Origin of the sequence: Peptoniphilus sp. BV3C26 (assembly GCF_000478985.1) — a bacterium.
Classification (GTDB): domain Bacteria; phylum Bacillota; class Clostridia; order Tissierellales; family Peptoniphilaceae; genus Peptoniphilus_B; species Peptoniphilus_B koenoeneniae.
This window is the reverse complement of the sequence record NZ_AWXB01000069.1, coordinates 1-109,574: the sequence shown is the minus strand read 5'-3', so window position 1 is coordinate 109,574 and position 109,574 is coordinate 1. Positions and strand designations below refer to the sequence as shown.

Genomic DNA, 109,574 nt, shown 5'->3' with positions numbered 1-109,574 from the left:
TTATTTTATTTTTTATTATCTTTTTTTAATTGATCCTAAAATTCCCCTTGCAATTTCACGACCTATGCTTCTTGTTACAGTTCCTAAAATGGAATCAATACCCTTATCTAAATATGATTTTTTAGGTCTTGAAGAACTTCTATTTTGAGAATTATATTTCCTATCAAGTTCTTTTTCTTTTCTTTCAAATTCTTCTCTTTTCTTTTGAAATTCTTCTTCTCTTTGTTTTTCCAATTCATCCCTTTTAAATTTTTCATTTAAAATTTCATAAGCACTTTCTCTGTCAAAAGAATCCTTATATTTATTATATAAAGGTGAATTTTTAATTAAATCTTCATATTCAGAATCACTTAAAGTTTCAAAAGAAGAATGAGGAGGCAAAATAATTGCCTTATCTGCAAAGGTTGGGGCTCCGTTTTCATCAGCAAAAGAAACAATAGCTTGGCCTGTTTTTAAAGAGATAAGCTCTTCTTTAATATCTATTGAGCCATCTTGTCTAAAAGTATCTGCAACAGCATTTATAGCCTTTAATTCCTTAGGAGAGTAGGCTCTTAATTGATGTACAATCCTATTTGCCAGTTGAGAAGAAATCTCTTCAGGTATATCCAAAGGATTTTGGCTTATAAAAAATATTCCCACACCCTTACTTCTTACAAGTCTTACAATTTGGATTATTTTATTTTTTAAAATATCGGGAATATTATTAAATAATAAGTGAGCTTCATCAAAGAAAAATACAAGTTTTGGTTTATCTAAATCACCAACTTCTGGGAAATTTTCATAAATTTCAGAAAGAAGGTATAGAAGGAGCATGGAATATAAAATAGGATTTGAAATTAATTTGTCTGCTTGAAGAATATTTACAAAACCTCTACCTTGACTGTCAGTTTTTAAAAAATCATTTATATCTATGGCAGGTTCAGCAAAAAATAAATCTCCGCCGGAATCTTCTATATATAAAAGTTTTCTTTGAATTGCACCAAGGCTTTGACTTGTAACATTTCCAAACTCTTTTGTGATTTCAATTTTATTTTCGTCAACATAATTTATAACTTGTTTTAAATCTTTTAAGTCAATAAGTAAAAGTCCGTTTTTATCAGCAACTTTAAAAACAATATTTAAAACACCCATTTGAGTATCATTAAGACCAAGTATATTTGAAAGCATAAGAGGGCCCATTTCAGAAACGGTAATTCTTAAAGGAATCCCCTTTTTCATATAAATATCCCAAATATTTAAAGGATAATTTTTAAATTCAAAATTTTCAATTTTTAAAGTATTTAATCTTTCTATAATTTTTTCATTATTTTTACCTGCTTTTGCAATATTTGCAAGATCTCCTTTAACATCAGCAAGAATACATGGCACTCCATTATCCGAAAGTCCTTCTGCAAGAACTTTAAGACTTACTGTTTTTCCAGTTCCAGTTGCACCGCTAATAAGCCCATGCCTATTAATTTTATTTAGAAGAATATAGTTTTCTTTCTGACCTTTTCCAATTAAAATTTTATCCATATAAACCCCCTGACCATAATATATCAATATAAGGAGAAGGGAGCAAGTTTTTTTTCCTTGGGATTTCTGTTATAATATTAGAAAATAGAATTAAATTAGGAGGTGAGCTAAATGCCGGCTGTTATAAATAGAGAAATGGGTAGTATAATAATTGAAAATAACGTACTTGCATCAATTGCGGGCATGTCTGCAATGGAAAGTTACGGTATAGTCGGTATGGCATCAAAAAATGCCACGGACGGTTTACTTGAACTTTTAAGATTTGAAAATATTTCCAAAGGTATAAAAGTTATTACTGATGACGATAAATTAGTTATAGAACTTCACGTAGTTTTAGAATACGGAGTAAGAATCTCAACAGTAGGTCAAAATATTATTGATAATGTTAAATTCCGTATAAAAGAACTCACTAATTTAGAACCTGACCAAGTGTCAGTAATTGTTGAAGGGATTAGAATAAAGTAAGAGAGGAAAAATGGATATAGAAAAAATTGACGGTAATTTATTGAAATCAGCTTTTGTAGGAGCAGTAAATTATCTTTTATTAAATAAAGACCATGTCAATGCTCTTAATGTATTCCCTGTGCCCGATGGAGATACAGGTACAAATATGAGTTTGACTTCAAAGTCTGCTATTAAGATGGTTGAAAAGACAGAATCAAAGGATGTTCACGAAATTGCCATGGCGGCTGCAAGGGGTTCACTTATGGGAGCAAGGGGTAACTCAGGAGTTATTCTTTCCCAATTTTTAAGAGGATTTGCAGAAGGACTTACAGATGTAAAAGAAATAGGTATAAGAGAACTTGCCTACGCCCTAAAAAAAGCATCGGATACAACTTATAAGGCTGTTATGAAACCCACTGAAGGAACTATTCTTACAGTAGGTCGTGAAACAAGTGATTTTGCAATTAAAAATTATAAAAAATATAGGGACCTTAAAAGTTTCGGAAGGGACTTAGTAAAAGAAGCTTACATTTCTCTTGAAAAGACTCCTGAAAAACTTAGCGTTTTAAAGGAAGCGGGAGTAGTGGATTCAGGGGGAGCAGGTCTTGTATATTTACTGGAAGGAGCTTATAAAACTCTTTGCGGTGAAAAGATTCAGTCTGTTGAAGAAGATGAACAATTAAAAAATAAAAAGCAAAAAGAAATTCACTTAAATGAAGAATTTAACGAAGAATTAGAATTCGGATATTGCACAGAATTTGTAATTTCTACAAATTATGAAGATATAGATTCTTTTAAAGAAAAACTTTCACCTCTTGGAGACTGCCTTTTAGTAGTAGGAGGCAGCGGAACAGGAGTTATAAAAGTTCACGTTCACACAAATAACCCAGGAAAAGCTCTTGAATATGCAGTGGAACTTGGTCAATTGCAAGATATTAAAATTGACAACATGAGATATCAACATAGGGAAACTTTATTTGATGAAGCTCAAGTTCAAGCAGCAAAAAAAGAAAATAAAGAAGTAAAAATAGATAAAGATTACTCTTTCATTGCAGTTTCCATGGGAGAAAAAATGAATGAAGTTTTCAAAAGCTTAAATGTAGATTATATAGTTGAAGGTGGACAAACAATGAATCCTTCAACGGAAGATTTCATGAAAGCAATTGATAAATGTAGTGGAAAAACTATTTTTATAATTCCAAATAATTCAAATATAATTCTTGCTGCAGAACAAGCACAAAAATTATCTGAAAGAAATGTAATAGTTATTCCATCAAAATCAATTCCTGAAGGAATATCTGCAATAGTTGAATTTAATCCGAATTTAAGTCCTGAAGAAAATGAAAAGAACATGAAAGATTATATGGCTACAGTAAAATCAGCTCAAGTAACTTATGCAGTTCGTGATACTGTTTCTGAAGGAAGACAAATAAAGAAAGATGAAATAATAGGGCTTACGGGAAAGAGGATAGTATCTTTCGGTAAAGATATAAATGAAGTTGCCTTTAAATTAATTGAAGAAATGGTTGATGAAGATTCATCAGTTATAACTATATATTATGGCAATGGTTTAAAAGAAGAGGATACAAAAGAACTTTTAGAAAGACTTGAAGAAAGTTTTGACGAACAAGACATAGAGTTAGTAGAAGGTTCACAGCCTCTATACTATTATATAATTGCAGTAGAATAAGCGGGTTTTTGCCTGCTTATTTTTTTAGGTGATAATATGAAATTAGAAGATTCCATAGAAAAAATAAAAGGTGTTGGGCCAAAAAAAGCCCAGGTTTTAAAAAAATTAAAAATAGAAAAAGTAGAAGACCTGGCAAATTATTTTCCCAGATCCTATGAAGATATGAGTCAAATAAAAAACCTTAATCAAGTTTTTGATGGAGAAAAAGCTGCCTTAAAATTAAAAGTCTATGAAGAGCCAAGATTTCTTTATAAAAACAGACTTAAAATGATGACTGTTCCTATGACTGATGGAAAAGATAGGGCAGATGTAACATTTTTTTAACTCAAATTTTTTTAAAACCTCAATTTCAAATAAATAGGGAATTTTATTTATATGGGAAAATAAAAAAATTCAGAGGAAGCTATCAAATTTCCATGCCAATCTATGAACCCTTAAATAAAAAAAATAAAATAGGAAAAATAGTTCCCTATTACCCGCTGACTAAAGAAATAAGCAACAACGAATTAATAAAACTCACAGACTTAGTCTTAAAAGAATTGAATTTTGAAAATATAATTCCTGAAAATTTAATAGAAAAATATAAGCTTTTAGAAAGAGATAAAGTTATAAGACAGTTGCACAGACCCTCTGATGAAAATCTTTTTGATCTTGCAAGAAAGACCTATGCCTTTGAAGAATTTTTAGTTTATTTAACGGGTCTTATGAGCCTAAAAAAAGAAAAAGAAGAAATAACTAGAGAGGCCTTTAAAAACTTTGGCTTGGAAGAACTTTATAAAAAAATTCCCTTTGAACTTACAAATTCACAAAAAAAAGTAGTGGAAGAATCTATAGAAGACCTTTCACAAAAAAGACCTATGTCCAGACTTATACAAGGAGATGTAGGAAGCGGAAAAACTATAGTTGCCATGATTTTAATGTATCTTGCCTTTATTAACGGATGTCAATCAGCTCTAATGGCTCCAACTGAAATACTTGCAAAGCAGCACTATGAAAACTTTAAAAATATTTTAGTGGACTTGGGAGTAAATATAAGCCTTTTAACAGGAAGTGATACTGCAAAAAAAAGACAGGAAAGTCTTCAAGGCTTAAAAGGAGGCACAATAAACATGGTTGTGGGAACTCACGCACTTTTTTATGAAAATGTTGAATTTAAAAACCTAGGGCTCACAGTAATAGATGAGCAACACAGATTTGGAGTTGAACAGAGAAAAAAACTTGCAGAGAAGGGAATAAACACTCTTATTATGACTGCAACGCCTATACCAAGGACTCTTGCTTTAACAATTTACAATGATCTTGATATTTCAACCATAGATACCATGCCTGAAGGAAGACAGAAGATAGAAACTTTCACCATAGGGCCTCAAGGACTTATAAAAAGTTTGGAATTTATAAAAACTGAGCTATTAAAAAATCACCAAGCCTATGTAGTTTGTCCCATGATAGATGAAAATGAAAACCTTGATCTTTCCAGTGTAAATAAAGTTTATAGGGAAATTGTAAAATACTATAAAGATTATAAGGTTGGACTTTTGCATGGCCAGATGAAGGCAGAAGAAAAAGAAAAAGTTATGGAAGACTTTGCAAAAAATAAAATAAATATTTTAGTTTCTACAACTGTTGTTGAAGTGGGCGTTAATGTAAAAAATGCAACAGTAATTTTAATAGTTAATGCTGAAAGGTTTGGCCTATCCCAGCTTCACCAACTAAGAGGAAGAGTTGGCAGAGGAAAGGATAAGGGATATTGTATTTTATACAATAAAAGCTCTTCAGATATAGCTCTTGAAAGAATGAAAGTATTAAATTCATCAACAGACGGATTTTATATAGCCAAACAGGATTTGCTTTTAAGGGGAACAGGAGATATATTCGGCCTAAGACAATCGGGAATACCGGAATTTAAATTTGCAGATCCTCTTAATGATAAAGTCATACTGGAAAAAGTCTTAGATGAAAGTTCAAAGATACTAAGGGAAGATCCACAACTAAAATCTGAAAAAAATAAAAATTTAAAAAGAGCAATAGATAAACTTTTGTCTGCAAAAGCTAATTAAATTGTTACTTTTCAACATTTATGTTAAAATGTAAATTATTGGAGGAATATGAGAGTAATTGCCGGAACAGCTAAGGGTTTTAAACTTTTTTCACCTAAAGATGAAAGTATAAGACCTACAGTTGATAGAGTTAAAGAATCAGTTTACAATATATTAGGTCAATATTTTGAAGGTTTGGACGTCCTTGATTTATTTGCAGGCTCAGGTGCCAATGGAATAGAATTTCTATCAAGGGGAGCAAATCTTGCAATCTTTATAGATGCATCTGAAGAAGCTATAAAAATAATAAACAAAAATCTTGAACATACAAAACTTAAAGAAAAAGCTCAAGTTTTTAAGATGGACTACAAAAGATTTTTAAAGACCACAAATGATAAATTCAACTTTATATATTTGGATCCACCCTTTGAAGATTTGCATAAATATAAAACAGCTTTGAGGATAATAAGAGAGCGTTCTCTTTTAAAAGAAAAGGGTCTTGTCATAGCAGAAGTCGAAAAGACAAAAAAAATAGATTCTGAAGGCTATGAGATGGTTCAGAAAAGAGATTACGGTAACACTTCCATATTATTTTTTGAAATTTTATGAAAGCAATATATGCAGGAAGCTTTGACCCTATAACTTACGGTCATTTAGATATAATAAAAAGAGCAAAAAACATATTCGGAGAGGTAATTGTCGCAGTACTTAACAATGTAAACAAAAAGGGACTTTTTACCGTTGAAGAAAGAATGGACCTTATAAGAAAAGTCTTAGGCGACGATCCAGATATAGAAATTGACTCTTTTACAGGTCTTTTAGTAGACTATGCAAAGAAAAAAAACTGTAAAGTAGTAGTAAGAGGTTTAAGAACGGCATCGGATTATGAAAATGAGTATGCCGTAGCTACGGCAAACATGCACTACAAGGGAGGAGTTGAGACCATATTTTTACTTTCATCAAGTAAAAATGTATTTGTAAGCTCAACTTTGGCAAAAGAAGTTGCAATGTTTGACGGTGATTTAAGTTTATTTGTACCTGATATAATAGGTGAAGAAATGAAGAAAAAATTAAGTAGGAGGGTTTAGTATGACACTTATGGAATTAGTTGATGAGTTGGAAGAACTTGTAGAAAAATCAGGAAGTATTCCTTTAACAGGAAAGGCAATGCTTGATAAAGAAGAAGTTCTTGAAATCATACATGATATAAAAAGTGAAATACCAACAGAGGTAAAAGAAGCAAAACAAATTTCATCAGACAGAGATTCAATAATTAATGAAGCCCACGCAGAAGCTGATAAAATTTTAGCAGCTGCAAGATCTCATGCAGAAGAAATAATAAGAGAAGACGAGCTGGTATTAAAAGCAAATGCAAGAGCAGAAGAAATATTAAAAAGCGCAAACGAAGAGTCACAACAAATAAGAGAAGGCGCAAGAGATTATGCTGACGGATTATTGGAAAACACCCAAACAAATCTTTCAGAAATAATAAAAATGTTAAACGATAACAGACAGGAACTTAGGGGCTAACTCAAGTTCCTTTTTTCGAGGTGAAAAATGGATTTTTCGGAAAGATTAAAAACCATTAGAAAAATAAAGGGACTGACACAAAAAGAACTTGCGGAAAAAGTAGGGGTAGAAAGAGCAACAATAGCAGGATATGAAACAAATAGAAGCAACCCAAACTTTGAAATACTTATAAAAATAAGCAAGGTATTAAATATATCAAGTGACTATTTAATAGGAAAAGACGACCATCAAGGAACAAAATCCTATAGGGTGCCAATAATAAAAAACTCTTCCATAGGTCCCCAACAAACCATGGAATATGTAGTAATAGAAGACTCCATAGACAACAACAAGTATTTTGCCGTAAGAAGTGATTTAAACTTAGACGGCATACATGGTAAAAAAATCATAATATTTAAATCTGATTTAAAACCTAAAAATGGAGACCTTATAATTTTTGATGAAGAAGATTCCGGAAAAATTGCAAGATATTACAGAGAAAAAAATAAAACTGTTTTAGTATTCGAAGATAAGACAATAAAAATATTGGACCTAGTAAAAATAATAGCAGTAGCAGTAGAAGTGAGGACACAATTATGATAAGCACTTTCTTAAAAATATTAATAGGAGCAGTATTAATAGCAATCCCGGCATTTTTAATGGTGGCATTTGATACGGATAAAAATGAAAAAAATTAAAAGATAAAGAAAAAGCTCTGAAGTTTGAAAAATAAAACTTTAGAGCTTTTTAATTTACAATTTATAAAAATCCTAAATCTTAATTTTATTTTCTATAATTGCCTTAATTAAGTCTAGAGAATTTTTATACAGGGTCTTTTTGCCCAGTTTTAAAACAAGTATATTTTCCGGGCTTTCTATTTGACTTTTTAGGAAATTTTCTTTTACGAAAATATAGTTACAGGTGGTATTTTTATTATATAGAGCCTTTTCCGTAAAAATTTTAAGGTAAAAATTATTTTCCAGGGCCTTTATTTCATAGACCTTGTTTGAAAAATATAAATTGTTTGAATTAGTTTTTCCCTCTACATATAAAATATCCTTTTCAAAATTAATTTCTTTTATTAAAAATTTTTTATTTTCATAAAAAAAGCTCATCTTATCTTCAACGTAATCTTTTATCCTATCTAAATAAATAAGACCCTTTACATCAAGGCTATTGTGCTTTCCTATTAAATCCAAATATTTTTCATCTTTTGTCTCCAAATAATTTTTGTAGCAGTCTATTACTTGAGAACCCTTTATATCTTCTTCCCTATAAAGTCCGAAAAATTTTTCCATTGTACTTTGCTTTAAATTTTCACTTTCAAATAAATAAGAATATTTTTTTGCGACTTGATAGTAGTCAAGGCTTTTAAATTCAAAGTTTATATTGTATTTTTCTCCCTTATATTTAAGAAGTTTTAAATCAAACCTGTCTCCGTTGTAGGTAACAATTAATTTATCCCTTGTTTCTTTATAAATTATTTCCATAAGTTCTATTTCTTCTTTTAAATTTGTAAGGACATAGGTTATAATTTGATTTTCTTTAGTAAAACTTGCGCTTATTATGGGAGAATTTTTACTTAAACCCAGGGTTTCTAAGTCAAGATATATGACATTTTCATTTAAAATTTTTTCTGTTTTATTAATATATTTTTTCATTTTTTATCCCTTCTTAATTATATCCTAATCTTAATTATTCCAACAGCTATGGTATAATAAATCCATTGAAAGTTTATATGCTTATATTTTTTATAAAATAAAATTTTTTAATGGGGAATGAAATTTAATGATTTATTTAGATAATTGTGCCACTACAAAACCAAGACAAGAAGTGGTTGAAGAAGTGGTAAAGATGCTTAAAAATGATTTTGCAAATCCATCAAGCCTACATAGTTTTGGTTTGAAGGCTGAAAAGGTAAGAGAAGAAGCAAGAAAAAATCTTGCTCAACTTATAAATGTTTTGCCCTCTGAAATTTATTTTACTTCCGGGGGAACTGAAAGCAACAACATTGCAGTAAATGGCTTTGTAAATAAAAATAAGAGATTTAAAAAAATTATAACCAGTAAAATTGAACACGCTTCCTTATATGACAAGTTTTTATCTTATAGGGATTTTGGTTATGAAGTAGTTTTTTTAAATGTTGATTTTGATGGCAAGGTTGATTTTAATGAACTTAAAAGGGAAGTTGATGGAAATACTGCCCTTGTTGCTCTTGCCCATGTAAATAATGAAATCGGAACGATTCAAGATATTAAAGAACTTGTAAAAATTGTTAAGGAAAAAAATCCTGAAACTTTTGTCCATGTTGATGGAGTTCAGGCTCTTGGAAAAATAAAATTAAATCTTAAAGATTTGGGAGTTGATTCTTATTCTGTCAGCAGTCACAAAATTTATGGGCCTAAGGGAAGTGGAGCCCTTTATTTAAAAAGTGGCATTTCTATACCTTCTCTTGTTATTGGAGGAGGCCAGGAGAAAAATTTAAGAAGTGGAACTGAAAATATGCCTGGTCTTGCAGGTTTTGGCAAGGCTTGTCAAATTGAAACTGAAAAATTCAATGAGGAACAAGACCATGTAAAAAAGATAAAAGCATATTTTTTGGAAAATTTAAAAAATTATATTGATGATTATAAAATTAATTCTCCCTTATGTTCCTCACCTTATATTGTAAGTTTATCCATAAGAGGTACAAGGGGAGAGGTTATTCTTCACAGTCTTGAAGAATATGGTATTTATATTTCTACAGCATCAGCATGTTCAAGTAACGGAGTTCACAGAAGCCATGTTTTAGAAGCAATTAAATTAAATCCTTCTGAAATGGAAGGGACTATAAGAATTTGCTTTTCAAAAGACATAAGCAAAAATGACATAGATGTATTTTTGGAAAAATTAAATCAAGTTGTAAAAGATATAAGAGAAGTGATGAAAAAATGAGTCAAAGAGTTGTAAGCCTTTCCCTGGGCGAAGTTATTTTAAAGGGAAAAAATAGAAAGAGTTTTATTGATACTTTAATGGGTCAGGTAAAAAAATCTCTTCACGATATAAGCCATGGAAAAATTTATCAAGATACGGGAAAAATTTATATTGACTGCAACAAAGAGGATCAGGAAAAAATTATTAAAAGGGCACAACATATTTTCGGAATAGTTTATTTAAGTCCCTGTATTAAAATTGAAAAAAACATCCCTTCCATAGAAGAGGGCATAAGGGAAATTACAAGGGAAACTTTAGAAGAAAATCCTGAATTTAAAACATTTAAGGGAGATACAAAAAGAGCTGATAAAAACTTTGAGCTTAATAGTATGGAACTTAATAATATAATTGGCGGACAGGTCCTTAAAAATTTTCCAATAAAAGTTGATGTTCATAATCCAGACTTTTATATTTATATGGATATAAGAAGAGAGGTCTACCTATATACTAAGCGTTTTAAGGGCCATGGAGGCCTTCCACTGGGCACAAATGGAAAAGGTCTACTCCTACTATCAGGTGGAATAGATTCTCCTGTAGCGGGCTATATGATGGCTAAAAGAGGGGTTAAAATTGATGGACTTCATTTTCATTCTTTCCCCTTTACTTCACAAAGGGCAGAAGAAAAAGTTGTAAAACTTGGAGAAATAATTTCAACCTATGGGGGACCCATGAAAATTTACTCCATAAATTTACTTCCAATTCAAAAGGAAATAAATAAAAATTGTAGAGAAGATGAAATGACTTTGCTATCCAGGAGATTTATGATGAGAATAGCTGAGAGGATTTCAGAAAAAAATGGGTATAATTCAATTATAACAGGAGAAAACTTAGGGCAAGTTGCAAGTCAAACCATAGATGGTTTAACTGTTACAAATGATATAACAAGAAGACTTATATTTAGACCCTTAATAGGGATGGATAAAGTTGACATTATTGATATTTCCAAAAAAATCGGGACTTATGAAACTTCAATTTTACCCTTTGAAGATTGCTGTACGGTATTTTTACCTAAGCACCCAAAATTAAGGCCGACAATTAAGGAAATGGAAATAAGCGAAGAAAAATTGGACATAGAAAGTTTAGTTGAAGCTGCCCTAAACAATGCAAAAATTATAGAAATTTCATAGGAGGAAATATGAAAAAGAGAAGAGGCGCCTTAGGCGGAGCATTAATTATAGTAATTGCAGTTATAGTATTAGTGGGTTTTGTTTTGATTAAAAATTACAATTCACTTGTAGGAGAAGCACAAGAAGTAGACGGAAAATGGGCTCAAGTACAAAATGTAGTAAAAAGACGTGCAGACCTTATACCCAACTTGGTAAACACAGTTAAGGGATATGCAAGTCATGAAGAAGATGTTTTAACAAAAATAACAGAAGCAAGAAGCAAGGTTGAAAAAGCTAAAACTCCCCAAGAACTTGGAAAAGCAGACGCTGAACTTTCAAGGGCAATAGGAGATATTAACGTAGTTGTTGAAGCATATCCGGAACTTAAAGCCAATGAAGGATTTTTAAATCTTCAATCTCAACTTGAAGGAACTGAAAACAGAATTGCAACGGAAAGAGAAAGATATAACGAAGCCGTTACAGGATTTAATAAAAAAATTAAAAGATTTCCAACTAATTTAATCGGAGGTATTTTAGGATTTAGTCCAAAGGAATATTTCCAAGTTTCTGAAGAAGATCAAAATGCACCAACAGTGGATTTTGGTAAGTAGGTGGTAAAATGAAAAAATTACTATCCCTTTTAATAGTAATAATTTCATTATTCACCGCAGTTTTTGCAGAAGAAGTTTTTGTTCCGGATCCCAAAGATGCTAATGGTTATGTGTATGATGAATTAAATATTTTATCTGAAGAGAGCCTTAAGTATATAAACGGAACAAATAAAGATCTGGAAAATAAAACAAAGGGTCAAGTTGCAATTGCACTTGTAAAGTCTTTGCAAGGTTATGACGATCAAAGCTACGCTGTAAAAATTTTTGACAAATGGAAAATCGGTGGAGAAAATGACAACGGAACATTGATACTGCTTTGTATTCCTGAAGGTAGATTTTTTATAATGACAGGCTATGAAACGGAAGGATTTATTCCAGATTCAATAACTGCTCAAATAAGAAGAAATGCCGCAAAATATTTTCCTGCAGGGGACAGAAGTGGGAAAAATAAAAGAGACTATGAACTTGGAATTCTTGAAGCATACAATGAAATTTTAGACTTATACAAAAAAGAATATAACTTGGAAATAATAAACAGCGTTGAACCTGATTATAGTGTCAATAGTGATGCCTCAGATTTTGGAACAATAGCTATTCTTGTTCAAATAATTCTTCTACTATTATTTATAAATATTATGGCAAAAATAAGTAGATCAAGAGGTTACAGGGGAAGGAGAAGAAGGCATTTTTACGATGACGACGATGACGATTCCTTTGGACCTTTTGGAGGATTTTTCGGTGGCGGAAGCTTTGGCGGCGGCTCTGGTGGAGGATTCGGAGGATTTTCCGGAGGCGGCGGCTCAACAGGCGGCGGCGGATCAGGAGGATCTTGGTAAAATAAAAACTCTGATTCTTATTATATTAAAACTATAATAAGAATCAGAGTTTTTTTATTAATTAAATTAAAAAAGCCTTCAAAAATTGTGAAGGCTTAAATTATTTTATTGGTTTTTTCCACAGCAGTTTTTATATTTTTTACCGCTGCCACATGGACAGGGATCATTTCTGCCTACTTTTTTAGATTTTCTTACAAAAGGTGCTTGTTTTCCAGTATCTGGATTTACAGTTTCAACTTCTTTTGCAACTCTTACACGTTTAACTTTTTCAGGATTATAAATATGGAAGAGCATTTTTGTTGTATCTTCTTTAATGGATTCATTCATTTCTTCAAACATGTCAAAACCCTCTTGAGCATAAGCACGAACCGGGTCAACTTGACCGACAGCTCTTAAGCCTATACCTTGACGAAGTTGGTCCATAGCATCAATATGATCCATCCACTTTTGGTCTACAACTTGAAGAAGAACAACTCTTTCAATTTCTCTGAATTTTTCTTCTCCAAATTCATTTTCTTTTTCCTTATATTTTTCCCTTGCCAATTCTTTCATTCTTGAAATGACATTTTCAACATTTGCATTTTCAATATCATCTAAGAAATTTTTAGGGAAGTCGAATTGGTCAACTCCGAATTTTACAATATTTTCAAAATCAAGATGTAAAACATTGTTGTGATCCATCTTATTATTAAAGTTGACATTTTTTTCAATAATATCATCAATCATTGAAATCATATCATCATGAAGATTTTCACCTTCAAGAACTTTTCTTCTTTCTGAATATATTACCTCTCTTTGTTTATTCATAACATTGTCATAGTTTAGGACATTTTTACGAATTGAGAAGTTGTTTCCTTCAACTTTTCTTTGAGCTGATTCTATTAATTTAGTTAAAATTTTTGATTCAATGGCTTCATCTTCAGGGCTATTAATTCTTTCCATAGTTTGTTTGAATCTGTCGCCAGCAAAAAGTCTTATTAAATCATCGTCGCCTGAAATATAAAATCTTGTTGAACCTGGATCTCCTTGACGGCCTGAACGACCACGAAGCTGATTGTCAATACGTCTACTTTCGTGACGTTCTGTTCCTATAATATGAAGGCCACCTGCTGCTACAACTTTTTGAGCTTCTTCATCAGTTTCAACTTTAAATTTTTTAACAAGATCTTGATATTCCTTACGAGCATTTAAAATCTCTTCATCACTTGTTTCATTATAAGAATCTACTTGTTCCAGAATTTCTTCTTCAAGACCACGTTTTTTCATTTCTTTTTTTGCCATATATTCAGGATTTCCGCCAAGCATAATATCAGTACCACGACCTGCCATGTTAGTAGCAATGGTAACTGCTCCAAAACGACCTGCTTGGGCTACTATTTCAGATTCCATTTCATGGTTTTTAGCATTTAAAACATTGTGCTTTATTCCCGCACGTTTTAAATACTTTGAAAGTTCTTCTGATTTTTCAATTGAAATTGTACCAACAAGGACAGGTTGTCCACTTTCATGGCATTCAATAATTTCTCTTGTAACTGCACGGAATTTTGCCTCTTCTGATTTGTAAATTGAATCATTGGCATCAGATCTTATAACAGGCTTGTTTGTAGGAATTTCTACAACGTCAATATGATAGATGTCACGGAATTCTGATTCTTCCGTCATAGCAGTACCTGTCATACCTGCAAGTTTTTTATACATTCTGAAATAATTTTGGAAGGTAATAGTTGCAAGAGTTTTACTTTCAGCTTGAACTTCAAGACCTTCTTTAGCTTCTATTGCTTGGTGCAAGCCTTCAGAATAACGTCTTCCGAACATTAGACGACCGGTAAATTCGTCAACTATAATAACTTCTCCATCCTTAACAACATAATCAATATCTTTTTTCATATTTCCCTTAGCTTTTAAAGCTTGGTTAATATGGTGGGAAAGCTCCATGTTGTCAAGATCAGATAAATTGCTAACGCCAAAATATTTTTCAGCCTTGGCAACTCCCTTGTCAGTAAGAGTGGAAGTTTTATCTTTTTCATTTACTACATAATCAACAGTTTCTTCTTCAAATTCTCTGTTAAATCTTTCAAAACTTGTTTCTTCTTCAGTTTTTATTCTATGAGAAAGAGTATTTACAAAATCTCTTGCCCTAACATAAAGTTCAGTAGATTCATCTCCACGACCGGAAATAATAAGAGGAGTCCTTGCTTCATCAATTAAAATTGAGTCAACTTCGTCCACTATACAATAGTTAAGAGGTCTTTGAACCATTTCCTCTTTGTAAATGACCATGTTGTCACGAAGATAATCAAAACCGAATTCATTGTTTGTTCCGTAAGTTATATCACAGTTGTAAGCAACTTGTCTGTCTTTAGGACTCATGTCGTGGATTATGCAACCTACACTTAAGCCTAAAAACTCATAAATTTTACCCATCCAAGTCTTATCACGACTTGCCAAATAATCATTTACAGTTACAACGTGAACACCATCACCTGAAAGAGCATTTAAATAGGCAGGTAAAGTTGCAACAAGGGTTTTACCTTCACCTGTTTTCATTTCGGCAATTCTGCCTTGATGCAAAATAATACCGCCGATAAGTTGAACAGGGAAGTGTTTCATACCAAGAACTCTGTAAGCAGCTTCTCTAATATTAGCAAAAGCTTCAGGTAACAATTGGTCCAAACTTTCTCCGTTTTTATATCTATTTTTAAATTCTAAAGTTTTTTCTTTAAGTTGATTGTCAGTTAAGCCTTGGTACTCTTCATCAAGACTTAAAATTCTATCTACTAAAGGTTGTATTTTTTTTATTTCTTTATCACTATATGATCCGAAAATCACATCAAACAATCCCATGAAATCATCCTTTCTATAAATCGCCATTCTTACTTATTATATACCTAATATGAAAAAAATAAAGTATTTTATATATTTAGTAATTATTTATCTTAAATAAAGATACAAATTCAATAAATATTTTATCAAAAACTTAAATTGAAAACTATAAAAATAAGTAAGTTAAATAAAAAAAGTAAAAATGCTTTACCTAGAGCATAAAAAATAAAAAATAAAATGCTTCACGTATAGCATAAAAATAAAAAGTAAAAGATTGAAAAAATGAGGGCTTTTTACATATAATATAAGAAAGATAAAAAATAAGAGATAAAAATTAAAATAATGGAGGTAAAAATGATATTAGTTATAGACTTCGGCGGCCAATACAACCAACTTATAGCAAGAAGAGTACGTGACATGCATGTGTATTGTGAAGTGGTTTCATACGAAAAAGCCTTGGAAGCAGCAGAAGAAAAAAAACCCGGCGGAATAATTTTTACAGGAGGACCAAACTCCGTATATGAAAAAAATGCACCAAAAATAGATGAAAAGATTTTTGACTTAGGAATTCCAATTTTAGGACTTTGCTATGGAATGCAAATAATGGCCCATGAACTTGGAGGGAAAGTTACAAGTGCAAATTCAAAAGAGTTTGGAAAAACAAAAACTTATGTGGAAAATTCATCAAAGCTATTTGAAGGGCTGAAAAAAGAAGAATTTGTATGGATGAGCCACGTTGATTATGTAGAAGAAATGCCTAAGGGATTTAAAAAAGTTGCATCAACGGACAACACTCCTAATGCAGCAATGGAAAATGTAGAAAGAAATCTTTACGCTATGCAATATCATCCTGAAGTTAATCACACTGAAAACGGATTTAAAATGCTTGAAAATTTTGTTTATGGAATTTGCAAAGAAAAACCCGAATGGACAATGTCAAACTATGCCAAAGAAAAAATCAATGAAATAAAAGAAAAAGTTGGAGACGGAAAAGTTCTTTTGGCTCTTTCAGGAGGAGTGGACTCATCAGTAACCGCAAAACTATTATCAAAAGCTCTAGGAGATAAGCTAACCTGCATATTTGTAGATCACGGTCTAATGAGAAAAAACGAAGGCGACCAAGTAGAAGTGGCCTTTAAAGACAGCGGCATGCATTTTATAAGAGTTAACGCAGAAGAAAGATTTTTAAAAAAGCTTAAAGGAATAACAGATCCCGAAGAAAAACGTAAAACAATTGGAGAAGAATTTATAAGAGTCTTTGAAGAAGAAGGAAGAAAAATAAAAAGTGTTGATTATTTAGCCCAAGGCACTATTTATCCAGACATAATAGAATCGGGAGCAGGGAATGCAGCAGTAATAAAATCACACCATAACGTTGGAGGCCTTCCTGAAGCAGTAGACTTTAAAGAAATAATAGAGCCTCTAAGATTATTGTTTAAAGATGAAGTAAGAGAACTTGGAAGAGAACTTGGACTTGCAGACTATTTAGTAGACAGACAACCATTTCCAGGACCAGGACTTGGAATAAGAGTAATAGGAGAGCTAACAAAAGAAAAATTAGATATCTTAAGAGATGCGGACTTTATATTTAGGCAAGAATTAGAAAAATCAGGCATAGAAAAATTGCCAGACCAATACTTTGCAGTCCTGACAAACAACAGAAGCGTAGGAGTAATGGGAGACTTTAGAACCTATGACTATACACTTGCATTAAGAGCAGTCCAAACAACAGATTTTATGACAGCAGACTGGTATAGAATCCCTTTTGAACTTTTAGACAAAATCTCAAACAGAATAGTAAACGAAGTAGGACATATAAACAGAATCGTTTACGACATAACATCAAAACCACCAGCAACCATTGAATGGGAATAAATAAAAAAAGCTTATAGTTAGCTATATCAAGCCATTTAAAAATCGAAGTGTAACAATATCGTAACAATAATTAAAGGTATGTAAATGATTAATCATTTACATACCTTTAATTAAACTGTGTACTGTTTCTATTAATAAGCTTTTATCTTTATCAATTTTTTTTAATGCTATATTTTCTACTGGAGAATAGATTTTATTTGTAGAACTTGTCCTGGTATTATCTAAATCAAATTTAGGATAATATGATATATAATATTCAGCTTTTAAAGATCTAAATAATTTTGTTTTTTTAATTTTTGTTTCCGCTTTTTTTCTGATTTTTTTTACTTCTGAAATATCCATATTAAGATCTTCAGCTATTTTTTTAAAAGTTTCAGGCTCTTGATCAATACCATAAAAAGATTTTATAACTTTAAGTTCTAAAGGATCAAGGCAATTATTTATATTATAATTAACCTCTTTGTATAACTGACTATTTATAACTTCAGCTTCAATGTTTACATTTTCATCTTTTATAGTATCTTGTAATGTTGTCATACTATCATCATCGTTATATAATTTTTGATCTAATGAAGCTTCTTTATTATACTCTAATCTATTTCTAGTTAGCGATATAATGCAACTAATAGCATAACTTGAGAATGTATAACCTAAAGTATTATCATATGTTTCTACAGCTTTTATTAATGCTATATAACCATCTTGTAACATTTCTTGATAATCATGTATACCCTCAATATAAAGTTTATTTAAATTAATTGTGTAGGGTACTAACTTTAGGTTATTCATTACTATTTCATTTCTTAATTCTATGTTTTTTTTATTTTTTGAATATTCTTTAAATAGTTCTTCATTATTCATAGCTTTGTAAAATATTTTCTATTGAATATTTATGTAATTTTCTAGCTTTTGTTTGTGAGAAGCCTAATTTTTGACCGATCTCTTTAAACGAATACCCGTTCATATATCTATACTCTAGTATTACTCTACTAGAAACATCATCAAGTGATAATAATATTTCTTGAAAGTCATTTACTAATAATAACAATCTATAAAGATCAATATTATATTTTTTTGATAACTTGCTAAATTCATGTAATAGTTCAAAATCGTTATTAGTCATAAGATCACCTTTTAATTAAGATCATCAATAATTAAAACACTATCTTCAGGAATACTGTTGAGCCATTTATTATATTCATTTATATTATACTTTTTATCATTTACATAATAGAATCCATCTTCAACACCAATAATAAATATAGGGGAGAGGTTAGTTTTTAACTCTAACTTTTTTATTCTTGATCTAATACTCATCGTTGAACCTCTTTTCTAAATCCGTAAGCCTTTGTTCAATATCTTCTTTTTCGAAACCTACCAATCTAATATTACATAAATAGCCTAATGCTCTAGCTTTGCTCTCAGTTATATTATCATTAGCTAAATCAATTATTATTCTTTGAAGAAATCTATTAACACCCTTTATTGTGTTTAGTCTGTAATTATATTTTTTTTGCATAAAATCACTCCAAAACATTGAAATTATCAGGATAATAAAAAACATAAGGGTACAAAATTAAAGCTTATATTATGCTTAATTATACAAAATAAGTAGGAGAATTATTCTCCTACTTTACTGTAATATATACCAAAACTCTTATTATCTAGTACAAAACCATCATATGCAATTCTTCCTTCAACTAATTCACCACTAATTCCTGGTGGGTCTTGGTGAACTCTGTATTCTTGTAATTTAATAGGGGCAACGGTAGCAGATGGATGAACTAACAAGAATCCAAATTCCTTTGGAACAATTTTTTTTGATACTTTTATTACAGTTAATCCGTCAACCATTGCTATAACACCTTTAATTTTTAATTCTTGTGCTATATCAGTTGACATCAAGAAGTCTTTATTTTGTTTTAATAACAAATAAACATCAGGGGTAACTAATAAACATCTTCCAATTTCAGGTACAGCCCAATTATCTAGTTCAGTATTTGCTTTTAAAATATTTTCATAAATATTCTCTTTAGTTAATTGAACTGGTTGAGCAGTTGAAATTCCTGCTTTTTCAATCATTTTACCTATTACATACTTATCAATTTCAGGTATAACTACCTCTCTAATCTGTCTAGCCAATGCAGTAGCACCTGATAAAGCTTGAAGTGTTTCGTCTTTGTCTAGCTTGTCAATAGCAAATGTAAAAGATCTATCTTTGGATAATGTAAATTCTTCAGTAGATCCAGTTAAATTTGAAATGTTACCATATCTTGAGTTTTGAAATGATCCTACACCTGATCTATCATAATCATTCATAGGACTTGTATTAACCTTATATATTTTTACAGTTTTAGCACCTGTGAAACCAAAATCTTGGTTAGTTATCAAGGATAATTTACTTTCGTTAGTAAATTGTTCATCGACATAAGGTAAATATTTAGTTGCTAAATCTATGCTCATGTTTTAATCTCCTAGTTATTTATTTAATCCAGGATACTTAAAAGCCTCTTTAATTGGATTAAAATTAGATTCAACACCATTAGGGGGTACATGAGAATTAAATCTACCCTCCATGTTTCTTTTTGATTCTTCACTAAGGCTTTCAGTGATCCCTTTTGCTATATTTATAAAATCTTCTAAATCTTCACTTGAATTACCCTTAAAAAGCTTGATAAATTCAGAATTTAATCCGTTTTCATTTAATGCTTCTCTACAATCAAGAAGTAACTCACGTTTATTTAAATTATTTTCTTTTTCCTCTAGGCTATCAATAGAATCATTAGTGTTTTTATCTTTTTCTCTTTTTAAACGTTCTTGTACTATTCTATTAACATCATCTTGAGTAAATGTTTTTTCCTCATCTTGTGAGTTTGTTTCCATTTTTAGATCTTGTAAATCGTTCATGTTTTAATCTCCTTAAAATAAGTATTTCCATATATAATATGTATAACTACATTATACTATATATTGTGCTAAAATGCTAATAAGAAGATAAAGCCACTATATGCAGTATGTATAAATAAATAAAAATAGAAGTGTAATATATAATTATATAAAATAAAGAAGCTATGTAAAATTAAATAGCATAGCTTCTAAGATTGATAATTATATTATTTTTGATTATAATTAGATTAAGGCATGTATATTTACAAATAAAGAGGTTAACCCCTATATAGGCTTAAATAAGGCTTTATATAAAGTAGTTGACCTCTTTATTTTATATTTATTGAAAATAATAAAGATATTTAGTATAATATACTTAATGAGTAGATACGGTGCCCCCACAAGGCTTTTAGCTGGGTACCGCCGTCTACTCATTTTATAATTATTGTAATTATTTAAAACATTTGGTATAATATATGTAACTTCAGTAATATTAATTGTAAATAAAAGAACGGCAGGTTGACCCCACAAACTTTATAGTTTGGTTGACTGTAGCCGTTCTTTTTATTGCCATAAGCACTAAAAATAATTATATTTAATCATATGATATATTGCATGTATATCAAAAAAATAGACCAACGCACCATCTCCACCTAAACAAGGCTTCACGGACAGTGATTGGTCTATTTTGATAATTATCTAATTGAAGTATACCAAAAATTTAGATTAAAATCAATCAAATTCACATAGCCTATGAACTACTTTACCTAAAATTTTATATTCTTCTTCACTACTTCCAACATTTATAGGTTCATAGATATTTTGTATATCTATTAGTTGTGTAACTTCACCTACTTTTATAACACGTCTTAGAGTAACAATTTGTGAACTTATATTGTTTGTTATAACAGCCACAATATCATTATTTTTTATATCAAGATCTCGTTTAATAAAAATTAATCCGTTGTATAAATTATTTCCAAGATAGCTTAGACAAAAATCAAAATCTTTTAAAAAATCTTTAACTTCAAAGTTATTATTTATTGCAGTTTCTTCAAGCATATTTATTAAATTAGCCATAGTTTACCCCCGTTTTTTAATATCCATAAATAGTCTGTTAAACTCTGCTTGCTTCTTGTCGCCCTCTTTTATTCTTCTAGGTTGACAAGTTAGCTTTATTCTTCTACACATCTCATAAATACGATCATAAGTTCTGGGCACTCCATCACTACTGGTTAACTTCTTTTTTAGAACTGTATCAGGCTCTAGGTTGGTCGTTATAATCAATGGTAGGTTAGACCTATACCTTAAATCTATAACGTCATATAACACTGAATTAATCCATTCTGTGTTATGTTCAGAACCTAAGTCATCAATTATTAGTAGATCCACTTGTTTTAATAATTTATAAAACTGATCTTTTTTATTGCTTCCAAATGTAGAATATTCTCTAACTTTTTCAATAATAGTAGATACTGAACAAGCGATCACAGGAATACTCTTTTCAAGTAAATAATTAGCTATACAAAAAGTTAAATAGCTTTTTCCAGTTCCTGGATCTCCATAAATTAATAATCCATGATTTTTTGCTTTAAATTCATCAAAGTTATAAGCGTAATATCTTCCAAAATCAAAATATTTTTTATTGTCATTGGATATAATGAAGTTTTCAAATTTACACTCTTTGAATCTATTGTCCATCAAGCTATCCATTTTTAACTTTTTTATATAGTCTAATCTTTTTTCTCTTTCTTCGATTAATTTTCTTTGATTTTCTTCATACTGATCTCTTTCACTCATACAAGTAAAATTAAAAGTTTCTCCATTAAACTCAAAGGGTATAACTTTTCTTTCAGTACTCAAGTGCTTTGGTATTTCCATATTTATTCTCTCCTATATCAGTTGAATCAATCTGTTTCTTAAAAGTCCTATATTTTCCACTAATGGCCTTATTAATAAAATCATCATTAAGATTATTGAAGTTAATATTTTCTTTTAAATAGTCGCTTCTTTCTATTTCATTAATCAAAGGACCTAATTTATCAACTCCAAATCGATTTATAAATTTTTCTAAAGATGATGATGATATTTTATTTTTGATTAAACCGTTAATCTTTGTAACATATTCAGCCTTATCATCATCATTGTTATCATTGTTTACATTGTTATCATTATTGTTTATGTTCCTCGGTTGTGCTTTGGTTGTGCTTTGGTTGTTCCTCGGTTGTTCCTCGGTTGTGCTTTCAGTTGTTCCTGTAACTTGATATTTTCCGTAATTTACAATGGTTATAGTTGTATATTTCCCTTGTTCCCTTTTTAGGATTATCATGTCATCTTGTTCTAACGCTTCAAGAAAATTTGTAACTTTCTTTCTTGACCATTTCCACCTCAAAGCTAATTTATTTAAGCTAGTAATTTTTTGACCACGTTTCACAACGATAACACTTCTATCCATAAAGATTTTATTATCCGCATGATTTGCTATCATTAATAAATCAATCCAGGCAGATCGCTTATCAAAAGGGGATTTATCTTTCCATAGCCAATGTTCACATATTTTTCTATGAACACTAACCCACCCTTGATTTTCCATAATGATCAACCTAGTATCTTACAACTTCTGTTTGTTTTAAGAAGTACTCATTTTCAGAAATAACATCAATTAAATCTTTTAATATTAAAATCTCAATTGTTTTTTCTATATCTTCAACTTTCTCATTAATTTTTAAAGATACCTTTTTAATGAAATCTTTTTTTGATCCATTAAATTTCAAATATCCATCAGGACTTAAAAGTAGTAAATCTACATAAATCATTGTATAAAGGATACCGTACTCTTCATCAATGCTTTTAATAACATCATTTTCAAAAAAATCTTCTCTTAGTTCTATATAATCTTTATTATTTGTCATTTTAAAACCTCCTAAAAGTTCCCCTTTAACTTGTAAATATCAATCAATTATGTTAGAATTTATATGAGCAATACCATTTAATTTTGGTGTTACTTGTCATAACCTACCAGGATAGAGTTGGGGAACTTGTTTGAACCTGGTAGGCTTTTTTTATTTCTAACTAAATTATTAATTGACATCTTCATCACATAAATTAAACCTCTCTTTTAAATAGTCTATTGGAACTCTACCTTGAATAGTTATGAACCCTTTTTCTTCAAGTTCCTTGTTTAGCCTCTTCATGATCTGGTATGCTTTACCTTCTTTAACATTTAGAAGCTCTTTAACTTCATCTACTTTTACTAATGTAGCCATTATTTCACCTTCTTTTTAATCTTCTAATAGATCAACTACTGATATACCTAATCCATTAGCTATTTTATTTAACGTTTTTGTGGTTGCTTGCCTTCCATTTAAAACATTTGATAATGTAGATTGAGCAATATTATTTTTATTTGCAAATTCATTTTGTGTTAAATTTAACTCTATTAACTTCTTCTTTATCAAGTGTTTATTTAATTTTAAATTGATATCATTCATAAATTTAACCCCCTTTCACAACAATATGAATAAATTCTTCATTAAGAATATTATTCTTAATACTATTATATTCCTAATATATTCCTTGTCAATAGTTTTTATTGAAAAATAAATAATATTTCTTGATATTACTCATAAGAATATTTATAATTAGTTTAAGGAGGTTGTCATGAATATAGGTGAAAAAATAAAACAGGCTAGATTACAAAAAGGATTAACACTTCAAGAGATTGCTGATGAAATGAATCTTACTCAAGGGACTCTATCAAAATATGAAAATGGAGATATAAAAAATATTCCAAATACAAGATTGAAAAAACTATCTGAAATTTTAGATGTAGACATTTCATATTTTTATGAAGGTTCTAAAAGTAAAAGTGCTATTATTATTGAGAAACTCATAGAATTAACAGAAGATAATAAAGTAAATTGGATATCTCCGAATAATCCAAATGAAAATATAAACTTTGACTTAAACGAATTAGTCCAGGAACTAGCTAAGTATAAGAACGAACAAGAAATATCTTACTATTTTCAAACTGGCGAAAGTTTAGAAACAGATATTATAAACACTATTTTTCTTTTGAAAGTAGGTGAGAATTGGTATGGAATTTATAAAACGGCGATTTCTCATAAGTTATTTGTTTTTAAATTAGGTTATATTACTTTTCCTTTTATTGAAAAAATAGAGTTAATAGCAGATGATTATAAAACTATAAATACTGATCTTTCTTTGTTATATGATTTAGCATCTGGCAATGAAGACTCAAACAAGGGAGCTTTTCTACAAGATTTAATAAATGATTTAGATGAAATTAATTTAAAACATATAAATACAAAATTAGATGATATACCTTTTTAAAGATGATATTTATGGAATTTATTTTTTTAATTAAATCTGAAGTCCTGACAGCCTTTCTAAGCGTCTTTAAATTTAAACTAATGCAATTATACTAAAAAAAAATAAAAGCTTGAAATTGACCCCAAATTTTAAGCCTGGTAACAATTTAATAAAGGAGATATTATGACAAGTAAACGAATGAAGAACGATCCTAACAGGTGGTATTGTTCATTTCGATATGTAAATTTAGATGGTGAAACTAAGCAAAAGAAAAAAGAAGGCTTCAGCACGAAAAAAGAAGCCGATGAGTTCGAAAGAAACTTTTTAAATAATATAAAGTTTAACCCTGAAATGAATTTTAAAAGTCTTTATAAAATGTATCTTGAAGATATGAAACCAAGAATTAAAGAGCATACACTAACAAATAAAGAATATATTACAGAAAATAAAATACTTCCATACTTTAAGGATATGAAAATAAGTGAAATAGGCTCAATAGAAATACAAAGATGGCAAAATTCATTGTTATCAGCTTTAAATCATAGTACAAATAAGCCTTATGCACCTACTTATTTAAAAACAATTAATAATCAACTAACAGCGATCTTTAATTATGCTGTTAAATTTCATAATTTACAAAACAATCCAGTTCATAAAGTGGGAACAATAGGGGAGAAGCACGCACCAGAAAAAGAGATCTGGAGCCTAAAGGAATTTAACACATTTATTAACCTTGTAGAAGATAAAACGCTTCATTTAGGCTTTAATATTTTATATTGGAGCGGTTGCCGTATTGGTGAGTTATTAGCCTTAACCTGGAGCGATATAGACTTTAAAAACAATATGATCAATATTAATAAATCCTATCAACGTATTAATGGTAAAGACGTAATAACTGAACCTAAAACAAAGAAGAGTATTAGGAAGATCACTATAATTAGTAGTGTGATTGAAGAAATAGAAGCTTATAAGAAGTTATTTTATAAACCAGATCCAGATGATAGAATTTTTAATTGTACTAAACACAAATTTGAACATGGTATTACTAATATTTGTAAAAGAAATAATCTTAATAAAATTAGAATCCATGATCTAAGACACTCTCACGCAAGTTTATTGTTAAATGAGGGTATAAACATAGTAGCTTTAAGTAAGAGGTTAGGACATGAAAAAGTATCAACTACATTAAATATTTATTCTCACATGATCCCTAATGATGATAAGATACTTAATGTAATGGAAAATTTAAGCGTAACAAAATCGTAACAATAATTTTAAAATAAGGTATATTATGATAAAAAATGTTAGGTAATAAAAAATAAAATAGCTTAAAATACACATTAAGATTATATAAAAAGTATATATTTGTTGAATGGGAATAGAGTAATAAATATGTTTATGCTATAAAACTGTTGAAAATACAGTATTTCAGCGTTTTATAGGAGCAAAAAACTCTTGAGTGATACTATTTTGATACTAAAAGTAAGAAAAAGTAGGTCTGAAAGGGAGTTGTTGAACCTGAGTATGGGATTTCAGAAGATACTAGATGTGAATCATAATGAAATAGATTATTCTCAAAGTCTGCATTTTAATTTAGATTATTGGAAAGGTTAAAAAGGTGAGTATATAATGGAGAATATAAAATTTGAAGCAGTACTTGTAGAGAGTGCAAAGCTTCCAATGGTTAAGATTGACCGCGAATTATTTCTCAGGAAAGAACTACGAGATAGATATAGTCAAGAGACTGTGGAGAAGGCGATTCAATATAATCCGGCATATGCTGGAATATGTGTAGAAGATATTAATAAAATTGCTAAAAGTTGTATAACAGCAGAAACGACAAAGGTAACTGCTCTATCAGCAGCAGCGGGATTGCCGGGTGGATTTATTATGATAGGTACAGTTCCAGCTGACTTATCTCAATATTTTGGACATATTCTCCGTATACTTCAAAAATTGATATACCTTTATGGTTGGCATGATTTAAGTCTTGATTCTAAAGAAATGAACGAGGAAACAAAAAATTTACTTACTTTATTTGTCGGCATAATGTTTGGCGTAAATGGAGCAGTAAATACCGTAAACAAATTAGCAGCTCAAGTGGCAAAACAGGTTGTAAAAAAACTCCCACAGAAAGCACTAACAAAAGGAGTAATATATCCTATAGTAAAAAAGGTGGCTACTATATTAGGTGTTCAAATGACAAAGCAAATCTTTGCAAGAGGAGTTGCAAAAGGTGTTCCTGTTTTAGGTGCTGCCGTATCTGGTGGGTTGACTTTTGTTACTTTTAAGCCCATGTCAGAAAAACTTAGGAAATATTTAGCATCTAGCGAATTAGCAAGTGTTGAATACTATAAAAAGATGGATGATGAAACTGTAATCGATATAGAAGTATTAGATGATATTAAATGTGATAGTGAGTAAAATCCGTATAAAACTTTGATTAAAATGATATCTACGGATTTGAGTATTTCTGAATAATCATATGAAATAAACAAAGCACATAACTTTAAGACCTAAAAATCTTTCAGTTATGTGCTTTTTCTGTGCTTATTTTATATCCGGTGGAATTTTTGCACTGATACCGCTTTTATAGAATTTCACATTGCTTTCTTCAAAGGGAACGTAATCTTTTTTTAAGCTGTCAGGGTAGTTTGCCTTCCAATCCTGCAAGGCTTCTTTCGTAATTTCATTATTCTCATATTTTTCCTTCATTTCCTGCCACTGTTCAAGCATATTACGGATTCTGAGAATAGCTTCGCTGCCGAAATATATGCCTGTGGTAGTATATTCAGGATCTTCATCATTTAGAATAACAGGTCGTATATTCACTTCAATACTGTCATCCAGCTTAAATAAAAACCGCATTAAATCATGTTCTGTATAGGGATAATCAGGTTCTTTCAAATAATCTTTATTTACATGGAGTGCATCAGAAATATTTTCCAAGACATCATCTTTAGGAGTACGAATATCAAGTTCGTACTGTCTGATTCTCACATCATCTAAATGTGTTCTGTCTCCTAACGCCTTTTGAGTAATTCTTCTTAATTCACGGAATTTCTTTATCAATTTACCCAAACTCAATTTAAACACCTCCTTAGGAGCAAATTTGTTTCTCTTTAATAATATAATCTAAAATAGGCAAAATACAATAGAAAAATAAAATTTAGAAAAAAGTATTGACAGAAACAAAAAAGATACTTGTAATCTAAAATAGAAATAGAAACAAATATGTTTCTGAAAAGAAAGGAGGAAAGTCCGATGGAGAAATTATTTCTTACTTCAAATGAAGTTGCCGATTTACTAAATATATCGCAGCAACAAGCTTATAAAATCATCCGAGATATGAATAAGCAGCTTGCTGAACACGGCTTTCTTGTCCTTAGGGGAAGAATCAATAAGAAATATTTTATGGAACAAATCTACAAAGCGAAGGAGGGAAAATAATGCCTGCATATAAGGACGAAAAAAGCGGGAAATGGTTCGCTTCATTCTATTATAAGGATTGGGACGGACAGAGCAGAAAAAAGCTGAAAAGAGGCTTTGAAACGAAGAAAGAGGCAATTACTTACGAGAAAAATTTCACGGTAAAGATGTCCGGTTCACTCAATATGTTCTTTGAAGATTATTTTGAACTCTATAAGGCTGATGTCATAGGCACAATAAGGTTAAATACTTGGATGATAAAAGAACATATGATAAGAACAAAGATTTTATTGTTTTTCAGCGGTATGAAAATGAGTGAAATTAAGCCGGTTGTAGTAAAGAAGTGGCATAATGTACTCTTAAACATTGAAAATGCGGAAGGAGAAGCCTATAAGCCAACCTATCTTAAATCCATTCACGCACAGCTTAGTTGTATGTTCAACCATGCAGTCAAGTATTATGGATTAAGGCAAAATCCGTGCAAAGTAACAGGGCGAATAGGAAAGCAAAGAAGCGATGAGGAAGTGGAATTTTGGACAAAAGAGGAATACCTACAGTTTATAGAAGCTGTTAAGGACAAGGATATTTCATTTTATGCTTTTGAAATTCTATATTGGACAGGTATTCGATTAGGTGAACTTAGAGCATTAACAAAAGCTGATTTTGACTTTGATAAAAAGACAATGAGGATAAGTAAACCAGCACAGAGAATTAACGGAGAAGAAGTTATTACCGATCCGAAAACACCGAAAAGCAAAAGAACAATTATGCTTCCTGATTTTTTAATCAGGGAACTTAAAGACTATTTCCTGAAAATTGAATATTTTTCGGAAGATGAACAAATCTTTCCAAAATGCAAAACATATTTCAATAAGGAAATGGAGCGAGGAATAAAAAAGTCGAAAGTTAAGAAAATCAAGCTTCACGCATTGAGACACAGCCATATATCGCTGCTTATAGAAATGGGTTTTACACCTGTTGACATTGCAGCGAGAACAGGACATGAAAGCATAAAGGTGTTGATGGATTACAGCCATATGTTCCCCAATAAACAGGTGGATATGGCTGATAAATTGGACAAGGAGGGAGAGTATAGTGAAAGCACCGAAATTTCCAAACTATGATGAAGCGGTTAATCGTAAAAAGAAAAAGCCACAAAACTTGCTGAGTAAAGAAGAATGGCAAGCTTTGGAAGAGGAAAGAAAACAAAAGGAACGAGACAAAGGTAAGAGATTTGCTAATCACAGGAAAAAGGATGTAACCATAGCATTCAGAACAAATCGAAAAGATAGGGAGCTTATTTTCAAAAAGATTGCGATGTCCGGACTCAGCAGACAGGATTATATGACCAATGCAATCCTTGATGCTCCGGTAAAGATATTTGCTACAAGAAATGTCATAGACAGTTGTAAAAATGAGTTACAGGAAATTCTATCGGAACTGAAACGAGTGGAGCAATATGGAGAATTGGATGCGAGTTATAGGCATGAATTGAAAATGATTACTGAAATAATAGAGGTGGCAATACAAGAAAAAAGCCTTTAGCCAAATGACTAAAGGCAAGATGAAAGTACAACTTGGTATTTCATCCCTGACAAGATTATTTTATCAGATTGTACTTCCATCAGCAATATAAAGATTGGAGGTTACGATGATTAACAAGGAAAATTACTTGCGAAATATTCCAATGGAATTAAGAGAATACAAACAGTGGTTATGGTTTAAGAAAATCAGAAAACAGGATTTGAAAGGGAAGGAAAAAATACTGAAGCTTCCTGTAAGTCCGATTACCTTAAAATCTGATGACTGGAATAATAAAGAACAATGGGGAGATTTTGAAACAGCAGTTAATAATATAGAAAGTAGTAGTTGTGACGGATTGTCTTTTGTGTTAAGCAGGGATGATCCGTTTGTGTGTATCGACTTGGACAGTGTAGATAATAAAAAGCAGGATATGTTTATAAATGACTTCAATGGTACTTATGTAGAAATTTCACAATCGGGAATGGGAATACACATTTTTGCAAAGGGAGAAATAGAAAAGAACTTTAATAACCAACTTGAAAAAGTGGAGATGTATCAAGAAAACAGATGTATTGCCATGACCAGTAATATCTATAAATTTAATGATTTTATTGCAGAAAAAGTTCTTTTGAAACAAAAGGAGTTGGATAAATACTACAAGCTATTTTCACCCAAAAGAAGTGTTAGAGAAATTATTAGAAAGTATCAGGAAGCAGCTGAATGTGTTCCTGACAGTAATACGGTTATAGAAATGATGTGCAGGTATAACGCAATGGTAAGAGCATTGTTTGAAGGCTCATACACCAGCGGAGATGCCAGTAAAGATGACTTTTCGTTACTTCTTTTTCTAAACAGTTTTACTCATGGAAATGCAGAAATGATGAAAGAATTATTTTTGAAATCTGCACTTAATCGCATTGGCGATCGCAGCAAAAGAAGAACGGAAAAAGGATATCTGAAATACTTGGAAGACAGTATTTCAAAAGTGATACAGGGAGGAAATAAGAGGTATTGGGATTATAACTATCACAGAAGTAAAGGAGGGTATTTGCTTGAATAATTGGCTTAAATTTGATGATGTGGAGCTTAGCGATTATGTAGATCGTGAGCTTGCAATCACAGAAAAAGGACAAGTCAAAAGTACAGCAACCAATCTCATAACTGTGTTAGTGAATCCCTGTTTTTGTAAAGAACAAGATATTTTATCAGGATATATTTTCTTTGACACTTGCAGTCGAACTATTTGTTTTTACGGAAAGTTAAAAGGCGAAAAAAGCACTGATTTAGAAATACGAAAATGGAATGACCATATGACAAATATCATTGGAGTTGAAATCGAAAGAGAATTTGGAATTAAGTACTCTAAAATCGTATGGAAGATGCAGTTCTCTTTGTTGCTCACAAGAGGTCAATCAATTTACCGGCGATGTATATGGAATCGTTACACTACGACGGGCAAGAATATATTTCAAAACTGCTACCGAAATATCTTGGAGCAGAGGATACAAAATTAAATTCCTGGATTATGCAACATATTTTGGTCGGCATGGTAAAAAGAGCGTTTAATCCCGGATGTAAGTTTGATGAACTGATGGTTCTTACGGGGGTGCAGGGTGTTGGAAAAACTTCATTTATTGAAAAACTGGCACTGTTTCCCGAATGGTATTGCTCGCTAAACAATATAAAAGGGAAAGATGCCATCAGTAATTTGGTGGGAAAGATTGTTGTTGAGCTTGAAGAATTTGTCGCTCTTAGAAATGCAAAAAGTGCTGATGAAGCTAAGTTGTTTATATCTGCAAGGACAAGTACAGTAAGACTTCCATATGAACGATTTTCAACAGATGTAAAACGAACCTGCATACTGATTGCGACTACAAATGATGCAACATTTTTAGGAGATTTTTCAGGAGAAAGAAGGTATTTACCCGTAAAGGTTAATGCTGAAAATATACAAATTCCGTTAATGTATGATCCTGAAAAATATCCAGTATTGGAAACTATCACAAGAAAAGAACATGAGGAAATCATAAAACAGGATTTTGAAGGGGCGATTGCAGAAGCTGTCTATCTTTATGAAAATAAACTTCATGATTTCTATTTGCCGAAAGAGTTGCGTTCAGATTTGGATTTTGTTATTCAAACACATAAGAGCGATAACAGGCATGTCCAAAACTTCTTTGACTTCATGGAATGGAAAACTACAAAGTCCGATACACCGAATTTGTTGTGTTCTGCCGAGTTTACGAGCAGGTATCCTGAAACAAATGAAAAAGTGTTTTCAGAACTAATGGCAAACGAGATGATAGATGAATGGAGACTTGAACCATCTGTAAAAAGTAAGAAGGTAAGAATTGACGGAGTGGTTCGGGTTAGCAAGAAGTTTTATAAACGAAATATTAATACAGATTTTGTGGAGGTTAATGCTGAAGATATACCATTCTAAGAGTTTTGAAAAAGTCCGCTACCGCTACTTTGCTACCAGGCATAAAAGGTAGCGGGGTAGTGGTAGCGACAACTTTTAAACTTTTGTAGAAAAGGAAAAAACATGATTTCTTAGATAAATTGATTATAGCGGTTCATATGTCTTTTCTGTGATAGTCATAAGAGCTTATTAGTAAAAGCATTATTTTCAGTGAGATAGCAAGCATATACTTTCTGACCACACCCAAAAAGTAGGCTTGAAATTTGACAACTCAAATTTGAAATATTTAGGGAGAACCCTAAGACTCCGAAGAAGAAAGGAGTGATGAAAAATGTCAAAGAGTGTTAATCGAAAAAATAATTACACTGTTCATTTTATGATAAATGAAGATGATATGAAAGAACTTAACAGAAGATTTGCTTTGACCAATTTTAAGAGCAAAAGAGAGTTTTATAGAGATAGTATTTTCAAGAATAGAATTATCAGCATTGATTTATCCGGTGAGTTTAGAAAAGAACTGAGAGAGCTTTCTTCCCTTGTAAGTCGTAACTCAGCAAACCTAAATCAGATCGCAAAAATGGTAAACAGCACAGGTGTTATTTACAAAGAGGATATTGAAAGTATCAAGAAAGCCTTGCAAGGCGAACTACTTTTTTTGTCAGAATTTAGAGAAAAAGTTTCCGACTATATCATCAATGAGGTGATTGGCTGATGGCGGTTACGAAGATACACCCGATTAAAACAACACTGAAAAAGGCGATAGACTATATCTGTAACGGAGATAAAACCGATGATGAAATCTATGTTACAACGCATCTATGCAGCAGAGAAAACGCTCATAAGGAATTTGAGCTTACTAAAAAGCAGTTTAACTCAAGAACTAAAACTTTAGCTCATCATTTAATTCAATCATTTGTACCGGAAGAAGTGAGTTTTGAAGAAGCTCATTAGGTAGGAATTGAACTTTGTGAAAAGATTTTAGGCGGGAAATATGAGTATGTTTTAGCGACACATATAGACAAAGACCATATACACAATCACATCATTTTTAATTCCATAGATGTGGATGATGGGAAGGTGTACCATTCCTATTACGGCTCCTATATGAACATCAGAAATCAAAGCGACAGACTTTGCAAGGAGCATAATTTATTTGTCATTGACCAAGAAACACAAAGGGAAATCAACGATATCTGGCGAAGAAAATATGTAAATTGGTACGACTGGAATGAAGATAAAAAAGGAAGTAGCTATAAATCAAGGCTTCAGTTTGATATTGATAGAACTATAAAACAGTCCATCAACTGGCAAGACTTTTTATCTAAAATGGAGAGCTATGGCTATGAAATAAAATATGGTAAGCATATAGCTTTTAAAAGTAAAAATCAGCAAAGATTTACCAGAACAAAGACCATTGGAGTGAATTATACCGAAGAAAGAATTAAAGATAGGATCCTGAATAAAGAAAAAGAAATTGGAAATATCATAGACATTAAAAACAATGAAAAGGCAAAGTCAAGCAAAGGCTATGAACACTGGGCAACGAAACACAATCTTAAAACAGCGGCTTCTACGCTTGTTGAAATCAGGAATAAAGGGTTTGACTCAATGGAAGAATTGGAGCGTGGCATCAGCCGAATTTCCATCGAAAAGAATGACTTGAAACGAGAATTTGATAAGCTGTCATTGGAACAAAAAAGGATAAAGGAAGTAGTAAAGCATATTCAAATCTGCATCAGCAAGCGAGAACATTATGAAGGCTACCGAAAAAATCCAAACGATAAGATTTATATGATGATGAACCGAAAAGATGTGGAAGCCTATCAGAAGTCTTATGAAGAAATAGATATTTTTCTTAAGCAATTTCCGCACTTGAGACATGTTGTAGCAGGAGAGTTAAAGACAAAATCAAGTAAAAATTTGTTCAAAAAGCTGAATGAGCATTCTAAGGATTTACAAACTAAACAAGAGGAAATAATCAAGAAGCACAATTCATTAGCAGCACAGTATGAGGAATTGAAGCATCTGAAAAATAATATGGATGATTATCTTGGCAGGGATAAAACGGAGGAGAAAAAGAGATCCATTATTGGAGCAATTAAAAGGCATCAGGCTGAAGATAAGGAAAAGCTAAAAGAAAAGAAAGAAGCAAGCAAAGAAGTTGAGAGATAAGCTTATGGTCGGTGTGGTCTTATGACGACGCCGACTTCTTGTATTTTATGAGTTCGTATATTTATGTTGGAAAAATATAGAAATTTATAAAATCTAAAATTAAAATAGAGAGAACGCTATATTTGAGTGCCTAAATATGGTATAATGTTCTAAATTAGGTTTGGGGGACTCATAGAAAGTGAGGAAATTTAATGAAAGCTAATTATAAAAAGCTATGGCATATTTTATTGGATAGGGATATGAAAAAGAAAGAATTAGCTCACATAGCTGGAGTTAGTACATATACTATCAACAAGCTTAACAAGAATGATAATGTAACGGTCGAAGTTTTAGGGAAGATTTGCAAGGCTTTGAATTGTACATTAGACGATATTATGGAATTTGAAGAGGATGGTGAATAAATAATGGCTGGGAAAAACAATGCAAATATCGGTTTTGAAAAACAAATTTGGGACGCAGCTTGTGTTCTTTGGGGACATATTCCTGCTGCTGAATATAGAAAAGTAATTGTTGGACTTATTTTTCTCCGATATATATCCAGCGCCTTTGAAAAACGCTATGAGGGACTTCTAAAAGAAGGTGATGGTTTTGAAAACGATAGGGATGCATATGCAGAAGAAAATATTTTCTTTGTACCGGAAGAAGCTCGTTGGAGCAAGATTTCTTCTGCTGCACACACACCTGAAATTGGTACAGTAATTGATGAAGCAATGAGGGCAATCGAAAAAGAAAATGCGAGTTTAAAAAATGTTTTGCCTAAGAACTATGCCAGCCCAGATTTAGATAAAAGAGTACTTGGCGAAGTTGTTGATTTATTCACTAATGAAGTAAAAATGGATGGAACTGAAGCAAGTAAAGATTTACTTGGGAGAACTTATGAATATTGCATTGCTCAGTTTGCAGCCTATGAGGGAACTAAAGGTGGCGAGTTTTATACACCATCAAGTATTGTTAAGACTATTGTTGCTATTTTAAAGCCGTTTAATAATTGCCGTGTATATGATCCTTGCTGTGGCAGTGGCGGTATGTTTGTGCAAAGTGAAAAGTTTGTACAGGCTCATAGTGACAATAGAGGTAATATTTCTGTTTATGGACAGGAATCTAATGCAGATACATGGAAGATGGCGAAAATGAATATGGCTATAAGAGGAATTGATGCCAATTTTGGTTCCTATCATGCAGATACATTTTTCAACGATATTCATAAAACATTAAAATCAGATTTTATTATGGCGAATCCGCCATTTAATCTTTCAAATTGGGGAGCGGATAAATTAAAAGATGATGTAAGGTGGAAATATGGAACACCACCATCTGGGAATGCAAACTATGCATGGATACAGCATATGATACATCATTTAGCACCAAATGGAAAAATTGGATTGGTGCTTGCTAATGGAGCCTTATCTTCCCAATCTTCCGGAGAAGGAGAAATAAGGAGAAAGATTATAGAAGATGATCTTGTTGAAGGTATAGTAGCTTTGCCTACACAGTTATTTTATAGTGTAACAATTCCTGTAACCTTGTGGTTCATTACTAAAAATAAAAAGCAAAAGGGAAAGACTCTATTTATTGACGCCAGAAAAATGGGATATATGGTTGATAGAAAACATAGAGATTTTACGGAAGGAATACAAGAAGACGGAAGCCTTGGAGATATTGACTTATTAGCAAAAACCTTTGAGGATTTCCAAAATGGAATACTGGAAGAGAAAAAAGGATTTTCGGCGATTGCCACAATAGAAGATATTGCAAAACAGGATTTTATATTAACCCCAGGGCGATATGTAGGTATTGAGGAACAAGAGGATGACGGAGAACCATTTGAAGAAAAGATGACAAGATTGACTTCGGAACTTTCCGATATGTTTGAGCGCTCTCATGAACTGGAAGAGGAAATCAGGAAGAAACTGGGGGCGATTGGTTATGAATTGTAAGCTTGAAGAAATTGTAGATGTAACAATGGGGCAATCACCTAAATCTGAATACTATAACACAGAAAAGAATGGCTATCCTTTTTTGCAAGGAAATAGAACATTTGGATTTAAATATCCTACTTTTGATACTTATACAACAGTAATGACAAAATTTGCAAAAGCTGGAGATGTGATAATGAGCGTTAGAGCACCTGTTGGAGCTCTTAATATTACTCCGGTGGATATGTGCTTAGGGCGTGGTGTTTGTTCATTGAGAATGAAGAATGGGAATCAGAGTTTTTTGTTTTATATGATGAAATATTATGTTTCACACTTGATTAAAAAGGAGAGTGGTACAGTATTTGGTTCTGTAAACAGGAATGATATTAACGGTTTGGAAGTTGATATTCCAGAGGATGTAGAAGAACAAAAGAAAATTGCTCGATATTTGGAAATGATAGACGATAAGATTGAGCTAAACAATGCGATAAACAATAATTTACTTGAACAAGTGCTTGCCATATACCGTCATCGTTTTGTAGATACTACAAACGAATTGAGACAAACTTATCGTGCTGATGAATATTTTGATATTTCCATTGGTAAAACTCCTCCGAGAAAAGAGCCACAATGGTTTAGCACTAATCCAAAAGATGTTACTTGGGTATCTATTTCCGATATGGGTACTTGTGGTTTATACATTAGCGAAAGTTCCGAACAACTTACAAGAGAAGCCGTTGACCGTCATAATGTCAAAATCGTACCTGACAATACCGTTTTGCTTAGTTTCAAATTGACAGTTGGCAGAATTGCAATAACAGACGGCGAAATGACTACCAACGAAGCCATTGCTCATTTCAAAACCGACAAAAAAGAAATCAATGAGTACTTATATTGCTATCTGAAATGCTTTAATTATCAGACAATGGGAAGTACTTCATCAATCGCAACTGCTGTGAACTCAAAAATCATTAAAGGTATGCCTTTCATAGTACCTACCGATGAAGAAATAACTGAATTTCACAGTTTAGCAGCTCCTATGTTTGCAAAAATCAAGGCAAATCAAGCTGAAATAAGCAATTTGACAGCACTTCGTGATACTCTTTTACCCAAGTTGATGTCCGGTGAGCTTGATGTTTCCGACATAGATCTTTAAGCTGCTAAATTATTGTTTAGCATATAACATACCCATAACTTCCGGGGGTGGCGGAAGTTAATATCGGGGGACTTCCACCCCATAGTCGTTCTCTAAGAATAAAAAGGAGAATTGACTGTGAAACAAGATTTAATCAAAGATGTTGTTCAGGGAATGTTACCATATTTGAACAATGCACAAAGCGAAAGGTTGCAAGAGGTGTTACAATACACCCTTGCAAGGTATGAGGTAACAGAAAACAAGCAAAAAGAAAAAATTTCGGAGCAGAACTATGTAGAGTTGTTCCTGTCGGCAAAGCGAATTGAGGGCTGTTCCGAGAAATCTCTTAAGTACTACAAAGCGACCATTGAAGCTATGCTTGATGACCTTGACAAAGAGGTCAAACACATTGTTACAGATGATATTCGAGGATACCTGACGGAGTATCAGGAAAAGAAGAAATCAAGTAAAGTCACAATAGACAATATCCGCCGCATACTATCCAGCTTTTTCTCTTGGTTGGAGGATGAGGACTATATACTGAAAAGTCCTGTCAGGCGAATACATAAGGTCAAAACAGGCACGAACATTAAAGAAACATACTCTGACGAGGCATTGGAACTTATGAGAGATAACTGTACCGAGCCTAGGGACTTGGCAATGATAGATATGCTTGCTTCTACTGGTATGCGTGTTGGAGAAATGGTGCTACTTAACCGCAATGATATTGATTTCAATGAGAGAGAATGTATTGTTTTTGGCAAAGGTAGTAAAGAAAGAGTAGTTTATTTTGATGCAAGAACAAAGATACACTTGCAAAATTATCTGAATAGCAGAACAGATGACAACCCTGCTTTATTTGTGTCACTGAAAGCACCTCACGAAAGACTAAAAATCGGTGGTGTTGAAGTGAGATTAAGAGAATATGGAAAGAAATTAGGTTTGCATAAGGTACATCCACATAAGTTCAGGCGTACCCTTGCAACAATGGCAATAGATAAAGGAATGCCCATTGAACAGCTTCAGCAGCTTTTAGGGCATAGGAAAATAGACACGACCTTGCAGTACGCAATGGTAAAACAGAGTAATGTTAAGATTGCTCATCGAAAATACATTGGATAAGAAAGGTGAAAATATGGCAGAGTGGAAGAAATATACATTAGAAGAAGTCTGCGAACGAATATATAGTGGTGGAACTCCTTCAACCAAGCACGAAGAATACTGGAACGGCAACATTAAATGGCTTTCTTCTGGAGAAACTTCCCAAAGATTTGTTTATGATACTGATAGAAAAATAACAAAAAAGGGCGTGGAAAATTCCTCGACTAAGCTTGCGACCAAGGGATGTACAGTTATTGCAACTGCCGGTCAGGGATATACGAGAGGGCAAGCAAGCTTTTTGATGATAGATACTTATATGAACCAATCTGTTATAGCTTGCAAAGCAAATGAAAGCATAATATTACCACTTTATCTGTATTACAATTTAGATAGCAGATATGAAGAATTTCGCTTGTTGTCCGATGGAACAAGCACAAGAGGCGGATTGTCTGGTTGGATATTGAAACGAATGGAGATAAAACTACCTCCAATATCATTACAGGAAAAGATAGTTGATATTTTATACTCTATCGATAAAAAAATAGAGGAAAACAATGCGATAAACAATAATTTAGCGGCTTAATCTTTGAGCTTGTTGTATTGCTTTTTCCAAGCTCTTGACGGCTTTTTGCAAATGCAGTCATCAGATGTAAATGCACATACATTTTGCAATCCGTTATTTCCACAAATATCTGGATTATTAGCTCTGCAACCATAGGTTTGCACTTCAGAGTCCTGTTCGTTAAGCGGAGCATTGAATGGTACTAAGAGGTCTTTCTTATTCATAATCTACCTCAGACATATCAATTTCACCACTCATAAGTTTCGGAAGCAGAGAATCTCTTGTTTCGGCAAGCTTCTTGTTCTCGATTCTATTTGAGATAATCAAGTCGTAAATAGGTTGAAGTAACGCACCAATTCGATTGTAATCCTCGATACTCGGAATTATTACCTCAGCTTTTGCGAGTTCGTCACGCTTGATATGCCCCATAGTTGTGGCTTTGTCGGCGGCAACAGCTATGAAACGGTCAAGATGATGTTTTGTCCAAGCATAATAAAACCATTTATCATAAGAGTTGGATGTGACCTTGAACAGGTGTTGATTTAGACCGCAAACACCACCACACCAAAAATCGACAAGCAGACTGCCTGACCAAGAGAAAATCACATCGCCATCGTGGACAATATACTCATTTTTGATATTAGGAGAGCAAAGCTCACTATTATCATCGCAGCATCCTTGGCGTAGTTCTTTAATTTTGAGTACCGGAATGCCAGTCTCATCATTTGAAGGACGATATTTTTGCATAGCAAGACCATTCAGATAGTCTGCAATGTCTATTAGACTACCTTGTTTCCAACCATCGGGCAGAGTTTCTGTTGATAAAAACTCATTTGTGAATATTGCTTTGGCTTGCTGCTCTAAATTATTGTTTAGAATAGAAAGGAAGCCAATATGGAAATAATTATAAATTGGTGTAATTATAATAATGGCTTTATTACTGCAATTTTGTCTGCAATAGGACTATTATTAAGTGTAATAGCTGTTGTTGTATCGATAAGAACAGCAAGGTTACCATACAAGAAAAAGCTAAAATTGACTTCATCTGTTGATGTGCTTATTTCTAAAAATACTGTCAACGGAGAAGTTTTTAGTTACATAATGGGGATTTCGGTAAATGCTGCGAATATTGGCTCAAGAAATGTATCTATTACGTATTTGGGAATATGTGTAAAAGATAAAAAAAACAATATGGATAAACAACTAATAACTAAAATTAGAGACGAAATAACTGGAAGCGGAATGATGGCACCTGCTGAGGTTAAAACTGAACTGTACAAAAAAGACGATTTACTATATGCACTCTCGTTATTGAGCGGAGAAGCTTCAATTTATCTATATGCAAAGGATACAGAAGGAACAGAATACTTCGAGAGCGCAGGCAATGCGAAGAGTATGATAATGAATTTAGAAAATAAGGGGTGACGATTATGCCAGGATTTACAGAAGCCAACTATGAAAATTCGGTAATAGAATTATTCGGAAATGAACTGGGATATGATTATGTATACGGACCAGATATTGAAAGGGATTTTAATAATCCTTTATACGAAGATGTGTTAATTGAATCATTATATCGTTTGAACAAAAATCTTCCTGAAGATGCAATTCAAGATGCCATATTTAAACTAAAAAACTTTGAAAATGGAGAACTTGTGCAGAAAAATGCAGTCTTTATAGATTATTTGCAGAATGGCATTCCAGTTCGATATTTTGTTAAAGGAGAAGAACGTTCATCTATTGTTTATCTTGTTGACTACAAAAATCTCGAAAAAAACTCCTTTATAGTTGCTAATCAATGGACTTTTATTGAAAATAGTAACAAACGCCCAGATATTATTCTCTTCTTAAATGGCTTGCCGGTAGTGTTAGTTGAGCTTAAATCACCTTCTCGTGAAGAAACGGATGCATCAGAAGCTTATAGACAGCTTAGAAACTATATGAAGGAAATTCCTTCGATGTTCATATATAACGCTATCTGCGTTATGAGTGACCAGTTGACTTCTAAAGCTGGAACTATTACATCTGGCGAAGATCGTTTTATGGAATGGAAAACAAAAGATGGAAACTATGAAAATACACAATATGCACAGTTTGATACCTTTTTTGAAGGAATGTTCCAAAAAGAAAGACTACTTGATATTATCAAAAACTTTATTTGCTTTTCAAATGAGGGGATTAACACCTTTAAAATTCTTGCGGGATATCATCAGTATTTTGCAGTAAAAAAAGCAATAGAGTCCACAAAGCATGCCACTGTAACGGATGGTAAAGGGGGAGTATTTTGGCATACCCAAGGAAGTGGCAAATCCTTATCAATGGTATTCTATGCGCATTTACTACAGGAAGCTCTTGACAGCCCCACTATTGTTGTGCTCACAGATAGAAACGACCTTGATGATCAGTTATATGGTCAGTTTGCAAAATGTAAAGATTTTCTGCGTCAGGAACCAATGCATGCTGAAAGTAGAGAACACCTTAAAACTCTTCTTGCAGGAAGACAAGCTAACGGAATTATCTTTACAACTATGCAGAAATTTGAAGAGTCCTCAGAAGCTTTATCTGAAAGAAATAACATCATTGTAATGGCAGACGAAGCACACAGAGGACAATATGGACTTGCTGAAAAGATTAAGATTATGAAAAACGATGATGGTGAAGAAATAGCAAAACGTGTAATTGGTACAGCTCGTATTATTAGAAATACTTTACCAAATGCTACATATATTGGATTCACTGGAACTCCTATTTCTTCCAAGGACAAGAGTACACGAGAAGTATTTGGTGATTACATTGATATTTATGATATGACTCAGGCAGTAGAAGATGGTGCAACTCGCCCTGTTTATTATGAAAGCCGAGTTATTAAGCTTAATCTTGATGATCAAACACTTAAGCTTATTGATGCCGAATATGACATTATGGCACAAAATGCTGATGGAGAAGTTATCGAAAAGAGTAAGCGTGAGCTGGGACAGATGGAAGCTGTTCTTGGAAATGATAACACTATTAACTCTTTGGTTTGTGATATTCTAGACCACTATGAAAATAACCGTGAAGATTTACTTACTGGTAAAGCGATGATTGTTGCGTATTCTCGCCCTATTGCCATGAAAATTTACAAGCGAATATTAAAACTTCGTCCGGATTGGACTGAAAAAGTAGGTGTTGTTATGACCTCCGGCAACAATGACCCGGAAGAATGGAGACAGATTATTGGTAATAAACATCATAAGCATGAGCTTGCAAAAAAATTCAAAGATAACGACAGTACTATGAAGATTGCGATTGTTGTTGATATGTGGTTAACAGGGTTTGATGTTCCTTCTCTTGCTACGATGTATATATACAAGCCTATGTCAGGACACAATCTAATGCAGGCAATCGCCCGTGTAAACCGTGTATTTCGTGATAAAGAAGGCGGGCTTGTTGTTGACTATGTTGGAATTGCTACTGCTTTGAAGCAGGCAATGAATGATTATACCTCTCGTGATAAAAAGAACTATGGTGATACAGATGTTGCGAAGGTTGCATATCCGAAATTCTTGGAGAAATTATCAGTTTGCCGTGATAAGTTTCATGGATATGATTATACAAAGTTTATTAATGGTACCGATCTTGAGAGAGCAAAAACTATCAGTGGTGCTGTAAATTTTATTATCAGCAGAGAAAAAGTTGATGATAAAGATTCTTTCGTAAAAGAAGCTCTTATGCTTCATCAGGCTCTTTCTCTTTGTTCTTCTTTAGTTGATGAAGATAGTAGATTTGAAGCAGCATTCTTTGAGGCTGTTCGAGTTCTTGTTCTCAGACTTACCAATACCGGTGTTGGTAAAAAGATTTCCTTACCGGAAATGAATGCAAGAATAAATGAACTTTTGAAACAGAGTATTAAAAGTGATGGGGTAATAAATTTGTTTTCAGATATCAAAGAGGAGTTTTCTTTGTTTGACCCCAAATTTCTTCAAGATGTTGCAAATATGAAAGAGAAAAATCTTGCAGTTGAACTATTGAAAAAATTAATTGCAGAACAGGTTTCTGTTTATCGCAGAACAAATATTGTAAAATCTGAAAAGTTCAGCGAGATTATGCAGCGTTCTCTGAATGCTTATCTTAACGGTATGCTTACTAATGAAGAAGTTATAGAAGAAATGTTAAAGTTGGCAAAACAGATTGCAGCAGCACATCAAGAGGGAGACAGATTAGGATTGACTGCTGATGAACTTGCTTTTTACGATGCCTTAACAAAACCACAGGCAATCAAGGACTTTTATGAAAACGAAGAGCTGATTGCAATAACAAAAGAATTAGCCGATACTCTACGTAAGAATAAGACTATTGATTGGCAGAAGCGTGAATCAGCGAGAGCTAAAATGCGTATGCTGATAAAGAAACTTTTGAAAAAACATAAATATCCGCCTGAAGGAATGGATGATGCCGTTCAGACTGTTATGACACAGTGCGAACTTTGGACAGATAATTACAACTTTGAAGAAGATTACAAGGTTTATTTTAATACTAATTTTACAAATGAAAATCTATCTTTGGTTGCAGAAGAAAAGGGCAAATATAATTAATTAGTTTTATTCTTTGTAAACATGTATGGTGAAAGAGGATAAATTATGGCAAAAGGAATAATATATTTAATGACTACAGTCGTTTCTGGTCTTATCAAGATTGGCAAGACAGGAAATGAGCAATTTGAAAATAGAATGAGATTTTTAGAAAGCAATGGATATGCGAATATAACAGGACTAAAAAGGGAGTTTGCTATAGAAGTAGATGGATATGATGAGAAAGAAAAACTTATTCATGACATCTTTAGCAAAAGTAGAATTGTAGGTACTGAACTGTTTGCGTTAGATATAGAGGTGGCAAAATCCTTATTATCTTCTTTAGACGGTAAACAAATTTATCCTAAAGATAAAAGTAAAAAAGAAGTATTCAAAGAATCCACAGAAGAAATAAAACTTAAAACTGAGGTTGGATTTGTTCCAGATGGAGAGTATGTATTAAATCGTAACATAAAAGGTTTTGGGAAAGTAAATGGGAAAGCCATAGTTAAAGATGGAGTATTCACGGTGTTGAAAGGAAGTTTTTGTGGTAACACTGGCAAAGGTTATGTACCTTCTATTAGAAGAAATGCGAAGATAAAAGATAATATATTACAAGAAGATATTGTATGTATGAATCCATCAAGTGCCGGGTGGATAGTCATTGGCAAATCTAATAATGGATGGGTAGAATGGAAAGACTTACAAGGGAACCTTATTGAAAAATATAGAGATAAAGAAAAGTAGCTGATACATAAATTGGCTATCATAAAATATAACGAGAGGTAAGCTTATGCCAAATTTAAAAGCAAAAGAATATAGGCAATTTGAAAATATTAAATATGTTAGAAAAGACGGAAGCGAGTATTGGAGTGCAAGAGAACTTGCTGATGTACTTGATTATTCTCAGTGGAGAAATTTTCAAAAGGTAATTGATAGAGCGATGATTGCCTGTGAGAATAGTGGACACGATGTAGCATACGATTTTGCTGAGGTCAGCAAAATCGTGGAAGCTGGTGCTACAAGCAAGTCTATTAAAGATTATGAACTTACGAGATATGCTTGCTATTTGATTGTGCAAAACGGCGATCCGAGAAAAGAAGTGATTGCACTTGGACAAACCTATTTTGCTATACAAACATATAGACAGGAAATTGCAGACCATTTTAATCAACTTGATGAAGATAGAAGAAGGCTCGTAGTTCGTGGTGATATAAAACAATGGAATCAGCTTTTGGTAGAAACAGCACATGATGCGGGGGTCATCACAAACGAAGAATTTGCGATATTTCAGAACGCAGGCTATATGGGTTTGTATGGTGGGTTAGATGTAGAAGATATACATGACAGAAAAGGCTTAACCGCAAGACAAAAGATTTTGGATTATATGGGAAGCACTGAATTGATTGTTAATCTATTTAGAATTTCACAGACGGAAGAAAAGCTGAGGAAAGATAAAGTTGAAGGTGCAGAAGCAGCAACAAAAGTTCACTACTCAGTAGGAAAAGAAGTGAGAAGTGCTATTGAAAAAATAGGCGGAACTATGCCGGAAGATTTGCCTGTTCCGGAGAAAAGCATTCAACAAATAGAAAAAGAACAAATGAAACGTCTAAAAGATAAAGCGAAAAAGGGCAAATTGATGTTGGATGAATAATATTTGTCCAAAGAAAATCATTCATATTGTAGTATCACTATTGATACTGTTTTGATACTAAAAAACTCTAAAACTGCAAAAAACAGGTATAAAAATAGCCAAAAATAGAAATTAAAAAGATACTAATACAGAATTAAAGAAACAAATATGTTATGGTAATTATTGAGTGGGAATAATAGCAAAAAAACAAAAAAACTTGTAAAATCAATGGTTATAGAAGATTAAAAACTGTAACCGGGATTAAAATGGGAACATTTGTTAAAAAGAATAAATTGAATAATAGTTCCAAGTGGTTTTCATTTGGACAAAAAAAATAAGACCGTAGTCTTAGGCTGCGGTCTTTTTGCGTACATATTTTATTTTAAAAAATCTGGATTGTTAATTATTATATAGATTCTTCTAAATTAGATTATTAATTAATCTGATTCCAAAAGATAGAAAGGGGCATTTAAGAATTTAGATAATGCCAAAAGATGTGCCGATAGATTTGGTTTAAAAGTATTCGATGTTAATGGCAGGATAGTATATCCCGTTGGAAAGACAATCGACCAATTATAAAGAAAAGTAATTAGAAGTGATTGGGGTAATGGAGAAGAAGAAAATGGAGATTAGCTAATGCTGGATATGATTATAGGAAAGTTCAGAAAAGAGTTAATAGTATGTTATAAATTCAAAAAAATATTAAAAAGTAATAGTATAAAAGCATAATAATTTCTTTTGTTTTGTATGGTAGTTCAATTAAAAAAGCATACGAGTGGCATTACTTTGTAGCTAATTCTATATGAATTTATAAATTTTACAACTTATATGATAAAATATATATTATAAACTGATTAAAAATTTGGAGAAGGAATATGAGTGAAAAAAAGCTAATCATAAACATGAGTTTTAATGAAATGATGCGTTTATTAACTTTAGAAGGTTATGGGGATAAGTATGTAAAGTTTTTTGAAAAAGCGGCAAGTGGTTCACCTGATTTAATTAAAATATGTGAAAGGTTTCTTTATATTTTAAACTTTGTTGAACAAGAGGGTAATTCCTTTGATTTATTAAAGGACATGGTTTATAAGAATGAATTTTTTAATGTTACTACTTATTTAAACTATCACAATGAGTATCTTTCACAAATTGGATTAGGTGATATTGTAGCTTACTTTTATATGAAAGGGTTTGAAGACCTTAAAAATAAATGTAATCAGAATAGTGAATATGAATTTAACAAGCAGTTGGGCACAGTTATTGAAGCATTAAGAACCTATCATTTTATTGAGTTAAATGAATTATTAAGAAGAATAAAATATTTTGACAATAAATCATATGAAAAAGATTGGGCTCAATTAGATAATGATGATATTTTAACCCGGGCTGAAATCTATGATGTAAGTAGAATTTATTCTAAAGATGTTACAGAGGCACTAATACTGGTGCATTCTACTGAGAGATATATACAAGATAATACAGAGTTTATTTTAGTAAAAAATTACTTTGCCAGAGAAGAATATGAAAGGATCATTAATCTCATAGGAAGACGTGTAAACCCTATGATTGATCCATACTATTTAATCCACTCTCATGCAATGCTTGGTCATGTAAAAGAAGTTGAGAAGCTATTAGAGGACATACCTGCATTTAATGAATATAATATTACTTATACGCTATTAATGCTTGGGAATCATTTAGATCTTGATAAAGTAGATGATTATGTAACGGGATTAAAAGATGTTGAAAAAATATATCATAAATTTGAAGACAAGATTCATTGTTATAAAGACCAGGTATATCCTACCAGAGAAAAGAACGAATTCTATTTATTGATGTTTGAATATTTAACATCTTGGCTTTTAGAATTTGATGATATTTCTATAATTAGTAATATATCTAACTCTTATGATGAAAAACTTTATAATTATCTTATGGATAAGAAAAATGTATTTCAATTTGCACCATTAGAAATTAAAAAAGAACTGGATGCCTTTTTTAATTCTCATATGGATAATAATGATAGAAAAGACTTATACATTAAAGCCTATGAAGGGATGGAAGAATTTTTTATAGAAGATCAAATTAAATTTTTTAAATATTTTTGCAAGCTAAATATCAGCGAGGTAATTTATGAAAAAATTTATAACACAGTTTTTAAGAACTTTAAAAGCATGGATCCTTTAGTACAAGAGGAAATGAAGACCCTTATTCTTATGGCTTACTTAGACGCAATAGGAAAAGATAAGGAATTTGAAGAAAAATTCTACAATCTTTTTGATTTTCTAAATATTAAACATGAAGACATTGAAAAAGATAAAACAAGGAAAATTGTTAGAGATGGACTTAGCGATAATGGCAAAAAGGAATATGATGCAGCTTGCATTTTATATGATATGGCCATTGAAAGTAATTATAAAAATAATGATGCGGGTATGATAGCTATGTCATACTATAGAATCATAGAGAATGAATCGAATGAGAGGATAGTTAAACCTTTATTAAATTCTTTGGGGAAAGAGGGATTGGATGAACTTCTTAATTTATCTCACGGCACAAAAAAATGTGATATATTAACAAAAATGTTTAATGATATTATAAAGAATAATGACTCTGGGCTTATGTTTGGCAACCTAAGATATCTATTTAGGATTTTAAAATATGATTCAAAACTGTCAAAGGAATTAGAAAAGAATATAAAACTACTATTAACACCTTATGGAATTAATGAGTATGAGAATAAAAGATTTGATGAATGGTATTCTAGAGAAAAAGTAGAAATGTTTAGAAATCCTCCAGCTCATAACAAATATGTTCATTTTGATATGGCAAAAGAAGCAAAACAATATGTGGAAACTGAATTAGCTAGAATGGAAAGAATGTTTTTGCATTGATGATTACATCACGACAAATAAATCTAATATAAAAATAATTATACCTGCGCCAAGTTATGGTACAGGTTTTTTTAAATTTAAAAACTTTTAACGATATTCAAATAAGAGTGTGCAAACCGATACTTTATGTGTTTAAAAATCAAGAATTAAATTATATCCAAATAGAGAGAGTTTGAGACCCAGCTTGTGAGACTGGGATGGGACTAAAAATTTGAAAACGTCCTATAATTAGGTGAATTTAGTGGTACTCTAAAAATAGAATATAGTATTTTGAATGGTTTGAGATATATCGGACTTTTGGAAAAGAAGAATGGGAATAAAAAAATTGCTTATGAACAGCTTGAATGGATTAATATAAAATTCGAGAGTATCAATAGTGCAACAATAGTTAATTCATCTTGATTTTTTGTTGTTTTGTAAATTCAAACAGATACCAGAGTAGATTTAAATGAACTCTGGTATTTTTTATATTTTCTATTGCTCTTTATTTTTTCTTGGAATATATTTAAGTAAATAGGAGGCAAGTATGAAAGATTTTTGGTCCTATGATAAGGATGCTATTTTAAAACAATTAAATTCAAGTGAAAATGGTTTGTCAACTAAAGAAGCTGAGGATAGAATTGAAAAATATGGTAAAAATGTTTTTGAGGAAAAGAAATCTACTTCTAAATTTATGATTTTTTTGTCTCAATTTAAAAGTCCAATAACTATGATACTTATTTTTGCCGCAATCTTATCTATATTTTTAAAGGATTATTCTGATGGCGTTATTATTTTAATTATAATTTTAATTTCTTCTTTTTTAAGCTATCTTCATGAAAGCAAGGCAAAGGACGCTGTAAAAAAAACTCCTTTCTTCTGTAAGTGTTACATCTTCTGTTTTAAGAGATGGAAAATTTCAAGAACTGGATAATGGAAATTTGACTGTTGGAGATATTATTAAAGTTAAAACAGGCGACATGATACCTGCTGATTGTCTGCTTATTGAGGATAATTCTCTCTCTACTGATGAGTCAAGTTTAACTGGTGAGACTTTTCCTGTGGAAAAGCTGACAACAAAAATACCTGCCAATACAAGTCTTTCTGAAAGAAAAAATTCTCTCTGGATGGGCACTCATGTTATTAGTGGCTCTGGCAAGGCAATTATTGTTAACTTAGCTAAAGATACTGAGTTTGGTAAAATTACTTCATCTCTCAGCCAAAAGGATTCTGATACAGATTTTGAAAAGGGCATAAAGGATTTCGGCAATTTAATTTTACATGTTACAACTCTTCTAATTGGTTTAATATTTATATTTAATATTGTTTTAAATAAGTCCTTTTTAGAATCATTTATGTTTGCCTTGGCTCTTTCTGTTGGCTTAACCCCTCAAATGTTGCCAGCTATAATTAGTGTGAATTTGTCACAAGGGGCTAAGAGAATGTCTGAGGAAGGTGTAATAGTAAAAAAATTAAATTCAATTGAAAATTTTGGGTCTATGACAATTATGTGTTCTGATAAAACAGGAACAATAACAAAGGGTAAGGTCAAGCTTGATAGAGCCTTAAATTTTAAGGGTGAAAAATCTGAGGACTTAAATAAATTTGCGGCGATTAATTCATATTTTCAAGAAGGCTACTCTAATCCAATTGATGAGGCTATTTTAAGTTCAAACAAAGATGATTTTTCTTCTTATAAAAAGCTTTTTGAAATCCCCTACTCCTTTGAAAATAAAATTTTAAGTGTAATAGTAAAGACTGGCTCTGATTTTTCAAATAAAAATTTTATGATTACAAAGGGTGCTTTTGAAAGCATTGTAAATATATGTGATTCTTATGAAAAGTCTGACAATTCTATTGGAAACATTAGTGAAATAAAAAGTCAAATATTTGATTTATTTGATGAGTTTTCAAGTAAGGGTTACAGAGTTTTAGGCCTTTCTTATAAAATTTTAAGTGACGACTCTGACTTTCAAAAGGAAAAGGCTATAGGCATGATTTTTAAAGGATTCTTACTATTTATTGATCCCTTAAAGGAAGATATAAAAGATGTAATAAGCCAAATGAATAACCTAGGTGTCTCTTTAAAAATGATAACAGGGGACAATGAAGAAATTGCTAAAAATATTGGCAGTCAAATAGGTCTTAATCCAGAAAAAATTTTGCTTGGTCAAGATTTAAGTTCATATTCTATAAGTCAACTAAATAAAAAAGTTTTAGACATTGATATTTTTGCTGAAATAAGTCCAAATCAAAAGGAAAAAATAATTAGAGCCTACAAAGAAGCTGGAGAGGTAGTAGGCTATATGGGCGATGGCATAAACGATGCACCAGCTATAAAGGAAGCAGATGTTGGCATATCCGTTGACACAGCAGCTGATACGGCAAAGGATGCAGCTTCTATTGTTCTATTGCAAAATAGTTTAAAGGTATTGTTATCTGGAATAAAAGAAGGTAGAAGAACTTTTATAAACACTTTGAAGTATATATTTGTTGCAACTAGTGCTAATTTTGGAAATATGTTTTCCATGGCAGGTGCAAGTATATTCTTAAAGTTTTTACCGCTTTTACCAAAACAAATCCTACTTACAAATTTATTTACAGATTTTCCTTCTTTGCAAATTGCCTCAGACTCTGTTGATGAAGACTGGTTAAAAAATCCGGTAAAATGGGATATGAAATTTATAAAAAGATTTATGGTGGTTTTTGGAATAATATCATCTTTATTTGACTACTTAACATTTTTTGTGTTGATATCAATATTTAAATCAGATGAGAGGCTTTTCCAAACTGGCTGGATGTTAGAATCTGTCATTTCTGCCATGGTAGTTATGCTAATAGTTAGAACAGCAAGACCTGTCACAAAGAGCAAACCAAGTAAAAAATTAATTTTTGCAATAATATGCGTGAGTTTGTGCTTAATTGCAATAATATATAGTCCTATTAATTCATATCTTGGCCTAATAGCACTTCCAATTAAGGTGATATTATCAATGTTTGGAATATCATTTATTTATGCCTTAGTTGCAGAAATATTAAAGAAAAAATTTTATAAAAATAATTCATTTTCAAGAAAATAAATTTAATAAATAATTTGACAAAAGACCCTAGTAAAAAATAGGGTCTTTTACTTTTATAAAATAATAAATTTAACGTTAAAAAAAATTTGACAATCTATTTTTTTTAAGTTAAGATATTTTTAATTAAAGGAGATGATTTTTTTTTGAAAGATGTCCATGTTTTAAATTCTCTTGAAGAAATAAATGTAGTTAGTGATCCTATAAGACTTAATATAATTATGAATTTAGGTTTAACTCCTAAAACTGCTCAAGATTTGTCCGATAAAATGGGAGTAAGTCGTTCAAAAATTCACTACCATTTAAAAATTTTAGAAGAAAATGGAATTATAGAGGTTGTAGATACTGAGCTTATAAATGGAATTACACAAAAATATTTTCTTCCTGTTGCAAAAGCTTTTATACCTAATAGTGAAATATTTAATAAAAATTTAGAAAAAAATATATTTAATTTTAAAATAGATGCAAAAGATTACGATGAATTTAATAAAGAGCTAAAGAATTTAATTAAAAAGTATAATTGCGAAAAATTAGATAAAGAAAGTTTTCAAGTACAAATTTATAAAGTTGATTAAATTGCCGGTAAGATTCAAACTTACCGGCAAAAAAACGCAAGACTGTCAAATAAAACAAAACGTTAAACAAAAGGAGCATGTTAAAAATGATTAGAAACAAAGATTTATATATTTTATTGTTAGGAAGATTAATAACTAATTTTGGAGATAGTATATATTCCATTGCAGCAGCACTTTTAGTTTATGAAATGTCAGGATCAACTTTATATTCTGGTATAACTCTTTTTTTAACTTCATCAACGGCAATTGTTCAACTAATACTTAGTCCGATTTTAGATAAAATTAATATGAAAAAGTTTTTAATAAAAAGTCAATTTATTCAGGCAGTTTTAATTTTACCGATACCTCTTTTATATTATTTTGAAAGGCTTAACATTTACCATATTATGTTTATTATGCCTATTGTTTCACTTATAAATCAGTTGGTTTACCCAGGTCAAATTTCATTACTTCCGAAAATTTTATCTGAAGATGAATTGATAAGTGCAAATTCATTTATGACTATGGCATATCAAGGTTCAAATGCTATTTTTGATACTTTAAGCGGAATAATGATTGCATCCTTAGGTTATATGTTTGCTTTTTTTGCTGATAGTCTTACATTTGTTATTACAGGTTTTTTATTTTGTTTTTTGTCTAAAAAAATTGCTGAAAATAATATAAGTCCTAAAAATTTAAGAGATTCTAATTTTATAAAAGAACATTTTATACAACTTAAAGAGGGTTTGGGTTTATTTAAAGATTCTAAAATATTTGCTTTAGCACTGGGAATAGTTTTTATAAATTTTTCTGCAACTTCTATAAGTGCAGTTTTACCGGCTTTTTCAAAAAATAAAGTATTTTATGGGATTATGTTGGGAGCCATGGGCTTAGGAGTTTTAGCAGGCTCATTATTTTCAGGATTATCTTTTTTTAAAAAATTTTCTTTAGGAAAATTATACATTTTCGGAATGGAATTAGTAGCTTTATCATGGATAGGTGTTTCATATTTTCAAAACAATCAATTAGCAAGTGCTGTTTTATATGGATTTGGTTGGTTTATAGTTGGGATAGTGAATGTTTATGCTCAAACTATGATTCAAATTACGGTTCCTAAAAATAAACTTGGAAGCGCAATGGGAACAATGATTGGAATATCTACTTTAATGGCACCTTTCGGAGCTTTATTGGGAGGATTTCTGGGAGATTTTTTTGGAAGTTCTTATACAATTTTAATTGCAAGTATAATTATTATATCAGTTTCTTTTTATTGGAATTTTAATAAAAGCATAAAAAATTTGCCATCTGTAAATGAATTTAATAAAAATTTTTAATGAATATTGTATAAAATTTTAATTTTATATTATGAGAAATTATTACAAGAAAAAGCATGGAAAATTTGTTAAAATGTGTATTGTATATTTTTATTTAAGGTTTTAGGAGAGTTATTGATGCATATTTTTATACAAATGATAGGTTTTGTGGGACTTTTATTTTTCTTTATTTCTTATCAACTAAAAACAAATAAGTTGTTATTTTTTATGCAGAGTTTAGGTTGTTTGACTTTTAGTTTACAATTTGCTTTGTTAGGGGCATATAGTGGGGCTATAAATCTTTTTATAAGCAGCCTTAGAAATTTTATGTTAATAAGGTTTAAGGAATCTAAGATAATTCGTTGGAGGGGTTGGATTTTTATTTTATGTGGAATTTCAATTTTAACGGTTATCTTAACTTGGAATGGTCCTTTGGGAATATTACCTGCTGTGGGAACTATATCCACAACAATTGGTTATTGGACTAATAATGCAAAAAAACTTAGAATTATAAATTTATTTGTGAATTGTCCTTGCAGTTTAATTTATGATCTTATTGTAAAATCTTGGGGCGGAGTTTTAAATGAAACTATTACTATAATTTCCATTTTAATTTCTATTTTTAGATTTGGATTAAAAGCTCTTGATGGAGATGAAATAAAATAAAATTATAAATTATTGTTAAAAAGAGTTTAGTTTTACTGAATTCTTTTTTTGTTTTAAGTTGGACTAAGAAGGCTTTTTCATATAAACTATATACGTTAAAATAATTATAATAATTTAAAAGTGGGTTGAAATGACTAATAAAAAAAGATTATAGAACAAGCTTTTATTTCATCCATTCCTATATTTGCAGGCTATTTAGCTTTGGGAACTGGGTTTGGAATGATTTATATTTCAAAGGGTTTTAATTTTTTAGGCGGACTTTTAATGAGTATTTTTATTTATGGAGGTTCGATGCAATATGTGGCTATAGATTTATTTGTAAATCATGTAAGTCTGAGTACAGTTGCAATTACAACTTTACTTGTTAATGCAAGACACCTCTTTTATGGAATTTCTCTTATTGATAAATATAAAAATGCAGGTTTAAAAAAGCCTTATATGATATTTGCCCTTACTGATGAAACTTATTCTTTGGTTGTTGCTGAAAATAAAATCGCAAAAGAGGACAGGCATTTATATTATTTTTTCCTTTCTCTTTTTAACCATATTTATTGGATTTTAGGTTCTTTTGTGGGTATGATGATTGGAACTTTTATTAAATTTGATACTAAGGGAATGGATTTTGCTTTGACGGCTCTTTTTGTAACCATTGTTACAGATCAACTGAAAAATAAAAAAAGTTATTTGCCAAGTTTTATAGGCTTTGCAACCTCTTTAGCTTGTCTTTTAATTTTTGGCAGGGATCATTTTTTGATACCTACAATGCTTATAATTGCAGTTATTCTTTTAATTTTTAGAGAAAGGTTGGAAAAATAAATGGAGAGATCTTATTTTTTTGCGGCAGTTGCCATTATGTCTCTTTTAACAATTTTATTAAGAGCTTTGCCTTTTATAATTTTTTCCAAAAATAATACTCCAAAGACCGTAGAATATTTAGGGAAAGTTCTGCCTTATTCAATAATGGCTATGCTTGTTATCTATTGCTTAAAAGATGTAAATGTCTTGGCTGGAAGTCACGGCTTACCGGAAATACTTGCAATTTTATTTGTTGTATTTTTAGAAAAGATTAAAGGAAATGCCCTTATAAGTGTTTTTTTAGGGACGGCTTTTTATATGTTTTTAGTTCAAGTTATTTTTTAGATTTTTTGTAATAAGGAGGTTTAATGGGACAATTAGTAAATGGAAAATGGCAAATAGAAAATGTATTGGCAGATAAGGATGGTTCTTTTAAAAGAAAGGAATCTTCTTTTAGAAATTTTATAAAGAAGGGAACGAAGTTTCAACCTGAAAAAAATAGATATCTGCTATATGTTTCTTTAGCATGTCCATGGGCTTCAAGGGCTCTTATAATGAGAAAATTAAAGGGACTTGATGATATTATATCACTAGCTATTGTAAGCCCTATTATGGGGCAAAATGGATGGAGTTTTGATGACTATAAAGGTGCTACAAAGGATCCTCTTATAAATGCAAAATATTTAAAAGATATTTATATTAAGGCTGATAACAATTATACTGGAAAAGTTACAGTTCCTTTACTTTATGATTTAAAGGAAAATACCATTGTAAATAATGAATCTTCAGACATAATGAGGATGTTCAACTCTTCTTTTAATGAAATAGGTGGAAATAAAAAAGATTTTTATCCGCAAAGCTTGAGAGAAAAAATAGATGAGATAAATGAAATTATTTATGAAAATGTTAATAATGGAGTTTATAAAGCGGGTTTTGCAATAAAACAAGAAGTTTATGAGGAGGAAGTAAAAAAACTTTTTAAAACTTTAGATTTTCTTGAAAACAAATTAGAAAATAAAAAATTTTTATTTGGTGATATATTTACAGAATCTGACATAAGGCTTTTTGTAAGCTTAATTCGTTTTGATCCTGTTTACTTTGGAAATTTTAAATGCAATATAAGACAATTAAAAGATTATAAAAATCTTTGGGAATATACAAAAAGAATTTATAATATGGAAGGAGTAAAGGAAACGGTTAATTTTGACCATATAAAAAATCATTATTACAGGTCTCATCCTTCAATAAATCCAAATGGGATAGTTCCTTTAGGTCCTTTGGAAGATTTAAATCTTTAAATTTAAAATACAAAAAAACCTCACAAGTATGTGAGGTTTTCTTTTATTTGTATTTATTTCTGTTTGCTTTCAAAACTTCTTCAGAGTGTTTTAATTTTTCTAATTCATCAGGAGTAAGTTCAAGTTCCAAAGCTTTTTCCATTCCATCTTTTCCAATTATACATGGAGTTGAAAGATAAATGTCATTTAGTCCATACATACCGTTTAATAAAGTTGACACTAAAATTATTTCTTTTCTGTCATTTACTATTGAATCGATCATTGAGCAAACGGCACTTCCTATTCCACATTGGGTGTGTTGTTTTCCGTCAATAACTCTCCAAGCTCTTTCTCTTACAAGATTTTCTACAGCGTCTCTTGAAAAGTTTGCAGGATTTTGTTCTAAATATTTTTCAAGTTTTAAATTATTTACAAAAATATTTGACCAAGCAACAAATTGACTTTCACCATGTTCACCTAAAATAACTCCTCTTATAGCAGAAGGATCAACATTTAATACCTTTGAAAGGCTTGTATTAAGTCTTACAGTATCAAGAGCGGTACCTGAACCTATAACTCTATTTTTTGGAAAGCCACTTGTCCTATAAACAAGATCAGCCATTAAATCACAAGGATTTCCAACAACAATAAAGATACCTTTAAAACCTGCATCAACAATTTCTTTTACATAATCTCTTGTAGCATCTTTAAATTTTACATATTCTTCAAGTCTGTCTTTAACTCCACCCAGGTCTCCTGTAGCAGTAACAATAATATCTCTATCAGCCATATCTTTATAGGAGCCATAGCTCATTTTAACAGGGTGGGGATAATATGCAGATGCATCTTCAATATCCATAGCTTGTGCTTTTGCTTTTATTTCAATTATGTCATTATATTTGATGTCTGAAACAATTCCCATTCTTGCAGCTGTATATCCAACAGCAAAACCAACTGCTCCAGCACCAATTATTCCTAATTTTGTCATAAATTTCACCTCGATTTAATATTATAACAAAAATTAATAAATAAGGTTATTTTATTAAATATTTTTTTAAAAAAACAAATTTAATAATTTTAAATAACTAATTTTTTTAAATAACTTTCTATTAATTTGAAATTTTGACTTATAAGTTTATATTTATTAAAATTATTTTCATAAAGGAGAAAAAAATGTTTTTTATAGAAAACTTTATGGACTACATCTTTATATTTTTTATATTTTCAGTTATAGGATGGTCAATTGAAGTAACTTTAAAATTTATACAATTTCATAGATTTGTAAATAGGGGTTTTTTAATTGGACCTTACTGTCCTATATATGGTTTAGGGTCAGTTCTGATTATTTTTATAAATAGTAGTCTTTATAAATTTGAACATTCTATAGGACTTACTTTTTTAGTTTCCATATTAATATGCGGCCTGGTTGAATATTTTGTTTCATATTTTTTGGAAAAAAAATATCATGCAAGATGGTGGGACTACAGTAAAAAACCTATGAATTTAAACGGAAGAATCTGGATAGGAAATTTAATTTTATTCGGCCTTGGAGGATTAATAATTGCTCAAATTTTAGGACCAATTTTCACAAATATTTTTTATAAGTTTTCTTTAAAAAACCGTGAAATAATTTCTCTTATTATAGTTTTAATTTTTACAAGTGATTTTATAATTTCATACTTTGTAATGAAACTTATAAAAACGAATATTGAAGGGTCAGAGGCTGACAATACTGAAGATATACGTAAAGAAATGAAAGTTTTGGCAAGCAATAAAAATATTTTATACAGACGTTTTATAAATGCTTACCCTGAAGTTAAATATAGGACAGATAAAATTAAACAAAGACTTAAAAAAATAGAGGAAGAAAGTAAAAAAATAAGAGAAGAGATAGAAAAAACAATTGATGAAGATAAAGAAAACCTTATTAATGAACTTCAACCTACAAGCTTTTTGAAATCAGAAATTATTGAAAAACAAGGAAGATTAATTGAGCTTTTAGAAGATGAAAACACAAGTAAAGCTGATATTTTAAGTTTGAAAGCAGAAATAGAAGAGAAAAAATCTATTTTGAATAAGAGAAGAAGAATTATAAATCTTGAAGAAATTTAAAAAGGGATAAAATATGAAAAAATTAAGAGAATTATACAGACCCATAGAAAAAAATTTTAGTGAATATATAAAAGTTGATGACTTACATGAAATTTACTTTGAAGAATCAGGAAATCCCAATGGAAAACCTATAGTTTTTTTACATGGAGGACCTGGGTGTGGAACTAGTCCTGATTGCAGAAGATTTTTTGATCCGGATTTTTACAGGATTATTTTATTTGATCAAAGGGGCAGTGGAAAAAGCAGACCTAAAGCTTGTTTAAAAGACAATAATACTGATGCAATAATTTCCGATATGGAAAAAATTAGAGAAAGACTAAATATAGATAAGTGGATTGTGTTTGGAGGCTCTTGGGGTAGCACCCTGGCTCTTTCATACGCAATTAAGCATCCTGAAAAAGTTATAGGATTAATTTTACGAGGGATTTTTTTAGGAAGACAGGAAGATATAGATTGGATATATCAAGAGGGAGGAGCTTCAAATATATTTCCTGACAAATGGGAAAATTTTATTTCAATAATTCCAGAAAATGAAAGAAAAGATTTAATAAAGGCTTATTATAAAAGATTAACGGGACAAGATGAAAAAGTAAAAATTGAAGCTGCAAAAGCTTGGTCCATTTGGGAGGGAAGTATAACTACTTTAAAACCAAGTGAAAAAGTTACAGAGGATTTTTCAGATGAGGATTATGCAATAAATATGGCTTCTATTGAGTGTCATTTTTGGGTTAATCATATGTTTAGAGAAAATATGAATTATATTTTAGATAATGCTCATATTATAAAAGACATTCCAACTCATATTGTTCATGGCAGATACGACATGGATTGCAGATTTATAGGTGCATACCTTTTAAGCAAAAAATTAAATAAAGTAAATTTAGATATAACTATTTCAGGTCATTCATCAATGGAACTTGAAATAATTGATTCTTTAATAAAAGCTAGTGAAAATTTTAAAAAATTATATCAGGAATAAAAATGAAAATTGAAAATTTTAACAAGGAATATAAAAAAGGAAATGTGTTTTTATTTTTTCAAGGACCGGACTGCGGACTTTGTAATGGAATGAAAGAACTTGCTTTAAAAGAACTTAAAGATTTTGACGGAAAGTTTATTTCTGTTAATTTAAAGGACTTTCCTAAATTAAGGGGAGAATTTCAAGTTTTTTCTTTTCCCACACTTTTATATTTAAGGGATGGAGTTGAAGTTGAAAGAGTCGCAGGATTTTTTGATTTGGATAAATTAAAAAGGTCTTTTAAAAGTTAAGGACTTTACAGATAAAGCTATAAATATTATAATCAGTTTTATAAAAATTTAAGATTATCACTGGGGGTGCTTGAAAAAGCTGAGATCATACCCTTACAACCTGCCAGATAATGCTGGAAAGGGAAGTGCAAGAATACTTCTTTATTCTCTGCCGTAAGGAACTCGGTGAGATAAGGAGGTTTTTTTATGAAAAAATTTGTAGGTGGTGAAGATTTTGAATTCTAAAATAAAAAATCTTGACCTTGGTTTGATTTGGTTTGGAGCTGCAATTTCCATTGCTGAAATTTTAACAGGAACATTATTTGCTCCTCTTGGTTTTAGTCAAGGTATATTAGCCATTGTAATTGGACATTTAATTGGCTGCGGACTTTTTTTCCTTGTAGGTTTAATAGGAGCAAAAAGTGAAAAAACTGCTATGGAAAGTGTTAAAATTGCCTTTGGAGAAAAAGGAGCTATTATTTTTACTTTTTTAAACATTTTGCAACTTATAGGTTGGACAGCGGTTATGATTTCTCAAGGCGCAGGAGCATCTTCTGAAGTTTTCTCATCAAATTCAACTAATATGTGGTCCATTATAATTGGAATTTTAATTATTATTTGGATTTTAATAGGAATAAAAAATCTTGAAAAAATTAATATTATTTCTATGTCCGTTCTTTTTATTTTAACTTTAATATTAAGTTTTAATATTTTTAAGGGAACTTCTTTTGAAAAGACAGGAGGACTTTCCTTTGGTCAGGCAATAGAACTTTCCATTGCCATGCCTCTTTCTTGGCTTCCCTTAATAGGAGATTATACAAAAGATGCAAAAAATCCTTTTGAAGGAACTTTAACTGCAAGTCTTGTATATTTTTTCGCAAGTATTTGGATGTATATAATCGGCATGAGTGCAGCAGGTTTTAGCGGCTCATCAAGTATTTCACAAATAATGCTCAAAGCAGGTCTTGGAAGTATAGCTTTAATTATTGTAATTTTTTCAACGGTAACTACAACTTTTTTAGATGCCTACAGTGGAGGAGTATCTTGTAAAAGTTTGTTTAAAAACATATCTGAAAAGTGGGCGGCATTAATAGTTACAATTATAGGAATTGCTCTTGCAATCTTTTTTGATACTGGTCAATTTGAAAACTTTTTATATTTAATAGGTTCGGTTTTTGCTCCTATGGCTTCAGTTCAAATTGTAGATTATTTTTTAATAAAGAATAAAAAGATAAATTCTGATTTTGACTTTATCAATATTATTTCCTGGGTAATAGGTTTTATTATTTATAGGATATTTTTAAAAGAAGGCCTATCTATTGGGGCAACCTTACCTGCCATTTTAATTACAGGTTTAGTTACTTTTATCTTAAAAAAATTTTTAAAATAAGTTAATATGAAATCTTTATAAAAAATCTCAAAATTTTAAATTTTGGGATTTTTTAATGCCAATTAGGATAAATTAAAAATTTTTCTATGATATAATAAATTTTAGATTAAGGAGGTTATTCATGATAATAGGAATAGATTTAGGAACAACTAATTCAGCTGTTGCATTTATAGACAAGGATAACAATCCGCAAATTATACCTAACAGCGAAGGAGGCCGTGTTACCCCCTCTGTTATTTATTTTGAAGACGACAATCCTATTGTAGGAACGGAAGCAAAAAATGAAGCTATTATTGCACCTGAAGATACCATTCAATATATTAAAAGAAAAATTGGAGATAAGGATTTTAAATTTGCAAGAAAAGATGGAGAACTCTTTTCACCGGAAGAACTTTCAGCAATCATATTAAAAAAATTAAAAAAACAAGCGGAAGGATATTTAGGAGAAGAAGTAACCGGTGCGGTAATAACTGTTCCTGCATATTTTACTGATGCACAAAGAAAGGCAACCCAAGATGCGGGAAACATTGCAGGCTTAAATGTTCTTAAAATTATTAACGAGCCAACTGCTGCAGCTCTTGCTTATGGTTTAGAACAAAACAATGAAAAACAAAGAATCATGATTTATGATTTGGGTGGCGGAACTTTTGATGTTGTTGTCATGGAAATAAACAACAAAGAATTAAAAGTGCTTGCAACAAATGGAAATAGAAATTTAGGTGGCTTTGATTTTGACAATGCTCTTTTAAATTATGTCCTTGAGTACATAGAAAACAAGCATGGAATTGATTTATTTGATGATGTTTACGCCATGGAAGATTTGAGAGAAAAAGTTGAAGAAGCAAAGAAATCTTTATCTAATAAACAAAAGACAAGTATTGTAGTTAATGCTTCTGGAATAAGAGATAAGGTTGAAATTACTCAGGAACTTTTTAACAGTTTAATAAGAGGACTTATTGAGCAGACAATAGACATGGTGAAATTTACCTTAGAAGATGCCGGATTAAATTGGTCAGATATAGATAAAACTATTTTAGTAGGTGGTTCTTCAAGGATAAAGCTCGTTAGAGATAGAATTGAAGAAGTTACTCATAAAAAACCTTCTCTTGAATTAAATCCTGATGAAGTTGTTGCCATAGGAGCAGCATACCAAGGAAAATTTCTTGACGATAAAAAAGATTTAAATCAAGATTTGCAAGGAATAAAGATAATTGATGTAAACTCTCATGGCATTGGATTTTCAGCAATGGACAATGGAGTGGAGAGAAATTATATTATGATTGAGAAAAACACCCCTATTCCCACTGATGCAACAAGATCATTTTATACTTTGGTTGAAAATCAAAATCTAGTTACTTTAAAAGTTTGCGAAGGCGATGAAGAAGATTTAAAGTATGTAAACATTATAGGTGAAACTAAGATTAAGCTTCCTGCAGGTCAAAGGCCTAAGGGATCTGAAATGAAATTTTTCTTATCCTATGATAAGGACGGACTTATAAAATTAAAAGTATGGGATGCTTTTACAGATACAATGATAGATGCTTTTGAACTTAAAAGAGATTCAAATTTAACCAAAGAAGAAGTTGTGGAAAAAACAAATAGAATATCAAATATTGATGTACAATAGGTGAAAAATGAAAAATTATTTTAGTATTTATAATCTACCCCAAGATGCTTCTTTAGAAGAAATAAAGGGAATTTTAAACAAAGAATTAAGAAAATGGACAAGTCGTGCTACCCATCCGAAACTTGAAATAAGACAGGAAGCGGAGCTAAATATTAAAAATGTAAGTGAAGCTATAAAGGTTTTTGAAACCGAAGAAAGTAAAAATGCCTATATTAACCAACTTAATATAGAGTTAAACAAAGCAAAAAATAATAATCAAGGAAGACAAAATACACAAAGCAACACTCAAAACAAAGGTGGAAATTTATCAATAGACCAATCCATAAAACAGGCTTATGAACTTGTTAATATGGATAAAAATAAAGCTTTGTCTCTTGCTCAAAACATTGCTTCTCAAGCTCCGAACTATGAGCCTGCATGGATTGCTTTAAGTAAAATACAAGCTGAAAATAATGTAAATCAAGACATCTTATTTAAGACCTATAATAGGATTATGGAGTTAAATCCAAATAATTATGAAATTAACTATTTGTATTTATATGGACTTTTAGATAGGGCAAGTCTTTTTGTAGACAGGGACAAAAAAATTGTAGAGTATTTGGTAAATAATATAAAAAGGCTCAATCCAAACTCTGATGATACTATTTTTCTTGAGTGCCTTTATTTAAATTATTTAAATGAACATGAAAAGACAATAGACCTAGCAAAAGACAGGGTAGAACACGATTCTCGTTTTAAATATCCTCTTGCCATTGCTTATTATAGACTTGCGGAAATAAAATATCTTGTAAGACACGAACAAAAGTGGCAAGCAATCAATATGGAAGATGCTAAAAAATATATGGCTCTTTTTGATGAAGGAAAAAAATATTATACCAGTGAATTTTTCAACGAAAAATATGAAGCTGTAAAAAAATCTTTGGATAATAGTTTTATTCCTTATTCATTTGTAAGTGTTATTATTAGGATGGGCATTTCAGGTGTTATATATTATTTCTTAAGCAAAGTTGTATATGGAATTTTAGGAACAATATTACCTAAGTTTTTAAGTTCACCTATAATTAGCATAATAGACCTTATAGCATTTTATTTTATTTTTGTATTACCTATAGCTTCTATGTTCGCAAAGGGATACAGAATAAATGCGGACATTGTAAATGGAAAGGACCCTTATAAAGAAAGTTATAGGAGAAAACTTTTATTTTCTTATGGCAAAGCAAAGACAACTGCACAAGAAATTAAAAATAAAGTAAAAAATAATGAATAAGTAGGGAAAAGATGGATTTTAATGAAAATACCCAAGATCTTAAGAGACAAATTGAGCTTAGAATTAATTCTAATAATTTGGACTCTACTTTAAAATTTATAAATGAAGTAAAAGAAAAAAATAAAGATTTTTTAGAAGCAGATAATTATTTGGCTCAGGCTTATATTTATCATAAAGACTATGTAAATGCTCAAAAAATATTGCAAGATTCCTCTTATAAAAATGCAAAATATTATGAACTTTTAGGAGAAATTGCCTACAAGCAAAATGATTATAAATATCTTGAAGAAATAAAAAGAGAGGTAGATAAATTTTTTCCAGATACAAGTTCGTCAAAAAAAGTTAATTTATTATATTTACTTGCAAATAACAAATACTATGATGCCCTTGAAATTATAGGTTCCTTTTCTGATGAGGAATTTTTTGAAGAAAAAATGGAAGTTTATTATAGGGTAAATGAATTAGATAAATTAAGAAAACTTGCAAGAAAAACTCTTTTAAAGCAAGGAAACGGACCATTAGGTGATATTGCAAATAAATATTTACAACTTTCTAAGTCAAAAAAAATAATAGAAGAAGATTCAAAGGATAGTCTTGAAAAAAGTTTAAATAAATTAAATGCTTTAATAGGCCTTGGAAGTGTAAAAAGAGAAGTGCAAAAAATTGTAAGCACTATTGAATATAACAAAAATCGTGCAGCTCAAGGAATAGTTGATGACAATAAAAAATCAAACCATTTTGCCTTTTATGGTAATCCTGGAACAGGAAAAACTACAGTTGCAAATTTGTTGGGAGATATTTTTAAAGATTTAGGGATATTAGAAACGAACAAGGTTACAGTTGTAGGCAGATCAGATTTAGTAGCGGGATATGTGGGACAAACTGCGGCTTTGACTAAAGAAAAAATAGATGAAGCTATGGGCGGTATTTTATTTATTGATGAGGCTTATTCCCTTGCAAGAGGTGGAGAAAATGATTTTGGAAGTGAAGCTATAGATACTCTTGTAAAGGAGATGGAAGACAACAGAGATAAATTAATAGTTGTTCTTGCAGGTTATACTGATGAAATGCATGAGCTTATGAAAAAAAATCCTGGTCTAAAAAGTCGTATAACAAATGAAATAGTTTTTGAAGATTATAATGATGATGAACTTTTACAAATAGCGGAATTTACTGCTAAAGGTTCTAAATATAATTTAACAGAAAATGGCAAAAAGGCCTTTATGAAAAGAATAAATGAAGTTAAAGACAATCAATTTTTTGCAAATGCAAGATCTGTAAGAAATATTATTGAAGATGCAATTAAAGAAAGAGCTCTAAGAATAGGAAGAAAATCCGTTTCAAAAGAAGAACTTACTACTCTTGATGCCATTGATTTTAGAGTAGATGTAACTTCTTTGGAAGAACAAGATTTAGATTCTTGTTTAGTTGAGCTTAATTCCCTTATAGGTCTGTCAAAAGTAAAGCAAGAAGTGGAAGAAATAAAAAATACTTATATTTATAACGAAAAGTTAAAAGAATTAGGGCAAAAAGTTGCATCAACAAGTAATCATTTAATCTTTACAGGTAATCCAGGAACGGGAAAAACTACAGTAGCAAGAATCTTAGGCAAAATTTATAAAAACTTAGGAGTTGTTTCTTCAACAAATTTTGTTGTTGCAGATAGAAGCAGTTTAGTTGGAGAATATATAGGACAAACTGCTCCAAAGACACTAGATGTCATAAGAAAAGCTTATGGTGGAGTTTTATTTATTGATGAAGCATATTCTCTTGCAAGAGGCGGAGAAAATGATTTTGGAAAAGAAGCCATAGACACCTTAATAAAGGAAATGGAAGACAACAGAGATAAATTTGTTGTGATTATGGCAGGCTACACAAAAGAAATGAATGATTTAATAAATTTAAACTCAGGTCTTAGAAGCAGAATAAAAAAAATAATAGAATTTGAAGACTATACAGAAGACGAAATGATAGAAATTTTTGAATCCTATGTAAAAAATGAAAATAGAAGTATTGATGAAGATGCAAGACAAATAGCTTGCCAATATTTAAGAGATATAACAAGAAATAAGGGCAAAAATTTCGGTAACGCAAGAAATGTCAGAAGCTTTTTTGAAAGAATAAAAATAAAACAGGCATCAAGGATTGTTTTATCTGCAGATCATGAAATTTTAAGAATAAAAAAAGAAGATGTAATTGGAGCAATTGAAGAAATATGAATTTTTTAAAAGAAATAATGTTTTATATAGTTGTGGTAATAAATATAATAACTTTTGCTGCTTACGGTTATGATAAATTTAAAGCAAAAATTAGTGGATGGAGAGTTTCTGAATTTTTTTTATTAACCTTAGGAGTATGCGGAGGAGCTTTAGGTGGATTTGCAGGCATGATAGTCTTTCATCACAAAATTAGAAAATTTTATTTTTACATTGCAAACTTTATCGGCCTTGTAATTTTAAATATGATTTTTTAAATTAAAATTAACTGACAAGCTTTTTAGCAAAGGGCATTTTCAAAACTATAAAAGAAAAAACAAAAGATAAGATGAAAATTATAAAAGACAAAATAAAAGTCGAAGATATGGGATTTTTTTCTAAGAATAAAGGTCCCAAATATCTAAGGATAAAAGGATGTATTAAATAAATGCCAAAAGAGCACTTTGAAAAAATTAAAATAATTTTTTCGGTGCTTTTTTTAATGGAAGAAAAATTAATATTTTTAAAAAATAAAAATATTATAAAAGATTGTAGAAAAACAATAATATTAAAATTATCAAAAAAAATCATAATAGGAGAATTTTCAACTTTGCTGAAATGAAAAGTTAAAAATCCGTTAAAAATTGAAACGCATACAAAAATTAAAAATAAAATTAAATTATTTTTTAAAATAAAATCAAATATTTTGTTAAAATCCTTTTTTAAAAAATAACCTGAGGCAAAATAAATAATTATATTTCCGAAAAAATAAATTCTTAAAGTCGAATATAAATTATATAGAGTCGGATGATTTAAAATATTTATAAAATTTGAAAGACTGTAAGAAATAGGACCAAATAAAATCATAAAGACCATCATATAGTTAAAATATTTTTCAGGTAATTTTTTTAATCCATATAAAAAAGGGGATAACAAATAGCACCAGACAGCAGCCATAAGGTACCAAAGGTGATAGTTCGATGATAAAAATAAATTTATAAAATTTTTAAAAGAAAAATCTCTTAAAATTGCAGGAAAAGTATAGAAAATAGACCAAATTATAAAGAGAATATATATGTGCAAAGATTTTTTTAAAATATAAGTAAGATTTTCTTCCCTTGAAAGAAGAAAATATCCGCTAAGCATTAAAAAAACAGGAACACTTGCACGAGTAAAGCTGTTTATAAAAGACAAATACAAAAAATTATTATCTGAAAAGTTTTCAAGTGGCCAAAAAAAAGCACTTGTATGTAAAACAACAACTAAAAAGGCAAGAAAAACCCTCATTAAATCAAAATTAATTTTTCTTTTCAAAATATTTCTCCAAAATTCATTTATTTATTCAATTGTAGCAAAATAATTAAAACTTAACAATTTTTTTGATTTTTTGTAAAATATATTAAATTTTTTATTTAATAGTTGACATAAAAAAACAATTTTGCAATAATAAATTTAATAAATAAAACTTAAAGTTTAATATATGAGGCGAAAAAATGGATATAGGAAATAAATTAAAATTTTTAAGAATTTCTCAAAATTTAACCCAAGAAGAACTTGCCAACAGAAGCGAGCTGACAAAGGGATTTATTTCTCAAGTTGAAAGAAATCTAACTTCACCAAGTGTTGCCACTCTTATTGACATACTTGAAGCTCTGGGAACAAGTCCAAACGAATTTTTTTCAGATATGGAAGAAAAAATTGTTTTTAAAGAAGAAGATTATTTTGAAAATGAAAATGATGAGCTTAAATATAATTTACAGTGGATTGTACCAAATGCACAAAAAAATTTAATTGAGCCAACTTTAATAACAATTAAACCAGGCGGAAGAAGTGAAGAAATTCCTCCTTTTGAAGGTCAGGTAATGGGATATGTTTTAAGAGGAAATATAGAGCTTGTATTTGGAGAAAATATTCAAAAGTTAAAATCTAAAGAAACTTTTTATTTTACTGCAAAAAAAAATCACTATATAAAAAATACGGCAAAAACAGATGCAAAAGTAATCTGGATAGCATCTCCGCCGAATTTTTAGGGGGAAACATGACAAATAATATTTTAGAAATTAAATCAATTAAAAAATCTTTTTCCGATAATTTAATTTTGAATGACATAAGTTTAAGTGTAAAATCAAATGAATTTGTAACTTTACTTGGACCTTCAGGCTGTGGCAAGACTACTCTTTTAAGAATTATAGGGGGTTTTGAAAATCCTGATGATGGACAAGTAATTTTTAATGGAGAGGATATTACGGATCTTCCCCCATACAAAAGAGAAATAAATACAGTTTTTCAAAAATATGCCCTTTTTCCACATATGAATGTTTTTGAAAATATTGCTTTCGGTTTAAAAATAAAAAAATTAGATAATTTTGAAATTACTAATAGGGTTAAGGAATCTCTTTCTATTGTAAGTCTTGACGGTTTTGAAAAAAGAACTATAGACTCCCTTTCTGGAGGACAGCAACAAAGAGTCGCTATTGCAAGAGCTCTTGTAAATCAGCCTAAAGTTTTACTTCTTGACGAGCCCTTGGGAGCTCTTGATTTAAAAATAAGACAAAAAATGCAAGTTGAGCTTAAAAAAATTCAACAATCCGTAGGTATAACTTTTATATTTGTAACTCACGATCAGGAAGAAGCTCTTACTATGAGTGATACAGTTGTTGTTTTAAAAGATGGAGAAATTCAACAAATAGGTTCTCCTATCGATATTTATAATGAGCCGAAAAATTCTTTTGTTGCTGATTTCATCGGTGAAAGTAATATTTTACCAGCAATTATGCACGAAGATTATAAGGTGGAATTTTCAAATAATATTTTTACTTGCGTTGACAAAGGATTTAAAAAAGACGAAAGAGTTGAAGTTGTTATAAGACCTGAAGATGTGGAGCTTACCAATAATAAGGGAATGTTAAATGGCAAAGTATTGTCTGCAGTCTTTAAAGGAGTTCACTATGAAATGACTGTTGATGTAAACGGGGAAATTTATCTTGTTCAATCCACAGTTGAAAAAAAAGTCGGCTCAGATGTAGGAATAAATATTGAACCGGACTTAATTCACGTTATGAGAAAAGAGGTTTAAGATGAAAAAATTTTCTCAAATTTATGCAGTTTGGCTTTTAATGTTTGTCCTTACACCTCTTTTTATAATTGTAATCTATTCCTTTAATGGGAGAGAAGCTATGGGCTTAAAAGATTATGTTTTTTCTTTGGGAAATTTCCAAAGATTTTTTGAGCCTATTTATATAAAAATTTTGTTAGTGTCCTTAGGAGTTGCTGCAATTTCTACAATTTTTTGCCTTTTAGTAGGCTACCCCTGCGCCTATTATATTTCAAAGCTTGAAGAGAGAAAGAGAAACAATATGATTTTGCTTTTTGTAGTTCCTATGTGGATGAATTTTCTACTTAGAACTTACGCTTGGCTTACACTTCTTGGAACAAATGGACTTATAAATAAATTTTTAGGAATTTTTGGAATTGGGCCCTTAAATATTATGTACAATATGACAGCAATAATGCTTGGTATGATTTACAATTTTTTGCCCTTTATGGTTCTGCCCATTTACTCGGCCCTTGTAAAAATGGATACATCTTTAATTGAAGCTGCAAAAGATTTAGGGGCAACTGATTCACAAGTGTTTAGAAAAGTTATATTTCCTCTTTCTCTTCCTGGAGTTTATACAGGAATCACAATGGTTTTTATTCCAGCCATTTCATCTTTTGTAATTCCAAACTTACTTGGTGGAAATAAATTTTATTTAATTGGGAATTTAATTGAACAACAATACACTTTTACGGGCAATTGGCCTTTTGGCTCGGCAGTTTCAGTAATTTTAATAACAATTATGTTAGCAATTTTAGAGCTTCCTAAATTATTTAACAAAAAACTTTCAAATGACAAGGAGAGTGGAGCATGGTAAAAAAACTTTTCGGAAAAATTTGGACTTATCTTGTTTATATATTTTTGTATGCACCAATAGTTGTATTAATTGTATTTTCTTTTAACGACTCAAAATTAAGAGGATCATGGAAAGGCTTTACAATGAGATGGTATAGAGAATTAATAGGAGATGAATTAATTTTACAATCACTTTGGACTACAATAAGTGTTGCAATAATTGCAACTTTAATTTCAACAGTTGTAGGCACACTTGCAGCTTTAGGTATTCATGAATTAAGAGGGGCAAGAAAAAAAGCTATATTGGAAATAAATTATCTTCCTGTTTTAAATCCAGATATTGTTACTGCAATTTCACTTATGGGACTTTTCGGAGTTTTAGGTTTAAACTTAGGATACCTTACTATGACAATTTCCCACATTGTCTTTTGCCTGCCTTATGTTATTTTATCAATTTTACCCAAACTTCAAAGCATGGATCAAAATATGCTTGAAGCTGCTCTTGATCTTGGAGCAACGCCTATGTATGCCCTGAAAAAAGTTGTTATACCGCAAATAAAGCCTGGAATAGTTACGGGTGCTTTGATGGCATTTACTCTTTCTTTAGATGATTTTGTAGTTTCATTTTTCAATACAGGCCACGGTGTTTCAAACTTATCAATGACAATTTATTCTATGGCAAGAAAGGGAATAAATCCTTCTATAAACGCCCTTTCAACTTTGATGTTTGCTCTACTTTTAATACTTTTACTTGTTATAAATAAAAGAAGTGAGCAAAAAGAAAAGAGGATGTTATATGAAGGTCAATAAAATAATTACTTTAAATATATTTTTACTTTTAATAATTGTATTTTTAACTTCATGTAAAAAAAATAATCAATCAGATTCATCTGGAGTTTTAAATGTTTACAATGCAGGCTCTTATATTGATCCTATAACTCTTAAAATGTTTGAAAGAGATAGCGGCATAAAAGTTATCTATGATACTTTTAATTCCAATGAAGATTTGTATGTAAAACTTGTTCAAAAAGATGATGCCTATGATTTGATTTGCCCATCAGACTATATGATTGAAAGGCTAATTAAAGAAGATAGACTGGCAAAAATTGACTATAAAAATATTCCCAACATGAAGGGAGTTGAAAAATCTCTTTTAAATCCTGCTTATGATAAGGAAAATTTATATACTGTTCCATACTTTTGGGGCACAATGGGAATAATTCAAAACACCTCAATAATAAAAGATAAAATTGATTCTTGGAGTGATTTTTGGAACCCTAAGTACAAAGGAAAAATCATTATGTACAACTCACAGAGGGACTCTATAGCCATTGCACTTAAATATTTGGGCTATTCTATGAACTCGAAAAATTTAAAGGAATTAGAGGCTGCTAAAGAGGCTCTGATAAAACAAAAGCCACTTGTATATGCATACCTTACAGATGATGCAAGAGACATGATGGTGCAAGGCGAAGCAGGACTTTGTGTAATGTATTCAGGGGATGCTCTTTTGATGATGAATCAAAATCCTGATTTAAAATATATATTTCCCAAAGAAGGAACTAACATTTGGACTGATGCTTGGTGTATACCTAAAAAAGCCCACAATAAAAAAGCTGCGGAAGAATTTATAAACTATATGCTAAAGCCAGAAATTGCATCTATAAATGCAGCTTGGTGTGAAGGATACACGTCTCCTGTTGCTGAAGTTAAGAACCTTTTGCCAAAAGAAATAACAGATTCTTATGTTGCATACCCGGACATTAAAAATTTACCCCCCCTTGAAGCCTACACAGACTTAGGTGATTTTGTAAAAGTTTATGATAATATTTGGACGGAAGTAATAGCAACAATGAAATAAAAATAAAACTTCAAGATTAATTTCTTGGAGTTTCTTAAAATTAAGTTTGTATAATTTATAAGATTTCTTAATTCTTTTAAATTAGTTAGATTTATGATAAAATACACTATTGTAAATAAATTAAAAATGAAAGGAAAATATTATGTCAGGACATTCCAAATGGAACAATATAAAAAATAAAAAGGGTAAAGAAGATGCAAAAAGAGGTAAAATCTTTACAAAATTAGGAAGATATATAATGGTTGCCGCAAGAGAAGGCGGACCGGATCCTGATTACAATCCTTCACTTAAAGTTGCTATAGATAAAGCTAAAGCTGAAAATATGCCCAATGACAACATAGAACGTGCAATAAAAAAAGGATCAGGAGAACTTGGAAGCGACAGCTTTGAAGAAATAACTTATGAAGGTTACGGTCCATCAGGAATCGCAGTACTTGTTCAATGTCTAACGGATAATAGAAACAGAACTGCACCGGATGTTCGCCATGCCTTTGATAAAAACGGTGGAAATTTAGGAACACCAGGCAGCGTATCATTTATGTTTGATAGAAGAGGGATAATAGAAATAGAAAAAAATTCAGGCCTTGATTATGATGAACTTATGATGAGTGCTTTGGAACTGGGAGCAGATGATGTTACTGAATATGATGATGCTTATGAAATAATTACAAGTCCTGAAGCTTATCTTGATATAAAAAAGGGTCTTGAAGATTTAAATTATACATTTTCCCAATCAGATATAACTTTCTTACCGCAAAACTATGTAAAACTTGAAGATCCGGAAGATATTAAAAAGATGGAAAAATTAATAGACACCCTTGAAGATAATGATGACGTTCAAGATGTTTATACAAATTGGGACATGCCGGAGGAAGTATAAGTGGAACTTAACAGAATGATAGATCATACACTTTTAAAACCAGAATCAACAGAAAAACAAATTGAAAACTTATGTAAAGAAGCCTTGGAATATAATTTTAAGTCAGTTTGTATAAATCCTTGTTGGGTAGCAAAGTGCCATGAAATTTTAAATGGATCTGAAGTATCAGTATGTACTGTTATTGGTTTTCCCCTTGGGGCAAACTCAACAAATACAAAATTTTATGAAACTGAAGAAGCTATAAAAGACGGTGCCGATGAAGTTGATATGGTAATAAATATAGGAAAACTTAAATCAGGTCTTTATGAAGATGTAAAAAGAGATATTGAAGAAGTTGTAAAAGCAGCAAAGGGAAAAATAGTAAAAGTTATTATTGAAACTTGCCTTTTAAGTGAAGATGAAAAAATTAAAGCTTGTAAGTTGGCAAAAGAAGCTGGAGCAGATTTTGTAAAAACTTCAACAGGTTTTTCAACTGCAGGAGCAAAAGCTCAGGATGTAAAACTTATGAAAGAAAATGCTGGAGGCCTTAAAGTTAAAGCATCAGGCGGAATAAGAGATTTAAAAACAGCTGAAGAAATGATAAAAAACGGTGCAGACAGACTTGGAGTAAGTGCTGGAATAGAAATTATAAAGGAATTAAAGCTTAGATGAATCCAGTAGCATTTAGCATATTCGGCTTCAATGTAATGTGGTATGGAATTTTAATTGCTCTTGGAGCTTTTATAGGAGTTTTTATAGGAGATAAGTTAGTAGAAAGAGAAGGACTAAAGAAAAATTCCGCATCAGATTTTTTAATAATTGCCCTTATACCTTCAATTATAGGAGCAAGATTATATTATGTAATTTTTGAATGGGATTATTATAGACAAAATTTAGGAAAAATTTTTGCCATAAGAGAAGGTGGACTTGCCATTTATGGAGGAATTATAAGTGGATTTATAATTGCCTACTTTTTCTGCAAAAAAAGAAATATTAAATTTAAAACTTTTTTAGATTGCCTTGCTCCAGGGCTTGTTTTTGCACAGGGCTTGGGCAGATGGGGAAATTTTATAAATGGAGAAGCTCATGGAGGTCCAACTAATTTACCCTGGGCAATAATGGTAGACGGAGTAAAAGTTCATCCCACATTTTTGTATGAATCCTTAGTTGATATAAGCTTATCTTTGTTTTTATTTTTCTATTTAAGCAAAAATAAAAAATTTCAAGGACAAATATTTGCAACTTATTTGATAGTTTATGGAATAGCAAGATTTTTTATAGAAGGTCTTAGAACGGATTCCTTATATTTAGGACAATTTAGAATAAGCCAGCTTGTAAGTTTAGTCATTATACTAATAGGGCTTATTGTATATATAAAAAGATCACCTGAGACAAAATAGTCTCAGGTTTTTTTAAGGAGAAATATGATAAAAATAAATATTAAAGATCAGGATCTAAGTCATGAAATTTTTGAACTTTTAAGAATTTATTTCCCATCAAGAGAAAAGGAAAAAGATATAAGTGCAAATTTAGAAAAAAACATATTAACTATTGAACTTGATAATGAAAAATATAAGATAAACATTGAAAATTTAGACAAAAATAAAGTAAAAAAAGAAATTTTATTAATTCTAAAAGAAAAATTAGAAAATAAAATTAATTTCGGAACTCTTACAGGCATGAGGCCCACAAAAAAAGTTTTTAAAACTTTTAGAAAATTTTGACTTTGATGAAGCAAAAAAAATTTTAAAAAGAAGACTATATTTTAAGCGATGAAGCCATTGAAATGATAAGTATGGTAGGGAAAAATGAAATGGAAATTTTAAAAGAGGGCAAAAATAAATTTTCTATTTATGTCCACATTCCCTTTTGCCCATCAATTTGCAAGTATTGCTCCTTTAAAACCCTAGTAAATAAAAACAATGAACTTATAAAAAATTATGTAAAATTTTTAATTAAAGAAATTAAAGCTTTTTCAAATAAAAAAGAAAGACCTCACTCCATCTATATAGGAGGTGGCACTCCCAGTGCAATTGGAAAGGAAAATTTAAAACTGATATTAGAGGTTTTAAAAGAGTCTTTTTTAGAACCCTATGAATTTACAGTTGAATGTGGAAGACCTGAAACTATTGATGATGAAATTTTAAGAACTTTAAAAGATTTTGGAGTTAATAGAATTTCAATAAATCCACAGACAATGAATGATGAAACTTTAAAAAATATAGGAAGAAATCATACAAGTCAAGATATAATAAAAGCCTATGAACTTACAAAAAATTATAATTTTATTGTAAACATGGACTTAATAATAGGTCTTCCTTTTGAAAGCCATGAAATGATTATAAATTCTTTAAATAAAGTTTTAGAATTAAAACCACAAAACATTACAATTCACACCCTTGCCTTAAAAAGAGGATCTGAACTTATGAAAGAAGAATTTTTTGAAAAAAATTTAAATATAACCTTTGATGAAATAGGAAAGATTATGCTTAAAAATTTTTATAAACCCTATTATATGTACAGGCAAAAGAGAATTTTAATGGATGGTCAGAATATTGGGTGGACCCTTGGAGGTTTTCCAAGTATCTATAACGTTGTAATGATAGAAGAAAAGGAGTCCATTTTAGGTTTTGGAATGTGTGCTTCCTCTAAATTTTTAAATTTTGAAGAAGACAGATTTGAAAAATTTATTAACTTTAAAGACATAAAAGAATATATGACGAGAATTGATGAAATTATTGAAAAAAAGAAGATTTTACAAAAAAATTTTTTGTAAAAATATTTAATAATGTATAATAAACAAAAGAGGTGAAGAGATGAAACTTAAAGAACTTTTAAAATCTTTAGAAATTTTAGATTCAAAAAATTTAAAAGAAGATTTGGAAATAAGTACAGTTGAATATCATACTGATAAGGTAAAAAAAGATTCCCTATTTGTTGCCATTAAAGGCTATAAAACAGATGGACATAAATATATAAAAAAAGCTTTGGAAAAAGGAGCAGTCGCAATAGTTGTTGAAGATTTTCAAGATATAGAAGCTCCTCAAATAAAAGTAAAAAATTCCAGAATAGCCCTTGCAAAAATTGCTTCCAACTTTTATGGAGACCCTTCAAAAGAACTTAACATAGTTGGAGTTACTGCAACAAATGGAAAAACTACAACAGCCTTTATGATTGAATCCATCTTTAAAGAAGCTAAGTTTAAAACGGGAATTTCAGGAACTGTTTATACAAAATATGCAGATACAATTATTCCATCCATACTTACAACACCAGAAAGCAAAGATTTGCAATTTTATTTTAGAGATATGGTAGAAAAGGGTATAGAAAAAGTTGTAATGGAAGTTTCATCTTCAGCAGACGAACTTCATAGAGTTGATAATGTTGATTTTGACATAGTAACTTTTAACAACTTATCCCGCGAACATATAGATCAACATGGAAGTTTTGAAAGATATTATGAAGTTAAATCAAGACTTATAAGATTTGCTCCTGAACATGCTATTGCAATTTTAAATATGGACTTTGATTTAATAGGAGTCTTAAAAGAAAAAACAAGGGCAAAAGTTTTAACATATTCTCTTAAAGAAGAAAATTATGAATATGATTTTTCCATAGGAAATCTTGACTTATCAAGTGGGATGGGAAAATTTACTTTTTATGTAAATAGGAATATAAAGTTAAAAGACTTTACAATAAAAAAACAAAAATTTGAAATTGATCTTAATGTTGCCGGATACTCATCAGTTATGAATGCAGTAGTTGCAATTATTGTAGGTCTTGTTAATAGAATTGACATTAAGATTATAATAAAAGGCTTGGAAAATTTTAAAGGGGTTGAAAGAAGATTTGAAATGATTTATGATGAAAAATTTAAAATTATTGACGATCACTTTGCCAATGTGAGAAATATAGATGTAAGTCTTGAAACCCTTTCTAAGATGAAATATAAAAATCTGCATTTTTTATATGCCATAAGGGGCAACAGGGGAGTTCATTTAAACGAAGAAAATGCTGAAAAAATCGTGGAGTGGTTTAAAATTTTAAAACCGAAAAATTTTTATGCCAGCTTATCAAAGGAAACAGTAACTTGGAAAGACGAAGTTTCTAAAGAGGAACTGGAAGTTTTTGAAAAAGTTATGAAAAAAAACAATATTAACTTTAAACTATTTGAAAACTTAGAGGAAAGCGTAATAAGTATTTTAAAATGCGCAAAAGAAGATGACCTTGTATTTCTTGGAGGCTGTCAAGGTATGGACAAGGGCGCAAAATATGCTCTTAACTATATTATTGACTCAGGGCTTACTAAAAAGGCAGACGAATTAAAAGAAAAAATTAATTCGAGAATTTGTTAAAAGCTTCCTTGACAGTTTATATTTTATTAAATATAATTCTACTCATAAATCATTAATATTATTATTCGAAAGTCAGAAGAAAATTTCAGAAATAAGAGAGTTGACGTTTGGTGCAAGTCAACCTGAGAAATTTTGTAAGAGACAACTTTTTTAAGAATAAACGTAAGTAACGTTAAAACATTAAGTGAGGATACCTAATTAGGGTGGTACCGCGAGTAATTCTCGTCCCTTTGTGGACGGGATTTTTTTATTATGGAGGAAAAATGGAAAATCAAAAAAAATTTAAAAGAACAGATTACTGTGGAGATTTAAGAGAAAAAGATATTGACAGACAAGTTGTTGTTTGCGGTTGGGTACAAAAAGAGAGAAATTTAGGCTCTCTTAACTTTGTTGATTTAAGAGATAGAAGTGGAATTGTCCAAATTGTTTTTAATGACAAACCGGACATGGAACTATTTAATAAATCAACAAAATTAAGAAGTGAGTTTGTAATTGGAGTTAGTGGAAAAGTTCGTCTTAGATCATCTGTAAACAATCAAATTCCAACAGGAAAAATCGAAATTCTTGCTGATGATTTAAAAATATTTGCAGAATCGGAAGTTCCACCTATATATGTAAAAGATGATGACAATGTTCAAGAAAATATGCGTCTTAAATATAGGTCTTTAGATTTAAGAAAACCTAAGATGATCTACAATCTACAACAAAGATCAAAATTTTATAAAGTTGTGCGTGACTTTTTCCATGATGAAGGATTTATTGAAGTTGAAACACCTATGCTTACTAAACCTACACCGGAAGGAGCAAGAGATTATCTTGTACCAAGTAGGGTAAACCCAGGAAAATTTTATGCCCTTCCTCAATCACCGCAACTTTTAAAACAACTTTTAATGGTTTCTGGTTTAGACAGATACATTCAAATTACAAAATGTTTTAGAGATGAAGATTTAAGAGCCAACAGGCAACCTGAATTTACACAAATAGACTTGGAAATGAGTTTTGTAGATGTTGACGATGTCCTTGAAGTTCAAGAAAGATTTATACAAAAAGCTTTTAAAGAAATGCTTAATATTGATGTAAAACTTCCCCTTCAAAGAATGAAATACCAAGAAGCCATGGATAGATTCGGTTTGGATAAGCCTGATTTACGTTTTGGAATGGAACTTAACGATTTAAGTGAAATTGTAAAAGACTCAGGATTTGGAGTTTTTGAATCTGCAGTTGAATCAAAAGGCTCTGTAAGGGGTATAAATATAAAGAACGGATTAAGTTTCTATTCAAGAAAAAAAATAGACAAACTTGAAGAATTCGTTAAAACCTTTGGAGCAAAGGGTCTTGTAAATATAAAAGTTGAAGATGAAATAAGCTCTTCAATAAGTAAATTTTTAAAAGACGGTATTATGGAAAAAATTGTTGAAAAACTCAATGGTCAAAAGGGAGATTTACTTTTAATTGTTGCAGGAAGCAATGACCTAGTTTATGACAGTCTTGGAAATCTTCGTAATCAAATCGCAAGAGATATGGACTTAATAAATGAAAATGATCATAAGCTTCTTTGGATTACAGAATTTCCACAATTTGAATATAGTCAAGAAGAAAAAAGATTTGTTGCAAAACACCATCCCTTTACAGCTCCAATGGAAGAAGATATAAAGTACCTTGAAAGTGATCCTTCAAGAGTTCGTGCAAAGGCTTATGACATTGTTATAGATGGTGATGAAATGGGCGGAGGCTCTATAAGAATAAATGACAGAGAACTTCAGAAAAAAATGTTTAAAGCTTTAGGCTTTACAGAGGAAGACGCACAAAATAAATTCGGATTTTTACTTGAAGCCTTTAAATACGGAGCACCACCACATGGAGGAATAGCTTACGGTCTTGACAGACTTATGATGCTTTTCACAGGCTCAAGTAATATTAGAGACGTAATAGCTTTTCCTAAAACACAATCTGCTTCATGTCTATTAACAGGAGCTCCAACAGAACTTTCTCAAGAACAACTTAGCGAGGTGCATATAAAAACTATAGAGGAGTGATTTTATGGTAGAAGCTGCAAAACAATATGGACTTGTTTTAAAGTCTGACCCTAATAAGGCAACACTTTTAGTATCAAGAATGAGCGCTTGCGGAGGCTCCTGTGAGTCTTGCGGCGCCGCTTGTGCAGAATCAAAGCCTGAATATATAGAGGTCTTAAATACACAAAATTTAAAACCAGGAGACAGGGTAGAACTTTTAATGGATGCAAAAACCGTTTTAAAATTTATAAGCCTTGTATATGGTATGCCACTTATATTTTTAATTACAGGAGTTATAATTTCTTTAAGTTTAGGATTTAGCCAAATGCTAAGTGTTGGCTTAGGATTTGTAATGATGATTATTTCATATCTTATAATTAAAAAAATAGATAGTAAGTTTAAAAATATGGAAAAAAATTTGATAGTAAAAAAGATTTAATATGAAAAATAAAGCACTTTTAATTTTCGCAAGTCTTCTTTTAATTTTCAGTGCAGGACTTTTTTATTTTTCTACAAACCTCAACAAAAACATTGAAAATATAAAAAATGAAAATAAGGACCTTGCAAAAAAAGTTGAAGAGAAAACTTTTGATCGAGATCATCTTCAGGGAGAAGCCCTTATTTCAAGAGAAGATTTGGAAAATTTAAAAAATGAATTTAAAATTAAATATGGTTATGAATTTGATAAGGGCGAAAAAGAATTGGTAAATGAGGAAGTTAAAAACCTTGAAAACAAAAATTCAAAAGTTACTGAAAATATTAAAAATATAATCATAAAATACAAAGATTTTTACATCGGCAACTATTTTAAAGATGAAAATTTAGACCTTATAATCGGAAATTTCCTAAATATGTCCAATATTGAAACCGAACAGATAACTAAAGACCTTTATGAAGTTTCAGACATAAATAAATTTATGAACCAAAATATAAATGAGGGGACTCTTGGTTATTTAGTAAAATTAAATGGAGATACAAAGACATTAAAACTTATGTATTTCGCAGCCATAATCGTTTCAAGAGACTTTAATGATGTTGTGTTGACCTCTGATATCAATAACAATTATAACGCTCTCTACGAGCGTGCTATAGCTTTAAAAACCATATTTAAAGCTATGGAAGACATGGGAATTAAAACTGGAAATTTATCTTCAAAAAATTTGAATCAATTTGCCTATGAATTAAAAGTACAATTTGATGATTTCTTTATGAGAAAGGGAGTCATTGAAACCCTAAAGGCAGGTGTTGAAGATGAAAAATAGAATGCCTTTAATAATAAGCTCTGTCTTTATAATAATTTCAATGCTATTGGGATTTTTTTCCTATAAAAGTTACAGTGAATACAGTGAAAAAATAGCTTTTGAAAAAACTCAAAATGAAAAATTAAAAAATGAGCTTAAAACAAGAACAAGTGAATACGAAAAATTTGAAGAAGAACTTAAAGAACTTGAAGAAAAGAAATTAAAAATAGGTGAAAAATCAAAAGAACTTGATGCTATAAATATTGCAATCGATGGAGAAGCAGGCATAAAAGATTTAAAAACTTCTGCAATAAACTTTATAGGTGCAAACTTTGACATCGACAGAATAAAAAGCTTAGCTGATAGGGGCTTTAAATTAAAAAGTTTAAATTCCACCTATTATGACAATTCAAGTGTAGGATCTATAGAAATCGCAAAAACAAATCTTGTTTATAATGCAATTAAATTTAATTTTGAAGCTATAAACGGAATGAATGAAAAAATTACAGTTCAAAACAACATGCTGAAAAAGAGAGAAGGAGTTTTTAATTATTTTAAAAATTCCAACTATTTAATTAAAAATTATCTCTATAAGGGGATTATTTCTAATAAAAAGAAAGGTAATTTAAAATATAATTCTGAAGACTTTAAAAAATCTAATACAAATATATTGGCACTAAAAAAAAGTCTTATATCAATGTACGATACACTTTTGATGCCAACTCAAAAAAATGCAAGTTATTTGAATTTGGAACTTTCAAAACTTGAGGCGGAAAAAAATAATTCAAAAACAGTTTTGGAAAATGCAAAATTTAGTGAAGATGAAAACAAAAGACTTAAAAGAATATACGATACTATGATTTTTGGAATAGACACCTTAAGTCAAAATGTAGATTATTTAAATAATTATGACATTTTAGATAAGACATTTGCAAAAGACGGTAAAAATATAGTTGTAAGATATCTACTTGATGAAAGAGGAAGAGTTTCACTAATACAAGAAAAAATTCCATCTCAACTTACAAATTTATATTATTTTGCCAGCGATGGAAGTCCCTTTGCTGCAACAAACTTAAATAATTTTAATATAGCCTATATAAAACTAAATTCAAAAAATAGCGCAACATATAAAAATAAGGGCCTAAATTATTTAAAACAATTTAAAAACTTTGTAAAATAACAAAAAACACTCTTAAATTTAAATATAATTTGAGAGTGTTTTTTATTATAAATTTTCTTTAAAATACAAGGACTATAAAAATTTAATGTTTTTTCTGTTACAATAAAGGCAAGTGAAAGTTTAATTTTTTATTTTTATGGAGTTATAAAATGAAAAAATTTAAGATTTTTTTGATTTTATTAATAGTTTTAATAGCCTGCCTTCCTGCAACACTTATGGATAATTTTTATACATTTATATCGATTTTAAATATTTTTATATTAAGTCCTTTAGCAATTCCACTTTTATTTATTCTTCCTAAATTGTTAGGCAATAACATTTTTTATATTTTGTATGTTTTATTTTTACCCTTAGGATATAACATTCTTGTAAGTATTGTATCTTTAAAGGAAAGCGACTATATAGCCATTCCTATAATTTTTTTATTTATAGGATTTGCTATTATGGAATATTTAAAAAATTCAAAAAATAGTCTTTATGAAGCAAAATAATTTATAGGATTTAAAATCAACAAAAATTATTATAATTTTAAAAGGAGCAAAAAATGAAAGAAATGAAAAATCCAAAGGTTGCCCTTGTTCAAGCTGCACCTTACATATTTGACAAAGAAAGAACTTTGGAAAAAGTCTTGAAGCTTATAAAAGAAGCTGCTTTAAAAAAATCAGACATTATTGTTTTTCCAGAACTTTTTATACCAGGTTATCCCTTCGGTATGACTTTCGGCTTTACAGTTGGACATAGAGATAATTCTGCAAGAGAAGATTTTAAAAGGTATTATGACAATTCAATTTTAGTTCCAGGAAAGGAAACAGCCCTTTTAGGACAGGCAGCAAAGGAAGCTGGGGCTTATTTAAGCATAGGAATAAGTGAAAAAACTGAAAATAATGCAAGTTTATACAATACAAACATTATTTTCGACAAAAATGGAGATTTAAAATATATACACAGAAAATTAAAACCGACAGGAAGTGAAAGAGTAATTTTTGCTGACGGACAAAAATATTTGCTTCCAATTTTAGATAGTCCCTATGGTAAAATGGGAAGTTTAATTTGCTGGGAATCTTATATGCCTCTTGCAAGAGTTGCCCTTACTGAAAAAGGTATGGCTATTTTAATTGCCCCTAATACTAATGACAATTTGGAATGGCAAGACACAATTAAACATATAGCTATAGAATCTCACGTTTTTTATTTAAATTGCAACATGATAATTAAAAAGGAAAATTATCCTAAAGATTTAAAAACTTATGGCGAAATTGAAAAATTAGATGATCTTCTTTGTCGTGGGGGAAGTTCCATTGTGGATCCTTACGGTCACTATTTAGTAGAACCTGTTTGGGATAAAGAAGAAATAATTTATGAAAGTTTAAACATGAATGATATTGTAAAATCACGCATGGAATTTGACTTGTGCGGCCATTATGGAAGAGATGATGTTTTTAATTTTTCCTATAAGGAAATTTAAATAATAAAACAAAATTTAACTAAGAGTTGACAATAAAAAACCAAGGGCTTATTATTATAGTTAAGTTTATCGGAGCAAAGCGATAAAGAAAATTTTTAAGGAGATTTAAATGAAAAATAATAAGTTTACATCAACATGGGGTTTTATACTTACAACTGTGGGCTCTGCAGTAGGCATGGCAAATGTGTGGGGTTTTCCATATAAACTTGCAGCAAATGGGGGCGGAGCATTTTTATTAGTATATTTGTTTTTTATAGCTATTTTTTCTTATTTCGGTTTGTCCGCAGAGTATGCTGTTGGAAGGTATTCAGAAACTGGAACATTAGGTTCTTATGAAAAGGCCTGGTCCCATATTAAACTTCCTAAAGTTGGAAAAGCTGTTGGAATTTTACCTCTTTTAGGGTCTATTTGTATTGCAATAGGTTATGCGGTAATTATTTCTTATGTTTTAAAATCTCTTTTTCAAAGCTTGACAGGAAGTTTGATGACAGTTGATTCTGAAGTTTGGTTTAAGTCATTTTCAAGTAAAAATTTCAGTGTTATACCCTTTCACTTTATAGTAATTGTTGCCACTCTTTTAACCTGTATAAAGGGTGCAAGTTCTATAGAAAAAGCAAATAAAATTATGATGCCACTTTTTTTCATTTTATTTGTAGTTTTGGCTTTTAGAGTTGCTTTTCTTCCAAAAGCTTTTGAAGGATATAAATTTATGTTTACGCCTGATTGGAAGATGGTTCTTCATCCAAAGGTTCTTGTTGGTGCTATGGGGCAGGCATTTTTCTCCCTATCAATAACAGGAAGCGGCATGATTGTTTGTGGAGCTTATTTAAATAAGGATGAAGATATAGTTGCAGGAGCAAAACAAACTGCAATTTTTGATACTATAGCGGCTCTTGTAGCAGCTCTCGTTATGATACCTGCACTTTTTTCTTTCAGTGAAAATCCTGAAGGAGGACCGGGTTTATTATTTGTAACTCTTCCTAAAATTTTACAAAATATGAAGGGGGGAAGAATATTTGCCCTAGCTCTATATCTTGCAGTTTTATTTGGCGGAATTTCTTCTTTACAAAACATGTTTGAAGTTGTTTGCGAATCCATTCTTCATAATTTTAAAAAGCTGAACAGAAAAACAGTTTTGGCATTTATAGGATTAGTAGCCTTTATACCGGGAATTTTCATGGAACCTATAGGAGGAGTTAAGGGAGCAATCCTTGGAGGCTGGGGACCTTGGATGGACCTTGTTTCCATTTATATTATTCCTATGGGAGCAACTCTCGGTGCTTTCTCATGGTTCTGGATTATGGACAAAAATGCACTAATAAATGAAATAAATACAGGAAGTAAAACTAAATATACAAAAACTTGGTACTACCTTGGAAAATTTATTTATGTACCAATGGCTGCGATTTTATGTTTTGTAGCTTTATATTTTAAAGTTGCCTTTTAAAATGTATTAAAAAAAGACCTTACTTAAAAAGTAGGGTCTCTTTTATTTCAAAAACAAATTTACCTGTTTTCATTATTGTTATCTACGGCTTTTCTTCTTTTTTTCTTTTTTGAAGAATTATTTTCATCTGATATTAAATCTTTATTTTTAGATTTTCTTTTTTTACTGCTTTTAGATTCGCTGTTATTATTTCCAGATGAATTTTTCTTTTTTGAAGAATCTTTATCTTTATCTTTATCTTCATCTTCATCATCATACCAAGATAATTTTTGAACATTTCGAGGTTTTGTATTTTCTGCAAACATTTCACTATAACCATTTACATATTTTCTATAGATTCCATCAGGTTTTTCAAAATCTTCATTTTCAAGACCTTCATGAATTGGAGTCATTATATGTCTAAAAACAGTTGCAGCTTTATCAGAGGAGAATCCCAAGCTTTCATGCCTGTCGTTAGCAAGCATAACAGAGCAAGTATAATATGGGGTAAATCCTACAAACCATGCTTCTTTTTTTTGATTTGTAGTTCCAGTTTTACCTGCAGTTGTCATCCCTGGCACTCTTGCATTTGTTCCTGTTCCTCTTCTTACTACTTCTTTTAAAATATCAGTTAAAATATAGGCATTTTGAGGACTTGTAACTTCCTTTTCTTCCATTTTGTGTTCATAAATAACCTCACCGGAATTTGTTAAAATTTTTGAAACCATGTAAGGCTTTTTGAAAATACCCTTGTTTGGAAAAACTGTGTAAGCACCTGCCATTTCCAAGGGGCTTATTCCTCTGTACATTCCTCCAAGGGAGAGGGAATAACCTATATCTTGAACTCTATCAACTGTTGTTACTCCTAAACTTTCAAGAGTATCCATAATTGAATAGAAATTTTTATCATCATTAACGTGCTGAGAATAAACAGAATTTTTGTTTTTTCTATCGTTAAAATCAGTGTTTATATCCCTTGAAACAAGATAAGTTCCAACATTTGATGACCTTACAAGAAGTTGCCTTATTGTTTGCCAACCCCTATAAGAACCGACATTTGTGGGTTTATAAGTTATATAAGGAAGATTAACGTATTTTAAGTTTGAATCTAAATAAACATCGCCAGCTGTTGCACCATGGTTAAAAGCTGCCAAGTAAGGTCCTATAGGCTTTATTGAAGATCCAGGAGATCTTGGAATTAAAGCTCTATTTGCATTTCTTCCTCCACCGACTCCACGACCACCAACAAGAGCTACAATTTTATTGCTTCCGTTTTCTATAATGACAGATCCAATTTGAGGTTGAGGATCTCCTGATTCATTAACCCAACTCCTTGGATAAAGAGAGGGGTTTGAAACTGTATCTTCAAGAGATTTTTGAACTTTTGTATCCATAACAGTGTGGATTTTAAGACCGCCTTTATAAATTTTTGCATTTGCTTCTTCTTGGGAGTAGCCTAAACTTTCTAAAATTTTTATACTTTCATCAAGAGCACTTTCCACATAGTATGAAGAAATTCCCTTTTTCTGTTTTACACCTAAATTTAAATTTATGGTTTCATTCATTGCAGCATCAAAATCTTCTTTACTAATCTTTCCTTGTTGAAGCATGGCTTTTAAAATCTTATGTTGCCTTTCAAGTGATACCGGATTAAATTGAGCCTTCATTGGAGTTAATTGATTAGACTCAACAAGGCGATAGTCAAAATTATCAATTTTTCCCATATCAAAAAGTTGTTTAGCAATATTTAAGGTATTTTCATCATTGGGATTTACAGAAGGGTCTATAGGGACCATTTCAATTTGAAGTTCCTGTAAATTATCTGAAGATTCAATTTTAACTCTGTTATAAGGTGTATATTTTTCAGGATAATTTGTAATACCTGCAATTAAAGCACATTCAGCAAGGCTTAACTTAGAAACGTCTTTTCCAAAAAAGGTTTTGGAAGCTGCTTGCACTCCAACCGTTCCTTTAGAAAAACCTGCAGAATTTAAATAAGCTTCGAGAATTTGATCTTTATTTAAATCTTCTTCGATTTTGTAGGCATAATAAATATCTCTTAGCTTTCTTTCAATGTTTTTTGATCCGCTTGTATATAAGTTTTTTGCAAGCTGCATAGTTATAGTTGAACCACCTTGATCGAAAGATCCGCTTTTTATATCATAATATAAAGCACCTAAAAGTCTTTTAAAATCAACTGCGGAGTGATTGAAAAATCTTTCATCTTCAACAGAAATAACTGCATTTTTTAAATTGTCCGGAATTTTTTCAATGGAGACAAATTCAGCAAACTCATCTTTAACAAGAGCTTGTAATAAATTTTCATTGGAGTCATAAACTCTTGATGTTTCAAATAATTTATCTCTATATTTTTTAGGCTCTACAGGAGGAGCTTTTTTCAAGACTGAAACAAGACTTGTAGCAGCAATAGCTGAAACAGAAACTCCAACCATAGTTATAAGTAAAAATAATATTTTAAAAAATGAAGAAATCCGAAAATGTCTTCTTTTTCTTTTCTTTTTCATACAAACCTCCAATTACATAAAATTATAACAGAAAGCCCCTATTTTCAAAAGTAGTTAAAGTATTAATTAAATATTAAGAAAATTTGAAAATTTTTTAATAAAAAGATATACTAAAGAAGATTTTGAGGTGATTTATGGAACTTATGCTTGCACCTATGGCAGGTTATACAGATAAAGTTTATAGAGGCATTGCAGTTGATATGGGTTGTAACTCAACTATAACTGAAATGGTAAGTGCAAAAGCTCTTTTTTATAATGATAAAAAAACTTTGGAATTAATGGAACTTAATAACAATGAAAAAAATGCTCAAATACAACTTTTCGGAAATGATCCAAAAGTCTTTTCGGATATTGTAGATAAGATACCAAAAAATTTTAAGTTTATAAACATCAATATGGGTTGTCCTGCACCGAAAATTGTAAAAAATGGAAGCGGGTCGGCACTTCTTGATAGTCCTGATCTTTGCGCAGACATTGTAAGGGCTATAAAAAGTGAGACGGATACACCTGTTTCAATAAAAATAAGAAAGGGAATTTTTAATAGGAATCAGGGTATTGAAGTTGCAAAAAAATGTGAGAAAGCTGGAGCATCAATGATAATTGTCCATGGCAGAACAAGAGAAGAGTACTACAGTGGAAATAATGATTGGGATTTCATAAAAAATTTAAAAGAGTCTGTTTCCATAGATGTTATAGGAAACGGTGATATAAAAAATTATGAAGATGCTAAAAGAGCTGTAGAATTTTCGGGGGTAGATGGTCTTGCAATTGGCAGAGGTGCCATAGGAAATCCCTTTATTTTTAAAGAAATAAATTATAGAGAAAGAAATTTATATTATGAAGAGCCTTCATTAGAAGAAAAAATGAATATGTTTTTAAATCATTTAAGGCTTTTAATTGAATATAAGGGTCAAAGAATAGGGATAAGAGAAATGCGTAAACAGTTTGTGGGATATAGCTTCGGTTTGAGAAATTCAAAAAATATGAGAAATCAATTAAATAAACTGGATGAATATGAAGAAGTTGAGAAACTTATAAAAGAATATGTTTCAAAATACGCAGATTCCTTGACTTTACAAGGTTTTTTTAATATAATAGGTTGAATTAAAGGCGGATGCCTTATTTTTATTAGCGAGGTTTTAAAATTGGTAGAAAAAGATATATTTTTCACTCCTGAGGGACTTGAAAAAATAGAAAATGAAATAGAATATTTAAAAACTGTAAGAAGAAAAGAAGTTGCTGAAAGAATAAAAATAGCTCTTGGCTATGGAGATTTATCAGAAAACTCCGAATATGACGAAGCTAAAAATGAACAAGCTCAAGTTGAAGAAAGAATTGCAAAACTTGAAATGATGGTTAGAAATGCCAAAGTTATCGACGGAGATGCTTTAAATACCGATAAGGTTAATATAGGATCTATGGTTAAAGTTTTAGACGTTAAGACTAAAAAAGAAACAGTTTTTAATATTGTAGGTTCAGCAGAAGCTGATCCCCTTAAAGGAAAAATTTCAAATGAAAGCCCTGTAGGGGCAAAGCTGATTGGAAAAGAAATAGGCGACATTGTTGAGATAGAAGTTCCAAAGGGAACTATAACTTACAAAATAGAAGACATTTCTTTATAAGGAGGAAAAAATGGCAAAGCAGCCGCAAGATTTAAATGAAATGCTTCATATGAAGCGTAAAAAACTTGAGGAACTGAGAGAAAGTGGTAAGGATCCCTTTATTAATGAATCTTATCCTGTAAAAAATTATTCTCAAGAAATAAAAGATAACTTTGAAGAATACGAAGAAAAAGAAGTAGCCATAGCAGGCCGTGTAATGAGTAAAAGACGTCATGGTAAAATTGCTTTTTTGGATTTAAGAGATTCAAAGGGTACAATTCAAATATTTTTGAGAAAAGATTTTATGGGAGAAGATTACGATGTTATAAAAGACATTGATATCGGAGACATAATAGGAGTTACAGGTCTTGTATTTAAAACAGATGCAGGAGAAATTACAGTAAGAAGTTCTCAAGTAATTCTTCTAAGTAAATCTTTACAAATTTTACCTGAAAAGTGGCATGGTTTAAAAGATATAGATTTACGTTACAGACAGAGATATGTTGATTTAATTGTAAATCCGGAAATAAAAGAAATTTTTATAAAGCGTACTAAGATAATAAAAGCAATAAGAGAATATCTTGATAACAGAGGTTATTTAGAAGTTGAAACTCCAATTCTGGGAACAGTAGCAGGAGGAGCAAACGCAAGACCCTTCTTAACTCACCACAACACTCTTGATATAGATATGCAGCTTAGAATTGCCAACGAGTTATTTTTAAAAAGACTTATAGTCGGCGGTTTTGACAAAGTTTATGAAATCGGTAAAATGTTTAGAAACGAAGGAATGGACGCAAGACACAATCCTGAATTTACTAACATAGAACTTTATGAAGCTTATGTTGACTATCAAGAAATGATGAGAATAACAGAAGGAATATTTGAATATGTTGCACAAAAAGTCTTAGGAACAACAAAAATAAATTATCAAGGAACTGAAATTGAACTTAAAGCACCATGGAGAAGAATAACCATGGAAGAAGCTATTAAAGAATATGCCGGAGTTGATTTTGAAAAAATTGAATCAGATGAAAAAGCAAGAGAAATTGCAAAGGCAAAGGGACTTGAAGTTCAAGAATCTTGGACAAGGGGAAAAGTTATAAGCGAAATGTTTGAAGAATTTTGCGAAAGTAACTTAGTTCAACCTACATTTGTAATAGGACATCCCGTTGAAGTATCACCCCTTGCAAAGAGAAATCCTGATGACCCAAGAATAACTCAAAGATTTGAAGCATTTATCAATACTTGGGAGCTTGCAAATGCCTTTTCTGAATTAAATGACCCCATAGATCAAAGAGAAAGATTTGAGCAACAAGTAAGAGAAAAAGAACTTGGAGATGATGAAGCTCATCCAATGGATTATGACTTCATAAACGCCATAGAAGTAGGACTTCCGCCTACAGGAGGACTGGGTATAGGTGTTGACAGGATGATTATGCTTCTTACAAATCAACCTACAATAAGAGATATAATTTTCTTCCCAACAATGAAGCCAATAGGCTTAGAAAAGGCAGAAAATGGGGGTTTGTCAAAAGAAACTTACGAAACTTACGACAAACTTACGACAGAAGAAATTGACCTTTCAAAAGTGAAAGTTGAACCATTATTTGAAGATATGGTAGACTTTGAAACTTTCTCAAAATCTGATTTTAGAGTTGTAAAGGTTAAAAACTGCGAAGAAGTTCCTAAGTCAAAAAAACTTTTGAAATTTACATTAGATGATGGTTCTGAAAAAGAAAGAGTTATTTTATCTGGTATTAAGGAATATTACAGCGCGGAGAGCTTAATTGGAAAGACACTACTTGCAATTTGTAATCTTCCTCCTCGTAAGATGATGGGAATCGACTCAGAAGGTATGATTATATCTGCAATTTGTGAGTATGACGGTGAAGAAAAACTTAACTTAATAATGCTGGATGATAATATTCCAGCAGGATCAAAATTATATTAAAGGACACGCTAATTATGAAACTGGGGTTTGTTATGAATCCCAGTTTAATTTTTAGGAGTATGTATGAGATGGATAATTAGAATAATTTTATTACCGATAAGATTAGTGTTGAGTTTGCTCATAGCTTTTTTAACCTTCATATTAAGTTTGAGTACTGCGTTGTTAAGCGTAGTTTCTACTTTGATTTTTATAATTGGAATAGCTAGCATTTTTCAAGGAGACAAGCAAATTGTAATTGAAGCACTAATATTAGCATTTTTATTTAGTCCATTTGGATTACCTAAATTAGGTATATATGTTATTGGATTATTAGAATTATTAAACTATACAATAAAATCAATTTGAAGAAAAATAAATATAAGACAACCGTAGACGATAGAAAGTAATAATTCTGTCGTCTTTTTTATTTCAAAGAAAGGAGGTAGGGATGAATTTTGATTATTTTTATAATAGGCAATCTGAGATGTATAACTTCATTAGGTTACCTATGGTATTAATGGAAGATGAAATTTTTAAGAGCATTTCTATTGAAGCTAAAGTTTTGTATTCATATATGCTTAATCGAATGGGTCTTTCATATAAAAATGGCTGGATAGATGAAGATGGAAAAGTCTTTATTTACTACACAATTGAAAGTATAAAAGATCAATTTAATTGTGCGAGTGAAAAAGCGAATAAATTAATAGCTGAACTTGATATTAAATCAGGAATAGGACTGATTGAAAAGAAAAGACAAGGACTGGGAAAGCCTAATAGAATTTATGTTAAAGACTTTATGAGCATATTTAATAATATGGAATTAAAAAATCAAGAAGTTCGAAAAACAAAATTCCAGAAGTTCGATAATCGAAATTCAAGAGATTCGAATATCGAAAGTCAAGATTTTCGAAAATCGGAAGGTAACTATAACAATATTAGTAATAATGAGTTAAGAAAGAATGATTTTAGTAAGGGACAAAAGCCTTATGGAATATATAAAAATATATTTTTGACTGATGAAGAATACAAGGACTTAACAAATGAGTTAGGAAGTAGAATTAATGAATACATTGATAGATTGTCGTCATATATGAAAGCAAATAACAGAGTGTATCAAGACCACAAGGCAACGATAATTAATTGGTATCTTAATGATCAGGCAAAAAACATTAATGATAATACAACAAAGAAAATGAATTACGATATAGGAGAGAGTTTATGAAAAACTTAAAAGATTTTGTATTAAGAGAAAATGATATTGAAAGAAATGGACATATCTATTGCAAGGTATGTGGTACAAGAGTAGATGGAGAATTACTTGACCTTGGATTTACAAAGTTTATTCCTAGAATTAAATGTGAATGTGAAATAAAAAGAGATAAGGAAAACGAAGAAAGAGAAAGACTGATGAGAATATCGACATTGAAAAGAGATTGTTTTTCATCGCCAAACCAACACCAATATACTTTTGAGAGATTCTTAAATGAAAAAGGTCAAGCTTACAAGGTTGCTTACAATTATGCTAAAAGTTTTGAACAAATGAAGGAAGACAATGTTGGACTTTTATTTTATGGAGATGTTGGCAGTGGAAAGACTTATCTTGCTTGTTCTATTGCAAATGAATTAATTGAAAGAGAACAAGTTAAAGTTAAGATTATGAATTTATCTCAGGTTATAAATCAAATACAAAAATCAGCATTTAAGCTAGATTCAAATGAAATTATAAGTAACCTCTCTAATATTCCTTTGTTAATTTTAGATGACCTTGGAATTGAAAGGGATACATCTTATGCAAGAGAACAGGTATATAACATTATAAACTCAAGATACTTAAAGGGTAGGCCGACAATTTTCACTACAAACTTATCATTAGAAATTATTCAAAATCCTAATATTGAACTTGAGTATCAGAGGATATATTCAAGAATACTTGAAATGACAATACCAGTTAAAGTTATAGGAGAAGATTTTAGAAGAAAAATCCATCAAGAGAAGTTAAGAAAATACAAAGAGTTACTTTTATATGGAGGTGGAATAGATGATTAATGAAGAAGTATCTAGGTCAAGTCTTAATCTTGAAGTAAGACTTGCAAAAGCAACAAGTAAAGCAATTCTTGATGCCTTAAAGAAAGTTCACAAGCAAATAGAAGAGCAAGGAGGTTTGAAAAATGTAATAAAAAATAATGGAGAAGAAGTAAAACTAAAAGATATGGTTAAAAAGGGACAGTTAGAAGAAATTAATCTAAAGGATCCTGAGTTAAAAGAACTAAAGAAAATTTTAAATAAACACGGAGTGAAGTTTTCTGTTATGAAAGATAAGGAAACTGGAAACCACTCTGTGTTTTTTCAATCTAAGGATATAAAAGTAATGGAACATGCCTTTAAAAAAGCAGTTAAGGAATCTGAAAGAAAGGCCGATAGAAAAGATTCAATAACGAAGACTATAAATAAGTTTAAAGATATGGCTAAGGATACCATTAGCAAAGATAAAGTTAAAAATAAACATAAGGAGCAAAGCTTATGATAAGTAATTTAAAAACATTTGAAAATAAGAATTTTGGGAAACTCACTGTTATTGAAAAAGACGGTGAGTTTTTCTTTATAGCTAATGAAGTAGCAACTATGTTGGGATATGTCAATCCGAGGAAAGCTGTTTATGACCATGTAGATGAAGAAGATAAGGGTGTAACGAAATGGAACACCCCTGGAGGAATACAGAATATTTCAATAATTAATGAGTCAGGATTGTATTCACTTATCCTTTCATCAAAACTACCACAAGCAAAAATATTCAAAGCTTGGGTAACGAGAGAAGTCTTACCAAGTATTAGAAAAAATGGAGGATATATAGTAGGGCAAGAAAAGAAAACGAATGAAGAGTTACTTGCAGATGCAATTCTAGTAGCCAATAGAATTATTGCCGAAAGAGAAGAAGAAATTGAAGAATTAAGACCAAAGGCAGACTATTATGACAAATTAGTAGATTACAACCTACTTACAAACTTTAGAAATACTGCCAAAGAGTTAGGAATACCACAAAATCAATTTATAGGCTTTTTAATGGATAAGGGATTAATTTATAGAGATAAGAAAAAGAAACTCTTACCTTATGCAGATAAGAACAAGGGATATTTTGAAGTTAAAGAATGGGTTGATCCACTAGGTACACTTGTAGGAATACAAACATTTATAACTCCAAAGGGAAGGCACTACCTACTAATTTTATTAGATAGTGAAGGTTTCTACGATGAATAAGATATTAGAAGCCATTCTTTATGATATTAAAAACATAATTAAAATAGACGACCCAAAGAAATTTATATTATCAAACATTCCCTATTTATCATTTTGCTACATTGGAAATATCTTTTCTAAGCACATCAATTCTTATGTAGGAGGAGATATTATTGATAGAATAATGGTGGGAATTTCTGATATAGGAACTTTATCTTATATACCAAGCCTTAATCCAAGGGATTTGTTAGTAGGTATTTCAGTTGCTGGTCTTGTTAAGCTAATTGTTTATAGCAAAGGTAAAAACAAAAAGAAATATAGGCAAGGTAAAGAGTATGGATCTGCAAGATGGGGAGAAAGCAAGGATATTGCTCCATACATTGACCCTAAGTTTGAAAATAATGTTCTAATAACTAATACTGAAAGACTAACAATGAACTCAAGACCTAAAGATCCTAAATACGCTAGGAATAAAAATGTATTAGTAATAGGAGGTTCTGGATCAGGAAAGACAAGATTTTATGTAAAGCCAAATCTAATGCAAATGCACTCTTCCTATGTAGTAACAGACCCTAAAGGATTAACCTCATAGGGACAGAGAAAATAATAAAACTTGGAAAGGAGGTAATTCTCATGTCAAATACGAAAAGAACAGGACAAACAGCCCTTTATGAGCGTTTAAGTCGTGATGATGAAATGCAAGGAGAAAGTAATTCCATCACCAATCAAAAGCAGCTACTTGAAAGCTATGCCAAAAGAAACGGCTTTATAAATATTTATCACTATACTGATGATGGAGTAAGCGGAACAACCTTTGATAGAGAGGGATTTCAAAAGATGATAAAAGCAGTAGAAGAAAACAAAGTATCTACTGTGATAGTAAAAGATATGAGTAGGTTTGGTAGAGATTATCTCAAAGTAGGTTTTTATACCGAAATACTTTTCAAAGAAAAGGGTGTAAGATTTATTGCCATCAATAACGGAATAGATAGCGAAAAACAAGCAGAAAGCGACTTTACCCCATTTCTAAATATTATGAATGAATGGTATGCAAGAGATACCTCAAGAAAAATACAGTCTATCTTCAGAGCAAGAATGGAAGAAGGTAAAAGAGTATCTCCAAGCGTTCCATACGGCTATTATAGAAACCCTAAGAACAAACAGCAGTTACTTGTCGATAAAGAGAGTGCAAAGGTCGTAAAACGCATTTACCATCTTGTTATAGAGGGATATGGAGTAACACAGATAGCAGATATACTAACCAAAGATAAAGTCCTTATTCCATCAGCCTATGCAGAAATACATTATCCTGAAAATAACCATAGTTCTAAGAAAAGAGGAATAGAAGACCCGTATTTTTGGACACCGACCACAATAGGCTATATCTTAGAAAAAAGAGAATATATGGGTCATACTGTTCTTGGTAAAACAATATGCGTTGATTACAAAACTAAGAAACGCAGAAAGGCAAAAGAAGATGAACTCATTATCTTCAAAAATACCCATGAAGCCATCATTGATGAAGAAACATGGAATAACGCCCAAAGGCTAAGAAAAACAGTAAGAAGAAGTCCGAAGTACGGGACAACCTCACACCCATTTACAGGGCTTTTAATCTGTTCAGATTGTGGAGGTAAATTAAGCTACAGAGAGCCGGCAGAACATAAAGAAAAGAAATACGATAGTGATTACTCTTTTGTATGTCAACATTACAGACATAGAAAAGGCACTTGCAGTATGCACTACATCAAAGTAAAAACAGTAAATGAAATTCTCCTAAAATCAATCAAAGAAATCACAGACTTTGCCAAAGAAGAAAAGCAAGAATTCCTAAAAGTGATGAACAAATTATCCGATGAAAAAAGAGAAGAAAAGTATCAAGGAGATAAAGAGAAGTTAGAAAAACTGTCATCAAGAAATGCAGAACTAACAACCCTTATTACAAAACTGTATGAAGACCACGCACTTGGAAAAATTCCCGTAAAACATTTTGACAGATTATTTAATACCTATGATACAGAGCAACAAGACTTGGAAAAACAAATACAGTATTTTGAAAATGAAATAGAAAGCTATCATCAGAGAAAAGTTGACACCGATAAATTCTTAAAAATGATAGAAAAATATACAGATATTGAAGAACTGACAGTACCAATGATAAATGAGTATATAGAAAAAGTTGTAGTCCACGAAGCAACAGGAGGAAGAAAAGGGAAAGACAGAAAACAACAAGTTGATGTGTACTTTAACTTTATAGGCAACTGTCAAGTGCCACATAAAGCTGATATAGAAAAAATGGCTTAAAAATGGTATAATATTAAATAATATAAACAAAAAAGTTTAAATTTAGAGGTTTTGGAATATGATATTTCATGAATTTGGTGATAAAAAATTTCCACATATATTATTAATACACGGCGGAGGTAATTCCTGGTGGAATTATCTTCGACAAGCTCGTATATTATCCGATAAATATCATGTAATTTTACCAACACTTGATGGTCATGGAGAAGAATATCAAAAAGAGTATATTTCAACTGAAAATTCCGCACATCAAATTATGGACTATATAAAAAACAATTGCGATGGAAAATTGTTTGCTGTGGGAGGTGTTTCTTTGGGAGGTCAAATTGCCATTGAGTTATTATCGCTAAATAGTGATATAGCTCAGAAAGCAATAATAGATGGTAGTATTTGTATTCCTCAGCCAAATTTATCACGAATTAGTACGATTGTTGTAAAAATATTTGGAAAACTTATGTTTAGTAAATCAGCCAGCAAAATTCAATTAAGTTTGATGAAAAAAATTTATCCTAATATGGCTTATCCGGAAGAGATAGAAAATTATTATATGGAAGATATGCCAAGATTACCAATGAAAACATTAGTGAAAATGTATAAAACATATATGGGAAAGTATAGATTGAAAGAAAGTATTACAGAAAGCAAAGCACAGGTTCTATATATTTATGGCGAGAAAGAAATGCGTTGTGTTGAGGAATCAGCTAAACTATTTCAAAAAATGCATCCTGATTGTATTCTCTACGAAGCTAAAGGTTATAATCATGGATATTTATCAGCGTATTTACCATTAGAGTGGATAAAACTGGTTAATCAATTTTTAACTAATTGATAATTTAATAAAAACTAACACAGAACAGTAAATCAAAAAAGGTTTACTGTTTTTTTCTTGCTCAAAATTAAGAAGAAAGGAAAACAGAAAATGAAAAATATAGATGAAAAAATTTTAATGGCAGAAGAAGAAATCAAGCAGTTACAAAACAAAAGAAAGAAACTCATCAGTCAGCAGAAACAGGAAGAGAGAAAAAAGAGAGATAGACGCCTTTATGAAAAAGGAGGAGTCTTTGAAAGTATCTTCACCGAAAGTAAAGATTTTACCAAAGATGAATTCTATCAGCTAATCACATTTCCGAATATAAAAGAGTTAGTAAATCAAAAAATCAAGAAAATTATAGAGAGCAGAGAACAAAGCGAAAATCAAAATACAGAAAACCAAGAGGAAGAAAGCGACACATAGGAATAGTCCCTTGTTTACAAGGGCGCACTTATACACCCTAAAGGGTGTGTGCGTTCTCCGAAGGCTCTTGCAGAGAGCACATCAGCCAACGCTGATACAGGGGAGCTACACTCCCCTACGGAAATAAATTTCCTATCCCGTGTGTACTTCCAAAAAGAAATCGGATAAAAAACTATCCGATTTTTTTAGGAAGTCTTATCCATCGCCACATAAAAGTATCAGAAAAACGAAAGGGGGTTTTTAGCTATGGCGATATATCATCTCAGTATAAAGATTATATCAAGAGGCAAAGGGAAAAGTGCAGTTGCGGCAGCTTCCTATCGCAGTGGCGAAAAGATAAAAAATGAATATGATGGCATAGTCCACGACTTTACAAGGAAAGGCGGAATAGCCCATACCGAAATTTTATTGCCACGAAATGCACCACAGGAATTTGCAAGTCGTTCTGTCTTGTGGAACAGTGTTGAGAAAATAGAAAAAAGTAAAAACTCACAGCTTGCAAGAGAAATCGAAATTGCCTTACCCAAAGAACTGAGTAGAGAAAAACAGATAGAGCTTGTAAGGAAATATGTAAAAGAAAATTTTGTGAAAGTCGGTATGTGTGCCGATGTTGCTTTGCACGATAAAAATGACGGAAATCCACACGCACATATCTTACTTACCATGCGACCGTTAAACGAAGATAAAACATGGGGAGCAAAATCAAAAAAAGAATATATCCTTGATAAAAACGGAGAAAAGATAAAACTCAAAAACGGCAATTACAAAACAAGAAAAATCAATACAACCGATTGGAATGAGCAAGAAAAAGCGGAAGAGTGGCGAAAAGCATGGGCAGACATTACAAACAAATATCTTGAAGAAAACAGCATACAGGAAAAAGTAGACCATCGTTCCTATCAAAGACAAGGAATAGAGCAAATACCGACCATTCATTTAGGAGAATCAGCAACACAAATGGAGAAGAAAGGCATAGCTACAGACAGAGGAAATATTAACCGAGAAATCAAACATCAAAATGCGATTTTAAGAGAAATCTCAAGAAGAATAAAAGCCTTGTTAAATTGGATAAGAGGAATTGGAAAAGAAGAAACAGCAGAAACAGAAAACATAAAATCCACCATCCCACCAAAAGAAAATCTACTATCCATTTTTGAAAATCTTATCAATCAAAACGCAGATAGCAATAATGCAGACTTAGAGAAATATATTGAGAGTTATCAGCTTCTTAAAGATAAAAACATCACTTCCATATCTGAACTGAAAGAAAGCATAGTTACTTTAAGAGATAAGAATTACAAGACCACAAAAGCTATCAAAGACATTGAAAAAAGAATTGATGATAAAACACAGCTTATCGACCAAGCCGAGAAATATTTGAAACATAAAGATATCTACAAAGCCTATACCAAATTAAAGAAAAGCAAACAGGAAGATTTTTATAATGAGCATACTGCAGAGATTATTCTATTTGAGAGTGCCAAGAAATATCTGAAAGAGCATTTAGGTGAAAGTAAGACCTTAAATATATCCAAGTGGAAATCAGAGGCTAGCACTTTGAAGAAAGAGAAAAAGAGCCTATACAATCAAATATTAGAAATACGAGAGGAAGTTAAACAAGCTGAAAGTGTTAGAAGCTGTATAGAGAAATTACTACAAGAAAACAGAGGACTAACACAGGTAAAGAGGAACGAGTTAGACCTATAAAATTGAGTGAAAAAATGGTATAATATCAAATAAGTATTTGATTTTGGAGGTGTTTAAATTCATGGATGAAAGAGAGAAAATCATTCGTTTATGGTTTGATATGTGGCTTACACAAAAAGACTTAGGAATAGATGATATTTTTTCAGATGATGTGATTTATATTGAGAGTTGGTGTCCTAAGTATGAAAATCTGCAAACAGTAAAGCACTGGTTTAATGAGTGGAATACAAGAGGAAAAGTTCTTGCGTGGGATATAAAGCAATTTTTTCATAAGGATAATCAAACTATTGTAGAATGGCACTTCAAAAATAAAATGAATGAGGGGAAAGTTGAAGAATTTGACGGTATCTCTTTGATTGTTTGGACAGCCGATAATAAGATAAAAGCATTGAAAGAGTTTGGTTGTAATTGTAACAACTACAATCCTTACAAAGAGAGTGAAACACCATTATTTAGAGATGAAAAAGCAAATTGGTTTTAGGAGATAGAATATTGATAGAAAGTAGACCTGAGTTTGACAAAATTACATCGTTTGATGAGTTTAATAAATACTATTGGTATCGTGAAGAACTTTCACGGATATGCAAGTCATTAGGATTAGAATACAGAGGTACAAAACAGGAACTCAATTATATTATTGAGCAGTACTTTAAGGGTGATTTGATTAAAAAGTCATCAATAAAAAATGAAAAGAAACAAGTAGAAACTATTACCTTAGATACTCCATTACTTGAATGCGGGTTCTCCTTTAACACACATTTCAGAGAGTATTTCTCAATTTTAACAGATGTTTCGCCATTTAAATTTACTGCTGATATGGCTACTGCTTGGAGAAAAGTAAAAAGAGAAAATGATTTGAGTTTTACAATTCAAGATATGCTAAAAGTTTATTATGGAAAATCAAATTATGCGAAGTATGATAATTCAGTTTGTCAATGGAACCAATTTTTAAAGGATTTCTGTGCAGACAAAAATAGTTGCAAATATTCGAACAAATTAAAAGTAGCCTCTATTCTTTGGAAAGAAGTCAGAAATTCAAAAAATGAAAAAATTTATTCAAAGAATCTTTCGACTGAATATGCAGATAAGATAAAAGAGTATTGCAGGTAGGATATTTTTAGCTTGCTAAACTAACAAGTCAATAAAAGCTAACACGAAAGCAGTAAATCAAAAAAGGTTTACTGTTTTTTATTTGCCTAAAAATGGAAAGGAGGATACATGGAAGAAGAAAAAAGAAAAATACAAGTACCACCACATAAACAGTTGATAATGGATATTGGAAAGACAAAATATACTGTAAACCTACATTTTAAGCAAGGTACAGGGGAAACATACAAGGATAAAATACTAAAGCTAATCAAGAGAGAAACAGAGAAGATATAAATTTGTCAAAGAAATTTTGTTTATGTCCTTGACAAATCTTTCCAAAAGGGACACTTGTGTTAGAGTGTGGAAAAATGCTTTATGAAAATGGATATGACATAAAGATTTTAAACACAATAAACTTTAAAAAATCTATGAAATACAATCCCTTTGCTTATTTGAGAAGTGAGAAAGATATTTTAAAGCTTGTCCAAACAATAATTGCTAATACTAAGGGAGATGGAGAAAAGGCAGGAGAAGATTTTTGGGTAAAGGCTGAAAAGTTATATTACACTGCCCTCATCGGTTATATATATTATGAAGCACCTGAAGAAGAAAAGAACTTTAAAACACTCTTAGATATGATTGACGCAAGTGAGGTTAGAGAAGATGACGAAACCTATATGAATCCAATTGATAGGCTTTTTGAGGCTCTTGAAAAGAAAGACCCAAGTCATTTTGCAGTTAAGCAATACAAGAAATATAAACTGGCAGCAGGAGTAATAGAATTAAGGAGAACACTTAATCACTGTTTTAGTGAAATATGTACTTCTTAATTCTTTTTTATTTAAGAAATTAAGAGGAAGGAGGAAAAAGTGAGGAATTTTGAAAAGATAACAGCACTCTATGAGAGATTAAGTCGAGATGATGAACTTGAAGGAGAAAGTAACTCAATCGTTAATCAAAAGAAAATACTTGAAGAATATGCAAGTAAGAATAATTTAACCAACATCATCCATTTTACAGATGACGGAATAAGCGGGACACAGTTTGATAGACCAGGCTTTATGGAAATGATGAATGGAGTAAATACTGGAAATATCGGTTGTATCATCGTAAAGGATATGAGTAGACTCGGCAGAGATTATCTCAAAGTCGGTCAATGTATGGAGATATTAAGACAAAAGGGCGTAAGACTGATTGCTATCAATGACAATGTAGACAGCTTTTACAGAGAAGATGATTTTACCCCTTTTAGAAATATTATGAATGAATGGTATGCAAGAGATACTTCAAGAAAAATACAATCTACATTCAGATCAAAAGGAGAAAGCGGAAAGCATACGGCAAGCACACCACCTTATGGCTACATCAAAGATAAAAAAGACAAAGATAAGTGGGTTGTAGATGAAAAAGCAGCCGAGATAGTAAGACGAATATTTAATCTCACAATGGACGGAGCAGGACCATATAAAATAGCAAAGATACTGGAAGCAGATAAGATAGATATACCTGCTTATCATCAGCAAAAAATGGGATATGGATTACATCAAAGCAAAAACTTTGAATATCCTTATCGTTGGTGTAGTTCCACAATTGCCAGTATTTTAAAGAAAAAAGAATACTTAGGGCATACAGTTAACTTTAAAACAAGAAAGCATTTCAAGGATAAGAAAAGTAAATATGTATCCGAAGATAAATGGCTCATCTTTGAAAATACTCACGAAGCAATCATAGACCAAGAAACCTTTGATAATGTGCAAAGGATAAGAGGAAATGTAAAAAGGTATCCTGATGGTTGGGGCGAATATCACCCACTAACAGGACTGATGTATTGTGCAGATTGTGGAAGCAAGATGTATGTTCATAGGACAAATAACTATAAGAATATCCCTTATTATGTTTGCAGTAATTATAAGAAAGTGCCTTGCGGAACGCTATGTCCATCAGCTCACAGGATAAAAGCAGAAGTAGTCTTAAACCTTATCCAAGAAACATTAAAAGATATAAAAAATTATCTTAATGAAGATAATGAAGCCTTTACCCGTTCCATTCAAAATGAAATGGAAGAAAAGGAAAAAGTAGAGATAGAAAAACAAAGAGTAAGGCTAATTAATAATAAGTCGAGGATACAAGAGTTAGAAAGGCTTATGTGCCGTATTTACGAGGATATGATACTAGAAAAAATACCAAGTAGTAGATATGAGATACTTAATAGCCAATACGAAACAGAGCAAAGAGCCCTAAGTAAAGAGATTGAAGACTTAGAGCTTGAAATATCAAGATATGAGAATGAAACAGATAAGGTAAGAAAATTCATATCCCTTATTAGTCGTTATGAAAACTTTGATGAACTCACAAACTCAATGATAAATGAGTTTGTAGAGAAGATCATCATTCATGAAAGGGATAGAAAAGGCAGTCAAACATCAAAACAAAAGATAGAAATATATTTTAACTTCATAGGGAATTATGAAGTTCCAAAAGAAGAATTAAGCGAAGAAGAAAGATCAAAACTTGAGGAAGAAGAACGAAAAATTAATGAGAGAAGGGACAGACTTCATCAAAATTATCTAAAGCGTAAAGCAAATGGAAAACAACAGGAGTATGAGGAAAGGTATAAGGCAAGACGAGAGCAGAAAAACAGGAGAATTTAAAGGTTTAGAAAAAAATAGGTATATTAGTAAGCTATTATGAGAAGATTAAAAGTGATACGTTTACTATATAGTTTATATGATGATCATATGTCGAAAAATAAAAGGCTCACTTACTACCTACTATGGAAATTTTTAAATCCTTATAATTTCCTTATTTTTTTCTCCTAAAATTACATACGTAAAGAAATGATAAGGAGGAAAATATACTATGGATGATTTTATATTACAAACTAGAAATCTATCAAAGCAGTTCGGGAAACAAAAAGCGGTGGACTGCGTTAATATCAATGTTCCAAGAGGAAAAATTTATGGATTATTGGGACCAAACGGAGCCGGAAAGTCCACTCTTCTCAAAATGATTTGCGGTATGATTACACCTACATCTGGTGACATCATATTCAATAATAATCCTTGGAATCGTTCAAATCTCTCTGAAATTGGTGCATTGATTGAAAATGCACCACTATATCCAAACTTAACTGCCTATGAAAATTGTCGTGCACGATCAATAGCTTTAGGGATTGAAGAAGAGCGAATTCAAGAAGTTTTGCAGATTGTCGGTCTTACTAATACAGGGAAAAAACGTACTGGACAATTTTCAATGGGAATGAAACAGAGATTAGGAATCGCTTTGGCTTTACTTAGTAATCCAAAACTTTTAATTCTAGATGAACCAACGAATGGTCTTGATCCCATTGCAATAAAGGAATTGAGAGAACTTATTAGAGGTTTTTCACAACAAGGAACTACTGTAATTCTGTCTTCTCATATTTTATCTGAAGTCGAACATATTGCAGATCATATTGGAATCATTGCATCAGGACATTTAGGTTATCAAGGTGCATTTGATTCTAAAATGGATTTGGAGCAACTTTTTATGAAAGTTGTTAGTAATCAGCAAGGAGGCTTCAATGAGTAATTCAAATATATTAATGGCCGAGTTCTTGAAAACAAAAAGAACTGCAACAAGAAGAATTGCTATTGCCAGTCCTCTTTGCTTAGCACTAATGGCTATTGTTCAACAAGGTTATTTTTCCTTGAATTTATTTAACTGGTACTATGTAGTTTTTTTACCTGCTACATTCGCATTGATCAGTGCAACAGCTGTTAATATAGATAACGGAAAGCACGGACTTCGTGCAATCCGTTGTCTACCAGTTTCTCAAGGAAAAATATGGAGCTCTAAACTTTTGGTTGTATTAGGATATGCTCTTCTTTCCTGTTTTCTATTAAGTGTTGCTGTGGTTTGTATACCATTTATTTTTAGTTTGTTTGGAATTAATCAGATTAAGCAATTAAGTATTGCTTCAATATTTTTAGGGATTATAGTCATGTTTATCACAACCATGTGGCAAATCCCTTTTAGCTTTATAATTTCAAAAAAATTAGGGGTGATCTTTTCGGTAGTGGTCAATTTAGCTATTTCTTTTTCAGGTGTGTTTTTAGCACTAAAACCATATTGGATGTTTTGCCCATGGGCATGGGTAAATCGTTCCATGATTTCTATTTTAGGGCTTTTACCTAATGGTTTGCCTGTTGAAGAAGATTTGATTTATACACAATCTTATGATGTTTTAATTGCAATTGTTGCATCTGTGGTACTAACGATGGTTTTGTCCATTGTTTCCACCACCCTTTATAAAAAATCAGAAGCGAGGTGATTTTGATGTTGAAATGTTTACATTCTCATATTTATAAAATAGTAAAAAGTCCGCTATTTTATATAACCATTCTTTGGCCAATTATTTGTGTAGGACTTTTTATCGCTTATTATTCTGTTTCTTCATGGAGTATTGAACAAAATATATCTGGATTTTTTCAAGCCTTATCCTTATTTATGGATTGCTTGGTTGTCATGTTGTGTACTGGTATTGTTCAGCAGGAACAACGTGCGGGTTCTTCTTTTAATATTTTATGTGTTGGAAAATCAAGAATTCAAATGCTAATATCACTTGTTATTTTATTGGTTATTATGACAGGTCTTAGTTTAATCATTGCTGTTGCTGGGTTTGCTTTGCTGTATGGAAAGATGATTACCATATCCTACGTCTTGACTACTATTCTTATGCTTATTCCACTTATTTGCCTAGTTTTTATCCATCTATTTATCGCTTTTAAATTTGGTACGTCATGGTCAATAGGTTCTGGAGTCATTTTTATTCTGGTTGGGGCTTTAGGATGTACTGGACTTTTGGATAAGTTTTGGTATTACCTTCCGCCAACATGGGCAGCTAGATTTTCATCTCTAATGATTCTAGATACTTTTCATACAGATTATATTCTTAAGATTGCAGCTGAGCTGAGATATGGTCTATTGATATGTATCATAGTAACCATTGCACTTGTTACTTTAATTCCTATATGGTTTAATAAATGGGACGGTAGAGCCGATAATAGTGATGAATAATATTAAATTATTTAAAAGTTCAAGATTTCCACATCATACTATGATTTTGAATGATAAGAGTGGTCTCATAATATGAGTACTCTTTTTGGCTCAGACTAGATTTAATGAAAGGAGAGGTGAATATATGGGTCAAAACATACTTGTAGTTGATGACGATGAGCAAATTAGATCTGTTATTGAAACAAGTTTAAAGCGTGCTCAATTCTCTGTATATACTTGTGCCTCAGCAAAAGAAACTTTAAGTTTATCTCTCGATCAATTTGATTTGATGATTTTCGATGTGATGATGCCCGACATGGATGGCTTTGAACTTTGCAGAAATGTCCGTGAAAAAGTAGATTGTCCAATCTTATTTCTTACAGCCAAATCCACAGAAGCAGATGTCGCTGAGGGGTTAGCACTTGGCGGGGACGATTACATTCGCAAGCCTTTCACACCATTGGAATTAGTCAGTCGAGTAAAAGCACATCTAAGAAGGGAAGAGCGTGTTCATCATTCTTACCTATCTTTTGGAGATATTCGTTTTCTCTTAAATGCCAAAGAAATACAAATAAAGGGAGAAACTATCAAGTTCACAAAAATGGAATATGAAATTTGCGAACTCTTAGCTAGACATAAGGGACAAGTTTTTTCACGAGAACATATTCTCGAACAAGTCGGTGGATTTTGGACAGAATCTGAGTCTGCAGCTATAGTTGAACATATAAAAAATATCAGAAAAAAATTTTCAACTTATCAACTTGATCCAATTAAAACAATTTGGGGAGTCGGTTACAAATGGGAATAAAAAATTTATATTCTAAGAAAAATACACTAAGGAAAATATTATCTATATATTCCTTAGTGTTCATAGGTATAATTTGTTTTCTTTTTCTTTTATTGGTTATCGGTTTCCACTATGGAGTTAGACATGATTTATATACTTTTGCCAACCACGAAGAAAAACAAGTTGAAATCTTAAAGGAAAAAATCATTTCTAGCCAAAATTTCAACTCAACTTGGGTGCCTGATAATATTGGCTATATTCAGCTAAACAACGAAAATGAAGTTATCAATTCAAACATGAATATAGAGGATCAAGAGAATGCTCTAGACTATTTAGATGGAAAACAAATCCCTTTTTCTAAAGGTTATTTTTCAAAAGTTGTATACAATAATAGAGTCTGCGTCTTTAAATACAGAATAGGTGTATTGTATTCTTCAGATTGGGCAAATGCACATCTGCCAAGAGTAGAATCACTTTTTATTTTCATAATTGCTCTTACGCTTCTTATTCCAACCATGTGGTTTGCAAAGTCTGTTACCAGACATATTTATAAAGACGTATTACCGCTACAAAAAGCTCTTGTTTCCATAGGAAATGGAGATCTAAATATACCTGTCCCTTCCTCCCTATCAATATCAGAGTTTAGAGAGCTAGGGAACCTTATGGACCACATGCGTGTTGATCTAAAGGTAACATTAGAAGAACTTTGGAATAGCGAGCATAAAATAAGAGAACAAACAACCCAAATGCTGCATGATTATCGTTCTCCGTTGACCGTTGCTCGTGCAAATGCTGAGTTTATGAAAGAAGATCTTAGTCAATTAACTCTATTCCTATCTGACAAGGATAAAGAAAAAATGAATGAAAATCTATTGAAATATACTGAATCCATTATTTTTAATTTGAATCGATTAGAAGAGGTAGCAGATAGATTGCAACTACAACTTAGTAATGAAAATAACGAACAACTAGTCAAGGAACCATTGCCATTAGATAGTTTAAATCTCAAAATAAATCAAGAAGGACATATATTAAGTGAGCAATATGGGAATGAGTGGAAAAGCCAATTTCAAGATACAGATGATTATACAATCACAGAGGAAAGTGCAATTCATCAAGCCTTAACTAATATTATCATTAATGCCTGTGAGCATGGTCATTCACCCCAATCAATTCATCTAACATTTATCGTTTCAAATGGGAAAGCCGAATACAAAATCACAAATTCTGGATCACATTTTTCAGATGCTGCCTTAGTCCACGCAACTGACAAAGGCTTTTCTGAAAAAAAGAATTACACACAAACTATAAAAGGTGTCGGATTGTATTTTACAGCAAGAGTAATACGAGAAAATGGTGGAGAACTATATCTGTCTAACACTCCAGAGGGATATGCCTGTGTACAAGTTATAATTCCAGTAGTTAAAAAAAGCTAAGGCTTCAAACTCAATATAAGCGATACATTTTCCTGTTATAAAGAATAAATGGTATTAGGCTTATCAATAGTAAAAAAATACTTAATAATGTGGGAGGAACATCGGAGTAAGAATTGAGTTTGGACAATATACAGTATTTTTTGTAGAGATACCTATAGTTTGCAAAATTGAAAAGGCTGTAAAATAAAAATAAACAGGAACAGTTTGATTACAATATTATGAATTAACGTTAGGATAAAAATATTTTTGGTATAATATCTATATACAAACCACGGAGGTTGGCATATGAGGTATTATGAAAGTAAGGAAGAATTAAAAAAGGAGAATTTATGAAAAATACGAGAAAATGCCCAAAGTGTGGAGGAAGTGATATTTTATTTGTGCCAGGATCTGCTGGAGCTTATGGAACTGGAAATAATATTATGACTGGGCATACAATTATGTCGGCAGTGTCTGTTGATAGGTATATTTGTACTGCCTGTGGTTTTAGCGAGGAGTGGATTGACCTTGACTACATGGATAAATTAAAAAAGAAATATGATGAAATTTAATTAAATTTGCAAAAATACGTTATGCTATAAGATAGAGATAAGACTTGTTTCAGAAAATAGAAATATTTTTTGTTAAGGAGATATAATGAAAAAACTGCAATGTTAATTGATGGTTCATCTATAATATACGAGGAGATAAAGAAAACTTTTCACGCTGAGAGGATAAATAAATTATGTTTATGAATAATAATCCAATATCATTAAAAAAACGAATGAAAGAATTGTTTTTTGATTATCTACTTATTCTTTTGTATTTAGCATTGTTATTTGGAGTAAGCATGGCAGTTTATCATCTGTTTTTTAAAGGGATTCCAAAAATGAATGAACTACAATCACAATTAATTGCGTTATTAACATCAGTTATTCCAATCATTTTGATTTTTGCTTATTTGGATTATTCAAAAGATGGGAGTTTTGGTAAACGCAAAGCGGGGTTAAAACTTGTTTATAAACATAAATCTTTAAAAGCAAGCTTTATAAGAAACATAATCAAATTTTTACCATGGCAAATAGGACATATGAGTACGATTCATGGAATTTATACTGACTTTGATGTATGGGCTATCGTCTTGTTTTTTATAGGCATGGGATTTGCTGTACTGCTATTATTAATGGGTCTAATACGTAATGATAAAAGACATTTGGGTGATTTGTTGGCAAATACCCAAGTACAAAATCAATAAAAATATTTTTGCTATAATACTACTATGCAACCAATAGACTAAGAATAGAAAATGAAAAAACTGGGTATAATAATATAGAAAATTTGATTACTTTTAAGGAGATTATTATGAAAAGTTTAAAGTGGTATACCATAGCTACTTGTATTTGGATATTTATATTTCCTATAACAGGAATAACTGGGTGGGCTTTTATGATTAGTGGTCCAATTGTTATAGTTGGAAGCATCGTGAAATTTGTGTTCAAATTATTTAGAATAGATCTGTATTGGTTAACTAAACCTAGCTTTGGTTTAGGAGTTTTACCAGACCTAATTATTTCTGTAATTGTTGGATTTTTACTAACTATTATTGGGATAGGGTTATGGAGAATTACTAAGAGATTATATCAATGGTTAGTCTTAATAAAGCCTGAGAATTGTTAGATTTAATTATGAAGAACATTTTAATTCATGGGTTGGGTCAAGATGATAAAAGTTGATATTTAAATGAGAGTTACTTTTATTGAAAATTAATGAAGGTAACTATTAAACTGGAGGTTCAAAATGAGAAGAAGATTTGCATTTATAACTATTATTTTTGTTTTTTTAATAGTTCTCACTTCTTGTAAGAGCAAGAAAAAAGAAGATAAGATTGAAATATTTGATTCTAACAATGTAAAAATTGCTGAAACAGAAAAACAAGATGAGTTAGATTATTTTAGTGATTTTATAGAAATGAGTGTAGAAAATGTTAATGATAAAAAATTCGAAAATTATTTTAAAGAAATACCTGACGATGCAATAAAATCTTATCATCTTATATTTACCAACGGCAATGAAGGTACAAAGATAGATTTTTATATTTATGAAAATTACCCTTATATTACAATGGAGGGAGTGCCTATGATTACAACTCCATTGACATGGGAACTTTCTAAAGAAGATTTAAAAGAATTTAATGATAAAGTACAAGAATTGAAAGACATGGATAATAAAAGATAAAGCGAAAATTTTAGGATTGTGTAAATAGAATAATTAAAAGTAGCCTAGGCGATAGAAATTAAAAACTCTATCGTCTTTTTTAATGCGAGAAAGGAGTGCTATATGAAAAAATTAGATCAAATAAGACAAGAGTCAAAAGAAATAAAAGATAAAATTGACCATACAGAAGAAAGATTAAGGCAACTAAAAAATCAAGAACAAAAGATATTAAAACAAGACATAGTGAAAAGAAGAAAAGAAAGAACTCATAGGCTCATAACAAGAGGAGCAATCTTAGAAAGCCTTATAGAAAATGCAGAAGAACTAACAGATGAAGAAATAAAAATACTACTAGAAGAAGCAACAAAGACAAAAGAATTTAAAAAAATACTAAGAATAATGATAGAAAATTAGGAAAAATAAAATAATTAAATCTCCCTTAGATTTTCTAAGGGCGCAATTATACACCCTAAAGGGTGCTTGCGTCCTGCGGAGCCAAACCCTGAAGCGACCAACAACCATTCGCTTTTTAAAAGTCAAGGGTAAATAAACTCGCTAACGCTCGCCCTTGACTTTTAAAATTTGAAATGAACAAAACAATTAAGCCGACATACTGAAACAACAAAAATTAATTCAGTAGTCGGCTTTTTTAATTCTATCATTTCAAAACGCTCATTCACAAAGAGGATATAAAAATCTATTAAGCCTCCACCTAAAACAACAAAAAAA

General features: G+C 30.9%; 111 protein-coding genes, 5 pseudogenes and 1 riboswitch. Of the genes and pseudogenes, 95 read left to right on the top strand and 21 right to left on the bottom strand.

From position 1 onward, the window contains the following. Nucleotides 1–15: 15 nt before the first annotated feature. Nucleotides 16–1,515 carry a helicase HerA-like domain-containing protein gene (locus HMPREF1253_RS09510; protein ID WP_023056508.1) on the bottom strand — a complete coding sequence of 500 codons (1,500 nt, stop codon included), beginning with the start codon at nt 1,513–1,515 and terminating at the stop codon, nt 16–18. 111 nt (nt 1,516–1,626) lie between these two features. On the opposite strand from HMPREF1253_RS09510, the gene HMPREF1253_RS09505 reads away from it, so the two are divergent. Genes HMPREF1253_RS09505 through HMPREF1253_RS09780 form a run of 8 tightly spaced genes read left to right on the top strand, consistent with a single transcriptional unit; the run spans nt 1,627 to nt 7,794 of the window. Beyond that, nucleotides 1,627–1,980: an Asp23/Gls24 family envelope stress response protein gene (locus HMPREF1253_RS09505; RefSeq protein ID WP_023056515.1), complete on the top strand. Its 354-nt coding sequence runs from the start codon at nt 1,627–1,629 to the stop codon at nt 1,978–1,980. A 10-nt stretch (nt 1,981–1,990) separates the two neighbouring features. Continuing rightward, a complete protein-coding gene (locus HMPREF1253_RS09500; protein ID WP_023056466.1) occupies nt 1,991–3,649 on the top strand; it encodes a DAK2 domain-containing protein in 1,659 nt (552 codons plus the stop codon). Nucleotides 3,650–3,685: 36 nt separating this feature from the next. Beyond that, the gene (locus HMPREF1253_RS10645; RefSeq protein WP_023056550.1) at nt 3,686–3,973 is read left to right on the top strand and encodes a hypothetical protein; all 288 of its coding nucleotides are present in this window, start codon (nt 3,686–3,688) and stop codon (nt 3,971–3,973) included. Then, nucleotides 3,964–5,706, top strand: a complete 1,743-nt coding sequence (recG, locus tag HMPREF1253_RS09495) for an ATP-dependent DNA helicase RecG (protein WP_081696629.1) — start codon at nt 3,964–3,966, stop codon at nt 5,704–5,706. Before HMPREF1253_RS10645 ends, recG begins: the two co-directional genes overlap by 10 nt. Before the next feature lie 48 nt (nt 5,707–5,754). Next, on the top strand, nt 5,755–6,294 hold the full coding sequence (gene rsmD, locus HMPREF1253_RS09490; RefSeq protein ID WP_023056483.1) for a 16S rRNA (guanine(966)-N(2))-methyltransferase RsmD: 540 nt from the start codon (nt 5,755–5,757) through the stop codon (nt 6,292–6,294). Further along, nucleotides 6,291–6,773 carry a pantetheine-phosphate adenylyltransferase gene (gene coaD, locus HMPREF1253_RS09485; RefSeq protein WP_023056493.1) on the top strand — a complete coding sequence of 161 codons (483 nt, stop codon included), beginning with the start codon at nt 6,291–6,293 and terminating at the stop codon, nt 6,771–6,773. The genes rsmD and coaD overlap by 4 nt, the downstream gene beginning before the upstream one ends. 1 nt (nt 6,774) lies before the next feature. After that, entirely contained in the window at nt 6,775–7,215 is a 441-nt protein-coding gene (locus tag HMPREF1253_RS09480; protein WP_023056514.1) for a hypothetical protein, read from the top strand. Nucleotides 7,216–7,242: 27 nt separating this feature from the next. Continuing rightward, entirely contained in the window at nt 7,243–7,794 is a 552-nt protein-coding gene (locus tag HMPREF1253_RS09780; protein ID WP_023056565.1) for a helix-turn-helix transcriptional regulator, read from the top strand. Between the two features lie 170 nt (nt 7,795–7,964). On the opposite strand, the gene HMPREF1253_RS09470 is transcribed toward HMPREF1253_RS09780, so the two are convergent. Continuing rightward, nucleotides 7,965–8,855 carry a ribonuclease H-like domain-containing protein gene (locus HMPREF1253_RS09470; protein WP_023056475.1) on the bottom strand — a complete coding sequence of 297 codons (891 nt, stop codon included), beginning with the start codon at nt 8,853–8,855 and terminating at the stop codon, nt 7,965–7,967. Between the two features lie 127 nt (nt 8,856–8,982). Between HMPREF1253_RS09470 and HMPREF1253_RS09465 the strand changes: the two genes are divergently transcribed. The 4 genes from HMPREF1253_RS09465 to HMPREF1253_RS10320 are packed head-to-tail and all read left to right on the top strand — an operon-like array spanning nt 8,983 to nt 12,720. Further along, the gene (locus HMPREF1253_RS09465; RefSeq protein WP_023056471.1) at nt 8,983–10,128 is read left to right on the top strand and encodes a cysteine desulfurase family protein; all 1,146 of its coding nucleotides are present in this window, start codon (nt 8,983–8,985) and stop codon (nt 10,126–10,128) included. Beyond that, a complete protein-coding gene (gene thiI, locus HMPREF1253_RS09460; RefSeq protein ID WP_023056509.1) occupies nt 10,125–11,294 on the top strand; it encodes a tRNA uracil 4-sulfurtransferase ThiI in 1,170 nt (389 codons plus the stop codon). The genes HMPREF1253_RS09465 and thiI overlap by 4 nt, the downstream gene beginning before the upstream one ends. Nucleotides 11,295–11,302: 8 nt before the next feature. After that, nucleotides 11,303–11,884 carry a LemA family protein gene (locus HMPREF1253_RS09455; RefSeq protein WP_023056563.1) on the top strand — a complete coding sequence of 194 codons (582 nt, stop codon included), beginning with the start codon at nt 11,303–11,305 and terminating at the stop codon, nt 11,882–11,884. An 8-nt stretch (nt 11,885–11,892) separates the two neighbouring features. Continuing rightward, on the top strand, nt 11,893–12,720 hold the full coding sequence (locus HMPREF1253_RS10320; protein WP_023056529.1) for a YgcG family protein: 828 nt from the start codon (nt 11,893–11,895) through the stop codon (nt 12,718–12,720). 105 nt (nt 12,721–12,825) lie between these two features. Here the strand turns inward: HMPREF1253_RS10320 and secA are convergent, their stop codons facing one another. Beyond that, the gene (gene secA / locus HMPREF1253_RS09445) at nt 12,826–15,564 is read right to left on the bottom strand and encodes a preprotein translocase subunit SecA (protein ID WP_023056511.1); all 2,739 of its coding nucleotides are present in this window, start codon (nt 15,562–15,564) and stop codon (nt 12,826–12,828) included. A 333-nt stretch (nt 15,565–15,897) separates the two neighbouring features. Here secA and guaA point away from each other — a divergent pair, with 333 nt between their 5' ends. Continuing rightward, nucleotides 15,898–17,418, top strand: coding sequence for a glutamine-hydrolyzing GMP synthase (gene guaA / locus HMPREF1253_RS09440; protein ID WP_036740030.1), 1,521 nt, complete (start codon nt 15,898–15,900; stop codon nt 17,416–17,418). Nucleotides 17,419–17,514: 96 nt separating this feature from the next. Here the strand turns inward: guaA and HMPREF1253_RS09435 are convergent, their stop codons facing one another. From HMPREF1253_RS09435 to HMPREF1253_RS09380, 12 genes are all read right to left on the bottom strand, one after another. Continuing rightward, complete coding sequence (locus HMPREF1253_RS09435) at nt 17,515–18,279, bottom strand: sigma-70 family RNA polymerase sigma factor (RefSeq protein ID WP_036740028.1); 765 nt, start codon at nt 18,277–18,279, stop codon at nt 17,515–17,517. Then, the gene (locus HMPREF1253_RS09430) at nt 18,272–18,541 is read right to left on the bottom strand and encodes a sigma factor-like helix-turn-helix DNA-binding protein (RefSeq protein ID WP_036740025.1); all 270 of its coding nucleotides are present in this window, start codon (nt 18,539–18,541) and stop codon (nt 18,272–18,274) included. Before HMPREF1253_RS09430 ends, HMPREF1253_RS09435 begins: the two co-directional genes overlap by 8 nt. 11 nt (nt 18,542–18,552) lie before the next feature. After that, nucleotides 18,553–18,735 (bottom strand): hypothetical protein, encoded by a 183-nt coding sequence (locus HMPREF1253_RS09425; RefSeq protein ID WP_023056532.1) that lies wholly within the window; start codon nt 18,733–18,735, stop codon nt 18,553–18,555. Then, nucleotides 18,725–18,937, bottom strand: coding sequence for a hypothetical protein (locus HMPREF1253_RS09420; protein ID WP_023056552.1), 213 nt, complete (start codon nt 18,935–18,937; stop codon nt 18,725–18,727). The genes HMPREF1253_RS09425 and HMPREF1253_RS09420 overlap by 11 nt, the downstream gene beginning before the upstream one ends. A gap of 101 nt (nt 18,938–19,038) precedes the next feature. Continuing rightward, a complete protein-coding gene (locus HMPREF1253_RS09415) occupies nt 19,039–19,881 on the bottom strand; it encodes a hypothetical protein (protein ID WP_023056569.1) in 843 nt (280 codons plus the stop codon). Nucleotides 19,882–19,896: 15 nt separating this feature from the next. Next, nucleotides 19,897–20,325 carry a hypothetical protein gene (locus tag HMPREF1253_RS09410; RefSeq protein ID WP_023056564.1) on the bottom strand — a complete coding sequence of 143 codons (429 nt, stop codon included), beginning with the start codon at nt 20,323–20,325 and terminating at the stop codon, nt 19,897–19,899. Between the two features lie 711 nt (nt 20,326–21,036). After that, nucleotides 21,037–21,384, bottom strand: a complete 348-nt coding sequence (locus HMPREF1253_RS09405) for a S24 family peptidase (RefSeq protein WP_023056474.1) — start codon at nt 21,382–21,384, stop codon at nt 21,037–21,039. Between the two features lie 3 nt (nt 21,385–21,387). Beyond that, entirely contained in the window at nt 21,388–22,185 is a 798-nt protein-coding gene (locus tag HMPREF1253_RS09400; RefSeq protein ID WP_023056540.1) for a DnaA ATPase domain-containing protein, read from the bottom strand. Then, a complete protein-coding gene (locus HMPREF1253_RS09775; protein WP_155803767.1) occupies nt 22,157–22,792 on the bottom strand; it encodes a hypothetical protein in 636 nt (211 codons plus the stop codon). Before HMPREF1253_RS09775 ends, HMPREF1253_RS09400 begins: the two co-directional genes overlap by 29 nt. 115 nt (nt 22,793–22,907) lie before the next feature. Beyond that, nucleotides 22,908–23,216 (bottom strand): phage replisome organizer N-terminal domain-containing protein, encoded by a 309-nt coding sequence (locus HMPREF1253_RS09390; RefSeq protein WP_023056501.1) that lies wholly within the window; start codon nt 23,214–23,216, stop codon nt 22,908–22,910. 168 nt (nt 23,217–23,384) lie between these two features. Next, entirely contained in the window at nt 23,385–23,570 is a 186-nt protein-coding gene (locus HMPREF1253_RS09385) for a hypothetical protein (RefSeq protein WP_023056513.1), read from the bottom strand. A gap of 15 nt (nt 23,571–23,585) precedes the next feature. After that, entirely contained in the window at nt 23,586–23,795 is a 210-nt protein-coding gene (locus HMPREF1253_RS09380) for a helix-turn-helix domain-containing protein (protein ID WP_023056521.1), read from the bottom strand. Between the two features lie 169 nt (nt 23,796–23,964). Here HMPREF1253_RS09380 and HMPREF1253_RS09375 point away from each other — a divergent pair, with 169 nt between their 5' ends. The 3 genes from HMPREF1253_RS09375 (at nt 23,965) to HMPREF1253_RS09365 (ending at nt 27,060) form a co-directional block, all read left to right on the top strand. Then, a complete protein-coding gene (locus HMPREF1253_RS09375) occupies nt 23,965–24,657 on the top strand; it encodes a helix-turn-helix transcriptional regulator (protein ID WP_023056547.1) in 693 nt (230 codons plus the stop codon). A 162-nt stretch (nt 24,658–24,819) separates the two neighbouring features. Then, the gene (locus HMPREF1253_RS09370) at nt 24,820–25,902 is read left to right on the top strand and encodes a site-specific integrase (protein WP_023056461.1); all 1,083 of its coding nucleotides are present in this window, start codon (nt 24,820–24,822) and stop codon (nt 25,900–25,902) included. 363 nt (nt 25,903–26,265) lie between these two features. After that, entirely contained in the window at nt 26,266–27,060 is a 795-nt protein-coding gene (locus tag HMPREF1253_RS09365; RefSeq protein ID WP_023056469.1) for a hypothetical protein, read from the top strand. 126 nt (nt 27,061–27,186) lie between these two features. Here the strand turns inward: HMPREF1253_RS09365 and HMPREF1253_RS09360 are convergent, their stop codons facing one another. Then, nucleotides 27,187–27,732, bottom strand: coding sequence for a helix-turn-helix domain-containing protein (locus HMPREF1253_RS09360; RefSeq protein WP_238318901.1), 546 nt, complete (start codon nt 27,730–27,732; stop codon nt 27,187–27,189). Between the two features lie 168 nt (nt 27,733–27,900). On the opposite strand from HMPREF1253_RS09360, the gene HMPREF1253_RS09355 reads away from it, so the two are divergent. From HMPREF1253_RS09355 to HMPREF1253_RS09295, 13 genes and pseudogenes are all read left to right on the top strand, one after another. Further along, nucleotides 27,901–28,086 carry a hypothetical protein gene (locus tag HMPREF1253_RS09355; protein ID WP_023056570.1) on the top strand — a complete coding sequence of 62 codons (186 nt, stop codon included), beginning with the start codon at nt 27,901–27,903 and terminating at the stop codon, nt 28,084–28,086. Next, complete coding sequence (locus HMPREF1253_RS09350) at nt 28,086–29,189, top strand: site-specific integrase (RefSeq protein ID WP_023056510.1); 1,104 nt, start codon at nt 28,086–28,088, stop codon at nt 29,187–29,189. Before HMPREF1253_RS09355 ends, HMPREF1253_RS09350 begins: the two co-directional genes overlap by 1 nt. Further along, entirely contained in the window at nt 29,161–29,610 is a 450-nt protein-coding gene (locus HMPREF1253_RS09345; protein ID WP_023056534.1) for a hypothetical protein, read from the top strand. Before HMPREF1253_RS09350 ends, HMPREF1253_RS09345 begins: the two co-directional genes overlap by 29 nt. Nucleotides 29,611–29,716: 106 nt before the next feature. Continuing rightward, a complete protein-coding gene (locus tag HMPREF1253_RS09340) occupies nt 29,717–30,649 on the top strand; it encodes a hypothetical protein (RefSeq protein ID WP_023056545.1) in 933 nt (310 codons plus the stop codon). Beyond that, nucleotides 30,642–31,103 carry a hypothetical protein gene (locus HMPREF1253_RS10315; RefSeq protein WP_023056561.1) on the top strand — a complete coding sequence of 154 codons (462 nt, stop codon included), beginning with the start codon at nt 30,642–30,644 and terminating at the stop codon, nt 31,101–31,103. The genes HMPREF1253_RS09340 and HMPREF1253_RS10315 overlap by 8 nt, the downstream gene beginning before the upstream one ends. Continuing rightward, the gene (locus HMPREF1253_RS09335) at nt 31,016–32,032 is read left to right on the top strand and encodes a VapE domain-containing protein (protein ID WP_307495237.1); all 1,017 of its coding nucleotides are present in this window, start codon (nt 31,016–31,018) and stop codon (nt 32,030–32,032) included. The genes HMPREF1253_RS10315 and HMPREF1253_RS09335 overlap by 88 nt, the downstream gene beginning before the upstream one ends. Before the next feature lie 310 nt (nt 32,033–32,342). Beyond that, nucleotides 32,343–32,723 carry a hypothetical protein gene (locus tag HMPREF1253_RS09330; RefSeq protein ID WP_023056470.1) on the top strand — a complete coding sequence of 127 codons (381 nt, stop codon included), beginning with the start codon at nt 32,343–32,345 and terminating at the stop codon, nt 32,721–32,723. Further along, nucleotides 32,723–34,183 (top strand): annotated as a pseudogene (locus tag HMPREF1253_RS09325) (relaxase/mobilization nuclease domain-containing protein). Before HMPREF1253_RS09330 ends, HMPREF1253_RS09325 begins: the two are co-directional and overlap by 1 nt. A gap of 191 nt (nt 34,184–34,374) precedes the next feature. After that, nucleotides 34,375–34,584, top strand: coding sequence for a helix-turn-helix transcriptional regulator (locus HMPREF1253_RS09320; protein WP_023056537.1), 210 nt, complete (start codon nt 34,375–34,377; stop codon nt 34,582–34,584). Nucleotides 34,585–34,587: 3 nt separating this feature from the next. Beyond that, entirely contained in the window at nt 34,588–36,120 is a 1,533-nt protein-coding gene (locus tag HMPREF1253_RS09315; RefSeq protein WP_023056530.1) for a class I SAM-dependent DNA methyltransferase, read from the top strand. Continuing rightward, nucleotides 36,110–37,255 (top strand): restriction endonuclease subunit S, encoded by a 1,146-nt coding sequence (locus HMPREF1253_RS10000; protein WP_023056548.1) that lies wholly within the window; start codon nt 36,110–36,112, stop codon nt 37,253–37,255. The genes HMPREF1253_RS09315 and HMPREF1253_RS10000 overlap by 11 nt, the downstream gene beginning before the upstream one ends. A gap of 117 nt (nt 37,256–37,372) precedes the next feature. After that, complete coding sequence (gene xerA, locus HMPREF1253_RS09300; RefSeq protein WP_023056538.1) at nt 37,373–38,356, top strand: site-specific tyrosine recombinase/integron integrase; 984 nt, start codon at nt 37,373–37,375, stop codon at nt 38,354–38,356. Nucleotides 38,357–38,369: 13 nt separating this feature from the next. Then, a complete protein-coding gene (locus HMPREF1253_RS09295; RefSeq protein WP_023056546.1) occupies nt 38,370–38,918 on the top strand; it encodes a restriction endonuclease subunit S in 549 nt (182 codons plus the stop codon). Here the strand turns inward: HMPREF1253_RS09295 and HMPREF1253_RS09290 are convergent. Both HMPREF1253_RS09290 and HMPREF1253_RS09285 read right to left on the bottom strand, forming a co-directional pair. Beyond that, on the bottom strand, nt 38,915–39,121 hold the full coding sequence (locus tag HMPREF1253_RS09290; RefSeq protein ID WP_036740022.1) for a hypothetical protein: 207 nt from the start codon (nt 39,119–39,121) through the stop codon (nt 38,915–38,917). The two genes, HMPREF1253_RS09295 and HMPREF1253_RS09290, sit on opposite strands and share 4 nt — an antisense overlap. Next, complete coding sequence (locus tag HMPREF1253_RS09285; RefSeq protein ID WP_255349238.1) at nt 39,114–39,707, bottom strand: restriction endonuclease subunit S; 594 nt, start codon at nt 39,705–39,707, stop codon at nt 39,114–39,116. The genes HMPREF1253_RS09290 and HMPREF1253_RS09285 overlap by 8 nt, the downstream gene beginning before the upstream one ends. An 84-nt stretch (nt 39,708–39,791) precedes the next feature. Between HMPREF1253_RS09285 and HMPREF1253_RS09280 the strand changes: the two genes are divergently transcribed. From HMPREF1253_RS09280 to HMPREF1253_RS09225, 12 genes and pseudogenes are all read left to right on the top strand, one after another. Beyond that, entirely contained in the window at nt 39,792–40,322 is a 531-nt protein-coding gene (locus tag HMPREF1253_RS09280) for a hypothetical protein (RefSeq protein WP_023056472.1), read from the top strand. 5 nt (nt 40,323–40,327) lie between these two features. Continuing rightward, nucleotides 40,328–43,471: a type I restriction endonuclease subunit R gene (locus tag HMPREF1253_RS09275; RefSeq protein ID WP_023056557.1), complete on the top strand. Its 3,144-nt coding sequence runs from the start codon at nt 40,328–40,330 to the stop codon at nt 43,469–43,471. Between the two features lie 45 nt (nt 43,472–43,516). Next, nucleotides 43,517–44,194: a GIY-YIG nuclease family protein gene (locus tag HMPREF1253_RS09270; RefSeq protein WP_023056512.1), complete on the top strand. Its 678-nt coding sequence runs from the start codon at nt 43,517–43,519 to the stop codon at nt 44,192–44,194. Nucleotides 44,195–44,240: 46 nt separating this feature from the next. Continuing rightward, nucleotides 44,241–45,101, top strand: coding sequence for a DNA damage-inducible protein D (gene dinD / locus HMPREF1253_RS09265; RefSeq protein ID WP_023056541.1), 861 nt, complete (start codon nt 44,241–44,243; stop codon nt 45,099–45,101). 854 nt (nt 45,102–45,955) lie between these two features. Continuing rightward, the gene (locus HMPREF1253_RS09260; protein WP_023056524.1) at nt 45,956–47,974 is read left to right on the top strand and encodes a hypothetical protein; all 2,019 of its coding nucleotides are present in this window, start codon (nt 45,956–45,958) and stop codon (nt 47,972–47,974) included. Between the two features lie 526 nt (nt 47,975–48,500). Further along, nucleotides 48,501–51,033, top strand: a pseudogene (gene mgtA, locus HMPREF1253_RS09255) (magnesium-translocating P-type ATPase). Nucleotides 51,034–51,176: 143 nt separating this feature from the next. Continuing rightward, a complete protein-coding gene (locus HMPREF1253_RS09250; protein WP_023056495.1) occupies nt 51,177–51,605 on the top strand; it encodes a winged helix-turn-helix domain-containing protein in 429 nt (142 codons plus the stop codon). Between the two features lie 77 nt (nt 51,606–51,682). After that, nucleotides 51,683–52,918, top strand: a complete 1,236-nt coding sequence (locus HMPREF1253_RS09245; RefSeq protein ID WP_023056562.1) for an MFS transporter — start codon at nt 51,683–51,685, stop codon at nt 52,916–52,918. Nucleotides 52,919–53,035: 117 nt separating this feature from the next. Continuing rightward, on the top strand, nt 53,036–53,563 hold the full coding sequence (locus HMPREF1253_RS09240) for a YgjV family protein (protein WP_023056467.1): 528 nt from the start codon (nt 53,036–53,038) through the stop codon (nt 53,561–53,563). Nucleotides 53,564–53,710: 147 nt separating this feature from the next. Beyond that, a complete protein-coding gene (locus tag HMPREF1253_RS09235) occupies nt 53,711–54,379 on the top strand; it encodes an AzlC family ABC transporter permease (RefSeq protein WP_036740020.1) in 669 nt (222 codons plus the stop codon). Next, nucleotides 54,380–54,703: a branched-chain amino acid transporter permease gene (locus HMPREF1253_RS09230; protein ID WP_023056496.1), complete on the top strand. Its 324-nt coding sequence runs from the start codon at nt 54,380–54,382 to the stop codon at nt 54,701–54,703. It abuts the gene before it with no gap. Between the two features lie 23 nt (nt 54,704–54,726). Next, nucleotides 54,727–55,656 carry a glutathione S-transferase family protein gene (locus HMPREF1253_RS09225; RefSeq protein ID WP_023056477.1) on the top strand — a complete coding sequence of 310 codons (930 nt, stop codon included), beginning with the start codon at nt 54,727–54,729 and terminating at the stop codon, nt 55,654–55,656. Between the two features lie 43 nt (nt 55,657–55,699). Here the strand turns inward: HMPREF1253_RS09225 and HMPREF1253_RS09220 are convergent, their stop codons facing one another. Then, a complete protein-coding gene (locus HMPREF1253_RS09220) occupies nt 55,700–56,623 on the bottom strand; it encodes a lactate dehydrogenase (RefSeq protein WP_023056464.1) in 924 nt (307 codons plus the stop codon). A 185-nt stretch (nt 56,624–56,808) separates the two neighbouring features. On the opposite strand from HMPREF1253_RS09220, the gene HMPREF1253_RS09215 reads away from it, so the two are divergent. The 8 genes from HMPREF1253_RS09215 to HMPREF1253_RS09180 all read left to right on the top strand — a co-directional run bounded on the left by HMPREF1253_RS09215 (nt 56,809) and on the right by HMPREF1253_RS09180 (nt 65,752). Beyond that, a complete protein-coding gene (locus tag HMPREF1253_RS09215) occupies nt 56,809–57,747 on the top strand; it encodes a hypothetical protein (RefSeq protein ID WP_023056544.1) in 939 nt (312 codons plus the stop codon). A gap of 13 nt (nt 57,748–57,760) precedes the next feature. Further along, a complete protein-coding gene (gene pip, locus HMPREF1253_RS09210; RefSeq protein ID WP_023056473.1) occupies nt 57,761–58,726 on the top strand; it encodes a prolyl aminopeptidase in 966 nt (321 codons plus the stop codon). Nucleotides 58,727–58,728: 2 nt separating this feature from the next. Continuing rightward, nucleotides 58,729–59,016, top strand: coding sequence for a co-chaperone YbbN (locus HMPREF1253_RS09205; RefSeq protein WP_023056504.1), 288 nt, complete (start codon nt 58,729–58,731; stop codon nt 59,014–59,016). A gap of 52 nt (nt 59,017–59,068) precedes the next feature. After that, a riboswitch (TPP riboswitch) is annotated at nt 59,069–59,157 on the top strand. Between the two features lie 73 nt (nt 59,158–59,230). After that, the gene (gene cytX, locus HMPREF1253_RS09200; protein ID WP_023056523.1) at nt 59,231–60,385 is read left to right on the top strand and encodes a putative hydroxymethylpyrimidine transporter CytX; all 1,155 of its coding nucleotides are present in this window, start codon (nt 59,231–59,233) and stop codon (nt 60,383–60,385) included. A gap of 121 nt (nt 60,386–60,506) precedes the next feature. Beyond that, nucleotides 60,507–62,012 carry an Hsp70 family protein gene (locus HMPREF1253_RS09195; RefSeq protein ID WP_023056558.1) on the top strand — a complete coding sequence of 502 codons (1,506 nt, stop codon included), beginning with the start codon at nt 60,507–60,509 and terminating at the stop codon, nt 62,010–62,012. 7 nt (nt 62,013–62,019) lie between these two features. Then, nucleotides 62,020–63,279, top strand: coding sequence for a hypothetical protein (locus HMPREF1253_RS09190; protein WP_023056531.1), 1,260 nt, complete (start codon nt 62,020–62,022; stop codon nt 63,277–63,279). 11 nt (nt 63,280–63,290) lie between these two features. Next, a complete protein-coding gene (locus tag HMPREF1253_RS09185) occupies nt 63,291–65,498 on the top strand; it encodes an AAA family ATPase (RefSeq protein ID WP_023056528.1) in 2,208 nt (735 codons plus the stop codon). Continuing rightward, entirely contained in the window at nt 65,495–65,752 is a 258-nt protein-coding gene (locus HMPREF1253_RS09180; RefSeq protein WP_023056519.1) for a DUF1294 domain-containing protein, read from the top strand. Before HMPREF1253_RS09185 ends, HMPREF1253_RS09180 begins: the two co-directional genes overlap by 4 nt. 7 nt (nt 65,753–65,759) lie before the next feature. Here HMPREF1253_RS09180 and HMPREF1253_RS10750 read toward each other — a convergent pair whose 3' ends face one another. Then, a complete protein-coding gene (locus tag HMPREF1253_RS10750; protein ID WP_369758380.1) occupies nt 65,760–66,761 on the bottom strand; it encodes an acyltransferase in 1,002 nt (333 codons plus the stop codon). Nucleotides 66,762–66,967: 206 nt separating this feature from the next. Between HMPREF1253_RS10750 and HMPREF1253_RS09170 the strand changes: the two genes are divergently transcribed. From HMPREF1253_RS09170 to HMPREF1253_RS09090, 18 genes are all read left to right on the top strand, one after another. Beyond that, entirely contained in the window at nt 66,968–67,504 is a 537-nt protein-coding gene (locus HMPREF1253_RS09170) for a helix-turn-helix domain-containing protein (RefSeq protein WP_023056536.1), read from the top strand. 8 nt (nt 67,505–67,512) lie between these two features. Continuing rightward, nucleotides 67,513–68,550 carry a spermidine/putrescine ABC transporter ATP-binding protein gene (gene potA, locus HMPREF1253_RS09165; protein WP_023056506.1) on the top strand — a complete coding sequence of 346 codons (1,038 nt, stop codon included), beginning with the start codon at nt 67,513–67,515 and terminating at the stop codon, nt 68,548–68,550. Nucleotide 68,551: 1 nt separating this feature from the next. Beyond that, complete coding sequence (locus HMPREF1253_RS09160; protein ID WP_023056486.1) at nt 68,552–69,388, top strand: ABC transporter permease; 837 nt, start codon at nt 68,552–68,554, stop codon at nt 69,386–69,388. Then, nucleotides 69,382–70,176, top strand: a complete 795-nt coding sequence (locus tag HMPREF1253_RS09155) for an ABC transporter permease (RefSeq protein ID WP_023056490.1) — start codon at nt 69,382–69,384, stop codon at nt 70,174–70,176. Before HMPREF1253_RS09160 ends, HMPREF1253_RS09155 begins: the two co-directional genes overlap by 7 nt. Beyond that, nucleotides 70,163–71,227 carry a PotD/PotF family extracellular solute-binding protein gene (locus HMPREF1253_RS09150; RefSeq protein ID WP_023056478.1) on the top strand — a complete coding sequence of 355 codons (1,065 nt, stop codon included), beginning with the start codon at nt 70,163–70,165 and terminating at the stop codon, nt 71,225–71,227. The genes HMPREF1253_RS09155 and HMPREF1253_RS09150 overlap by 14 nt, the downstream gene beginning before the upstream one ends. Nucleotides 71,228–71,369: 142 nt before the next feature. After that, nucleotides 71,370–72,107, top strand: a complete 738-nt coding sequence (locus HMPREF1253_RS09145) for a YebC/PmpR family DNA-binding transcriptional regulator (protein ID WP_023056533.1) — start codon at nt 71,370–71,372, stop codon at nt 72,105–72,107. Then, on the top strand, nt 72,108–72,758 hold the full coding sequence (gene deoC, locus HMPREF1253_RS09140) for a deoxyribose-phosphate aldolase (RefSeq protein WP_023056489.1): 651 nt from the start codon (nt 72,108–72,110) through the stop codon (nt 72,756–72,758). Continuing rightward, nucleotides 72,755–73,486, top strand: coding sequence for a prolipoprotein diacylglyceryl transferase (gene lgt / locus HMPREF1253_RS09135; protein ID WP_023056542.1), 732 nt, complete (start codon nt 72,755–72,757; stop codon nt 73,484–73,486). The genes deoC and lgt overlap by 4 nt, the downstream gene beginning before the upstream one ends. A gap of 24 nt (nt 73,487–73,510) precedes the next feature. Continuing rightward, nucleotides 73,511–73,810, top strand: a complete 300-nt coding sequence (locus tag HMPREF1253_RS09770; protein ID WP_023056549.1) for a hypothetical protein — start codon at nt 73,511–73,513, stop codon at nt 73,808–73,810. A gap of 38 nt (nt 73,811–73,848) precedes the next feature. Further along, complete coding sequence (hemZ, locus tag HMPREF1253_RS09130; RefSeq protein WP_255349236.1) at nt 73,849–74,862, top strand: coproporphyrinogen dehydrogenase HemZ; 1,014 nt, start codon at nt 73,849–73,851, stop codon at nt 74,860–74,862. Between the two features lie 40 nt (nt 74,863–74,902). Then, on the top strand, nt 74,903–76,441 hold the full coding sequence (locus tag HMPREF1253_RS09125) for a Mur ligase family protein (RefSeq protein WP_023056492.1): 1,539 nt from the start codon (nt 74,903–74,905) through the stop codon (nt 76,439–76,441). A gap of 263 nt (nt 76,442–76,704) precedes the next feature. Beyond that, nucleotides 76,705–78,477: an aspartate--tRNA ligase gene (gene aspS, locus HMPREF1253_RS09120; protein ID WP_023056559.1), complete on the top strand. Its 1,773-nt coding sequence runs from the start codon at nt 76,705–76,707 to the stop codon at nt 78,475–78,477. Nucleotides 78,478–78,481: 4 nt separating this feature from the next. After that, the gene (locus HMPREF1253_RS09115) at nt 78,482–78,895 is read left to right on the top strand and encodes a SoxR reducing system RseC family protein (protein WP_023056568.1); all 414 of its coding nucleotides are present in this window, start codon (nt 78,482–78,484) and stop codon (nt 78,893–78,895) included. A 1-nt stretch (nt 78,896) separates the two neighbouring features. Next, the gene (locus HMPREF1253_RS09110) at nt 78,897–79,718 is read left to right on the top strand and encodes a hypothetical protein (protein WP_023056482.1); all 822 of its coding nucleotides are present in this window, start codon (nt 78,897–78,899) and stop codon (nt 79,716–79,718) included. After that, a complete protein-coding gene (locus HMPREF1253_RS09105; protein WP_023056525.1) occupies nt 79,708–80,877 on the top strand; it encodes a hypothetical protein in 1,170 nt (389 codons plus the stop codon). Before HMPREF1253_RS09110 ends, HMPREF1253_RS09105 begins: the two co-directional genes overlap by 11 nt. A 149-nt stretch (nt 80,878–81,026) precedes the next feature. Beyond that, entirely contained in the window at nt 81,027–81,368 is a 342-nt protein-coding gene (locus HMPREF1253_RS09765; protein WP_023056505.1) for a hypothetical protein, read from the top strand. Between the two features lie 53 nt (nt 81,369–81,421). Beyond that, the gene (locus HMPREF1253_RS09095) at nt 81,422–82,342 is read left to right on the top strand and encodes a carbon-nitrogen hydrolase family protein (protein ID WP_023056463.1); all 921 of its coding nucleotides are present in this window, start codon (nt 81,422–81,424) and stop codon (nt 82,340–82,342) included. A 109-nt stretch (nt 82,343–82,451) separates the two neighbouring features. Beyond that, nucleotides 82,452–83,789 (top strand): sodium-dependent transporter, encoded by a 1,338-nt coding sequence (locus HMPREF1253_RS09090; RefSeq protein WP_023056520.1) that lies wholly within the window; start codon nt 82,452–82,454, stop codon nt 83,787–83,789. A 59-nt stretch (nt 83,790–83,848) separates the two neighbouring features. Here the strand turns inward: HMPREF1253_RS09090 and HMPREF1253_RS09085 are convergent, their stop codons facing one another. After that, the gene (locus tag HMPREF1253_RS09085) at nt 83,849–86,293 is read right to left on the bottom strand and encodes a transglycosylase domain-containing protein (protein WP_023056566.1); all 2,445 of its coding nucleotides are present in this window, start codon (nt 86,291–86,293) and stop codon (nt 83,849–83,851) included. Nucleotides 86,294–86,427: 134 nt separating this feature from the next. Here HMPREF1253_RS09085 and dusB point away from each other — a divergent pair, with 134 nt between their 5' ends. The 28 genes and pseudogenes from dusB (at nt 86,428) to HMPREF1253_RS08945 (ending at nt 109,259) form a co-directional block, all read left to right on the top strand. Next, on the top strand, nt 86,428–87,396 hold the full coding sequence (gene dusB / locus HMPREF1253_RS09080) for a tRNA dihydrouridine synthase DusB (protein ID WP_023056462.1): 969 nt from the start codon (nt 86,428–86,430) through the stop codon (nt 87,394–87,396). Between the two features lie 42 nt (nt 87,397–87,438). Then, nucleotides 87,439–87,915: a transcription elongation factor GreA gene (gene greA / locus HMPREF1253_RS09075; protein ID WP_023056527.1), complete on the top strand. Its 477-nt coding sequence runs from the start codon at nt 87,439–87,441 to the stop codon at nt 87,913–87,915. 10 nt (nt 87,916–87,925) lie between these two features. Further along, nucleotides 87,926–89,845: a lysine--tRNA ligase gene (gene lysS / locus HMPREF1253_RS09070; protein ID WP_023056468.1), complete on the top strand. Its 1,920-nt coding sequence runs from the start codon at nt 87,926–87,928 to the stop codon at nt 89,843–89,845. 63 nt (nt 89,846–89,908) lie between these two features. Continuing rightward, nucleotides 89,909–90,190 carry a CD1845 family protein gene (locus HMPREF1253_RS09065; RefSeq protein WP_001267200.1) on the top strand — a complete coding sequence of 94 codons (282 nt, stop codon included), beginning with the start codon at nt 89,909–89,911 and terminating at the stop codon, nt 90,188–90,190. A gap of 82 nt (nt 90,191–90,272) precedes the next feature. Beyond that, entirely contained in the window at nt 90,273–91,046 is a 774-nt protein-coding gene (locus tag HMPREF1253_RS09060; protein ID WP_023056551.1) for a replication initiator protein A, read from the top strand. Continuing rightward, nucleotides 91,043–91,870, top strand: a complete 828-nt coding sequence (locus tag HMPREF1253_RS09055) for an ATP-binding protein (protein WP_023056485.1) — start codon at nt 91,043–91,045, stop codon at nt 91,868–91,870. The genes HMPREF1253_RS09060 and HMPREF1253_RS09055 overlap by 4 nt, the downstream gene beginning before the upstream one ends. Next, nucleotides 91,863–92,348 carry a PcfB family protein gene (locus HMPREF1253_RS09050; protein ID WP_007894980.1) on the top strand — a complete coding sequence of 162 codons (486 nt, stop codon included), beginning with the start codon at nt 91,863–91,865 and terminating at the stop codon, nt 92,346–92,348. The genes HMPREF1253_RS09055 and HMPREF1253_RS09050 overlap by 8 nt, the downstream gene beginning before the upstream one ends. Beyond that, the gene (locus HMPREF1253_RS09045; protein ID WP_023056465.1) at nt 92,345–93,079 is read left to right on the top strand and encodes a BRO family protein; all 735 of its coding nucleotides are present in this window, start codon (nt 92,345–92,347) and stop codon (nt 93,077–93,079) included. The genes HMPREF1253_RS09050 and HMPREF1253_RS09045 overlap by 4 nt, the downstream gene beginning before the upstream one ends. Further along, a pseudogene (locus HMPREF1253_RS09040) lies at nt 93,072–93,638 on the top strand (type IV secretory system conjugative DNA transfer family protein); the annotation flags it as partial. The gene HMPREF1253_RS09045 and the pseudogene HMPREF1253_RS09040, both read left to right, overlap by 8 nt. A 53-nt stretch (nt 93,639–93,691) precedes the next feature. Further along, nucleotides 93,692–95,362, top strand: a complete 1,671-nt coding sequence (locus HMPREF1253_RS09035) for a recombinase family protein (protein WP_023056479.1) — start codon at nt 93,692–93,694, stop codon at nt 95,360–95,362. A 58-nt stretch (nt 95,363–95,420) separates the two neighbouring features. After that, nucleotides 95,421–96,191, top strand: a complete 771-nt coding sequence (locus HMPREF1253_RS09030) for an alpha/beta fold hydrolase (protein ID WP_023056499.1) — start codon at nt 95,421–95,423, stop codon at nt 96,189–96,191. 90 nt (nt 96,192–96,281) lie between these two features. Then, nucleotides 96,282–96,596, top strand: a complete 315-nt coding sequence (locus HMPREF1253_RS09025; protein WP_023056517.1) for a DUF3847 domain-containing protein — start codon at nt 96,282–96,284, stop codon at nt 96,594–96,596. A gap of 246 nt (nt 96,597–96,842) precedes the next feature. Then, the gene (gene mobQ / locus HMPREF1253_RS09020; protein WP_023056488.1) at nt 96,843–98,303 is read left to right on the top strand and encodes a MobQ family relaxase; all 1,461 of its coding nucleotides are present in this window, start codon (nt 96,843–96,845) and stop codon (nt 98,301–98,303) included. A 61-nt stretch (nt 98,304–98,364) separates the two neighbouring features. Next, nucleotides 98,365–98,784 carry a nuclear transport factor 2 family protein gene (locus HMPREF1253_RS09015; protein WP_023056494.1) on the top strand — a complete coding sequence of 140 codons (420 nt, stop codon included), beginning with the start codon at nt 98,365–98,367 and terminating at the stop codon, nt 98,782–98,784. Between the two features lie 11 nt (nt 98,785–98,795). Then, complete coding sequence (locus tag HMPREF1253_RS09010; protein WP_023056516.1) at nt 98,796–99,413, top strand: SAP domain-containing protein; 618 nt, start codon at nt 98,796–98,798, stop codon at nt 99,411–99,413. A gap of 108 nt (nt 99,414–99,521) precedes the next feature. Continuing rightward, the gene (locus tag HMPREF1253_RS09005; RefSeq protein ID WP_019118571.1) at nt 99,522–99,686 is read left to right on the top strand and encodes a transposon-encoded TnpW family protein; all 165 of its coding nucleotides are present in this window, start codon (nt 99,522–99,524) and stop codon (nt 99,684–99,686) included. Nucleotides 99,687–99,727: 41 nt separating this feature from the next. Further along, nucleotides 99,728–100,165, top strand: a pseudogene (locus tag HMPREF1253_RS09000) (type IV secretory system conjugative DNA transfer family protein); the annotation flags it as partial. 96 nt (nt 100,166–100,261) lie between these two features. Next, a pseudogene (locus HMPREF1253_RS08995) lies at nt 100,262–102,051 on the top strand (DUF4368 domain-containing protein). A gap of 200 nt (nt 102,052–102,251) precedes the next feature. Continuing rightward, complete coding sequence (locus HMPREF1253_RS08990; RefSeq protein ID WP_023056518.1) at nt 102,252–102,962, top strand: lantibiotic protection ABC transporter ATP-binding protein; 711 nt, start codon at nt 102,252–102,254, stop codon at nt 102,960–102,962. Continuing rightward, nucleotides 102,955–103,704, top strand: coding sequence for a lantibiotic immunity ABC transporter MutE/EpiE family permease subunit (locus tag HMPREF1253_RS08985; protein ID WP_002839678.1), 750 nt, complete (start codon nt 102,955–102,957; stop codon nt 103,702–103,704). Before HMPREF1253_RS08990 ends, HMPREF1253_RS08985 begins: the two co-directional genes overlap by 8 nt. A 5-nt stretch (nt 103,705–103,709) precedes the next feature. Continuing rightward, entirely contained in the window at nt 103,710–104,450 is a 741-nt protein-coding gene (locus tag HMPREF1253_RS08980) for a lantibiotic immunity ABC transporter MutG family permease subunit (RefSeq protein ID WP_023056526.1), read from the top strand. A 124-nt stretch (nt 104,451–104,574) separates the two neighbouring features. Further along, the gene (locus HMPREF1253_RS08975; RefSeq protein ID WP_002840689.1) at nt 104,575–105,237 is read left to right on the top strand and encodes a response regulator transcription factor; all 663 of its coding nucleotides are present in this window, start codon (nt 104,575–104,577) and stop codon (nt 105,235–105,237) included. After that, nucleotides 105,228–106,652 (top strand): HAMP domain-containing sensor histidine kinase, encoded by a 1,425-nt coding sequence (locus HMPREF1253_RS08970; RefSeq protein ID WP_023056491.1) that lies wholly within the window; start codon nt 105,228–105,230, stop codon nt 106,650–106,652. The genes HMPREF1253_RS08975 and HMPREF1253_RS08970 overlap by 10 nt, the downstream gene beginning before the upstream one ends. A gap of 329 nt (nt 106,653–106,981) precedes the next feature. Continuing rightward, nucleotides 106,982–107,203 (top strand): hypothetical protein, encoded by a 222-nt coding sequence (locus HMPREF1253_RS08965; protein WP_002839698.1) that lies wholly within the window; start codon nt 106,982–106,984, stop codon nt 107,201–107,203. 179 nt (nt 107,204–107,382) lie between these two features. After that, nucleotides 107,383–107,886, top strand: a complete 504-nt coding sequence (locus tag HMPREF1253_RS08960) for an RDD family protein (RefSeq protein WP_238318900.1) — start codon at nt 107,383–107,385, stop codon at nt 107,884–107,886. A gap of 107 nt (nt 107,887–107,993) precedes the next feature. Further along, on the top strand, nt 107,994–108,308 hold the full coding sequence (locus HMPREF1253_RS08955) for a hypothetical protein (RefSeq protein ID WP_036740012.1): 315 nt from the start codon (nt 107,994–107,996) through the stop codon (nt 108,306–108,308). Between the two features lie 120 nt (nt 108,309–108,428). Further along, nucleotides 108,429–108,866: a hypothetical protein gene (locus HMPREF1253_RS08950; protein WP_023056535.1), complete on the top strand. Its 438-nt coding sequence runs from the start codon at nt 108,429–108,431 to the stop codon at nt 108,864–108,866. 102 nt (nt 108,867–108,968) lie between these two features. Next, complete coding sequence (locus HMPREF1253_RS08945; protein WP_023056500.1) at nt 108,969–109,259, top strand: DUF3847 domain-containing protein; 291 nt, start codon at nt 108,969–108,971, stop codon at nt 109,257–109,259. The last annotated feature ends 315 nt before the right edge of the window (nt 109,260–109,574 follow it).

Excerpts from the sequence above, each read along its gene's own strand:
- HMPREF1253_RS10320 (WP_023056529.1), top strand. The coding sequence starts at position 11,893 with ATGAAAAAATTACTATCCCTTTTAATAGTAATAATTTCATTATTCACC.
- HMPREF1253_RS08990 (WP_023056518.1), top strand. The coding sequence starts at position 102,252 with ATGGATGATTTTATATTACAAACTAGAAATCTATCAAAGCAGTTCGGG.
- dusB (WP_023056462.1), top strand. The coding sequence starts at position 86,428 with ATGGAACTTATGCTTGCACCTATGGCAGGTTATACAGATAAAGTTTAT.
- HMPREF1253_RS09775 (WP_155803767.1), bottom strand. The coding sequence starts at position 22,792 with ATGATAGCAAATCATGCGGATAATAAAATCTTTATGGATAGAAGTGTT.
- HMPREF1253_RS09145 (WP_023056533.1), top strand. The coding sequence starts at position 71,370 with ATGTCAGGACATTCCAAATGGAACAATATAAAAAATAAAAAGGGTAAA.
- HMPREF1253_RS08945 (WP_023056500.1), top strand. The coding sequence starts at position 108,969 with ATGAAAAAATTAGATCAAATAAGACAAGAGTCAAAAGAAATAAAAGAT.
- HMPREF1253_RS09055 (WP_023056485.1), top strand. The coding sequence starts at position 91,043 with ATGAAAAACTTAAAAGATTTTGTATTAAGAGAAAATGATATTGAAAGA.
- HMPREF1253_RS08980 (WP_023056526.1), top strand. The coding sequence starts at position 103,710 with ATGTTGAAATGTTTACATTCTCATATTTATAAAATAGTAAAAAGTCCG.
- HMPREF1253_RS09190 (WP_023056531.1), top strand. The coding sequence starts at position 62,020 with ATGAAAAATTATTTTAGTATTTATAATCTACCCCAAGATGCTTCTTTA.
- HMPREF1253_RS09370 (WP_023056461.1), top strand. The coding sequence starts at position 24,820 with ATGACAAGTAAACGAATGAAGAACGATCCTAACAGGTGGTATTGTTCA.
- lysS (WP_023056468.1), top strand. The coding sequence starts at position 87,926 with ATGGCAAAGCAGCCGCAAGATTTAAATGAAATGCTTCATATGAAGCGT.
- HMPREF1253_RS09315 (WP_023056530.1), top strand. The coding sequence starts at position 34,588 with ATGGCTGGGAAAAACAATGCAAATATCGGTTTTGAAAAACAAATTTGG.
- HMPREF1253_RS09465 (WP_023056471.1), top strand. The coding sequence starts at position 8,983 with ATGATTTATTTAGATAATTGTGCCACTACAAAACCAAGACAAGAAGTG.
- HMPREF1253_RS09290 (WP_036740022.1), bottom strand. The coding sequence starts at position 39,121 with ATGAATAAGAAAGACCTCTTAGTACCATTCAATGCTCCGCTTAACGAA.
- HMPREF1253_RS09270 (WP_023056512.1), top strand. The coding sequence starts at position 43,517 with ATGGCAAAAGGAATAATATATTTAATGACTACAGTCGTTTCTGGTCTT.
- HMPREF1253_RS09400 (WP_023056540.1), bottom strand. The coding sequence starts at position 22,185 with ATGGAAATACCAAAGCACTTGAGTACTGAAAGAAAAGTTATACCCTTT.
- HMPREF1253_RS09015 (WP_023056494.1), top strand. The coding sequence starts at position 98,365 with ATGGATGAAAGAGAGAAAATCATTCGTTTATGGTTTGATATGTGGCTT.
- HMPREF1253_RS09260 (WP_023056524.1), top strand. The coding sequence starts at position 45,956 with ATGAGTGAAAAAAAGCTAATCATAAACATGAGTTTTAATGAAATGATG.
- HMPREF1253_RS09060 (WP_023056551.1), top strand. The coding sequence starts at position 90,273 with ATGAATTTTGATTATTTTTATAATAGGCAATCTGAGATGTATAACTTC.
- HMPREF1253_RS09275 (WP_023056557.1), top strand. The coding sequence starts at position 40,328 with ATGCCAGGATTTACAGAAGCCAACTATGAAAATTCGGTAATAGAATTA.
- HMPREF1253_RS09005 (WP_019118571.1), top strand. The coding sequence starts at position 99,522 with ATGGAAGAAGAAAAAAGAAAAATACAAGTACCACCACATAAACAGTTG.
- HMPREF1253_RS09295 (WP_023056546.1), top strand. The coding sequence starts at position 38,370 with ATGGCAGAGTGGAAGAAATATACATTAGAAGAAGTCTGCGAACGAATA.
- guaA (WP_036740030.1), top strand. The coding sequence starts at position 15,898 with ATGATATTAGTTATAGACTTCGGCGGCCAATACAACCAACTTATAGCA.
- HMPREF1253_RS09355 (WP_023056570.1), top strand. The coding sequence starts at position 27,901 with ATGGAGAAATTATTTCTTACTTCAAATGAAGTTGCCGATTTACTAAAT.
- HMPREF1253_RS09150 (WP_023056478.1), top strand. The coding sequence starts at position 70,163 with ATGAAGGTCAATAAAATAATTACTTTAAATATATTTTTACTTTTAATA.
- HMPREF1253_RS09030 (WP_023056499.1), top strand. The coding sequence starts at position 95,421 with ATGATATTTCATGAATTTGGTGATAAAAAATTTCCACATATATTATTA.
- HMPREF1253_RS09110 (WP_023056482.1), top strand. The coding sequence starts at position 78,897 with ATGAAAAATAAAGCACTTTTAATTTTCGCAAGTCTTCTTTTAATTTTC.
- thiI (WP_023056509.1), top strand. The coding sequence starts at position 10,125 with ATGAGTCAAAGAGTTGTAAGCCTTTCCCTGGGCGAAGTTATTTTAAAG.
- HMPREF1253_RS09500 (WP_023056466.1), top strand. The coding sequence starts at position 1,991 with ATGGATATAGAAAAAATTGACGGTAATTTATTGAAATCAGCTTTTGTA.
- HMPREF1253_RS09180 (WP_023056519.1), top strand. The coding sequence starts at position 65,495 with ATGAATTTTTTAAAAGAAATAATGTTTTATATAGTTGTGGTAATAAAT.
- aspS (WP_023056559.1), top strand. The coding sequence starts at position 76,705 with ATGGAAAATCAAAAAAAATTTAAAAGAACAGATTACTGTGGAGATTTA.
- HMPREF1253_RS09050 (WP_007894980.1), top strand. The coding sequence starts at position 91,863 with ATGATTAATGAAGAAGTATCTAGGTCAAGTCTTAATCTTGAAGTAAGA.
- HMPREF1253_RS08970 (WP_023056491.1), top strand. The coding sequence starts at position 105,228 with ATGGGAATAAAAAATTTATATTCTAAGAAAAATACACTAAGGAAAATA.
- HMPREF1253_RS10000 (WP_023056548.1), top strand. The coding sequence starts at position 36,110 with ATGAATTGTAAGCTTGAAGAAATTGTAGATGTAACAATGGGGCAATCA.
- HMPREF1253_RS08955 (WP_036740012.1), top strand. The coding sequence starts at position 107,994 with ATGAAAAGTTTAAAGTGGTATACCATAGCTACTTGTATTTGGATATTT.
- HMPREF1253_RS09125 (WP_023056492.1), top strand. The coding sequence starts at position 74,903 with ATGAAACTTAAAGAACTTTTAAAATCTTTAGAAATTTTAGATTCAAAA.
- HMPREF1253_RS09405 (WP_023056474.1), bottom strand. The coding sequence starts at position 21,384 with ATGGCTAATTTAATAAATATGCTTGAAGAAACTGCAATAAATAATAAC.
- HMPREF1253_RS09435 (WP_036740028.1), bottom strand. The coding sequence starts at position 18,279 with ATGAATAATGAAGAACTATTTAAAGAATATTCAAAAAATAAAAAAAAC.
- HMPREF1253_RS09415 (WP_023056569.1), bottom strand. The coding sequence starts at position 19,881 with ATGAGCATAGATTTAGCAACTAAATATTTACCTTATGTCGATGAACAA.
- HMPREF1253_RS09245 (WP_023056562.1), top strand. The coding sequence starts at position 51,683 with ATGTTAAAAATGATTAGAAACAAAGATTTATATATTTTATTGTTAGGA.
- HMPREF1253_RS10645 (WP_023056550.1), top strand. The coding sequence starts at position 3,686 with ATGAAATTAGAAGATTCCATAGAAAAAATAAAAGGTGTTGGGCCAAAA.
- HMPREF1253_RS09505 (WP_023056515.1), top strand. The coding sequence starts at position 1,627 with ATGCCGGCTGTTATAAATAGAGAAATGGGTAGTATAATAATTGAAAAT.
- pip (WP_023056473.1), top strand. The coding sequence starts at position 57,761 with ATGAAAAAATTAAGAGAATTATACAGACCCATAGAAAAAAATTTTAGT.
- lgt (WP_023056542.1), top strand. The coding sequence starts at position 72,755 with ATGAATCCAGTAGCATTTAGCATATTCGGCTTCAATGTAATGTGGTAT.
- HMPREF1253_RS09510 (WP_023056508.1), bottom strand. The coding sequence starts at position 1,515 with ATGGATAAAATTTTAATTGGAAAAGGTCAGAAAGAAAACTATATTCTT.
- HMPREF1253_RS09340 (WP_023056545.1), top strand. The coding sequence starts at position 29,717 with ATGATTAACAAGGAAAATTACTTGCGAAATATTCCAATGGAATTAAGA.
- HMPREF1253_RS09225 (WP_023056477.1), top strand. The coding sequence starts at position 54,727 with ATGGGACAATTAGTAAATGGAAAATGGCAAATAGAAAATGTATTGGCA.
- HMPREF1253_RS09330 (WP_023056470.1), top strand. The coding sequence starts at position 32,343 with ATGTCAAAGAGTGTTAATCGAAAAAATAATTACACTGTTCATTTTATG.
- coaD (WP_023056493.1), top strand. The coding sequence starts at position 6,291 with ATGAAAGCAATATATGCAGGAAGCTTTGACCCTATAACTTACGGTCAT.
- HMPREF1253_RS09045 (WP_023056465.1), top strand. The coding sequence starts at position 92,345 with ATGATAAGTAATTTAAAAACATTTGAAAATAAGAATTTTGGGAAACTC.
- HMPREF1253_RS08965 (WP_002839698.1), top strand. The coding sequence starts at position 106,982 with ATGAAAAATACGAGAAAATGCCCAAAGTGTGGAGGAAGTGATATTTTA.
- HMPREF1253_RS09095 (WP_023056463.1), top strand. The coding sequence starts at position 81,422 with ATGAAAGAAATGAAAAATCCAAAGGTTGCCCTTGTTCAAGCTGCACCT.
- HMPREF1253_RS08950 (WP_023056535.1), top strand. The coding sequence starts at position 108,429 with ATGAGAAGAAGATTTGCATTTATAACTATTATTTTTGTTTTTTTAATA.
- HMPREF1253_RS09240 (WP_023056467.1), top strand. The coding sequence starts at position 53,036 with ATGCATATTTTTATACAAATGATAGGTTTTGTGGGACTTTTATTTTTC.
- HMPREF1253_RS09410 (WP_023056564.1), bottom strand. The coding sequence starts at position 20,325 with ATGAACGATTTACAAGATCTAAAAATGGAAACAAACTCACAAGATGAG.
- HMPREF1253_RS09185 (WP_023056528.1), top strand. The coding sequence starts at position 63,291 with ATGGATTTTAATGAAAATACCCAAGATCTTAAGAGACAAATTGAGCTT.
- HMPREF1253_RS10750 (WP_369758380.1), bottom strand. The coding sequence starts at position 66,761 with ATGAGGGTTTTTCTTGCCTTTTTAGTTGTTGTTTTACATACAAGTGCT.
- HMPREF1253_RS08960 (WP_238318900.1), top strand. The coding sequence starts at position 107,383 with ATGAATAATAATCCAATATCATTAAAAAAACGAATGAAAGAATTGTTT.
- HMPREF1253_RS09455 (WP_023056563.1), top strand. The coding sequence starts at position 11,303 with ATGAAAAAGAGAAGAGGCGCCTTAGGCGGAGCATTAATTATAGTAATT.
- potA (WP_023056506.1), top strand. The coding sequence starts at position 67,513 with ATGACAAATAATATTTTAGAAATTAAATCAATTAAAAAATCTTTTTCC.
- HMPREF1253_RS09155 (WP_023056490.1), top strand. The coding sequence starts at position 69,382 with ATGGTAAAAAAACTTTTCGGAAAAATTTGGACTTATCTTGTTTATATA.
- HMPREF1253_RS08975 (WP_002840689.1), top strand. The coding sequence starts at position 104,575 with ATGGGTCAAAACATACTTGTAGTTGATGACGATGAGCAAATTAGATCT.
- dinD (WP_023056541.1), top strand. The coding sequence starts at position 44,241 with ATGCCAAATTTAAAAGCAAAAGAATATAGGCAATTTGAAAATATTAAA.
- HMPREF1253_RS09220 (WP_023056464.1), bottom strand. The coding sequence starts at position 56,623 with ATGACAAAATTAGGAATAATTGGTGCTGGAGCAGTTGGTTTTGCTGTT.
- HMPREF1253_RS09765 (WP_023056505.1), top strand. The coding sequence starts at position 81,027 with ATGAAAAAATTTAAGATTTTTTTGATTTTATTAATAGTTTTAATAGCC.
- HMPREF1253_RS09390 (WP_023056501.1), bottom strand. The coding sequence starts at position 23,216 with ATGACAAATAATAAAGATTATATAGAACTAAGAGAAGATTTTTTTGAA.
- HMPREF1253_RS09085 (WP_023056566.1), bottom strand. The coding sequence starts at position 86,293 with ATGAAAAAGAAAAGAAAAAGAAGACATTTTCGGATTTCTTCATTTTTT.
- HMPREF1253_RS09425 (WP_023056532.1), bottom strand. The coding sequence starts at position 18,735 with ATGAGTATTAGATCAAGAATAAAAAAGTTAGAGTTAAAAACTAACCTC.
- HMPREF1253_RS09430 (WP_036740025.1), bottom strand. The coding sequence starts at position 18,541 with ATGACTAATAACGATTTTGAACTATTACATGAATTTAGCAAGTTATCA.
- secA (WP_023056511.1), bottom strand. The coding sequence starts at position 15,564 with ATGGGATTGTTTGATGTGATTTTCGGATCATATAGTGATAAAGAAATA.
- HMPREF1253_RS09350 (WP_023056510.1), top strand. The coding sequence starts at position 28,086 with ATGCCTGCATATAAGGACGAAAAAAGCGGGAAATGGTTCGCTTCATTC.
- HMPREF1253_RS09320 (WP_023056537.1), top strand. The coding sequence starts at position 34,375 with ATGAAAGCTAATTATAAAAAGCTATGGCATATTTTATTGGATAGGGAT.
- HMPREF1253_RS09025 (WP_023056517.1), top strand. The coding sequence starts at position 96,282 with ATGAAAAATATAGATGAAAAAATTTTAATGGCAGAAGAAGAAATCAAG.
- HMPREF1253_RS09375 (WP_023056547.1), top strand. The coding sequence starts at position 23,965 with ATGAATATAGGTGAAAAAATAAAACAGGCTAGATTACAAAAAGGATTA.
- HMPREF1253_RS09770 (WP_023056549.1), top strand. The coding sequence starts at position 73,511 with ATGATAAAAATAAATATTAAAGATCAGGATCTAAGTCATGAAATTTTT.
- HMPREF1253_RS09380 (WP_023056521.1), bottom strand. The coding sequence starts at position 23,795 with ATGAATGATATCAATTTAAAATTAAATAAACACTTGATAAAGAAGAAG.
- HMPREF1253_RS09195 (WP_023056558.1), top strand. The coding sequence starts at position 60,507 with ATGATAATAGGAATAGATTTAGGAACAACTAATTCAGCTGTTGCATTT.
- HMPREF1253_RS09215 (WP_023056544.1), top strand. The coding sequence starts at position 56,809 with ATGTTTTTTATAGAAAACTTTATGGACTACATCTTTATATTTTTTATA.
- HMPREF1253_RS09170 (WP_023056536.1), top strand. The coding sequence starts at position 66,968 with ATGGATATAGGAAATAAATTAAAATTTTTAAGAATTTCTCAAAATTTA.
- HMPREF1253_RS09335 (WP_307495237.1), top strand. The coding sequence starts at position 31,016 with ATGTATATGGAATCGTTACACTACGACGGGCAAGAATATATTTCAAAA.
- HMPREF1253_RS09105 (WP_023056525.1), top strand. The coding sequence starts at position 79,708 with ATGAAAAATAGAATGCCTTTAATAATAAGCTCTGTCTTTATAATAATT.
- HMPREF1253_RS09065 (WP_001267200.1), top strand. The coding sequence starts at position 89,909 with ATGAGATGGATAATTAGAATAATTTTATTACCGATAAGATTAGTGTTG.
- HMPREF1253_RS09280 (WP_023056472.1), top strand. The coding sequence starts at position 39,792 with ATGGAAATAATTATAAATTGGTGTAATTATAATAATGGCTTTATTACT.
- rsmD (WP_023056483.1), top strand. The coding sequence starts at position 5,755 with ATGAGAGTAATTGCCGGAACAGCTAAGGGTTTTAAACTTTTTTCACCT.
- HMPREF1253_RS09420 (WP_023056552.1), bottom strand. The coding sequence starts at position 18,937 with ATGCAAAAAAAATATAATTACAGACTAAACACAATAAAGGGTGTTAAT.
- HMPREF1253_RS09035 (WP_023056479.1), top strand. The coding sequence starts at position 93,692 with ATGTCAAATACGAAAAGAACAGGACAAACAGCCCTTTATGAGCGTTTA.
- HMPREF1253_RS09090 (WP_023056520.1), top strand. The coding sequence starts at position 82,452 with ATGAAAAATAATAAGTTTACATCAACATGGGGTTTTATACTTACAACT.
- mobQ (WP_023056488.1), top strand. The coding sequence starts at position 96,843 with ATGGCGATATATCATCTCAGTATAAAGATTATATCAAGAGGCAAAGGG.
- HMPREF1253_RS09385 (WP_023056513.1), bottom strand. The coding sequence starts at position 23,570 with ATGGCTACATTAGTAAAAGTAGATGAAGTTAAAGAGCTTCTAAATGTT.
- HMPREF1253_RS09115 (WP_023056568.1), top strand. The coding sequence starts at position 78,482 with ATGGTAGAAGCTGCAAAACAATATGGACTTGTTTTAAAGTCTGACCCT.
- HMPREF1253_RS08985 (WP_002839678.1), top strand. The coding sequence starts at position 102,955 with ATGAGTAATTCAAATATATTAATGGCCGAGTTCTTGAAAACAAAAAGA.
- HMPREF1253_RS09365 (WP_023056469.1), top strand. The coding sequence starts at position 26,266 with ATGGAGAATATAAAATTTGAAGCAGTACTTGTAGAGAGTGCAAAGCTT.
- HMPREF1253_RS09230 (WP_023056496.1), top strand. The coding sequence starts at position 54,380 with ATGGAGAGATCTTATTTTTTTGCGGCAGTTGCCATTATGTCTCTTTTA.
- HMPREF1253_RS09780 (WP_023056565.1), top strand. The coding sequence starts at position 7,243 with ATGGATTTTTCGGAAAGATTAAAAACCATTAGAAAAATAAAGGGACTG.
- HMPREF1253_RS09205 (WP_023056504.1), top strand. The coding sequence starts at position 58,729 with ATGAAAATTGAAAATTTTAACAAGGAATATAAAAAAGGAAATGTGTTT.
- HMPREF1253_RS09480 (WP_023056514.1), top strand. The coding sequence starts at position 6,775 with ATGACACTTATGGAATTAGTTGATGAGTTGGAAGAACTTGTAGAAAAA.
- HMPREF1253_RS09470 (WP_023056475.1), bottom strand. The coding sequence starts at position 8,855 with ATGAAAAAATATATTAATAAAACAGAAAAAATTTTAAATGAAAATGTC.
- HMPREF1253_RS09160 (WP_023056486.1), top strand. The coding sequence starts at position 68,552 with ATGAAAAAATTTTCTCAAATTTATGCAGTTTGGCTTTTAATGTTTGTC.